At 60.5% G+C, this 115,343-nt stretch carries 97 protein-coding genes and 3 tRNA genes (2 of these 100 cut by a window edge); 63 read left to right on the plus strand and 37 right to left on the minus strand.

What is annotated here, in order from left to right; translation table 11 throughout:
- The 6 genes from BXU06_RS02340 to parE all read left to right on the plus strand — a co-directional run.
- Positions 1-456: the 3' portion of a TatD family hydrolase gene (locus tag BXU06_RS02340; protein ID WP_077296449.1), read on the plus strand. The gene continues 321 nt to the left of window position 1, outside the view; only the last 456 of its 777 coding nucleotides appear in the window; its start codon lies off the left edge, out of view; it ends in the stop codon at positions 454-456.
- A complete protein-coding gene (locus BXU06_RS02345; protein ID WP_253189507.1) occupies positions 446-1,210 on the plus strand; it encodes an MBL fold metallo-hydrolase in 765 nt (254 codons plus the stop codon). Before BXU06_RS02340 ends, BXU06_RS02345 begins: the two co-directional genes overlap by 11 nt.
- Positions 1,211-1,523: 313 nt before the next feature.
- The gene (locus tag BXU06_RS18450) at positions 1,524-2,846 is read left to right on the plus strand and encodes a PAS domain-containing methyl-accepting chemotaxis protein (RefSeq protein WP_077296453.1); all 1,323 of its coding nucleotides are present in this window, start codon (positions 1,524-1,526) and stop codon (positions 2,844-2,846) included.
- Positions 2,839-3,321 (plus strand): GNAT family N-acetyltransferase, encoded by a 483-nt coding sequence (locus BXU06_RS02355; protein WP_077296455.1) that lies wholly within the window; start codon positions 2,839-2,841, stop codon positions 3,319-3,321. The genes BXU06_RS18450 and BXU06_RS02355 overlap by 8 nt, the downstream gene beginning before the upstream one ends.
- A 238-nt stretch (positions 3,322-3,559) precedes the next feature.
- Entirely contained in the window at positions 3,560-4,084 is a 525-nt protein-coding gene (locus tag BXU06_RS02360) for an RNA pyrophosphohydrolase (protein WP_077296457.1), read from the plus strand.
- A 123-nt stretch (positions 4,085-4,207) separates the two neighbouring features.
- On the plus strand, positions 4,208-6,169 hold the full coding sequence (parE, locus tag BXU06_RS02365) for a DNA topoisomerase IV subunit B (protein WP_077296459.1): 1,962 nt from the start codon (positions 4,208-4,210) through the stop codon (positions 6,167-6,169).
- A 193-nt stretch (positions 6,170-6,362) separates the two neighbouring features.
- Here the strand turns inward: parE and BXU06_RS02370 are convergent, their stop codons facing one another.
- The 5 genes from BXU06_RS02370 to BXU06_RS02390 all read right to left on the minus strand — a co-directional run bounded on the left by BXU06_RS02370 (position 6,363) and on the right by BXU06_RS02390 (position 12,325).
- On the minus strand, positions 6,363-8,030 hold the full coding sequence (locus BXU06_RS02370; RefSeq protein ID WP_150125065.1) for an alpha/beta hydrolase-fold protein: 1,668 nt from the start codon (positions 8,028-8,030) through the stop codon (positions 6,363-6,365).
- Positions 8,031-8,034: 4 nt separating this feature from the next.
- Positions 8,035-8,403 (minus strand): DUF3325 domain-containing protein, encoded by a 369-nt coding sequence (locus tag BXU06_RS02375; protein WP_077296461.1) that lies wholly within the window; start codon positions 8,401-8,403, stop codon positions 8,035-8,037.
- The gene (locus BXU06_RS02380) at positions 8,400-9,920 is read right to left on the minus strand and encodes a PepSY domain-containing protein (protein ID WP_077296463.1); all 1,521 of its coding nucleotides are present in this window, start codon (positions 9,918-9,920) and stop codon (positions 8,400-8,402) included. Before BXU06_RS02380 ends, BXU06_RS02375 begins: the two co-directional genes overlap by 4 nt.
- Positions 9,917-10,192 (minus strand): hypothetical protein, encoded by a 276-nt coding sequence (locus BXU06_RS02385; protein WP_077296465.1) that lies wholly within the window; start codon positions 10,190-10,192, stop codon positions 9,917-9,919. Before BXU06_RS02385 ends, BXU06_RS02380 begins: the two co-directional genes overlap by 4 nt.
- Before the next feature lie 111 nt (positions 10,193-10,303).
- Complete coding sequence (locus tag BXU06_RS02390) at positions 10,304-12,325, minus strand: TonB-dependent receptor domain-containing protein (protein WP_077296467.1); 2,022 nt, start codon at positions 12,323-12,325, stop codon at positions 10,304-10,306.
- Positions 12,326-12,440: 115 nt separating this feature from the next.
- On the opposite strand from BXU06_RS02390, the gene BXU06_RS02395 reads away from it, so the two are divergent.
- The 12 genes from BXU06_RS02395 to BXU06_RS02450 all read left to right on the plus strand — a co-directional run bounded on the left by BXU06_RS02395 (position 12,441) and on the right by BXU06_RS02450 (position 32,083).
- Positions 12,441-13,451, plus strand: a complete 1,011-nt coding sequence (locus BXU06_RS02395) for a helix-turn-helix transcriptional regulator (RefSeq protein WP_077296469.1) — start codon at positions 12,441-12,443, stop codon at positions 13,449-13,451.
- Between the two features lie 909 nt (positions 13,452-14,360).
- Positions 14,361-15,299 carry an N-acetyl-gamma-glutamyl-phosphate reductase gene (gene argC / locus BXU06_RS02400; protein ID WP_077296471.1) on the plus strand — a complete coding sequence of 313 codons (939 nt, stop codon included), beginning with the start codon at positions 14,361-14,363 and terminating at the stop codon, positions 15,297-15,299.
- A gap of 172 nt (positions 15,300-15,471) precedes the next feature.
- Positions 15,472-16,587 (plus strand): Fic family protein, encoded by a 1,116-nt coding sequence (locus BXU06_RS02405; protein ID WP_077296473.1) that lies wholly within the window; start codon positions 15,472-15,474, stop codon positions 16,585-16,587.
- 806 nt (positions 16,588-17,393) lie between these two features.
- Positions 17,394-18,491, plus strand: a complete 1,098-nt coding sequence (locus BXU06_RS02410) for an ISAs1 family transposase (RefSeq protein WP_077296475.1) — start codon at positions 17,394-17,396, stop codon at positions 18,489-18,491.
- Between the two features lie 80 nt (positions 18,492-18,571).
- The gene (locus BXU06_RS02415) at positions 18,572-19,300 is read left to right on the plus strand and encodes a type II toxin-antitoxin system death-on-curing family toxin (protein ID WP_077296477.1); all 729 of its coding nucleotides are present in this window, start codon (positions 18,572-18,574) and stop codon (positions 19,298-19,300) included.
- Between the two features lie 257 nt (positions 19,301-19,557).
- Positions 19,558-23,250: a nitrate reductase subunit alpha gene (locus BXU06_RS02420; RefSeq protein WP_077296479.1), complete on the plus strand. Its 3,693-nt coding sequence runs from the start codon at positions 19,558-19,560 to the stop codon at positions 23,248-23,250.
- 64 nt (positions 23,251-23,314) lie between these two features.
- Positions 23,315-24,865 (plus strand): nitrate reductase subunit beta, encoded by a 1,551-nt coding sequence (gene narH / locus BXU06_RS02425; protein WP_077296481.1) that lies wholly within the window; start codon positions 23,315-23,317, stop codon positions 24,863-24,865.
- 3 nt (positions 24,866-24,868) lie between these two features.
- Complete coding sequence (narJ, locus tag BXU06_RS02430) at positions 24,869-25,531, plus strand: nitrate reductase molybdenum cofactor assembly chaperone (protein WP_077296489.1); 663 nt, start codon at positions 24,869-24,871, stop codon at positions 25,529-25,531.
- Positions 25,532-25,557: 26 nt separating this feature from the next.
- Positions 25,558-26,244, plus strand: coding sequence for a respiratory nitrate reductase subunit gamma (gene narI, locus BXU06_RS02435; RefSeq protein ID WP_077296491.1), 687 nt, complete (start codon positions 25,558-25,560; stop codon positions 26,242-26,244).
- Positions 26,245-26,447: 203 nt separating this feature from the next.
- A protein-coding gene (locus BXU06_RS02440; protein WP_216352526.1) for an IS3 family transposase occupies positions 26,448-27,616 on the plus strand; the annotation gives its coding sequence in 2 pieces (ribosomal slippage) (positions 26,448-26,715 and positions 26,715-27,616; 1,170 coding nt in all).
- 317 nt (positions 27,617-27,933) lie between these two features.
- Positions 27,934-30,813, plus strand: a complete 2,880-nt coding sequence (locus tag BXU06_RS02445; protein ID WP_077296493.1) for a TrlF family AAA-like ATPase — start codon at positions 27,934-27,936, stop codon at positions 30,811-30,813.
- Between the two features lies 1 nt (position 30,814).
- Positions 30,815-32,083, plus strand: coding sequence for an ATP-binding protein (locus BXU06_RS02450; protein ID WP_077296495.1), 1,269 nt, complete (start codon positions 30,815-30,817; stop codon positions 32,081-32,083).
- 164 nt (positions 32,084-32,247) lie between these two features.
- Here the strand turns inward: BXU06_RS02450 and BXU06_RS02455 are convergent, their stop codons facing one another.
- A complete protein-coding gene (locus BXU06_RS02455; protein ID WP_077296497.1) occupies positions 32,248-33,162 on the minus strand; it encodes a lysine exporter LysO family protein in 915 nt (304 codons plus the stop codon).
- Between the two features lie 420 nt (positions 33,163-33,582).
- On the opposite strand from BXU06_RS02455, the gene BXU06_RS02460 reads away from it, so the two are divergent.
- Positions 33,583-34,590, plus strand: coding sequence for an IS481 family transposase (locus BXU06_RS02460; RefSeq protein ID WP_077296499.1), 1,008 nt, complete (start codon positions 33,583-33,585; stop codon positions 34,588-34,590).
- Positions 34,591-34,806: 216 nt separating this feature from the next.
- On the opposite strand, the gene BXU06_RS02465 is transcribed toward BXU06_RS02460, so the two are convergent.
- The 4 genes from BXU06_RS02465 to BXU06_RS02480 all read right to left on the minus strand — a co-directional run bounded on the left by BXU06_RS02465 (position 34,807) and on the right by BXU06_RS02480 (position 37,969).
- Positions 34,807-35,016: a hypothetical protein gene (locus BXU06_RS02465; RefSeq protein ID WP_077296500.1), complete on the minus strand. Its 210-nt coding sequence runs from the start codon at positions 35,014-35,016 to the stop codon at positions 34,807-34,809.
- Between the two features lie 440 nt (positions 35,017-35,456).
- Positions 35,457-36,602: a JmjC domain-containing protein gene (locus tag BXU06_RS02470; protein ID WP_077296502.1), complete on the minus strand. Its 1,146-nt coding sequence runs from the start codon at positions 36,600-36,602 to the stop codon at positions 35,457-35,459.
- Between the two features lie 116 nt (positions 36,603-36,718).
- Entirely contained in the window at positions 36,719-37,288 is a 570-nt protein-coding gene (locus BXU06_RS02475) for an HlyD family efflux transporter periplasmic adaptor subunit (protein WP_077296504.1), read from the minus strand.
- Positions 37,289-37,294: 6 nt separating this feature from the next.
- Positions 37,295-37,969 carry a biotin/lipoyl-binding protein gene (locus BXU06_RS02480; RefSeq protein ID WP_171982084.1) on the minus strand — a complete coding sequence of 225 codons (675 nt, stop codon included), beginning with the start codon at positions 37,967-37,969 and terminating at the stop codon, positions 37,295-37,297.
- Positions 37,970-38,409: 440 nt separating this feature from the next.
- Here BXU06_RS02480 and BXU06_RS02485 point away from each other — a divergent pair, with 440 nt between their 5' ends.
- The 7 genes from BXU06_RS02485 (at position 38,410) to BXU06_RS02515 (ending at position 44,527) form a co-directional block, all read left to right on the plus strand.
- On the plus strand, positions 38,410-39,405 hold the full coding sequence (locus tag BXU06_RS02485) for a peptidase U32 family protein (protein ID WP_077296508.1): 996 nt from the start codon (positions 38,410-38,412) through the stop codon (positions 39,403-39,405).
- A complete protein-coding gene (locus BXU06_RS02490; RefSeq protein ID WP_216352527.1) occupies positions 39,396-40,286 on the plus strand; it encodes a U32 family peptidase in 891 nt (296 codons plus the stop codon). The genes BXU06_RS02485 and BXU06_RS02490 overlap by 10 nt, the downstream gene beginning before the upstream one ends.
- A gap of 409 nt (positions 40,287-40,695) precedes the next feature.
- Positions 40,696-41,106, plus strand: a complete 411-nt coding sequence (locus BXU06_RS02495) for an SCP2 domain-containing protein (RefSeq protein WP_077296510.1) — start codon at positions 40,696-40,698, stop codon at positions 41,104-41,106.
- On the plus strand, positions 41,103-41,540 hold the full coding sequence (locus BXU06_RS02500) for a putative zinc-binding protein (RefSeq protein WP_077296512.1): 438 nt from the start codon (positions 41,103-41,105) through the stop codon (positions 41,538-41,540). Before BXU06_RS02495 ends, BXU06_RS02500 begins: the two co-directional genes overlap by 4 nt.
- Positions 41,541-41,612: 72 nt before the next feature.
- The gene (locus tag BXU06_RS02505; protein ID WP_077296514.1) at positions 41,613-43,580 is read left to right on the plus strand and encodes a ribonucleoside triphosphate reductase; all 1,968 of its coding nucleotides are present in this window, start codon (positions 41,613-41,615) and stop codon (positions 43,578-43,580) included.
- 64 nt (positions 43,581-43,644) lie between these two features.
- Entirely contained in the window at positions 43,645-43,827 is a 183-nt protein-coding gene (nrdD, locus tag BXU06_RS02510) for an anaerobic ribonucleoside-triphosphate reductase (RefSeq protein ID WP_077296517.1), read from the plus strand.
- Positions 43,808-44,527, plus strand: coding sequence for an anaerobic ribonucleoside-triphosphate reductase activating protein (locus tag BXU06_RS02515; RefSeq protein ID WP_253189508.1), 720 nt, complete (start codon positions 43,808-43,810; stop codon positions 44,525-44,527). The genes nrdD and BXU06_RS02515 overlap by 20 nt, the downstream gene beginning before the upstream one ends.
- A gap of 250 nt (positions 44,528-44,777) precedes the next feature.
- Here the strand turns inward: BXU06_RS02515 and BXU06_RS02520 are convergent, their stop codons facing one another.
- The 8 genes from BXU06_RS02520 to BXU06_RS02555 form a co-directional block, all read right to left on the minus strand.
- Positions 44,778-46,070: an FAD-binding oxidoreductase gene (locus BXU06_RS02520; RefSeq protein ID WP_077296519.1), complete on the minus strand. Its 1,293-nt coding sequence runs from the start codon at positions 46,068-46,070 to the stop codon at positions 44,778-44,780.
- Positions 46,071-46,083: 13 nt separating this feature from the next.
- The gene (locus BXU06_RS02525; protein WP_077296522.1) at positions 46,084-46,917 is read right to left on the minus strand and encodes an ABC transporter permease subunit; all 834 of its coding nucleotides are present in this window, start codon (positions 46,915-46,917) and stop codon (positions 46,084-46,086) included.
- Positions 46,918-46,998: 81 nt separating this feature from the next.
- The gene (locus tag BXU06_RS02530) at positions 46,999-47,943 is read right to left on the minus strand and encodes an ABC transporter permease subunit (protein ID WP_077296524.1); all 945 of its coding nucleotides are present in this window, start codon (positions 47,941-47,943) and stop codon (positions 46,999-47,001) included.
- Positions 47,940-49,052, minus strand: a complete 1,113-nt coding sequence (locus BXU06_RS02535) for an ABC transporter ATP-binding protein (protein WP_077302594.1) — start codon at positions 49,050-49,052, stop codon at positions 47,940-47,942. The genes BXU06_RS02530 and BXU06_RS02535 overlap by 4 nt, the downstream gene beginning before the upstream one ends.
- Positions 49,053-49,118: 66 nt before the next feature.
- A complete protein-coding gene (locus BXU06_RS02540; RefSeq protein WP_077296526.1) occupies positions 49,119-50,219 on the minus strand; it encodes a polyamine ABC transporter substrate-binding protein in 1,101 nt (366 codons plus the stop codon).
- A gap of 88 nt (positions 50,220-50,307) precedes the next feature.
- Entirely contained in the window at positions 50,308-51,729 is a 1,422-nt protein-coding gene (locus BXU06_RS02545) for an aspartate aminotransferase family protein (protein WP_077296528.1), read from the minus strand.
- A gap of 81 nt (positions 51,730-51,810) precedes the next feature.
- Positions 51,811-53,139 (minus strand): glutamine synthetase family protein, encoded by a 1,329-nt coding sequence (locus tag BXU06_RS02550; protein WP_077296530.1) that lies wholly within the window; start codon positions 53,137-53,139, stop codon positions 51,811-51,813.
- Between the two features lie 52 nt (positions 53,140-53,191).
- Positions 53,192-53,938 carry a gamma-glutamyl-gamma-aminobutyrate hydrolase family protein gene (locus BXU06_RS02555; RefSeq protein WP_077302596.1) on the minus strand — a complete coding sequence of 249 codons (747 nt, stop codon included), beginning with the start codon at positions 53,936-53,938 and terminating at the stop codon, positions 53,192-53,194.
- Between the two features lie 332 nt (positions 53,939-54,270).
- Between BXU06_RS02555 and BXU06_RS02560 the strand changes: the two genes are divergently transcribed.
- From BXU06_RS02560 to htpG, 4 genes are all read left to right on the plus strand, one after another.
- Positions 54,271-54,822 carry a cupin domain-containing protein gene (locus tag BXU06_RS02560; protein WP_077296532.1) on the plus strand — a complete coding sequence of 184 codons (552 nt, stop codon included), beginning with the start codon at positions 54,271-54,273 and terminating at the stop codon, positions 54,820-54,822.
- A gap of 67 nt (positions 54,823-54,889) precedes the next feature.
- Complete coding sequence (locus tag BXU06_RS02565; RefSeq protein WP_077296534.1) at positions 54,890-56,377, plus strand: aldehyde dehydrogenase; 1,488 nt, start codon at positions 54,890-54,892, stop codon at positions 56,375-56,377.
- Between the two features lie 190 nt (positions 56,378-56,567).
- Positions 56,568-56,819 (plus strand): zinc ribbon domain-containing protein, encoded by a 252-nt coding sequence (locus tag BXU06_RS02570; RefSeq protein ID WP_216352568.1) that lies wholly within the window; start codon positions 56,568-56,570, stop codon positions 56,817-56,819.
- A gap of 136 nt (positions 56,820-56,955) precedes the next feature.
- Entirely contained in the window at positions 56,956-58,860 is a 1,905-nt protein-coding gene (gene htpG / locus BXU06_RS02575; RefSeq protein ID WP_077296537.1) for a molecular chaperone HtpG, read from the plus strand.
- A gap of 110 nt (positions 58,861-58,970) precedes the next feature.
- Here the strand turns inward: htpG and BXU06_RS02580 are convergent, their stop codons facing one another.
- The 3 genes from BXU06_RS02580 to BXU06_RS02590 all read right to left on the minus strand — a co-directional run bounded on the left by BXU06_RS02580 (position 58,971) and on the right by BXU06_RS02590 (position 62,385).
- Complete coding sequence (locus BXU06_RS02580; RefSeq protein WP_171982086.1) at positions 58,971-59,933, minus strand: EamA family transporter; 963 nt, start codon at positions 59,931-59,933, stop codon at positions 58,971-58,973.
- 171 nt (positions 59,934-60,104) lie between these two features.
- Positions 60,105-61,514 (minus strand): sigma-54-dependent Fis family transcriptional regulator, encoded by a 1,410-nt coding sequence (locus BXU06_RS02585; protein ID WP_077296541.1) that lies wholly within the window; start codon positions 61,512-61,514, stop codon positions 60,105-60,107.
- Positions 61,515-61,602: 88 nt separating this feature from the next.
- On the minus strand, positions 61,603-62,385 hold the full coding sequence (locus BXU06_RS02590; RefSeq protein ID WP_077296543.1) for an IclR family transcriptional regulator: 783 nt from the start codon (positions 62,383-62,385) through the stop codon (positions 61,603-61,605).
- Between the two features lie 273 nt (positions 62,386-62,658).
- Here BXU06_RS02590 and BXU06_RS02595 point away from each other — a divergent pair, with 273 nt between their 5' ends.
- The 10 genes from BXU06_RS02595 to BXU06_RS02640 all read left to right on the plus strand — a co-directional run bounded on the left by BXU06_RS02595 (position 62,659) and on the right by BXU06_RS02640 (position 73,778).
- Entirely contained in the window at positions 62,659-63,840 is a 1,182-nt protein-coding gene (locus tag BXU06_RS02595) for an acyl-CoA dehydrogenase (RefSeq protein WP_077296545.1), read from the plus strand.
- Positions 63,841-64,230: 390 nt separating this feature from the next.
- Positions 64,231-65,421 (plus strand): CaiB/BaiF CoA-transferase family protein, encoded by a 1,191-nt coding sequence (locus tag BXU06_RS02600; protein ID WP_077296547.1) that lies wholly within the window; start codon positions 64,231-64,233, stop codon positions 65,419-65,421.
- A 279-nt stretch (positions 65,422-65,700) separates the two neighbouring features.
- Positions 65,701-67,320 carry an electron transfer flavoprotein-ubiquinone oxidoreductase gene (locus BXU06_RS02605; RefSeq protein ID WP_077302598.1) on the plus strand — a complete coding sequence of 540 codons (1,620 nt, stop codon included), beginning with the start codon at positions 65,701-65,703 and terminating at the stop codon, positions 67,318-67,320.
- Positions 67,321-67,700: 380 nt separating this feature from the next.
- Positions 67,701-68,723 (plus strand): porin, encoded by a 1,023-nt coding sequence (locus BXU06_RS02610; protein WP_077296549.1) that lies wholly within the window; start codon positions 67,701-67,703, stop codon positions 68,721-68,723.
- A 208-nt stretch (positions 68,724-68,931) separates the two neighbouring features.
- Positions 68,932-70,143 carry an HlyC/CorC family transporter gene (locus tag BXU06_RS02615; RefSeq protein WP_256364057.1) on the plus strand — a complete coding sequence of 404 codons (1,212 nt, stop codon included), beginning with the start codon at positions 68,932-68,934 and terminating at the stop codon, positions 70,141-70,143.
- On the plus strand, positions 70,143-70,952 hold the full coding sequence (locus BXU06_RS02620; protein ID WP_150125066.1) for an A24 family peptidase: 810 nt from the start codon (positions 70,143-70,145) through the stop codon (positions 70,950-70,952). The genes BXU06_RS02615 and BXU06_RS02620 overlap by 1 nt, the downstream gene beginning before the upstream one ends.
- A 123-nt stretch (positions 70,953-71,075) precedes the next feature.
- Entirely contained in the window at positions 71,076-71,723 is a 648-nt protein-coding gene (gene coaE, locus BXU06_RS02625) for a dephospho-CoA kinase (RefSeq protein WP_077296551.1), read from the plus strand.
- A 24-nt stretch (positions 71,724-71,747) separates the two neighbouring features.
- Positions 71,748-72,506: a cell division protein ZapD gene (zapD, locus tag BXU06_RS02630; protein WP_077296553.1), complete on the plus strand. Its 759-nt coding sequence runs from the start codon at positions 71,748-71,750 to the stop codon at positions 72,504-72,506.
- The gene (locus BXU06_RS02635) at positions 72,503-72,706 is read left to right on the plus strand and encodes a DNA gyrase inhibitor YacG (RefSeq protein ID WP_077296555.1); all 204 of its coding nucleotides are present in this window, start codon (positions 72,503-72,505) and stop codon (positions 72,704-72,706) included. The genes zapD and BXU06_RS02635 overlap by 4 nt, the downstream gene beginning before the upstream one ends.
- 340 nt (positions 72,707-73,046) lie before the next feature.
- Positions 73,047-73,778 (plus strand): hypothetical protein, encoded by a 732-nt coding sequence (locus tag BXU06_RS02640; protein WP_077296557.1) that lies wholly within the window; start codon positions 73,047-73,049, stop codon positions 73,776-73,778.
- A 166-nt stretch (positions 73,779-73,944) separates the two neighbouring features.
- Here BXU06_RS02640 and BXU06_RS02645 read toward each other — a convergent pair whose 3' ends face one another.
- The 5 genes from BXU06_RS02645 to tnpA form a co-directional block, all read right to left on the minus strand.
- Entirely contained in the window at positions 73,945-74,538 is a 594-nt protein-coding gene (locus BXU06_RS02645) for a retron system putative HNH endonuclease (RefSeq protein WP_077296559.1), read from the minus strand.
- The gene (locus BXU06_RS02650) at positions 74,535-75,917 is read right to left on the minus strand and encodes an AAA family ATPase (RefSeq protein ID WP_077296561.1); all 1,383 of its coding nucleotides are present in this window, start codon (positions 75,915-75,917) and stop codon (positions 74,535-74,537) included. Before BXU06_RS02650 ends, BXU06_RS02645 begins: the two co-directional genes overlap by 4 nt.
- Positions 75,918-76,010: 93 nt before the next feature.
- Positions 76,011-76,727: a hypothetical protein gene (locus BXU06_RS17175; RefSeq protein ID WP_150125067.1), complete on the minus strand. Its 717-nt coding sequence runs from the start codon at positions 76,725-76,727 to the stop codon at positions 76,011-76,013.
- A gap of 314 nt (positions 76,728-77,041) precedes the next feature.
- Complete coding sequence (locus BXU06_RS17180) at positions 77,042-77,425, minus strand: hypothetical protein (protein ID WP_150125068.1); 384 nt, start codon at positions 77,423-77,425, stop codon at positions 77,042-77,044.
- A gap of 144 nt (positions 77,426-77,569) precedes the next feature.
- Positions 77,570-77,998, minus strand: coding sequence for an IS200/IS605 family transposase (tnpA, locus tag BXU06_RS02655; protein ID WP_077296563.1), 429 nt, complete (start codon positions 77,996-77,998; stop codon positions 77,570-77,572).
- A gap of 475 nt (positions 77,999-78,473) precedes the next feature.
- On the opposite strand from tnpA, the gene urtA reads away from it, so the two are divergent.
- The 13 genes from urtA (at position 78,474) to BXU06_RS02720 (ending at position 91,226) form a co-directional block, all read left to right on the plus strand.
- Positions 78,474-79,730 carry an urea ABC transporter substrate-binding protein gene (urtA, locus tag BXU06_RS02660; protein ID WP_077302604.1) on the plus strand — a complete coding sequence of 419 codons (1,257 nt, stop codon included), beginning with the start codon at positions 78,474-78,476 and terminating at the stop codon, positions 79,728-79,730.
- 240 nt (positions 79,731-79,970) lie between these two features.
- Positions 79,971-81,557, plus strand: coding sequence for an urea ABC transporter permease subunit UrtB (gene urtB / locus BXU06_RS02665; RefSeq protein WP_077296565.1), 1,587 nt, complete (start codon positions 79,971-79,973; stop codon positions 81,555-81,557).
- Between the two features lie 9 nt (positions 81,558-81,566).
- Positions 81,567-82,664: an urea ABC transporter permease subunit UrtC gene (urtC, locus tag BXU06_RS02670; protein ID WP_077296567.1), complete on the plus strand. Its 1,098-nt coding sequence runs from the start codon at positions 81,567-81,569 to the stop codon at positions 82,662-82,664.
- Positions 82,661-83,494, plus strand: coding sequence for an urea ABC transporter ATP-binding protein UrtD (gene urtD / locus BXU06_RS02675; RefSeq protein ID WP_077296569.1), 834 nt, complete (start codon positions 82,661-82,663; stop codon positions 83,492-83,494). Before urtC ends, urtD begins: the two co-directional genes overlap by 4 nt.
- A gap of 79 nt (positions 83,495-83,573) precedes the next feature.
- The gene (gene urtE / locus BXU06_RS02680) at positions 83,574-84,272 is read left to right on the plus strand and encodes an urea ABC transporter ATP-binding subunit UrtE (protein WP_077296571.1); all 699 of its coding nucleotides are present in this window, start codon (positions 83,574-83,576) and stop codon (positions 84,270-84,272) included.
- Positions 84,273-84,387: 115 nt separating this feature from the next.
- Entirely contained in the window at positions 84,388-85,233 is an 846-nt protein-coding gene (locus tag BXU06_RS02685) for an urease accessory protein UreD (protein ID WP_077296573.1), read from the plus strand.
- A gap of 62 nt (positions 85,234-85,295) precedes the next feature.
- On the plus strand, positions 85,296-85,598 hold the full coding sequence (gene ureA, locus BXU06_RS02690; RefSeq protein WP_077296575.1) for an urease subunit gamma: 303 nt from the start codon (positions 85,296-85,298) through the stop codon (positions 85,596-85,598).
- Positions 85,599-85,631: 33 nt separating this feature from the next.
- Positions 85,632-85,937, plus strand: a complete 306-nt coding sequence (locus BXU06_RS02695; protein WP_077296577.1) for an urease subunit beta — start codon at positions 85,632-85,634, stop codon at positions 85,935-85,937.
- Positions 85,934-87,634, plus strand: coding sequence for an urease subunit alpha (ureC, locus tag BXU06_RS02700; RefSeq protein ID WP_077296579.1), 1,701 nt, complete (start codon positions 85,934-85,936; stop codon positions 87,632-87,634). The genes BXU06_RS02695 and ureC overlap by 4 nt, the downstream gene beginning before the upstream one ends.
- A 10-nt stretch (positions 87,635-87,644) precedes the next feature.
- Positions 87,645-88,163 carry an urease accessory protein UreE gene (gene ureE / locus BXU06_RS02705; RefSeq protein WP_077296581.1) on the plus strand — a complete coding sequence of 173 codons (519 nt, stop codon included), beginning with the start codon at positions 87,645-87,647 and terminating at the stop codon, positions 88,161-88,163.
- The gene (locus BXU06_RS02710; protein WP_077296583.1) at positions 88,160-88,840 is read left to right on the plus strand and encodes an urease accessory protein UreF; all 681 of its coding nucleotides are present in this window, start codon (positions 88,160-88,162) and stop codon (positions 88,838-88,840) included. The genes ureE and BXU06_RS02710 overlap by 4 nt, the downstream gene beginning before the upstream one ends.
- A gap of 1,200 nt (positions 88,841-90,040) precedes the next feature.
- The gene (ureG, locus tag BXU06_RS02715) at positions 90,041-90,673 is read left to right on the plus strand and encodes an urease accessory protein UreG (RefSeq protein ID WP_077296585.1); all 633 of its coding nucleotides are present in this window, start codon (positions 90,041-90,043) and stop codon (positions 90,671-90,673) included.
- Positions 90,666-91,226, plus strand: coding sequence for a HupE/UreJ family protein (locus BXU06_RS02720; RefSeq protein ID WP_077296587.1), 561 nt, complete (start codon positions 90,666-90,668; stop codon positions 91,224-91,226). The genes ureG and BXU06_RS02720 overlap by 8 nt, the downstream gene beginning before the upstream one ends.
- 57 nt (positions 91,227-91,283) lie before the next feature.
- Here the strand turns inward: BXU06_RS02720 and BXU06_RS02725 are convergent, their stop codons facing one another.
- The 4 genes from BXU06_RS02725 to BXU06_RS18335 form a co-directional block, all read right to left on the minus strand.
- On the minus strand, positions 91,284-92,819 hold the full coding sequence (locus tag BXU06_RS02725) for a SpoVR family protein (protein WP_077296589.1): 1,536 nt from the start codon (positions 92,817-92,819) through the stop codon (positions 91,284-91,286).
- A 28-nt stretch (positions 92,820-92,847) separates the two neighbouring features.
- A complete protein-coding gene (locus BXU06_RS02730; RefSeq protein WP_077296591.1) occupies positions 92,848-94,128 on the minus strand; it encodes a YeaH/YhbH family protein in 1,281 nt (426 codons plus the stop codon).
- Between the two features lie 95 nt (positions 94,129-94,223).
- Positions 94,224-96,152, minus strand: a complete 1,929-nt coding sequence (locus BXU06_RS02735) for a PrkA family serine protein kinase (protein ID WP_077296593.1) — start codon at positions 96,150-96,152, stop codon at positions 94,224-94,226.
- A gap of 471 nt (positions 96,153-96,623) precedes the next feature.
- Positions 96,624-96,752: a hypothetical protein gene (locus BXU06_RS18335; RefSeq protein ID WP_256364058.1), complete on the minus strand. Its 129-nt coding sequence runs from the start codon at positions 96,750-96,752 to the stop codon at positions 96,624-96,626.
- A 35-nt stretch (positions 96,753-96,787) separates the two neighbouring features.
- Here BXU06_RS18335 and BXU06_RS02740 point away from each other — a divergent pair, with 35 nt between their 5' ends.
- Positions 96,788-98,278 (plus strand): alanine/glycine:cation symporter family protein, encoded by a 1,491-nt coding sequence (locus BXU06_RS02740; RefSeq protein ID WP_308418070.1) that lies wholly within the window; start codon positions 96,788-96,790, stop codon positions 98,276-98,278.
- 54 nt (positions 98,279-98,332) lie between these two features.
- Here BXU06_RS02740 and rstB read toward each other — a convergent pair whose 3' ends face one another.
- Together rstB and rstA are read right to left on the minus strand one after the other, a co-directional pair.
- Complete coding sequence (gene rstB / locus BXU06_RS02745) at positions 98,333-99,679, minus strand: two-component system sensor histidine kinase RstB (protein ID WP_077296595.1); 1,347 nt, start codon at positions 99,677-99,679, stop codon at positions 98,333-98,335.
- Entirely contained in the window at positions 99,679-100,401 is a 723-nt protein-coding gene (gene rstA, locus BXU06_RS02750; RefSeq protein WP_077296597.1) for a two-component system response regulator RstA, read from the minus strand. The genes rstB and rstA overlap by 1 nt, the downstream gene beginning before the upstream one ends.
- A gap of 205 nt (positions 100,402-100,606) precedes the next feature.
- On the opposite strand from rstA, the gene BXU06_RS02755 reads away from it, so the two are divergent.
- From BXU06_RS02755 to BXU06_RS18340, 5 genes are all read left to right on the plus strand, one after another.
- Positions 100,607-101,833 (plus strand): aspartate kinase, encoded by a 1,227-nt coding sequence (locus tag BXU06_RS02755; protein WP_077296599.1) that lies wholly within the window; start codon positions 100,607-100,609, stop codon positions 101,831-101,833.
- A gap of 56 nt (positions 101,834-101,889) precedes the next feature.
- Positions 101,890-101,983: transfer RNA gene (locus tag BXU06_RS02760), tRNA-Ser, on the plus strand.
- Between the two features lie 6 nt (positions 101,984-101,989).
- Positions 101,990-102,066: transfer RNA gene (locus BXU06_RS02765), tRNA-Arg, on the plus strand.
- 5 nt (positions 102,067-102,071) lie between these two features.
- Positions 102,072-102,147 (plus strand) — tRNA-Glu (locus BXU06_RS02770).
- A gap of 99 nt (positions 102,148-102,246) precedes the next feature.
- Positions 102,247-102,375, plus strand: a complete 129-nt coding sequence (locus tag BXU06_RS18340; protein WP_256364059.1) for a hypothetical protein — start codon at positions 102,247-102,249, stop codon at positions 102,373-102,375.
- A gap of 28 nt (positions 102,376-102,403) precedes the next feature.
- Here the strand turns inward: BXU06_RS18340 and BXU06_RS02775 are convergent, their stop codons facing one another.
- Positions 102,404-104,059: a methyl-accepting chemotaxis protein gene (locus BXU06_RS02775; RefSeq protein ID WP_077296600.1), complete on the minus strand. Its 1,656-nt coding sequence runs from the start codon at positions 104,057-104,059 to the stop codon at positions 102,404-102,406.
- A 336-nt stretch (positions 104,060-104,395) separates the two neighbouring features.
- Here BXU06_RS02775 and BXU06_RS02780 point away from each other — a divergent pair, with 336 nt between their 5' ends.
- On the plus strand, positions 104,396-105,766 hold the full coding sequence (locus BXU06_RS02780) for an NAD(P)/FAD-dependent oxidoreductase (RefSeq protein WP_077296602.1): 1,371 nt from the start codon (positions 104,396-104,398) through the stop codon (positions 105,764-105,766).
- 206 nt (positions 105,767-105,972) lie between these two features.
- Here the strand turns inward: BXU06_RS02780 and BXU06_RS02785 are convergent, their stop codons facing one another.
- Positions 105,973-107,310, minus strand: coding sequence for a ferric reductase-like transmembrane domain-containing protein (locus BXU06_RS02785; protein WP_077296604.1), 1,338 nt, complete (start codon positions 107,308-107,310; stop codon positions 105,973-105,975).
- Between the two features lie 215 nt (positions 107,311-107,525).
- Between BXU06_RS02785 and BXU06_RS02790 the strand changes: the two genes are divergently transcribed.
- The 3 genes from BXU06_RS02790 (at position 107,526) to BXU06_RS02800 (ending at position 111,446) form a co-directional block, all read left to right on the plus strand.
- Positions 107,526-107,963, plus strand: a complete 438-nt coding sequence (locus BXU06_RS02790) for a MarR family winged helix-turn-helix transcriptional regulator (RefSeq protein WP_150125070.1) — start codon at positions 107,526-107,528, stop codon at positions 107,961-107,963.
- A gap of 247 nt (positions 107,964-108,210) precedes the next feature.
- A complete protein-coding gene (locus tag BXU06_RS02795; protein WP_077296608.1) occupies positions 108,211-109,827 on the plus strand; it encodes a methyl-accepting chemotaxis protein in 1,617 nt (538 codons plus the stop codon).
- Positions 109,828-109,847: 20 nt separating this feature from the next.
- Complete coding sequence (locus BXU06_RS02800) at positions 109,848-111,446, plus strand: methyl-accepting chemotaxis protein (RefSeq protein WP_077296610.1); 1,599 nt, start codon at positions 109,848-109,850, stop codon at positions 111,444-111,446.
- Between the two features lie 750 nt (positions 111,447-112,196).
- On the opposite strand, the gene BXU06_RS17810 is transcribed toward BXU06_RS02800, so the two are convergent.
- The 3 genes from BXU06_RS17810 to BXU06_RS02820 form a co-directional block, all read right to left on the minus strand.
- On the minus strand, positions 112,197-112,592 hold the full coding sequence (locus BXU06_RS17810; protein WP_216352529.1) for a helix-turn-helix domain-containing protein: 396 nt from the start codon (positions 112,590-112,592) through the stop codon (positions 112,197-112,199).
- A gap of 136 nt (positions 112,593-112,728) precedes the next feature.
- Complete coding sequence (locus BXU06_RS02815) at positions 112,729-113,235, minus strand: TerB family tellurite resistance protein (RefSeq protein ID WP_077296614.1); 507 nt, start codon at positions 113,233-113,235, stop codon at positions 112,729-112,731.
- A gap of 306 nt (positions 113,236-113,541) precedes the next feature.
- Positions 113,542-115,343, minus strand: partial view of a TonB-dependent siderophore receptor gene (locus tag BXU06_RS02820; RefSeq protein WP_077296616.1) — the 3' portion only. 118 nt of this gene lie beyond the right edge of the window; the window shows 1,802 of its 1,920 coding nt (coding positions 119-1,920); its start codon lies off the right edge, out of view — the gene reads right to left on this strand; its stop codon occupies positions 113,542-113,544.

A 115,343-nucleotide genomic window follows, 5' to 3' on the forward strand; every position in this document is an offset into this window, starting at 1 on the left:
GAACGCTTTCGCGTGCATATCCGCGCCGCCCGGCGCAGCGGCCTGCCGCTGATTATCCACACCCGCGACGCCGCCGACGACACCCTGGCGGTGATGCGTGCAGCCGGGGCCGACGCCGCTGGCGGGGTGATGCACTGCTTTACCGAAAGCTGGGAAGTGGCATCGGCGGCGCTGGACCTGGGTTTTTACATTTCGTTTTCCGGGATTGTCACCTTCAAGAGCGCCAGCACCGTCAAGGACGTGGCGCGCAAGGTTCCGCTGGATCGCCTGCTGATCGAAACCGATTCGCCGTACCTGGCCCCGGTGCCGCATCGCGGCAAAACCAACGAACCGGCGTATGTGCGCCAGGTGGCCGCACATATTGCCGAGCTGCGCGGGCTGTCGCTGGAGGCGGTGGCCGAGGCCAGCACCGACAATTTCTTTACCCTGTTTGCCAAGGTACCCCGTGGACGTTGATGTCTTGATCCTGGGCTGCGGATCCAGCTCCGGCACCCCGGCCATCGGCTGCGCCTGCCCAACCTGCGTCTCCGCCGACCCGAAAAACCGGCGCACCCGCGCCAGCACACTGCTGCGCGCCAACGGGGTGAACTTCCTGATCGATACCGGCCCCGACCTGCGCCAGCAGGCGCTGCGCGAGGGCCTGCGCCAGGTGGATGCGGTGCTCTACACCCACCCGCACGCCGACCACCTGAACGGCATCGACGACCTGCGCGCCTTTTGCTACCTCAAGCGCGGGGCGATTCCGCTGTTTGGCAGCCGCTTCATGATGGACAATATCCGCGACCGCTTTGGCTACGCGCTGCACGCCGCCGGGCCGCAATGGGACAAACCGGTGCTGGAAACCCACGCCATTGATGGCCCGTTTGCCTATGCCGGGGTAACGGTCACGCCGATTCCGGTGTTGCATGGCCAATGGCCGATTCTGGGCTGGCGGATTGGCGAGGTGGCCTACCTGACCGACATCTCGTCGATTCCCGACGCCAGCTGGCCACTGCTGGCCGGCGTGCGCCTGTTGCTGCTCGACTGCCTGCGCATGACCCCCTACCCCTCCCACCTGAGCTTTGCCCAGGCGCTGGAACTGGCCGCCCGGCTGGCCGCGCCGCGTACCGTGCTGATCCACATGACCCACGAACTGGAATACCACACCTTGAGCGCGCAATGCCCGCCAGGGGTGGTGGTGGGCTACGATGGCATGCGCCTGCACGGTTGAAGCTGTCTTTCATCCAAAATGCATGGTATGATCGATGGAAAAAATTCCATCCGCCTATTACACAGCCATTTTGCCTTGCTTTGGTCGCTTGCGTGAGCGGTTCATCCGTTTGTGGTGGGTAAAATATTCTGTGTGACACACGATTTTTTTTGAAATGTTTTGCCTGTTTCACTGATATTTATAGCGTAGTTTTACTTAACTTCGCCTGACGCTTGGCCGATAATAATAGACTTAACGCACACCCCTAACTGCCTTGGCCGTGTCTTGTCCGACCGGTCGCACAGCGCGTTTTTGCCACTGACTGGAATCCTGCATGTTCAACAGCAAACTCAAACAAGAAATCGCCAACCTGCAACAGCAAGCGCAGGCCACCGCTGCCGCTGAGGCCGCCCTGTCACGCGCCATGGCGGTGATCCGCTTTGACCGGGACGGCAATGTTCTGTCGGCCAATGAGCATTTCTTGCGCTTGCTGGGGTATCGCAACGAGAACGATGTGCGTGGCAAAAAACACAGCCAGCTGTGTAGCCGGGAAGAGGCCAACAGCCCGGCCTACCAGCAGTTTTGGGACAGCCTGCGCCGGGGCGAGCCGTTTACCGGCCAGGTCCGGCGTCAAACCGCCGAGGGCAAGGAAATCTGGCTGGAAGCCACCTACGCGCCGGTGCGCGATGGTCAGGGGCAGGTGATTTCGTATATCAAGCTGGCATCGGACATTACCGCACAGGTTGAGGCCGAAGCACGCAACCGCGCCAAGCTGAACGCCATCAACCGCGCCATGGCGGTGATTGAATTTACCCCGGATGGCACGGTGATTGATGCCAATGACAACTTCCTGAAAGTGCTGGGCTATCGTCTGGATGAAGTCAAGGGCAAAACCCATCGCCTGTTCTGCGACCCGGCATTTTCCCAGTCAGCCGAATATCAAACCCACTGGCAAAATCTGGGGCGCGGTCAACTCTTTTCCGGGCAGATCAAGCGGCTGGCCAAGGACGGCTCGGTACGCTGGCTGGAGGCCAGCTACAACCCGGTATTTGCCACCGACGGCAAAACCGTGACTTCGGTGGTGAAATTTGCCTCGGACATTACCGAACGGGTGCTGTCGCAGAAAAAAGAAAGCGAAAGCGCCCGCTTTGCCTACGAAGTGGCGCAGGAAACCGAAGCGCTGTCCAGCACCGGGGCGGATAATATCCGCAGCAGCGGCGACGAAATCCAGCAAATGGCCGGCAGCATCGAGCAGGCCGGGCAGAATGTGCAGGCGCTGGGCCAGCGTTCCGAACAGATCACCTCAATTGTGCAGACCATCAAGGACATTGCCGACCAGACCAATCTGCTGGCACTGAACGCGGCCATTGAAGCCGCCCGCGCCGGCGAGCAAGGGCGCGGCTTTGCCGTGGTGGCCGACGAAGTGCGCAAGCTGGCCGAACGCACCACCACCTCCACCGCCGAAATCAGCAAGATGGTGTCGGAAATTCAGCAGCAAACCCAGGTGGCAGTGCAAAACATGTCGGCCATTCAGGAACAGGCGTCGCAAAGTGTGGTGCGCACCCGCGAAGCCGGGGAAACCATGGGCCAGATCATGGAAGGCGCGCGCTCGGTGGTGAAGGCCATCAGCCAGTATGCAGTAGGCCAGCATGGCTGACGCCCACCCGCTGCCCGCCGACGGCATCGCCATTGCCGGCCCCGCAGAACTGCCCGCCCTGGTTGAGCTGCTGACCCTGCTGTTTGCCCAGGAGGCCGACTTTACCCCCGACCCGGAACGCCAGCTGCGCGGCCTGCGCCAGCTCTTGGCACAACCCGACATCGGCCAGATTCTGGTCTGGCGTCAGGCCGGCGTGGTGTGCGGTATGGTGTCGCTGCTGTATACCATCAGCACCGCGCTGGGTGGGCGGGTGGCCTGGCTGGAAGACATGGTGCTGCACCCCCTGGCACGCGGCCAGGGCGTTGGCGGCCAGTTGCTCGACGCCGCGCTGGCCCACGCCCGCGCCCAGGATTGCTTGCGAGTGACCCTGCTGACCGACAGCGACAACCTGCCGGCCCAGCGCTTTTATGCCCGCCACGGCTTTGCTCCATCGGCCATGCAGCCATGGCGGCAGGTGTTTGCCGGCCCGGCATAACAAGCGCTCACCCCCTCCCTGATTCCGCGTTGTGCCGCCTTGCCGTACCTTGCCGGCGCGCCCTGGTTCAGCCGCTCAGCACCCTTTTGTCAGCGGCGCTCAGCCCAAATCGTGACCTGATTCCCGCCGCACCGCGCTGCATGCCCAGCCTGCTAGCCCAGGCGATGACCCCACCGTCTGTCCTCCCGGCGAAAAATGTGCCAGAATTCAGGCCATTGGATATCAGGCAGGTTGCATCATGTTAGACCGGGACGGTTACCGCCCCAATGTCGGAATTATTCTGTGCAATGCCCGTAACGAAGTATTCTGGGGCAAGCGGGTGCGCGAGCACTCCTGGCAGTTTCCGCAAGGGGGCATCAAGCCGGGCGAAAGCCCGGAAGCGGCCATGTACCGCGAACTCATGGAAGAGGTCGGCCTGTCGCCGCACCATGTCAAGATTCTGGGCCGCACCCGCGACTGGCTGCGCTACGAAGTGCCCACCCACTGGATTCGCCGCGAATGGCGCGGCAGCTACCGTGGGCAAAAGCAGATCTGGTTCTTGCTGCGCCTCACCGGGCGTGACAACGACGTCTGCCTGCGCGCCACCAGCCACCCCGAGTTTGACGCCTGGCGCTGGAACACCTATTGGGCACCAGTGGACGCGGTGATCGAATTCAAGCGCGACGTCTACCAGCGTGCGCTGGGCGAACTGGCCAAATTTCTCAAAGGCCTCGACCCGCGCGCCCTGCCGCCTGACCCGCCCGCAGCCAGCCAGCTGGATTGACCTCCGGCCAGCCTGCTCCATCCCGCCCGCCTTGCTGTGGCGGGATTTTCTTTTCTTACTTGATCCTGCCGCAGTGGCCCCGCTTGTCAGCGCCGGGCTGCTGCAGCGGTATGGCGTGAACCCATGAGCAAATCTTACGACGAATCTTCCGTGCGTGTCCTCAAAGGCCTGGAGCCAGTCAAAGAGCGGCCAGGCATGTACACCCGCACCACCGACCCCACCCACATCTGCCAGGAAGTCATCGACAACGCCGCCGACGAGGCGCTGGGCGGCTTTGCCCGCAAGATTGCCGTCACCCTGCATCTGGACGGCTCGCTGAGTGTGGAAGACGATGGCCGTGGCATTCCGGTGGGCCTGCACCCGGACGAAGGCGTGCCAGTGGTCGAACTGGTGTTCACCCGCCTGCACGCCGGCGGCAAGTTCAATAAAAAAGACGGCGGCGCGTATGCGTTTTCCGGCGGGCTGCATGGTGTGGGCGTGTCGGTGACCAATGCGCTGTCTACCCGGCTGGAAGTGGAAGTCAAACGCGAAGGCGCGGTCTGGCAGCTGGCGTTTTCTGGCGGCGACGTGATCGAAGCGCTGCAGCAGACTGGCGCGTGTCCGCCGCGCAGCAGCGGCACCCGCGTGCGCGTGTGGCCGGATGCGCGCTATTTTGAAAGCCCGCGCTACTCGCTGGCCGAGCTGGAGCGCCTGCTGCGCGCCAAGGCCGTGCTGCTGCCCGGCGTGGCGGTCACCCTCACCCTGGAAAAAGCTGATGGCCAGCACGAGGTGCGCAGCTGGCGCTACCCCGATGGCCTGAAAAGCTATCTGGTGGAGCTGTTTGGCGACGACGAGCCGGTGGCCCCGCCGTTTGCCGGCGAAAACTACATCGGTGCCGACCACGAGCAGTTTTCCCGTGGCGAAGGCGCGGCCTGGGCGCTGGCCTGGTTTGAGCACACCGGCGGCGGCGAAAGCTACGTCAACCTGATTCCCACCGCCAGCGGCGGCACCCACGAAGCCGGCCTGCGCACCGGCGTGTTTGAGGCGGTGAAAAGCTTTGTCGATCACCACAACCTGCTGCCGCGCGGCGTTAAACTGCAAGCCGAAGACGTGTGGGGCCGGGTGCGTTTTGTGCTGTCGGCGCGGGTGCTCGACCCGCAGTTTCAGGGCCAGACCAAAGAAAAGCTCAATAACCGCGACGCACTCAAGCTCGTCTCCAGCCTGGTGCGCGACCCACTGGAAATCTGGCTGAACGCCCATGTCGATGACGCACGCAAAATTGCCGAACTGGCCATCCGCCAGGCGCAAAGCCGGCTGAAGTCGGTGAAAAAAGTGGAAAAGAAAAAAGGCTCCGGCGTGGCCGTGCTACCCGGCAAGCTGACCGACTGCGAAAGCGAAGACATCCAGCGCAACGAGCTGTTTCTGGTGGAGGGCGATTCCGCCGGCGGTTCGGCCAAACTGGCCCGCGACAAGGAATACCAGGCTATCCTGCCGCTGCGTGGCAAGGTGCTCAACAGCTGGGAAACCGACCGTGACCAGCTGTTTTCCAACGCCGAGATCCACGACATTGCCGTGGCCATCGGCGTCGATCCGCACGGTGCCAGCGACAGCCCGGACCTGTCCGGCCTGCGCTACGGCAAGATTGCCATCCTGTCCGACGCCGACGTGGATGGCTCGCACATCCAGGTGTTGCTGCTCACGCTGTTTTACCGCCACTTCCCGGCGCTGATCCGCGCTGGGCATATTTACATCGCCAAACCGCCGCTGTACCGCATCGACGTGCCCGGCCAGGGCAAAACCCGCCCGCTGCGCAAGTTCTACGCACTGGATGATGCTGAACTCGACAGCATCCTCGACCGCCTGCGCAGCGAACAGGTGCGCGACGGCAGCTGGAGCATTGGCCGCTTCAAGGGCCTGGGCGAGATGAACCCGGAACAGTTGAAAGACACCACCATGCACCCCGACACCCGCCGGCTGAGCCGGGTGGTACTGCCCAGCCACGATGGCACCGATGCAACCTTCACCATGCTGATGGGCAAAGGCGAAGCCGCCAGCCGCCGGGCATGGATGGAAGAAAAAGGGAACTCGGTGGAAGCGGATGTGTGAGTGAGCCGGTGCGCGGCAAGCCCTGCCGTTCCCGTTCAGGGCGGGGAAGGATAGCGTGGACGGCGTAGCTGCCTTTTCGGCGGTCAGTGTGGCATCTGCTGCTGGCGGATACTCTCGATGGGGGTGACCGCTTCTGGCGAAGCAGGACGGCGACCACAGCACGTCACCCCATTGCTTCCAAAATTCGGCACACTCAATCCACTGGATTTTTGCCTTGTGGTGGAAACGCCAACCTACCCAGCAGGGCCACCAACCCGTCGGCCAGGCTGACGCGCCAGTGTTCATAGCCATGTGCTGCCGCGTATTCACGGTGGCCCACCGGGTAGCCCTTGGCGCGCAGCACATCGCGCAGGTGGCGGGTGGCATCGCGGATGCCGACCGCGCCCAGCCGACCGGTTTCAAACAGGCCGGCTTCCAGCTGAAAACGCAGTGGCAGGCGGGGGGATTCGGCCAGGCGACGGGTCAGCCATTCGGCTTGGGCCTCGCCTTGCACAAAATGGCCGGCGTGTTCCCAGCCGGGTGCCCACCAGAACGAGCCAGACTGGCTATACACATTGCCAAACCATTCCGGGTGCGTGAAGCCAGCCCAGACGGCGGCCAGCCCGCCGTAGCTGGCCCCGGCAATCACCGTGTGGGCCGCCGGGGCAAACACGCCGCGTGCCTTGGCCCAGGGCATCAGCTCTTTGGCCAGAAACCGGGCAAATGCCGGGTTGGGCGGCAGTTCGGCGCTGCGGCTGGCTTCGCTGGGATTGTGAATCAGGATGGCGGCCAGCGGTGGCAGGCGGCCAGCGGCCACCAGGTTGTCAAGCATGGTGGGGGTGGGCACCACCGTGCTATAGCTTTCACCATCAAACAGTACCACCAGCGCCTGGCCCTTGCCGCCAGGACGGTAGCCTGCCGAGCGGTACAACTGAATGCGGCGCTGATTGCCCAATGCCTGACTGGCCAATTGCAGGGTTTCCAGCGTGCCGGCAGCCACACCGGGGCGCGGTACGGTCCAGTGCGCGGATGGCGCGTCGGGGAGTTCCAGCAATGAATAGCCGTCGTAGCGGTCCAGTGGTTTGTCCGGCATGCTGCGCGGGTTCAGCGGGTCGCGCTGGGCGGTGGCCAGAATGGCGCGGCGGCGCGTGATCGGGTCGGCGTTCAGTTCCGGCACGTCAGGGGCCAGGCGGTAGGCCAGCCGGGTGCTGGCGGGCAGCCGGTAGCTGCGATACCACACGTCAGTACCAGGCAGAAGGTGCAGTTCGTCATGGTCGGCAGAAGGCCCGCCATGCAGGCGCACGCCATGCTGCGCGCCACGCCAGACAAAAGTCACCAGCCGTTCGTCGGCGGCCAGCGCCGGGGTGACGCCTGTGGTTTCCACCAGCGGTGTACCGGTCTGGGCCAGTTCGCGCCAGAAGGCCGTGCTATCGCCGGTGTTCAGCACGGCTTGCAGACGGGGGCTGTCGGGTCGTTCTGTCGGGCGGGTCTGTGCGCTCAGCGGTGTTTGCCGGGTGATGTCCAGCTGGTAAGCACCGGCCTGCGGGGCTCGCACGTCCAACTGGTAGGGGCCGGCGTCGCCAGCCACAAACATGAACGCCTCCTGTTCGCGCTGGCCTTTGCCCAGCACCCGCACCCGCTGGCCCTGGCCATCCAGCAATACCAGGCGCATGCCTGCACCGTTCAACTGGCCTTGCACATACTCGCCGGGTGCCAGGGTCAGCGGGTGGGTGCGGTGCTGGCCAGCGTCGAGTGTGCCACTGAATTGCACCAGTGGGGCGGGCTCAGTTGGGGCGGCGTGGGCGCTGCCCAGCCACGGGAGTGTCAGCCACAGGCAGCACGCGAGGCGCGCCAGCAGGGTCATGGTGATGCGTGTTGTCATGGTGTCATCCTTTCAGTAGCCATCCGCTGGTCAGTAGCCATCCGCTGGCCAATAGGCCGGCACACAAGCTGCCCAGCCCTAATTTGGGTGTCCAGCGGGGCCGGTAGGCGAGCACACACACCAGTGTCATGCCTGCCAGCGCCAGCGCCCCTGGCCACAGCGCCAGGCCAATCGGTCCGCCCCAGGTGTATCCACCCGGCCCACTGGCCCCGGCGAGCAAGAGCCAGCCCAGGCCGCGCAAGGCGCGTTGGCAATGGGGGAATAAGGGGGTGGGAACACACTGCCGCCAGTAGCGGGGCAGACCCAGGCACAGCGCGGTCATGGCGGCGTAGGCCAGTGTCAGGCTGGCAAGGGAGGTCAGGAGCAGCATCATGCGGCGGCCTTGTTCAGAAAAACCGGGGCGTGGCCTGCGTGCGGCGGGCGCAGCCGCCACGCCAGCCAGCTTAGCGCCAATGCCAGCAGGACGGCCACGGCGTCTACCCCCTGTGCTATTGGATCGGACTGCTGGCCAGTGGCGACATCCAGCAGCGGCAGCAGTCCGCACAAGGCGGCGGCCAGGCTCACTTGTTCAAACCAGGCGCGCAGCGGTGGGCGCAGCAGGGCATGGAGCAGGCTGAGCGCCCACACGGCAAAAAATCCGCCCACTTCGGCGCTGGCGCGGGCCTCCCAACTGGCCGGCAGCAGCCGGTTGCTCCACAGGTAGGCGGCGCTGGCCAGCACAATGCCGGCAATGGCCGCCACATTCAGCGCTTCAATCAGCGCATGAATTTGCGTGGTGGCCGCCCCAAATGCCTGGCCGCCGCGCTTGCGCCGTTTGATGGTGTACAGCACCAGCCCGCCGGCCAGCAGCGCGCTGGCCGCCAGCCCGGCCAGAAAGTACAGCGCCAGCGCCGGATAGCCGCCAAACTTGACGATATGCAGCCCCACCAGCGTGCGAAACAGGTAGGCCATCGGGTTCCAGTCGGTTTGCACCCCGCGCAGTGCGCCACTGGCGGCATCGTAGCTGACATGGTCGGCCACGGCTCCCAGCCGGTCGTGGATGTGCCGGCTAAAGCGCACCGTGGCAGCGGCATCGCCTGGGGCGCGCACGCTGATCTGGCTGAGCATGCCCACCCCAAAGCGGTGTTCGGCCTGTGCGGTGAGCCCGGCCAGCGCTGGCAGGCTGGCCGGCTGGCCCAGGGGTTTGCGCTCAAAGTTTTTCACCACCTCGGCACGCGCACCGGATTTGCCGTGATACAGGTGGGTGGTGGCGGCGGGCAGGTAGTCGTCCACCAGCATGATCACCCCGGAATAGCTGATCATCAGCAAAAACGGCAGGCTGAGTACGCCCAGCACCGTGTGCGCATCCAGCCAGGCGCGCTGCGAGGAGGCGCGTGGGCGGAAGGTGAAGAAATCCTGAAAAATCTTTTTGTGCAGCACAATGCCGCTGATCAAGCTGGCCAGCATCACCAGCCCAGCCACGCACACCAGCGCCCGCCCCACTTTGCCGGCGTCCAGTTCCGCATGAAAATGGGTGAAGAAATGTCCGCCTTCGGTGGCGCGCACGCGCAGTGGTGCGCCGGTGCGCGGGTCGAGGTATTCACGCTGTAGCGCGCGTGGGCTGCCCCAGCCAATGTGCAGCGCCGGGTTGCGAGCGTCCGGCAGGTCGATCTGCCAGCCAGGCGCACCGGCGGCCACCGCTTGCAGGCGCGCTTGCGCCAGCGTGCTGGCCTGGACGGCGGGCAGCACACGCGTGTTGGCCTGGTGCAGTTCCGGGCGCATCCAGTGCGACAGTTCTGGCTCAAATACCGCCAGCGTGCCGGTAAAAAAGATTGGAACCAGCAGCCAGCCCAGCAGCAACCCGCCCCAGGTGTGCAGCCAGGCCATCGATTGGGTAAAGGTTTTTTTCATTTGATTTCCCGCAGCAGCAGGCTGGACAGCACCCCGGCCAGCGCCAGCAGCAAGGGCACGCCCCAGGCTCGCGCGCTGGTTTTGGCGGCAAATGCCCACAGCAGGGCCGATAACAGCGCCAATGGGGTGAGCAGGTGGCAGAGAAACCACACACTGGCCCGCGCCATGGGCAGTAACGTTGCCAGGGTGAACGCCAGGCTCCAGGCGGCCAGATAGCCGCCTATGGCAGCGGCCAGCACACGGGAAAGCACAACAGGCCAGGTCAGGGGCATCGCAACATCACCAAATGGTTCAGACAGGCATGCCATGCCCCCAGGGCACCAGACAGGTCAGGTGTCGTTGGGGCATGGATGGGTTAAGGATGTGCCGGTTTGTTCAGAGGCTTAAAAATCAGCCGACAGCGACACAAAGTAGCGGCGGCCATCTTCATTGAAATCGGTAGACTGGCTGCGGTTGTCGTTTTGGTCAGTGAGGTTCAGCACCCCGGCGCGCACGCTGAAATGCTTGTCGATGCGGTAGCCCACCGACAGGTCCGCCACGCTGTAAGCCGCTTTGGTCAGCATGTTTTGCCCGTTGGCCGGCACATTGATGTATTGCAGGCCGGAATAACGCGCCGTGGTGTTGAAAGACCACTGGTCATTGGGCTGCCAGTCCACGCTGATATTGGCCGCGTGCTTGGGCCGGTAGGTCAGCGGCAGCTTGCTGCTGCCACTGGTGTTTTTCGCATCGGTATAGGTGTAGTTGGCGCTGAGCTGCCACTGGCGGTTCAGCGTGAGGCGCCCGCCTAGCTCCAGCCCCTTGCTGCGCACGCTGGCAATGTTCTGGTAAGCGAAGATCGGCCTGCCATCGGGCAGATAGCCCACAAAATTGCTGTAGCTGGGGGCCAGGGTCCGGTTGGCGGTGCGGCTGTCGATGCTGATCATGTCTTTCAGCTGATTATCAAACAAGGTCAGCCCGCCGCTGATGCCCGCGCCCTCGTAACGCACGCCGATTTCCTTGCTGGTGCTGGTTTCCGGCTTGAGTTTGGGGGTGCCAACAATATAGCAGCCTGCCGTGGCACTGCCGCACGACACCGACCCCCAGTTGGGGCTGCCCTGCAGCAGGGTGGGCGCGCGGAAGGCTTTGGCCCAGCCACCCTTGAAGCTGATTTCCGGCGTGGCGTGCCACACCAGATAGGCGCGCGGGCTGTGATGGCCGCCAAAGTTTTCGTGGTCGTCGTAGCGGTTGCCCACCGTCAGCTTGAGGGTGTCGCTGAGCTGGAACTCATCTTCCACAAAAAACGCCCGCTGTGACACTTCGGCATGGGAACTGGCGCGATAGCTGGCGGTACCAGGCCAGCCGGTGAGGTTGGTCGGGTCGCTCAGTTTGTCGCGGCGCAACTCGCCGCCCAGGGTGATCATCTGCCGGGCGCTGTCCCACGGCAGCATCAGCTTGCCGTCCAGGCTATGGCTGTCGGCCACGTTTGGATTGCTCTGGCCGGTAATCATGCCCACCCGGTTGCGGGTGCGATCCAGGTTCAGCGTCACATCCGAGGTGGCAAATCCGTAACGGCCATGGTGGCTCAGCGAGGTGGCCTGGCGTTCCAGCACAAAACCACTATGGTTGCGTCGGCTGTCGTCGTGGCTCAGCTTGATTTCATGCTGGGCATGGGGCGTCCAGGTGAACAGTGCGCCCAGTTGGCGGTTATCCAGCAATTGCAGGCCGGGCTGGGCGCTTGCCCCTGGCGTGGCCGGGGTGTTGATGGCACCATCCGGCTCGCGGTGATCGTGGCTGGCGGTCAGACGCACCCCCAGCACATCGGCAATCAGCGGGCCACTGGCGCTGACGCTGACCAGGCGAGAATCGCCGGCTTCACGGTTTTCCTGCAGCACCAGATCCGTCCGTGCCGATGCCCGCCAGGTTTTGCCCACTTTACGGGTAATCACATTGACCACACCACCAATGGCATCCGAGCCATACAGCGACGACATGGGCCCGCGCACCACTTCAATACGCTCGATTTCCGACACCGGCACCCAGCCAGTGTCGTAGTCGTTGCCCCGGAACATGGCGTTGGTGGAATTCACCCGCTTGCCGTCAATCAACATCAGCGTATACGCCTGGCCCAGGCCACGAATTTGTACCCCCGGCACCTGATTGCCACTGCGCGACAGGGTGACCCCCTCTACCGTGCCCAGCAGCTCGGCCAGTTCCTGCACCGGGCGTTTGGCGATGTCTTCGCGGGTAATCACCGACACACTGGCTGGCGCGTCGCGCAGGGATTGTTCCACCGACGAAGCGGTCACCACCACTGGCTTGAGCGTGGCTTCCTGCGGGTCGGCGTGGGCCAGCCCTGGCAGAGCCAGCAGCCCGCACACCAGCGTGGTCAGTGGGCGACGGGGAAAACAAACAGACGTTGACGGCATAGGGCTCTCCACAAGCACTGCAACAGCGGTTAAAATCAAATGCAAATGGTTATTATTAACTAGTCGTGGAGTATGCCAGCCATTCCGCGCGTCAACCTATGCCGGAGCAAGCAAAATGTATGAATCCGCACCTATTGTGGTCGCCCCCGGAACTTCTGGCCCATGGATTACCCGTGCCGAGCTGGAACAGTCGGCCCAATTGTTTGGGTCGGATTACCGCTTTGAAGGCGAAGCGCCGCAAGCGCACCAGGCCGTGCTGCAGGGGCAGTTCAACAGCGTATGCCTGCGTCCCGGCCTGATGCTGCACGCCGCCCAGGTGCGTGACCTGCATGATTTGCGCACGCGCAATATGCTGCATCACCCGGGCATCAAGATTGTGCTGGTGGTGGATGGCGCGACCGATGTGGCGTTTGATCAACGTCGTTTTCAGCTCGGCCCGCACAGCCCGGTGCGCGACGCACGCGACCAGGGCATGCTGATCAACCTGACTGAGCCAGCATGCTTTTGCCGCCACTGGCAGCAAGGCCGGCACGAACGCAAAATCAGCCTGACCCTGACCCCGGATTGGCTGGCGCAAGGCGGGCTGGCGCATGCGGCAGCGCTGGCGCGCTTTGCCAGCCAGCATCTGAACAGCCGGCCCTGGCGCATTGCCCCGCGCGCGCGTTTGCTGGCGCAACAGATTCTGGCCAGCAAAGCCAGCAGCCCGCCCGGCCTGCACCGGCTGCAGCTGGAAAGCCAGTGCCTGGAACTGGCAGCGCTGGCGCTAGGCGCGCTGGAGCACGACAGCACCCCCAACCGCGCAGGCACCCGCAGCGGCGACGTACGCCGTCTGGCCCGGCTGGAAGAACTGCTACATCAGGACAACCCCGTGCCGCTGTCCATGGCCGACATTGCCCGCGCCGTTGGCAGCAACCCCACCAGCCTGCAAGCACTGGCGCGCCGCGCCTGGGGCATGAGCGTATTCGAGCGCCTGCGTACCATCCGCCTGGAAAAAGCCCGCGCCCTGCTGCTGCGCGGCGGTGCCGTGGCGCAAGCGGCAGAACTGGCCGGCTACAGCGCCGCCAGCAATTTTGCCACCGCGTTTCGCCAGCACTATGGCGTCAGCCCAAGCCGGGTGCGCGGATAAGACAACGCCCCTGGGCACTGTGCTGGCCGCCAGGGGCGTGGTTTTTCTTTCAGTCAATTCAGCGGGCTAAAAGCCGCTAACACAACTCAGCGCAGCGGTCCTGGCTAGTCGTCAGTCACCCTGATATGAAGCGACCATTGGCACAGATACCCAGCATCAGCGCGCTCGCCTGCACACGGGTATTTCAACGGGACGGCGACTCGATCGCTTTCGGCTGAACTTCACCTTAACGTGTCGTTCCCGCGCAGGCGGGAATGACGCGGTGGGATACGGAGGGTGGTTCGCCGTGGCAAAGTAAGACTATGTTTTAAAAAAAATTAAACCGAGATACCCAGCATAAACGTGCTCGTATAAACCCTTGTGTTTCAACGTGACTAACGACTAGTAGCCAGTCACGTTGAAACACGATGGCTCACGTTCCACGACGAACCACTCGCCGCACTACACCGCGTCATTCCCGCGCAGGCGGGAATCCAGGCGTGTCCACAGCGTACAGCGGGGTGAGCGCTCATCAGCGCTACCTGCGCCATGCCCACCGCGCCCGCTGTGGCGCGGTCTGGGTTCCCGCCTTCGCGGGAACGACACCTGAGGTGAAACTCATGCCGAAAGCGGTCTAATCGCCTGTCAGTCGATTCAGATCATGGTGACTGGCTACTAGGTGTAGTACACAGCAGTAGTCACACCACAACGCCAGGAGAGCTTGCTGAGCAGCTCGAAAAGCAACACCCAGCACCATCGTCCATCTGGGGTGTCTAGCGTGGTTTAGCGCATGCATGGCCGTGATGCCAATCAGGCCAGAACGCTGTGCTGCACACGCTGGCAGCGGCCCCATTGCCGGAGCACATTCCCTTCCCCAGGGGTTTTCTGCCAGAATTCAGCCTTCATCCCACCCCAATCCACGGATTCGCCATGAGCTACACCGTCTTTGTCGATGGCCAGGAAGGCACTACCGGCCTGCAGATCAACGAATACCTTGCCCAGCGCAGCGATATCGAACTGCTCAGGATCGATGCCGACAAGCGCAAGGACCTGGCCGAGCGCAAGCGCCTGATCAACGAATCCGACGTGACCTTTTTGTGCCTGCCTGACGACGCGGCCAAAGAATCGGTCAGCCTGGTTGACAACCCCAATACCTGCATCATCGATGCCTCCACCGCGCACCGGGTCAACCCGGACTGGACCTTTGGTCTGCCGGAACTGGCGGCTGAGCAGCGCGCCAAAATCCGCGCCAGCAAGCGGATTGCCAACCCTGGCTGTCACGCCAGCGCCTTCATTCTGGCGCTGCGCCCACTGGTGGCGGCTGGCCTGCTGCCGGCCAGCACGCAGATTGCCGCCAATTCCATCACCGGCTATTCCGGCGGCGGCAAGTCGATGATTGCCCACTACCAGAGCCCGGAACGCATCGACGCCCCGCGCCCCTACGCGCTGGCGCTGGCGCACAAGCACCTGCCGGAAATGCAGGCGTACACCGGGCTGAACGTGGCCCCGATTTTTCAGCCCATCGTTGGCCCGTTTTACAAAGGCCTGGCACTGACCGCCTATCTGCATCCACAGCAGTTCAGCCGCAGCGCCAGCCCCGCCGACGTGCAGCAGATTCTTGCCGACTACTACGCGGGCGAGCCGTTTATCCACGTTCAGCCGCTGGACCTGGACGCCACCACCGAGGGCGGGTTTTACAATGTAGAAGCCAATAACGGCAGCAACCGGGTAGACATCGCCGTGTTTGGCAACGCCGAACGCATGCTGCTGATTGCCCGCCTGGATAACCTGGGCAAGGGCGCATCCGGTGCGGCAGTGCAGTCGATGAATGTGCATCTGGGGGTGGAAGAAAGCCTCGGCCTGGTGTAAGCCGCTGGTGTCACGCGCGGTGTCTCACGCGCCCTGACCTTACCGCCCGTTGGCGGATGGGTCAGGGCGCGTTTTTTATTGATGCTCAAATACCTGGATAACAGCACGCTATTCACCGCAGATTGTGCGGTGAATATGGACGCATTCGCCGCAGCGCGGGCATACTCGGGTGATGGACACAGACACCCCACTATATATCTGGCAAGCCGCCGACTGGCCGCATTGGCGCTACGACCTGAACGCCTTGGCCGCGCCGCTGGCCGAAGTCAGCCACGCGCAAGGCGTGCTGCTGGGCCGGCTGGCCGATGTGGGCATGGATTGGCGTGACAGCGCCAGCCTGGCGGCGCTGACCGACGAAGTGCTGCACACCAGCGCCATCGAAGGCGAGCTGCTTAACGTCATGTCGGTGCGCTCCTCGCTGGCGCGGCGGCTGGGCGTGGACATTGGCGCGCTGGCCCCCGCAGACCGACAGGTGGAAGGCGTGGTGGAGCTGGTGCTGAACGCCACCCGCGACAGCCAGGCGGCGCTGACGGCCGAGCGGCTGTTTGGCTGGCATGCGGCGCTCTTCCCCACCGGTTATTCTGGCCTGGCGCGCATCAACGTGGGCGGCTGGCGCGATGACGCCGACGGGCCGATGCAAGTGGTGTCCGGCGCGCTGACCCGCCCGCGCGTGCATTTTCAGGCACCGCCCGCCCAGAGGCTGCCCGCTGACATGCAACGCTTTCTTGACTGGATCAACGCCCCGGCCAAAGAGCCCGCGCTGATCCGCGCCGGGCTGGGCCATTTATGGTTTGTCACCCTGCATCCGTTTGACGACGGCAACGGCCGCCTGGCGCGCGCCATCGGCGAACTGCTGCTGGCCCGCGCCGACGGCAGCCCGCAGCGCTTTTACAGCCTGTCCGCGCAAATTCAGCGTGAACGCAGCCACTATTACCAGATACTGGAAGCCACGCAAAAAGACGGAATGGACGTCACCAACTGGCTGCTGTGGTTTCTTGCCGCCCTGCACCGCGCCATCCAACACGCACACACCACCCTCGACGCCGTGCTGGCCAAGGCGCGCTTTTGGCAACGCTTTGCCAGCACGCCATTCAACCCCCGGCAAATCAAACTGCTGAACCGCCTGCTGGATGGCTTTGACGGCAAACTCACCACCCGCCGCTGGGCATCAATGGCCAACTGCTCGCAAGACACCGCGCTGCGCGACATCAACCAGTTGGTGGCATGGGGCGTGTTGCAGCGCCTGGAAGGTGGGGGGCGGAGTGTGGGGTATGGGGTGAATGGGTAGAAGGCTGAGGAGCAAGGTGATTGAACGGCTGGCCGAGGACCTGTGCTTGGCTTTTCCTAATATGCGTACTTTTACCCATGCCTACCCGGGTAATTGTGCAAGGGGCGCTTGCACAATTACCCGGGTAGGTGTCTTGGCACAATCAAACCAGAGAGAGTCCATGGTTCTTGAGATCGTCCTCCATCTATCCCCATGTTTATTTTAAAAATTTACTTGCAGTGAAATATTAAAAGGATGCTGAAAATATACCCGCCGTAAAGATATAAATCTAAGTTGTTGAATTTTATGTGTTGTGCTGTTGTTAAGGATGCGCTGAACAAATCGTCATTCCCGCGAAGGCGGGAATCCAGTAGTTTGATCTTGCTGGGTTTTGCTTTTGGCAAACACGATTTTTCTGAATGAATCAGCGTATCTTTAAGTGCAGTTTTTGAATAAAAGTATATCCTTAATGGATTGGTGTGGCGCAAATTTAGTGAAAAATAAAAATTAAGTAGTAGACTTGTGCTAAATGGCAATGTTATCATAAGTACGATAAGCCTCATGGTTTGTTATGAGGGATTTGTCGATAAAATAATTGATTTATATAAATTTTGCCTCTGGTCTAGCCGTATAGGCACACTTAGAAAGTCAAATTCAACCAAAATGCAATAGCAGTTTTAAAAAAACTGTGCCTAAACACCAGGGCTTCCGCACTCGGAATGAATAGCCGACAAACGACATGAGCTAATGTTTGCACCGGCTGAGAACTTGTTGTTCACTATCAGGCTTTGCCCAAGCCCAACGTGAGCACCGCCGGAGTCAGCCTGATGCAAGCCCTTGAACATATTGATGATCCACGCAGCCCCAGTAACGGAACGCGTCATGATTTCCGTGAACTCCTGGTGGTGGCCATCTGCGCGATGTTGTCGGACAACGATACCTTCGAAGAAATGGTGGCGTGGGCACGTTACAAGCAGGACTGGCTGCGAGGTTTCCTCAAACTGGCGAATGGCATCCCCTCGGAAGACACCTTCATCCGTGTATTCCGGATGCTCGATCCAAAGCAGTTCGAGCATGCATTCCGTGGCTGGGCCGGCGACATTCTGCCGGTACTGAGTCACGAAACGCTGGCCATCGACGGCAAGACCTTACGTGGCTCTGGTAGCGGTGGCGAACGGGCCATCCACATGGTGAGTGCCTTTGCCACTCAGGCCGGACTGGTGCTCGGGCAGGAGAAAGTACACGGCAAAAGCAACGAGATCACGGCGATTCCCCTCCTGCTGGAAAGCCTGTACCTCAAGGGCTTGCTGGTCAGCATCGATGCCATGGGTTGCCAGCGCGACATTGCGGCACAAATTCACCGGCAGGAAGGGGATTACCTGCTGGCGGTCAAAGGTAACCAACCCGCGTTGCAAAAGGTGGTTGAGGCGGCGGTGACCGAACTGGGTGAAGCAGCCGTGCCGTGGCCGATGGTCGAGAACAGCCATGGCCGGAAAGTGGTGCAGACGGCGCGGGTGATTCCGGCTGTAGGGCATATCGACACGACGGCCTGGCCAGCGTGCAAGAGTATCGGCGTGATCGATTCATGGCGGCAGGTGGGCGACAAGCCAGCGCAATGGGAGCGGCGTTATTACATCAGTTCGCGCGATCTGGATGGTGAGGCACTGGGGCGTGCGGTACGCGCACACTGGGGCATCGAAAACCGGCTGCACTGGGTGCTGGATGTGGGATTTGGCGAGGATGCCAGTACGGTGCGCAAGGATTACGCACCGCAGAACCTGTCGTTATTGAAAAAGATAGTGCTGAATCTGGTGCGACCGGTCCCGATGGGGAAAAACGGCAAGATGAGCTTGCGCATGAAGCGCAAGGCCACAGCATGGTCGGACGAAGAACGAGCCCGGGTGCTTTGGCTCGAATTCATATGATGTCCGAGTGCGGAGGCCCTGGCCTAAACACTAGGCGATCAATCACCATAAAATAAATGGCTTTATAAGGAGTCAATATAATGGATGCATCTACAATAGTTTTTATTCATCAGCATCTAACAGAATTTTTTCTAGACAAAGAAGATCCAATAAGTCCTTCCGGCGTGAAAGATTTTTCAACTATTGAGTCTGCTGCTGCTCGACCATTTGCAACAGCAGGAGGACAAGATGCTTATCCGTCCGTGTTTTTAAAAGCAGCATCACTTTTCCATAGCATTGCATGCAATCATTCATTTCACAATGGAAATAAACGCGCAGCGCTACTATCCACTTTGTATTTTTTGAGTGAATTTGGGTATTGGTTGGATAAGTGTAATGATGATGAAATGTATGAATTTACCCGAATGATTGCTGCGCATGAAATTATAGAAAATCGCAGAAATGAAGTCGAAGTGATTGCAGAGTGGCTAGAAAGAAACTCTCGTAAACAACAGAAAGGTGAAAAGCCTCTTAAACTTGGAGCGTTGCGCGAAGCGTTGGCTAAGTTTGGCTATAGCTTAGTAGAGGCAGGCAATATGTTTAAAGTCCAAAAAGAAGGAGCTACACTTGAGACAATATTAAAAAAAGGTGTTAGTGGTGCGGAGGATTATGACCCAACTTATATTGCGGAACTTCGGAAACGATTAGAACTGACAACTGAGCAGGGAATTGATAGCGCCAGATTCTACGGGCAAAAAGGCATTTCTGATGAATTAAATCAATTCATGCAATTACGTTTGGATGTTATGCAAAGATTAGCAAAAACATAAAATATGGGGCGATTTGCCACGCTTTGAAGAATAGCCACGTAAATTTCTTGGTGATTGCCCTATGTATTTTTGAGTGTTAAAGCTTATTTCCCTACTCCCCCTCCTTTCGAACTACCCCACCCTCCCCCCTCTGCCTCCCTCCCGCTGTCCCTCTGGCCAATGGGCGCAGCCGCGCCAAGTTCTTATTCTGTCAGGCATTCACACAGGGAGGTTTGCCCTGTGCGGACCGCGTAAGCGGTAACCCTACGGAGGCACGCATGAGCCATTTTCTCGACAGACTGAATTTTCTGGGCAAGGTGAAATCCACCTTTTCCGATGGCCACGGTGCGGTGGTGAAGGAAGACCGCAAGTGGGAAGACGGATACCGCCAGCGCTGGCAGCACGACAAGATTGTCCGTTCCACCCACGGGGTGAACTGCACCGGCTCGTGCAGCTGGAAGGTGTACGTGAAGAGCGGGCTGATCACCTGGGAAACCCAGCAGACCGACTACCCGCGCACCCGGCCCGACCTGCCCAACCACGAGCCGCGTGGTTGTCCGCGTGGGGCGTCGTACAGCTGGTATGTGTATTCGGCGCAGCGGGTGAAGTACCCGATGGTGCGCGGGGTGCTGATGCAGCACTGGCGCGAGTTGCGTAAAAAGCTGGGGCCGATTGAGGCCTGGCAGCGCATCAGCCAGACGCCGGAAATCGCCACGCAGTACAAAACCCAGCGCGGTCAGGGTGGCTTTGTGCGTGCCAGCTGGGATGAGGTGAACGAGATCATCGCCGCCGCCAACGCTTACACCATCAAGAACTACGGCCCGGACCGGGTGATTGGCTTTTCGCCAATTCCGGCGATGTCGATGGTGTCTTACGCCGCTGGCAGCCGTTATCTGAGCCTGATTGGCGGCGTGCCGCTGTCGTTTTACGACTGGTACTGCGATTTGCCGCCGGCCAGCCCGCAGATCTGGGGCGAGCAGACCGACGTGGCGGAATCGGCTGACTGGTACAACTCCAATTACCTGATGGTGTGGGGCTCGAATATCCCGATGACCCGCACGCCGGACGCGCATTTCTACACCGAGGTGCGCTATAAGGGCACCAAGACGGTGGCGGTGTCGTCGGACTTTGGCGAGATGGCCAAGTTTGGCGATATCTGGCTGGCCCCCAAGCAGGGCACCGACGCTGCGCTGGCGATGGCGATGGGCCATGTGATTTTCAAGGAATTCCACCTGGATCGGCCCAGCGACTACTTTACCGGCTATATCCGTCAGTACACCGACATGCCGATGCTGGTGATGCTCAAGCAGGATGCCGCTGGCCGTTATCTCCCGGATTACTTCCTGCGTGCCTCGCACCTAGCCGGCAATGCCGATCAGGCGCACAACCCGGAATGGAAAACCCTGGTGCTGGACGAAACCAGCGGCAATTTGGCGGTGCCCAATGGCTCGGCGGGGTTTCGCTGGGATCAGAGCGGCAAGTGGAATCTGGAAGAAAAAGCCGGCATCAACAGCCAGCCGGTGAAGGCGCAGCTGTCGCTGATTGCCCAGAGCGATGAAGTGGTGGGCGTGGGCTTCCCGTATTTTGGCGCAGAGCATGACGAACTGATCACCCGCCGGGTGCCGGTCAGACACATCGTTCTGGCCGACGGCAGCACGGCGCGGGTGGCCACGGTGTTCGACCTGATGGCGGCCAACTACGGCATTGATCGCGGCCTGGGCGGCGGCAATGTGGCCAGCTCGTATCTGGACGATGTGCCCTACACCCCGGCCTGGCAGCACAAGCACACCGGGGTGAAGCCGGAAATGGTGATTCAGGTGGCGCGCGAGTTCGCCCAGAATGCCGACCAGACCCATGGCCGCTCGATGGTGATTGTCGGCGCGGCGCTGAACCACTGGTATCACATGGACATGACCTATCGCGGCATCATCAATATGTTGATGCTGTGCGGCTGTATCGGTCAGTCTGGCGGTGGCTGGTGCCATTATGTTGGCCAGGAAAAACTGCGCCCGCAAACCGGCTGGGCCCCGCTGGCATTTGCCGGCGACTGGAACCGCCCGGCGCGGCAGATGAACGGCACCAGCTTCTTCTACGCCCACACCAGCCAGTGGCGGCATGAAAAGCTGGGGGTGAATGAAATTCTCAGCCCGACCGCCGACGGCAAGATGGCCAATATGGCGCTGATTGATTACAACGCCAAGGCCGAACGCATGGGCTGGCTGCCGTCTGCGCCGCAGCTGACCACCAACCCGCTGGACGTGACCCGCCACGCCGCCGCCGCCGGGCAGGACCCGATTACCTACGCGGTTGAGCAGCTGAAATCCGGCCAGCTGGACATGGCCTGCAACGACCCGGACAACCCGAAAAACTTCCCGCGCAATCTGTTTGTCTGGCGCTCGAATATTCTGGGCAGCTCGGGGAAAGGCCATGAGTACTTTCTCAAGTATCTGCTGGGCACGCAAAATGCGGTGATGAACAGCGAAGAAGGCTGTGTCAAGCCCAGCGAAATCACTGTGCGCCCGGCGGCACAGGGCAAGCTGGATTTGCTGGTGGTGCTGGATTTCCGCATGTCCACTACCTGTTTGTACGGCGACATCGTGCTGCCCACCGCCACCTGGTACGAAAAAGACGACCTGAACACCTCGGACATGCACCCGTTCATCCATCCGCTGTCGGAAGCCGTACAGCCACTGTGGCAGGCCAAGAGCGACTGGGAAATCTACAAGGGCTTTGCCAAGGCGATTTCTGAAGTGGGCGGCGAGTATCTGGGCGTGCAGCAAGACCTAGTGCTTACCCCGTTGATGCACGACACCCCGGAAGAGCTGGGCCAGCCGTTCGACCCGCGCGACTGGAAAAAAGGCGAGTGCGAGCCCATCCCTGGCAAGACCATGCCGAAAATGACTGTGGTCGAGCGCGATTACCGCAAGATCCACGACAAGTTCACCTCGATTGGCCCCTTGCTGGAAAAAGTCGGCAACGGCGGCAAGGGCATTGGCTGGCAAACCGGCCACGAAGTGGACGTGCTGCGCGGCCTGAACAAAACCGTGGCCAGCGGCGTGGCGGCTGGTCAGCCCCGGCTGGATACGGCGATTGACGCCGCCGAGATGATTCTCACCCTGGCACCGGAAACCAACGGCCATGTGGCGGTGAAAGCCTGGGCGGCCTTGTCCAAGATCACTGGCCGCGACCACACCCATCTGGCGCTGCCGCGTGAGCACGACAGCATTCGCTTTCGCGATGTGCAGGCGCAGCCGCGCAAGATCATCAGCTCGCCCACCTGGTCGGGCCTGGAAAGCGAGGAAGTCAGCTACAACGCCGGCTACACCAATGTGCATGAGTACATTCCCTGGCGCACGCTGACTGGCCGCCAGCAGTTCTATCAGGATCACCTGTGGATGCGTGCCTTTGGCGAAGGGCTGTGTCTGTACAAGCCGCATGTGGACCTGAAAACCACCGCCGCCATCCTGGGCAAGAAGCCCAATGGCCACCATGAGATCGTGCTGAACTGGATCACCCCGCACCAGAAATGGGGCATCCACAGCACCTATTCCGACAATCTGCGCATGCTCACCCTCAGCCGAGGCGGCCCACATGTGTGGGTGTCGGAAATCGACGCCAAAAAAGCCGGCATTGTGGATAACGACTGGATTGAAGTGTTCAACGTCAACGGCACGCTGACCGCCCGCGCGGTGGTCAGCCAGCGCGTGCCGGAAGGCATGAGTCTGATGTACCACGCCCAGGAAAAGATCATCAACGTACCCGGCGCAGAAACCAGCGGCAAGCGCGGCGGCATCCACAATTCAGTCACCCGCACGGTGATCAAGCCCACCCACATGATTGGCGGCTACGTGCAGCTGGCCTGGGGCTTCAATTACTACGGCACGGTGGGCTCCAACCGCGATGAATTCGTGATTGTGCGCAAGATGAAAAACGTGGACTGGCTGGACCAGCCGCTTTCGGAACACGCCTGACCCAGGCCGGCAGGGTGGCGGCTCGCCGCCCGCCTCCGAGACTGACGCAATAAGGAGCAAGAAGATGAAAATCCGTGCCCAAATCGGTATGGTGCTCAACCTGGACAAGTGCATTGGCTGTCACACCTGTTCGGTCACCTGCAAGAACGTATGGACCAGCCGTGACGGCGTGGAATATGCCTGGTTCAACAATGTGGAAACCAAGCCTGGCATCGGCTACCCGAAAGAATGGGAAAACCAGAAAAAATGGAACGGCGGCTGGATTCGCCGCACCGACGGCAAGCTGGAGCCGCGCCAGGGCGGCAAGCTGCGCATTCTGGCCAATATTTTTGCCAACCCGAACCTGCCGGCGATTGACGAATATTACGAGCCGTTTACTTACGACTACGAACACCTGCAAAACGCCCCGCGCATGCAGACTCCGCCGACTGCCCGGCCCATTTCGGTGCTGACCGGCAAGAAGATGGACAAGATCGAATGGGGCCCGAACTGGGAAGACGACCTGGGCGGTGAATTTGCCCAGCGCGCCAAAGATGCGCTGTTTGAAGGCATCCAGAAAGAGATGTACTCGACCTTCGAGAACACCTTCATGATGTATCTGCCACGCCTGTGCGAGCACTGCCTGAACCCCACCTGCGTGGCCAGCTGCCCGTCTGGCTCGATCTACAAGCGCGAAGATGACGGCATTGTGCTGATTGATCAGGACAAATGCCGGGGCTGGCGCATGTGCATCTCCGGCTGCCCGTACAAGAAGATTTACTACAACTGGACCTCCGGCAAGGCCGAGAAGTGCATCTTCTGCTACCCGCGCATCGAAGCCGGCCAGCCGACCGTGTGCTCGGAAACCTGCGTGGGCCGCATCCGCTACCTGGGCGTGCTGCTGTACGACGCCGACAGGATCGAACACGCCGCCAGCGTGGCCAACCCGAAAGACCTGTACGAAGCCCAGCTGAAGGTGTTCCTTGATCCGAACGCGCCGGAGGTGATTGCCGAGGCGAAAAAACAGGGCATCCCCGACGCCTGGCTGACTGCGGCGCAAAAATCGCCGGTGTACAAAATGGCGATGGAATGGAAAGTGGCCTTCCCGCTGCACCCGGAATACCGCACCCTGCCGATGGTGTGGTACATCCCGCCGCTTTCCCCCATCCAGTCGGCGATGGAAAACGGCCTGATTGGCGAAAACGGCATCATCCCGTCGGTGAAAGACCTGCGCATTCCGATTCAATACTTGGCCAACCTGCTCACCGCCGGCAAGGAAGAACCGGTGGTGAAGGCGCTGGAAACCATGATCGCCATGCGCCGCTACATGCGCAAGAAGAGCGTGGACAAGGTGGTGGACCCCAACACCCTCAAGGGCACGCACCTGAACCCGGCGCAAGTGGAAGAAATGTACCAGGTGATGGCCATCGCCAATTACGAAGACCGCTTTGTCATCCCCTCCAGCCACAAGGAGATGGTGGAAAACGCCTTCGAGGACAAAGCCAGCTGCGGCTTTACCTTTGGTAACGGCTGCTCGGATGGTCACTCCAACGAAAGCCTGTTTGGCAAGAAGAAAGCCACGCCGATTGTGTTCCACGAGATGCGCCGTGACCGTGCGCGTCAGGCGGGAGAATAAGCCATGCGTGCTCCTGCCCATCCGTTGAGCTATCGGGTGCTGTCGCTGTTGCTGGATTACCCGGAACAGCCGCTGATCGACGCCCTGCCCGAACTGGACGCCGCGCTGGCCGATGTGGCCCCCGCGCTGCGCGCCGAACTGGCACCGCTCTGTGCCCACCTGGCTGGTGCCCCACTGATTGAGCGACAGGAAATCTACGTGGGCACCTTCGACCGCCAGCCGGCGCACTCGCTGCATCTGTTTGAGCACCTGCACGGCGAAGACCGCGCCCGTGGCCAGGCGATGGTAGACCTGATCGAGGAATACCGCGCCCACGGCGTTGAGCCAGTCAGCCCCGAGCTGCCGGATTATCTGCCGCTGTTTCTGGAGTTCCTGTCGCTGTGCGCCGCCGATGAGGCATGCCGGCTGCTGGACGATGCCGTACATGTGGTGGCGCACATTGGCCGCCAGCTGGCATCGCGTGATTCGGTGTACGCCTGCGCCTTGCACGCACTGGCCAACCTGGCCAGCGTGGCACCACAGCCGCTGACCGTGCCGCCGATCCGCGACATGGACGAAGCGCTGGAAACCTTCGGCCCCGGTGCCGATGGCGTCGAGCCGCTGCTCAAGCCGGTGATGCCGCAGATTGCCCCGGTCAACTTCCACCGCACCCGCCCGCATGCCTGAGCGGCAGGCGACCAAGGAGAGCTTGCATGGATACCTTGCACCAATTTGTTTTCGGGATTTACCCGTACATCGCCCTGAGCATTTTTTTGCTGGGCAGCCTGATCCGCTTTGACCGCGAGCAATACAGCTGGAAAAGCGAATCCAGCCAGCTGCTGCACCGTGGCAGCCTGCGTCTGGGCAATATCCTGTTTCATCTGGGCATCATCGGCCTGTTTTTTGGTCACGCAGTTGGCCTGCTCACCCCGGTAGCGGTGTGGGACGCGCTGGGCGTCAGCCACAGCTTCAAGCAGGTATTTGCCATGACTGCTGGTGGCATCATGGGCACGCTGTGCCTGGTTGGCGTGCTGATGCTGCTATCCCGCCGCCTGGGCAACCCGCGTCTGGCCGCCAACACCACCTGGCGCGACAAGCTGGTGCTGGGCTGGATTCTGATGACCGTGCTGGTGGGTTTGTCGACCATCTTTGTTTCCAGCCAGCATCTGGATGGTCATGAAATGCTGTTGCTGATGCGCTGGGCACAGCATGTGGTCACCTTCCGTGGCGACGCCGCCAGCTTCATCACCGACGCTTCGCCGGTATTCAAGCTGCACCTGTTCCTGGGCATGAGCCTGTTTGTGATCTTCCCGTTTACCCGCCTGGTGCACGTGTGGAGCGGCTTTGCCGCCGTGGGTTACCTGAACCGCTCCTGGCAGCTGGTTCGGCCCCGTCGTTGAACCGCCTGCTGTGTCTGCCCTGACCGACCCATCCTCCTGATCCGCCGCCCGCCCGTCTGGCAGACACCGGCAGGCGACGTTTCTTCCCCCGGTGTTCTTTGTGGATGCCGGGGGTTTTTTCGTGGGGAGTCATGTTGTAGTGGTCTAATCTTTTCGAACAGCCCGATAGGTGGAACAATCCCACCACCCAAAGGACATCGAACATGCCACAAACCCGTCGCCACTTTGCCCCCGAGTTCAAACTCGAAGTCGCCAAAAAAATCGTTCAGCAGCAATGCAGCATCACCCAGCTCTGTCACGAACTGAGCCTTGGCGAAACCGCCGTCCGCCGTTGGGTCGCCCAATACAAAGCCGAACTCAACGGCCAGCCAGGCATCGGTCTGCCTCTGACCCCAGACCAGCAACGCATCCGGCAACTCGAAGCCGAACTGCGCATTGCCAAAGAGGATAACGAAATCCTAAAAAAAGCCTCGGCCTTGTTCGCCCGCGCTTATCGATGATGTTACCCATCGTTAGCCAACTGGACAGGGCGCACAGCAAAAGCACACTCTGCCGCGTGCTGGGCGTGAGCCGCTCCGGCCTGCATCACGCTCGCCAGCGCGGTGATCGCCCGGTGTGTGATCTGCGCACCGAAACCCTGTTCAAGGCCGTCTTTGCCGAGAACCAGCAAACCTATGGCAGTCGTAGAATGCGCAGCGAGCTGGCCAAACGTGGCTTGGCGCTTGGACGCTACAAAGTGCGTAAGTTGTTGAACGCATTTAACTTGAAAACCTGCTGGAAGCGAAAGTTTGTTCACACCACGGACAGCAAACACACGCTGCCGGTGGCGGAAAACCTGCTGAACCGCAAGTTTAACCCCAAGGCCTTGAACCAGGCCTGGGCTTCAGACATCACCTATATTCGCACGCGCAGCGGCTGGCTCTACCTGGCCGTGGTGATGGATCTGTGCTCACGCCGGGTGATTGGCTGGGCCATGGAGCCACACATGCGGGCGGAGCTGGTTTGTCGGGCGCTCACCATGGCACAAGGGCAGAGAAACCCCGCTGCAGGTGTGCTGCTGCACTCAGACAGAGGCAGCCAATACGCCAGTGCGGAATACCAGGCGCTGCTGAAGAAACACAAGATGGTGTGCAGCATGAGCCGGAAAGGAAACTGCTGGGACAACGCCCCGATGGAGCGCTTCTTCCTGAATTTGAAGATGGAGCGGGTATGGCGTAAAGATTACGCCAACCATGAAGAAGCGCGCCGGGATGTGGCGGATTACCTGATGAAGTTTTACAACCAGAAGCGTTTGCACTCGGCGCTGGGTGAGATGAGCCCGGCAGAGTTTGAAAGACAATGCCAGCTCAAACCTGCGCCTGTGCAGGCTTGAGCGGCTGACTCCCTATCGGGGTGTTCGAAAAAACTTGACCAGTACATGTGGACGTTCCCCTGTATTGCGCCAAAACATGCAAAGGCAGTACATTGGCGCGGCATCCGCGACGAGATAACGCCATACCACGCCTGAAAGACGAAGCCTCTCTATCCGCACTTCTGCTGAGATCAAACAGCTATTGCACCTGGTGGCTGAGGCTGAGCACCGTTCGCTGGCGTCGATGGTGGAAATCGTGGTGCAGGAATATGCCCGAGCGCGCAACCTGAAGCTTGATCAGCAAATGAATGCTTCGAGAAAATAAAGAAACTAGAAAAATGGCAACCACACAACAAATACAGCCATCCCCCCACGCAGCTTGGCCCTATCCTGGCGCACGCTGGTGGAAATTTGATTTTCACACCCACACTCCTGCCTCCAAAGATACCCATGCCTGGCAAAGCGCTATCGGCACTGATCAAGAGGTCACTCCGCGTACCTGGCTGCTCAAATACATGGCCGCCGGGATCGACTGCGTGGCCGTCACCGACCACAACACAGGAGAGTGGATCGATAAACTCAAAGTGGCCTATGCGGACATGCAAAGCCAAGCCAGTGCAGGCAATCCGCCTGAGGGGTTCCGTGAACTGCATGTGTTCCCTGGCGTGGAGATTTCAGTGCAGGGAGGTTTTCATCTGCTGGCCATTTTTGATCCTTCCGCCAACAGCCAGACCATCAGCGATCTACTCGCTCGGGCAGGCTACAAGGACACGCGTGGCGACAGCGATGGCGTCACCCGCGAAGGTGCGGCCAAGGTAGTGGAATGTATTTTGGAGGCCGGCGGCATTGCCATTCCTGCGCATGTGGACAGCGACAAAGGACTGCTGCAAGTCAAGCCAGACACCCACCAATGCCGCTTGGACACCAATACTGTCAAACAGGTGTTGCAGGTGCCCGGCATGCTGGCGCTGGAGTGGTCGGAAGCCACCAGCCCCGCGCCGATGGCGCTGAATGAACTGAAACTGCGCTTCGCCAGCGTGGCAGGTAGCGATAGTCATAATTTTCAGGGGAAAGGCGCACCAGGTTCGCGATTCACTTGGATCAAAATGGCCTCCCCTAGCCTGGAGGGCTTGCGCCTGGCGCTGCTGGATGGTCAAGAGGTTTCGGTGCGGCGTAGCGACGAGAGCCCGGGTTTTGCTCCCTTCAACACGCCCGAGCATTTCATCGAGTCAATTGAAGTTCGTCACGCGCGCTACATGGGCTGTGGCAGGTTGCCCGCAAGTTTGCCGCTCAACCCCTACTTCAACGCCCTGATCGGCGGGCGTGGCACCGGCAAATCAACCATCGTGCATGCGCTGCGCTTGGCCTATCGGCGCGAGAAGGAGCTCTCGTCCACCTCAGAAGCCGGGCAGACCTTCAACCGCTTCAACAAAATTGCCAAGTCCCGCAGCAATAACGAAGGCGGACTGCTGGCAGAGACGGCCATTTGCGTGCAGGTGCACCGCGATGGCACGTCCTATCGCCTGATCTGGCCGCAAAATAGTCAAGACTACGCGGTGGAGGAATGGGACGTCACCACGGGCAGCTTCAAGCCGTCGGCCAGCCAGGCCATCACCGGACAACGCTTCCCTCTGCGCCTGTTCAGCCAGGGGCAGATCGCGGCGCTGGCTGGCGACAGCCAACAGGCCTTGCTTCAGGTAATTGATGATGCTGCTGGCGTCCGATCGCAGCAAGCCGCCTTTGACGAAGCCAAACAGGCTTTTTTGGCCTCTCGCGCCCAGATGCGTGAGCTGGAAGGCAAGCTACAAGGCAGTGATGCGCTAAAGCTGTCTCTCGAGGATATTCAACGCAAGCTGGCCCGCTTTGAACAAGCCGATCACGCGGCGGTGCTAAAGCGCTACCAGCGCACAAGCCGACAAGGCCGCGAGCTGGAACATCAGTTTGCTGCCGCTGCCGAACTGGCCACCCGTTTGCAGGCATGTGCGGAGGAGCTACTGGCCGAAGACTTGCCAGAAGGCTTGTTCGACGCTGCCGAAGACAGTCAGGCGCTGGCACATGTAGCGACATTGCACGCAGCCATCAACCAGGCAAGTCAAGCGGTCGAACACGCCGCCACTACCTTGCAGGCAGACAGCCAGACCCAGCGGCAAGCACTGGAAGCATCGCCCTATTTTGCCCGGATTGGTGTAGCCAAGGCGGCCTATGATCAACTCAAGACCGACTTGCAGCAGCAAGGCGTCAGCGACCCCAGCGAATATGGTCGTCTGGTGCAGGAAAAACTGCGGCTGGAAACCGAGCTGAAGCGGCTGGAGGTTTCACAAACACAGTTGGCAGAGCTGCGCAAGAAAGCATACGCTCAACTGGATCAGGTGCAATCCGCTCGCCGCGCCATCAGCGCACGGCGCACTGCATTTTTGCAGGAAACCCTCGCAGAAAACCCTTTTGTGCGCATCGAGCTAATTCCCTACAGCCGGGATGCGCAGGAGATCGAACGTTCGCTGCGGGATGTGCTGGGTGCCCCAGACGGAAAATATGTCGATGATTTATACCAAGAACAAAATAATTTTCTCGCCAAGGGGCTTGTTGCAGACCTCCTCATGATTTCCGGCCTTTCTGCTTCCTCGGAAGCATGGGACACAGAAGCTTTTGAACAGAGCTTACAGATGCAAAAGAAACGTCTGAGCCAAGCCTGTCGTGGCAACGGAACATTTGGTGTCTGGTTCAATAAATTCCTCAAAACCGAAACTGACAAACGCCCCGAATTTGCCGACCATATTTTGTGCTGGTTTCCAGAAGATGGCCTGCAAGTGGAATACAGCCGCAAAGGGGATGGCAAAAATTTCCAGCCTATCGGCCAGGCTTCTGCCGGGCAACGCGCCGCCGCGATGCTGGCTTTTCTGCTGGCGCACGGTGACGAACCGCTGATTCTTGATCAACCCGAAGACGATCTGGACAACCATTTGATTTACGGTTTGGTGGTGCAGCAGATTCGCAGCAATAAACTGCGCCGTCAGCTCATCATCGTGACCCACAACCCCAATATTGTGGTGAATGGCGATGCCGAGCTGATTCATGTGCTGGACTTCAACCATCAGTGCCACGTCAAGCAAACTGGCTCCTTGCAGGACTCCGCCATGCGCCGTGAAGTCTGTTTGGTGATGGAAGGCGGCAAAGAAGCATTTGACCGGCGTTATCTGCGCCTGGGAAAAGAGGAATGACATGTTCGATAACGTGGCCGAGCTGATCGACAAAATTCGCCTGGGAGAAGACTCCTATCTGGAACTGAAGGAAGTCCGCTTTGCCGGGCAAAAAGTCTCAGCACCTCATAAAGACTCTCTGGCAGATGAGCTGGCGGCCTTTGCCAACAGCCGTGGCGGCGTGTGCCTACTGGGGGTGGACGACAGCCGGGAAGTGCTCGGCATTTCACTGGAACGGCTGGATCTGGTGGAAGATTTCGTGCGGCAAATCTGTCTGGACAGCATCACCCCACCACTGACGCCAGTGATTGAGCGCCTGACCCTGCCCAGCAGCATGGGCGAACAACTGCCGGTGTTAAAGATTGATGTCACCCGCAGCCTGTTTGTGCATAAAAGTCCCGGCGGCTATATCCATCGCGTGGGCAGCGCCAAGCGAGAAATGGCGCCTGACTATCTGGCTCGGCTGTTTCAGCAGCGCAGCCAGGCGCGGATCATCCGCTTTGATGAGCAGCCCGTGCCCGGCGCCGTGCTCGACGACCTTACCGACGCGCAGTGGCAGCGTTTTGCCAGCCCGCGCGTGCAAGATACCCGCGAGGTGTTGCTGGACAAGCTGGCCATGGCGCGCCCAGACGGAGATGGCGCGCTGCGCCCGACGATTGCCGGTGTATTAATGGCCAGCGCCGACCCTCGCCGCTGGCTGCCCAACGCCTTCATTCAAGCAGTGGCCTACCGGGGGACAGCGATTTTGCCCCAAGGCGACGCCACCTATCAGCTGGACGCCCAAGACATCAGCGGCCCCCTGGATGCCCAGGTGCTGAACGCCTGCCACTTTGTCCGAAAAAACATGCAGATATACGCCAGCAAGGACCAAGGCCGACATGACCTGGCGCAGTACGACATGACAGCGGTGTTCGAAGCGCTGGTGAACGCTGTGGCGCATCGTGATTACTCGATTCATGGCGCCAAAATTCGCCTACGCCTATTTGCCGATCGACTGGAGCTGTATTCTCCGGGAGCGATTCCCAACACGATGACGGTGGATAGCTTGCCCTACCGGCAAGCCGCCCGCAACGAAGCGATCACCAGCCTGCTGGCCAAATGCCAGATTCCCGAAACGGAAAAAACCACCACCGGCCGCAGCACAATGATGGACAAGCGCGGAGAAGGCGTGCAGATCATTCTGGAGCAGAGCGAACGCTTGTCTGGCCAACGCCCGGTGTACCGTTTGTTGGATGAGGCTGAGCTCCTGCTGATCATTCCAGCAGCCATGCCAAAGACTGCTCACGCATAAACACGGCTCACAAAATCGTCTTGCTGCTTGCTTGTTCTGCTCGTGTGATATGCGCAGGCGACGTTTCTCCCCCGGTGTTCCTTGTGGATGCGGGGGGGGCTGGTTCTGTGGTGGCATCGGTGCTGTGCTCCTGGTCACCGGTGCCACAATGTGAAGGCGCAATTTCAGTTCCCCACCAAAAAAATTAATATCAGTGCAGGGCTGGTAAGAGTCAGCACGAAGCCACTGATCAAAGCAAGCAATACATGCTGAGACCCACATTTTTGCCTGATTAAAGGAAGTGTCGCATCCAACGCTGTTGCGCCACAGATGCCAATCGCTTCTCGGCTAAAGCGAGACCCCAACACATAAAGCATGATAATGGCGATCATTTCCCGAAAAAGGTCTGTCAGCATGGCAATGGCACCATAGCTGCTCCCCAGTTTTCCACTCACTAAAATGCTGGATAAAGTGACCCAGCCAAAACCACTGGAAAGCGCGAGTGAAGTCAGCACGCCTTCTCCAGTGTAAAATCCAGCAATCACGCCCCCTACCATGGAGCCAATAATCACCAGCATTGGAACCCATACAAGTTCTGAAGCATGCTGCCGCCCATCAAATTCAAGCTGAACCAGATCCATGCCCACCAAAAAAATCAGTGCGTAAAGCAACTGTGCCGCAGTCACTCCATTCAACCAGAGCCCTTGATATTTGGAAGCCAAGACACCCATTGTAATCATTGCTAAAGCAATCATACAATCGCGCAATGCATGGAAAAACTGCACAGCAGGCAGCTTCACCGCAACTACAGGAGCGGTGTTGGCGCGTGGGAGTCTGATGCATAGTAAGATCAATATCCATGGCAGCAAAGCTGTCAATATGGCGAAAGTTAAAGCCGTTGTAAGCGATTTGATTAAAATTTCGCCGTCGCCTAGCGCATGGCCAAATTCCTTGCCGCAGAAAAATAACAATAGCCAAATCAGAGGCGTCAATAATTTAGCGCCATGCCGGATTTGATGCCGTGGCAGAAGTAAGCCCAAGCCATAGCCTAATGCAAGACATAGTACAATCGGAAGAATAGACATCACCATCAGTTTCATCACAAGCTCGCTTTACTTCATGGTAGATTGTAATCATGCTTTTTAATACGCACTAGGCACAAAACTATTGTGTGCCCACCATATTGTGGACATGTTTTTATTGTTATCGCCATTGATGGTCTTATACTAACTTTTTACAATGTTGCAATAAATGAATATAATGTGCTTTTAGAATTCCTAAAACAGGAATAATTTGTTCTTCAGCACAAGCAAGGCAGGAAGTGAAAGCATTAATCCATTGATTAACAACACTAAAAATTATTTCTAACAGGTTCTGTGCGTAGATTGATGTCAGCACAATCAGGAGGCACTAATGTGTCGCGTCCCGTGTGATCATATTCCAATTCGTAGCTGGCCACTCTTCTTGGCAAGAGACCTGATGCGTGATCTGATTGAGACATTGAAAGCGGAGCAATCAACATGAGTGAAGTCCACGCCCAGGCCCGAACCACCCCTCGCACGCGAGCCGAGATCAAGAACTCAACAGCATCATTGCTTGAATTGGCAAAACGCTACAACATCAGCGTGGCCACCGCACGCAAGTGGAAGCAGCGCGATAGCCAGGAGGATTTATCACACCGCCCGCACAAGCTTTGCACCACGCTGACGCCGGCGCAGGAGGCGATTGTCGTGGCCTTGCGAAGCCTGACGCTACTGGGACTGGATGACCTGGTCGCGGTGGTGCGCGAATTCATCAATCCAGACGTCTCGCGCTCTGGGCTGGATCGCTGTCTGCGCCGCCATGGCGTGGCCAACCTGCGTCAACTGCAAGCCGAGGCGCTGGCTGATGCCGGCCAGGTCCAGCCGCCGGTCAAAACCTTCAAGGATTACGAGCCAGGCTTCCTGCACATGGATATCAAGTACTTACCGAAGATGCCTGACGAGAAAGAGCGGCGCTACCTGTTTGTGGCCATCGACCGCGCCACCCGCTGGGTGTTCATGCATATCTATGCCAATCAAAGTGAGCGCAGCAGCGTGGACTTTTTAAACCGGCTGGAGCGCGCAGCACCGATGAAGATCGTCAGGTTGCTCACCGACAACGGCAGCCAGTTCACCGACCGCTTCACCAGCAAAAAACGTGAGCCAACCGGGCAGCATGCCTTTGATGTTCGCTGCACGGAGCTGGGCATTGAGCACCGCCTGTGCCCGCCGCGCCATCCACAGACAAACGGGATGGTTGAGCGCTTCAATGGCCGAATCAGTGAGGTGGTGAGTCAGACCCGATTTGCTTCAGCCGCCGAGTTGGAAACGACGCTTGAACGCTATGTGAAAACGTACAATCATCAGATTCCGCAGCGTGCGCTCAATCATCTTTCGCCCGTTCAGGCGCTGAAGGAATGGCAGAAGAAAAAACCTGAATTATTCAAGAAACGCATTTATAACCAGGCGGGACTTGACAGTGTAACTTGTTCAAGTGATTGGGCTTAGAAGTCTTGAACTATACATATTCGTTTTAGTAAAAATAAAACGCTGCCGACTAGTACTATCGCCAGCAGCGGTTAATGATGTGGCTAGCCAAAAATACCTAGCAAGCCAATTCCAGAAAGAATTAGTATAAATACTGCGGCAATTCTAGCTGGCAGTAACTGGGGCATCAAGTTGGCAGTCACAACAATACCAAGGATGATAGCCAAAAATATTGAACTATTCCCCATCACCATCTGCTCCAACCAGATTTCCACATACCATTCCTCCAATAATTCCAGCTAATGCACCAACATTATTTGCCCCTGCTGCTGTTTTTGTTAAAAGGGCCCCTGCAACCCAGCCGACCCCGGTAAAACCAGCAATGCATTGCGTCTCTGTTATCCCTCCGCTGATCAACTCAATATCTGAAATCAATAATTCACGCATGTTATCCTCCTGGAAAATTAAAATTAATGTACGGCATAAAAAATATTTAGTTTCTTTTGATTTTTTAAACTCCTCTGGTTGAGATTTAATAAAACTATTTGCATTTAAAATTTAAAATCTATGCGGCTTTTTTAATAACCTTTCAACAAGTAACGTCACCCGAGAATGTAACGGCATTTTTGATGGCTTGCTGCCGCATCATTTGTAAGGTTTGATGATCAAGGATGCGCCCATCGAAAGGTCGTTTGCATCTCATGGGGCGTACTATCGCTCACATGACGCTACTTACGGGAAAGTTAGTATGTGGTGTGGTGAACGCCATCTAGGGACGCGCTGATTTATTCAGGAAAATCGTGTTTGCTAAAATAAAAACACATAAAAATCAACCATCTGGATTCCCGCCTTCGCGGGAATGACGATTTTTTCAGCGTATCCCTAGGTTATTCAATGCTTAAGATGTCATGGGTTAGTAGCCCCTCAGCTAATGCTTGTACTTTACTTTGATGAACTGGGCCAGCTTTTTCAATTATCTGCTTAATACTCACACTACCTTCTAGAATCCAGTTCTCAATGATTTTGGCAGAAATTTCGTCAATTTTTATTGTAAATCCATTTACTATTAGCCGATCTGATCTGGGCTCGGCGCGGTAAGCTGAGTTAATGGATAAGATATCTTCTGGCCTCAGAATAGGTAAGCTGCCTCTACTAGAATGTTCTATTGCAAATGGAGAAGTCACCCGCTCTTGCTCGACTTGTACTTTTTTAAAAGCACAAATATTTTCTGGATTAAGTAACTCTTCATGGATATTTTTCAATGCTTCACGAATCTCTTGAAGGCCATCTTCTTCAAACTTTAGTGTTTTACGAAAATCTAGTAAACGTGCTAATGTGTTACCACAAGACCATGCTATATAGTCGGCTATATGCGCAGTATGAATCCCAACTGCAATATGGAAAGTCTCTTCTCCTTCTAATGGAATAGCCTCATGCCACCAGCCGCGTGGAATATAAAGCACATCACCAGTTTCTAAAATACCATCAAATATAGGGTTGACAGGGCATTCATGCTTGTATTCCTTACTTTTTTGATGAGGTAACGGCAATGGGAAAGTAGGCTCAAATATCTTCCAGCGTTTACGGCCAATCAATTGCACGGCAAATACATCATGAGTATCCCAGTGCTTAGCAAAAGTCCCCTCTCCGCCAAATGCAATGTAACCATTAGCAGCTGCTTTTTCCCCGACAAAGCGGGAAATTGACATTGTTAATTTTTGAATGAGTGGTAGTTTAATATCTAGACGATTTAAAACTAGCGTTGCCCCATTATGCAAATATGCATTGAATGCGTCTTTCACAATGCGTGAACGCTGCAAACCAATGTCTACAAAAAATTCTGTGTATTTATTTTGTGGCACTAAGCCATCTTTATACAAATGAAGCAAACCATCACTTGGATCCCATGAAAACAACGTTTCATTGATATGTTTCCATTCTATGCCGTGATCAGTAAATTCGTTTTTACAGATAAAAAGCCGTTTCTCAAAGTAGTTGCCGATAAAATCGGCTCTTGACATGCCAAAAATCATATCTATATATCCTCTAATTTATTTCTGTAAAGCTGAGTGAAAATTATCTGATTATATTTCTGTTTTTAATTAACTTATTGTGAAGAATTATTCTTGCACCTAATATACTGTATTGCTTATGGGAAATATTTGTGAAAACCATACAATGGTTCAAGTATCCATTCAATCAGGCGTCGCCTTTCCTGTTCAATGTCTGCTTCCAATGCCATTCCTGGTCGTAGCATAATCTGCTTACCATAAGCCAAAATGTACTGCGCAGCTAATTTAACTGTGACGCGATAAACTACTTCTTGGCTTATAAGCGGTGAGGCCATCGGTAGCTCATTAACTGGAATCGGGCTTCGCGCAATTTCTTTAACTATTCCATCATATTGACCAAACTTCTGATAGGGATATGCTTGATAGCGCAGGCGAACTTTTTGGCCAATTTCAATAAATCCAATCGCGCGGGATGGTAAATATAAATTAGCCTCTAATTGTGCATCTACTGGTAAAAGAATTGCCAATGCTTGCCCATTGATAGGCTGGCCAACCTGAGCTGTAATTGACGTCACAATACTATCCAGTGGTGCCGTGATGGCATAACGATCTCGTGTCTGCAACTCTGCAGTTTCTTGTGCTAACACCCCAAAATCGCGATCAATATCAGCTAATTCTTGATCCGTACGAGTAGGAATTTGGTGCAATTCATCTTAAATTGCTACTAAATTGCGCTTGAGTTCCGTATTTTGGCGCTGCAGACTGAGCAACTGTGAGCGCTGAGCTGCAACAGCATCTTCTTTTTCCTGAAGAGCGAGAGTAGAAATGAATTGTTCTTGCTCCAATTGTCTATGCTTTTGCAATATTTTAATTGCGGCGTTGACGCGGCTTTTTTGAAGATCAACTTGCTGATTATTATGTGACAATTCATTTTTTAACATAACAATTTTATTTTTCAATCCATGCTGGGCTTGCTTGGCTAATAATTGACTGGCTTCTCTTGCTCTCTGTAAGCTTATACGGCGCTGCTCAAGAGATGTGGCGTGAATTTCTCTCAAGGCAATAATTTTGCCACCATTTACTTGACTGCGTTCGTCACTAAGAACAAACAAAATATCGCCTTTGCGAACATGCTGCCCTTCTTCTACCCGGCGCTCCGAAACCATTCCTGCAATAGGTGGTATAATTCTCACCAGCCCATTCACTGGAAGTAATGACCCAGTTGCTGTGGCACGTTTCGTGTACGAGCCTAGTACCAAATAGGCAGTTATACTAGCTACGATAAATACGGTACAGGCCACAAATATCCAGCTTGATACTGGACGGATTAATATGACAGATCCGTGTTTATGTTCAGCCCTTGCATTCAAAACTTCTTTTCGAAACAATCTGACCTCCATTATTATAAGCTTATGATTTTACGCCATCGCCACGAGTGAAACATTGAAGAAACGACTATAGCATACAGACAAGAATTTAAATTTTTACCTTTTATCTTATTCTTACAAAAATTTGAATTTATTACGATATTTAATGTTTTTTTGAGTGATATTAATTAACTTAAGACTGGTTGTCCTATAGTACAATGATATTGATTTTCGTTACAATTTTCATGTGCGAATATTGGTAAGCCATTTTCCATGCTGTTGTAATAACACAACATTAATCATCCCGACCTATGCCAATCGACCCAAGCTAACAGCCCCGCCTCTTCTCCCCCAAAAGCACACCTCCCCCTCCGCCAACTGGCCAGCCTTGACCCAGGATAAGGCCGCCACTCAGAGGCGGTCTTACAGTCCCCGCTTGCTCCATCACGAGGACTGCAACCATGGAACTGATCGCGCCCGCCGGCAATCTGGCGGCGTTGAAAGCGGCGGTGCTGGCCGGGGCCGATGCGGTGTATCTGGGCCTGAAAAACGCCACCAACGCCCGCAATTTTGCCGGGCTGAATTTCACCGAGGCCGACATTGCCCAGGGCGTGGCGTTTGCCCGCCAGCATGGCTGTCAGGTGCTGTTCGCCATCAACACCTTTGCCCAGCCTGGCCGTGCGCAGGCGTGGCGCGCGGCGGTGGACGCCGCCTGCCGGCTGGGTGCGGATGCGCTGATTCTGGCCGACCCCGGCGTGCTGGCCTACGCCCGCCAGCGCTACCCGCAGCAGCGCCTGCATTTGTCGGTGCAGGGCTCGGCCACCCACGCCGACGCCATTGAGCTGATGCGCGAGCAGTTTGGCATCCAGCGCGTGGTGTTGCCGCGTGTGCTCACCGTGGCCGACATCGCCCGCTTGATTGAAAAAACCCCCGTCGAAGTGGAAGTGTTCGGCTTTGGCAGCCTGTGCGTGATGGCCGAGGGGCGTTGCCTGCTGTCCAGCTTCGCCACTGGCGATTCGCCCAATAATCGCGGCGTGTGCTCGCCGGCGCATGCGGTGCGCTGGCAGCAGCGCGATGGCCAGATGGAGGCGCGCTTGAACGGCCTGCTGATCGACCGTTACGCACCGGACGAACCGGCCGCCTACCCGACCTTGTGCAAGGGCCGCTTTAGCGTAGAGGGCCGGCGCGACCATGCGCTGGAAGAACCCACCAGCCTGAATGCGCTCAGCCTGCTGCCGCGCCTGGCGGCGATTGGCGTGCGCGCCATCAAGATTGAGGGCCGCCAGCGCAGCCCGGCCTATGTGGCGCAAGTGGTGGCCACCCTGCGCGCGGCGCTGGACGCCGCCCAGGCCGCGCCAGCGCGCTATCAACCCCATCCCGACTGGCAACACACGCTGGCCCGCCACGCCGAAGGCAGCCAGACCACGCAGGGAGCGTTTGAGCGACCATGGAAATGACCCCACCGTTTCTCATCACCCTGGGCCCGCTGCTGTACTACTGGCCACGGCAGACCGTGCAGGCGTTTTACCGCGAGGTGGCCGCCAGCGCGGTGGACGTGGTGTATCTGGGCGAAACCGTGTGCCTGCGCCGCCATGTGCTGCGCCCGGCTGACTGGCTGGAGATCGCTGCCGAGCTGGCTGCCGCCGGCAAGCAGGTGGTGCTGTCCACGCCAACGCTGGTGGAATCCGGCGCGGCGATTCAGCTCACCCACAAGCTGGCCGGCCAGGATAACTGGCTGGTGGAGGCCGGCGACCTGGGCGCCATCCGCGCGCGCGGCGGCCGGCCATTTGTGGCCGGCCCGCACCTGAACGCCTACCACGGCGACACCCTGCGCTGGCTGGCCGGCCTGGGCGCCTGCCGCTTTGTTGCCCCGCTGGAGCTCAACCGCACCGACCTGGCCGCGCTGCTGGCGGAAACCCCGCCCGGCCTGCAATGCGAGGTGATGGTGTGGGGACGCATGCCGCTGGCGTTTTCGGCGCGCTGCTTCACCGCCCGGCATTTTGACCTGAGCAAGGACGATTGCGTCTTCCGCTGCATCGAGCACCCGGATGGCCTGGCCATGCGCACCCAGGAAGACAGTGAATTCCTCACCCTGAACGGTGTGCAGACCCAATCCGGTGCCGTGCTGGATTTGCTGGATCAAGCCAGTGAACTGGCGCAACTGGGCGTGGCGGCGCTGCGGGTCAGCCCGCAATCACAAGGCACGCTGCAAGCCATCGCCGCCCTGGCCGCCGTCCGCGCCGGCCAGCCGGTGCCCAGCGTCATGTTGCCGGCGGGCATTGGCCGCTGCAATGGCTATTGGTGGGGCGAATCCGGCAACGTGTGGCGTGAACGCTGAACGCGGCATGCTTCGCCGCCAACAGAAACATGCCGCCGACACCGCCACGTCTGGCGACAGGCAAACGGCAACGCGGCATGTCTCGCCGGCGCCACGGGTTGCACGCGACCCCGTGATTTCCAATCCAGAACGCGCCACAGCGTGGCGTCGTCGCTCAACAAATGGCGGTCAACGCAATTTTATCGTTGGCGCGCCGTGGCCCCTGGCCTGGGCCCCCGCCTGCGCGGGGGCGACGTGGTGGAGGGGTGGCGCACGGCAAAGCGCCGATTGCGCCATCCGCTGTCCGTTGCGCCCCACCCCGTCATTTGCGCGCAGGCGGAAATCCAGATGCTGGCCATGTGTGCTGCCGGCGGGATGCCGCAAAGGATCCGCCGCCGCCCCACCCGATTCATGTCAAGGAGCTCACCTCATGTCTGTAGCCACTTTCGGCGCCATCGTGCCGCCGGTTTTGCTGTCTCCCCCTTTGTGCGCCGTGCTGGAGCTGGCCCGTCTGGGCCGCTGGCTGCAACCGCCGGCTGAGCTGGAAGGGCGCAGCGTGGCGCTGACGCTGACCGACCTGGGTTTGCGCCATGGCCTGTGTTGCCGCCAGGGGCGGTTTCGGCCGCATGGCGTGGCCGACGCCGAGCTGAGCCTGTCGGCCAGTCTGGCCGATGTGTTGCAGCTGCTGGCTGGCCAGGTGGATGCTGACACCTTGTTTTTTCAGCGCCGGCTGGCGATTGCCGGCGACACCGAGCTGGGCCTGGTGGTGAAAAACTGGCTGGATGCGCAAGAGCGCCCGGCCTGGCTGACCCGGCTGGCGGCGCGCTGGAGCCCAATGTGAGCGCGCCAACCGCCCCAGCGGACAAACCGCTGGTGTACGCCTGCTCGGGTTGCTCGAATGTCGCCCAGTTGGCCAATCAGCTGGCGGTGGCGCTGGACCGCAGCGGCGAGGCGCAGATGTCGTGCATCAGCGGGGTGGGCGGCGGCGTGCCGGCGCTGGTGAAGCTGGCGCAAAGCGGGCGGCCGATTCTGGCCTTGGATGGCTGCCCGCTGGCCTGCTGCCAGGCCTGTCTGGCCCAGGCTGGGGTGACGGCGGATCGGCATGTGGTGCTCAGCGAGCTGGCCATCCGCAAGCGCCATGGCCGTGAGTGCACGGCTGACGAGCATCAGCAGGCGGCGCACGCCGTGCGCGCCGCGCTAGCGCAGCTGGCGGGCGGCGCTTTGCCCACTGTTGGCGCAGGGCTTGATGGCCATCAAGCAAACACAAAATGCTGAGTTTTTCTAAGCAATAAACACAATATGTAGTGTTATGATCCCGTCCATCATCACTATCTGGAGGGTCGCGCCATGCAATCGGTGCGCAAACGGGATGGCAGCCTTGCCGTGTTCAACCGCCGCAATATCGTGCGCGCCATCGCCGCCGCCGGCCGCGCCAGTGGTGAGTTTGATCTGCCGCTGGCCGAGGCGCTGACCGACCAAGTGCTGGCCCAACTGGCCGCCGACAGCTGCCCGGATGTGGAAACCATTCAGGATCGGGTGGAAGAAACGCTGGCGCACGCCGGCCACTGGCGCACCGCGCGCGCCTATGTGGTGTACCGCGAGCAACACGCCCGCCTGCGTCAGGATTCGCGCAGTTGGGTGGATGTCGAGCACTGCATGAACGAATACCTGGAACAGCGCGACTGGCGGGTGAACGCCAACGCCAACCAGGGCTACAGCCTGGGCGGGCTGATCCTGAACGTGGCAGGCAAGGTCACCGCCAATTACTGGCTTAGCCATGTGTTTCCGGCTGAAGCCGGCCAGTCGCACCGTGCAGGGGATTTGCACATTCACGACCTGGACATGCTGTCCGGCTACTGCGCCGGCTGGTCGCTGCGCCAGCTGCTGACCGAGGGCTTTAACGGCGTGCCGGGCAAGGTGGAAGCCACCCCGCCACGGCATATGTCCGCCGCCATTGGCCAGATCGTCAATTTTTTGGGCGCGCTGCAAAACGAATGGGCCGGCGCCCAGGCGTTCAGCTCGTTTGACACCTATATGGCGCCATTCATCCGCCTGGACGCCATGAGCTACGCCGAGGTGCGCCAGTGCATGCAGGAGCTGATCTACAACCTGAACGTGCCCAGCCGCTGGGGCACGCAAACCCCGTTCACCAACCTGACGTTTGACTGGCGCTGCCCGGCGGATCTGGCCGAGCAAATCCCCTATATCGGCGGCGAAGAATGCCCGTTCAGCTACGGCCAGCTGCAAGCAGAAATGGACATGATCAACCGCGCCTACATCGAAGTAATGATGGCCGGCGACGCGCGTGGGCGGGTGTTCACCTTCCCCATCCCCACCTACAACATCACCCGTGATTTTCCCTGGGATCACCCCAACACCGACTTGCTGTTCGCCATGACCGCCAAGTACGGCCTGCCGTATTTCCAGAACTTCGTGAACTCCGACCTGGAGCCGCACATGGTGCGCTCGATGTGCTGCCGCCTGCAGCTGGACCTGCGCGAACTGCTCAAGCGCGGCAACGGCCTGTTTGGCAGCGCCGAGCAAACCGGCTCGATTGGCGTGGTGACCATCAACTGCGCGCGGCTGGGCTACCTGCACGCCGGCGACGAAGCCGCGCTGCTGGCGCGGCTGGACACCCTGCTGGCCCAGGGCCGCGACGTGCTGGAGGTCAAGCGCAAGGTGGTGCAGCGGCATATGGACCAAGGCTTTTACCCTTACAGCAAGCGCTATCTGGGCAGCCTGCGCAACCACTTCAGCACCCTGGGAGTGAACGGCGTCAACGAGATGATCCGCAACTTCAGCCATGACCGCGACGACATCACCACCGCCGCCGGCCACGCCATGGCCGTGCGCCTGCTCGACCACGTGCGCGCCCGCATTGCCCAGTTCCAGACCGACACCGGCCACCTGTACAACCTGGAAGCCACGCCAGCCGAAGGCACCACTTACCGCTTTGCCCGCGAAGACCGCAAGCGCTGGCCAGCCATCCTGCAGGCCGGCACCGATGCCCAGCCCTATTACACCAATAGCTCGCAACTGCCGGTGGACTACACCGACGACCCATTTGCCGCACTGGAACAACAGGAACAGCTACAGGGCAAGTATACCGGCGGCACCGTGCTGCATCTGTACATGCACGAGGCGGTGTCATCGGCACAGGCATGCAAAACCCTGGTGCAACGGGCATTAACCCGTTTTCGCCTGCCTTACCTGACCATTACCCCGACTTTTTCGATTTGCCCAACCCACGGCTTTTTGTCTGGTCGTCATGAATTCTGCCCCCAGTGTGATGCGGCGCTGCTGGCGGCCTGTTGACACCCGGATAAAATGGCCATGCCCGCGCCCCATCCCTCACCCGTTTTCACCCAGGAGATTGACCATGTTGTTTACTGCTTCCCCTACTGCTCACCCGTTGCCGCTGGCCGCAGATGACCCCCGGCGCACCCGCTGCGAAATCTGGACACGGGTGATGGGCTATCACCGCCCGGTCAGCTCGTTCAACACCGGCAAACAGGGTGAATTCCATCAGCGGCAGTTTTTCCGTGAACCTGCTGCCCGCTGACCCGCTGCCGTGGCCGCCTGCGCCCATGGCACAGGCCCACGCGGCAATTGGCGGCGTCACGCCATTCTCCAGCGTGGACTGGCCAGGGCAACTGGCGGCGGTGGTGTTTATTGCCGGTTGCCCGTGGCGCTGCCACTACTGCCATAACCCGCATTTGCAACAGCGTCAGGCCAGCCTGAGCTGGGCAAGTGTGCACGACTGGCTGCCCAGCCGGCGCGGCCTGCTGGATGGTGTGGTGTTTTCTGGTGGCGAACCGCTGAGCGAGCCGGCACTGGCCAGCATGCTGGCCGACGTCAGGGCGCTGGGGTTTGGCACGGCCTTGCACACTGCCGGCATTTACCCGCAGCGGCTGGCGAGCGTGCTGGATACGCTGGACTGGGTGGGGCTGGATATCAAGACCGACGCCGCCGGCCACGACGCGCTAACCGGCAAGCCGCGCAGCCACTGGCCGGTGGGCGTTAGCCTGGCCATGCTGCTGGAATCCGGCTGCGCGTTTGAATGCCGCACCACCTGGAGCCCACGCTGGCTGCCGGAATCCCGGCTGCTGACGCTGGCCCGGCAACTGGCCGACCGGGGCGTGCGCCATTATGCGGTGCAGGACTACCGGTCGGCACCAGGCCAGCCCGCCGAGGGTGCGCTGAGCCTAGTGGCCCAGCAGCAACTGGCGCAGTGGTTTGAGCGGTTTGTCTATCGGCAGTGACAACGCCATGCCTCGGCCTGGCTGCAAGACCAATTGCTCAAGCTATCAGGGGACTGACGGAAAAAAGCACGGTTTCCGCCAGTTCGGGGATGCAGAACTGCGCTGAACCGGGCAATCAATTATTTGGCCAGTTTCATCGCTTTTTTCAGCTCACGCAGCATGGTCAGAGGGTAGAGATCGGATGTGCCTACCTCGGAGGGGCGCGGCACCGGCGCAGTGGTCGCCATCCGCTGCACTACGCCCATTCTTCCTACAGCCTGTCCCGCATCCGGTAATACAGCATGGCCAGCACCAGCGCCGGGGTGCGCAGCCAGCGTCCGCCAGGAAAGCTGGCGTGGCGGAAGCGGCTGAACAGGGCAAAGCGTTGTGGTGTGCCGCAGATGGCTTCGGCCATCAGCTTGCCGGCTAGGCCGGTCAGCGCCACGCCGTGGCCGGAGAAGCCCTGGGCAAACCACAGATTGCCTGGCAACTGGCCAAAGTGTGGCGCGCGGCTTTGGGTGATATCGACAAAGCCACCCCAGCCGCTGTCGATGGCCACGTCGGCCAGTTGCGGAAACACCTTGAGCATGTCGTGGCGCATGGCGGCCTGCAGATTGGTCGGCGGCAGGCCGGAATAGCTGACCTTGCCGCCAAACAGCAGGCGATGGTCGGCAGACAGGCGGAAATAATCCAGCACAAAATTGCTGTCGCACACCGCCACCTGGCCGGGAATCAGCGCTTGCGCCCTGGCCTGGCCCAAGGGCGCGGTGGCAATCATATAAGTGCCCACCGGCATGATTTTCGCCGCCAGGCTGGGGGCCAATTGGCCGATATGGCTGTTGCACGCCAGCACCACATGGCGGGCGCGCACCTGGCCGTGTTCGCTGTGCACCACGCTGGGTGTGCCGGGGTGGATGCGCAGCGCCGGGCTGTGTTCGTACACGCGCACGCCGGCGTTCACCGCCGCAGCGGCCAGGCCAAGCGCGTATTTCAGCGGGTGCAGTTGGCCGCAGCCGGGGTCGTACAGTCCGCCAATATAGCGCGGCGACGCCACCAGGCTGGCCACTTCGTCCTGCTCAATCAGCCGGTAGGCGCTGTAGCCGTAGTCCTGGGCGGCGCTGGCCTGCCAGCGGGCCAGCTCGTGCATCTGCCGGGGTTTCAGCGCGGCGTGAAAATAGCCCCAGCGCAGGTCGGCGTCGATCTGGTAGCGGGCGCAGCGCTCGCCTACCAGGTGTACGGCTTCCACGCTCATGTCCCAGATGGCGCGGGCGGCGTCGGCACCCAGCTGGGCGCGTACACTGTCCATGCCACAGGCGATGTCGGTGAGCACCTGGCCGCCGTTGCGCCCGGACGCCGCCCAGCCCAGTCGCGCGCCTTCCAGCAGCACCACGTTCAGCCCGCGTTCGGCCAGCTCCAGCGCGGCAGACAGCCCGGTGTAGCCGCCGCCCACCACGCACACATCGGCGTCGAGGGCGTCGTGCAGCGGGGCAAAGGTGGGGCCGCTGGCGGTGTGGTGATACCAGGAGTCGATATGCTCGTGGTGGGCAAAGTCGAGTAATCCCATATCGGCTCCGGGTTCAGGCGGCTGCGGCCAGCGCGGCGCGGCGTTTTTCCTGGTGCAGCATGATGCGGTTGGCAGCAATCACCAGCACGGCTACCACCAGCACGGTGAGCGTGCCCAGCGCGTTGATTTCCGGGTTCAGCCCCAGCCGCACGCGGGAAAAAATCAGCTGTGGCAGCGTGGTCGAGCCGGGGCCGGACAGGAAGGCGGTCATCACCAGGTCGTCCAGCGACAGGGTGAACGCCAGCAGAAAGCCGGAGGCAATAGCCGGCAGGATCAGCGGCAGGGTAATCACGAAAAAGATTTTCAGGGGCCGTGCGCCCAGGTCCATGGCGGCTTCTTCCAGCGAGCGGTCCATTTCTACCAGCCGCGAGCGGATCACCACGGTGACGTAGGCCATGCACAGGGTGACATGGCCAATCCAGATGGTCAGCACGCCGCGCTCTTCCGGAAAGCCAAACCACTGCTGCATGCTGACAAACAGCAGCAGCATGGACAGGCCGGTAATCACTTCCGGCATCACCATCGGCGCAGTCAGCATGCCGGCAAACAGGCTTTTGCCGCGAAACGGGCCAAAGCGTGCCAGCACCAGCCCGGCCATGGTGCCCAGCACCACGCTCATGGCGCTGGCCAGCAGCGCCACTTTCAGGCTCAGGCCAAATGCGGCCATCACCGCTTCATCTTCAAACAGGGTGACGTACCAGCCCAGGGAAAACCCCGACCAGACGCTGACCAGCTTGGAGGCATTGAACGAGTACACCACCAGCACCACAATGGGCAGGTAGAGAAATGCCAGCCCGCTGCCCAGCGACAGCCGGCCAAACCAGGACATGGAAGATGTGTTCTGCATGGCAGATTCCTCAATACAAACACCAGGCCGGCCATCCGGCTGGCGCCGCCGTCCCTGGCCGCACGGGCCAGGGGCGGACGATTAATGACGGGCGGCCCGCGCCAGGGCTTTTTCTTCGCGGCGGTGCAGGTAGATGATCGGGACAATCAGCAGCGCCAGCATCACGCAAGTCACCGCTGCGGCCATCGGCCAGTTGTTGTTGTCAAAAAACTCCATCCACAACACCTTGCCGATCATCAGCGATTCCGGCGTACCCACCAGCTCGGGGATGACAAACTCGCCCACTGCCGGGATGAACACCAGCATGGCCCCGGCGACAATGCCGTTTTTTGACAAGGGCAGCGTCACGGTGACAAACGCGCGCCAGGGGCGGCAGCCCAGGTCGGCGGCGGCTTCCAGCAGGCGGCCATCCAGCTTCACCAGGTTGGAGTACAGCGGCAGGATCATGAACGGCAGGTAGGTGTACACCATCACCAGCTGCACCGAAAACGCGGTGTGCAGCAGATGCAGCGGCTGGTCGATCACCCCCAGCGCCAGCAGCAGGGTGTTGATCAGCCCTTCGTTGTCGAGCAGGCCCATCCAGGCGTACACCCGCACCAGAAACGAGGTCCAGAACGGCAGCATCACCAGCATCAGCAGGGTGTTGCGCTGGGTGGGGGCGGCGCGGGCAATGGCGTAGGCCATCGGGTAGCCCAGCAGCAGGCAGAACAGCGTGGTGACCAGCGCCACTTTCACCGAGCCCAGGTAGGCATCCAGGTACAGTGGGTCGTCGAAGATAAACCGGTAATTGCCCAGGTTCAGCGCAATATTCAGTACGTCTTCGCTCTGGCTGAGCAGCGCCCGGTAAGGTGGGCTGGCAATTTCCACTTCGGAAAAGCTGATTTGCAGCACAAACAGGAAAGGCAACAGAAAAAACAGCCACAGCCAGCCATACGGCAGGCCAATCACCAGGGTGCGCCCGGCGGGCAGCCGGTGGCGCAGGGCCTGCCAGCGGGCGGCCCAGGCGTGCAGGAGAGGTGTGTTCATAGTGTCAGCACCACCGCGTCGTTATCGGCCCAGCTTACGTACACCGCTTCTCCCCAGGTGGGGGCGGTTTCTTCGCGCCAGCGGGTGGCCGGCACGCTGGCCTTGATCACTTTGCCGCTGGCCAGCTGGATGTGATAAATCGAGAAGCCACCCAGGTAGGCAATGTCTTGCACTGTGCCGTGGTCGTGGTTGCAGCTGCCGGCAGGTTCGCTGCGCGACAGGCCCACCCGCTCGGGGCGGATTGACACCCATACCGGCATGCCCAGCGTGCCGGTGATGCCATGGCCCACGTAAACCGGCAGGCGCAGTTCGCTGGCCCCCACTTCTACATGGTCGGCTTCATCGACAATCACCTGGCCACTGAACAGATTGGTTTCGCCGATGAATTCAGCGGTGAAGCGACAGTTGGGCCGTTCGTAAATGTCGTTGGGGCTGGCCACTTGTAGCAGCTGGCCTTCCGACATGATGCCCACCCGGCTGGCCATGGTCATAGCTTCTTCCTGGTCGTGGGTGACCATGATGCAGGTCACGCCCACTTGCTCGATCATGTTCACCAGCTCCAGCTGGGTTTGCTGGCGCAGTTTCTTGTCCAGTGCGCCCAGCGGCTCGTCCAGCAGCAGGAGCTTGGGCCGCTTGGCCAGGCTGCGCGCCAGTGCCACGCGTTGCTGCTGGCCGCCGGAGAGCTGAAACGGCTTGCGCCGGGCGTACTTGCTCATTTGCACCAGCTCGAGCATGCGCGCCACGCGTTCCTGCACCTCGCTTTTTACCAGATGGTCTTGCTGCAGGCCAAAGGCGATGTTCTGTTCCACCGTCATGTGCGGAAACAGCGCATAGCTCTGGAACATCATATTGATTGGCCGCTCGTAGGGCGGCAGCCGGGTGACATCCTGGCCGTCGAGAATGATGCGTCCGGAGGTGGGGGTTTCCATGCCGGCCAGCATGCGCAGCAGGGTGGATTTACCGCAGCCGGAGCTGCCCAGCAGGGCGAAGATTTCGTTTTTGGCAATGCTCAGATTGACGCCGTTGACGGCAGTGTGCTCGCCAAACTGTTTGACCACATCGACAATCTGCAAATACGGTTTGGCGCTATCCGCCAGCGGGGGAGCCATGGTCATGAGTGAGTGTCCCTTGTCAAGCCGGCCACCCGTCTGGGGTGGCCGCAGGCAGAGTAGTGGTTATTTCCGGGTTTTGATTTCAGTCCACAGCCGGGTTTGCAGGCGTTGGGTCTTGGCTTCTACGGGCAGTTGCAGGAAGCTCACCGCCTGGATGGCCGGGGTGGGGTAGATCGACGGGTCTTTCAGGATTTTGCTGTCAATCAGCGCACGGGCAGCGGCGTTGGGCGAGCCAAAGGTCACGGCCTTGGCATTGGCGGCGGCCACTTCGGGGCGCAGGATGTAATTGATGAAGGCGTGGGCGTTATCGACGTTTTGCGCGTCTTTCGGGATAACCATGCTGTCCATCCACATCATCACGCCATCCTTGGGGGCCAGCACCTTGATTTCCTGGCCGCCCTTGGCTTCTTCGGCACGGCGCTTGGCAATGTTCAGGTCGCCACCGTAGCCCAGCGCCACACAGATCGAGCCATTGGCCAGCTCATTGATGTAGCCGGACGAACTGAAGCGGGTGATGGAGGGCCGGGCTTTTTTCATCAGCTCGCCAGCGGCCTGCCAGTCGGCGTCGGTGTGGCTGTTCGGGTCGCGGCCCAGGTAGTGCAGCGCCATCGGCAGCACTTCCGACGGGCTGTCCAGCACGGAAATCCCGCAGTTTTTCAGCTTGGTCGAGTATTTCGAGTCAAACAGCAAATCCCAGTCATTGGCCGGCATCGGCTCGCTGCCCAGCGCCGCCTTCACCTTTTTTACATTGATGGCCAGGGTGTTGATGCCATAAAAATACGGCACGGCGTATTGATTGCCCGGGTCGAATTTATTGGCCTGGGTCAGCACGGCGGCGTCCAGGTTTTTGTAGTTGGGCAGTTTGGTCTTGTCGATTGGCTGATAGACCTTGGCTTGCAGCTGCTTGGCCAGAAAGGCGTTGGTCGGCACCACGATATCGTAGCCGGAACGCCCGGTGAGGATTTTGGCCTGGAGCACTTCATTCGAGTCGTACACGTCGTAACGCACCTGAATGCCGGTTTCCTTTTCAAAGTTCTTCACCGTATCCGGGGCGATATAGTCCGACCAGTTATAAATATTCAACACCTTGCCGGCGGCCATGGCCGGTGAGGTGGACAGGCCCAGCAGCCCGACAGACAGGGCGGTCAACAGCAGTTTGCGCATGGTCATTCCCTTTGTAGTGTGGAGTGGTGCAGTTACCGTGGTGGCGCAGCCCGCCCGCCAGCCGTGTTGGCCGGCTGGCGGGTCGGGATCAGGCCAGATAGCCCAGTTCGCGAGCCAGCTGGTCGATGCATTGGCGGGCGCGGGAGACAAACAGCTCGGCTTCGGCGCGGCTCATCACCAGCGGCGGCGCAGCAATCAGGCTGTCATGCACGGCGCGCATAATCAGATTATTGGCAAAGCAGATGTCGCGGCCACGCAGCGCCAGTGCGTCGCCATTGGCAAAGCGCTTGCGGCTGGCCTTGTCTTCCACCAGGGTGAGGGCAAAGAAATAACCCAGGCAACGCACGTCGCCCACCAGCGGGTGGTCGTCAAAGGCGGCATGCCACAGCTGGTGGACATACGGTGCCATCTCGTCGCGCATGCGCTCGATGATGCGTTCGTTTTTCAGGATGCGCAGGTTCTCTGCCGCCACGGCAGCGGCCACCGGGTGGCCGGAATAGGTAAAGCCGTGGTTGAAGTCACCGGCTTCAATCAGCACCTTGGCCACCTGGTCGTGCACCAGCACGCCGCCAATCGGCAGATAGCCCGACGACAGGCCCTTGGCGATGGTCATCAAGTGCGGGCGGATACCAAAATACTGGCTGCCAAACCACTCGCCAGTGCGGCCAAAGCCACAGATCACTTCGTCCGCCACCAGCAAGATGCCGTACTGGTCGCAAATGCGCTGGATTTCCGGCCAGTAGGTGGACGGCGGGATGATGATGCCGCCGGCACCCTGCACCGGCTCGCCAATAAAGGCAGCCACGTTTTCCGCGCCCAGCTCAAGAATTTTGGCTTCCAGCGCGCGCGCGGCTTTCAGACCGTACGCTTCCGGACTCAAGTCACCGCCATTGGCAAACCAGTACGGCTGTTCGATATGGACAATGCCGGGAATCGGCAGATCGCCCTGCTCATGCATATAAGTCATGCCGCCCAGCGACGCGCCACCGATAGTCGAGCCGTGGTAGCCGTTTTCGCGGGCAATGATGGTTTTGCGCTGCGGCTGGCCCAGGCTGGCCCAGTAGTGGCGCACCATGCGGATCACCGTGTCGTTCCCCTCCGAACCGGAGTTGGTGTAGAACACATGGTTAAAGCCTTCCGGGGCCACCTCGGCCAGCAGCGCCGACAGCTCGGCCACTTGCGGGTGGGTGGTTTTGAAGAAGGTGTTATAAAACGCCAGCTCGTTCATCTGCCGCGCGGCCACCTCGGCCAGTTCGCGCCGGCCATAGCCAATGTTCACGCACCACAGCCCGGACATGGCGTCAAAAATCTTGTTGCCTTCGCTGTCCCACACATACACGCCATCGGCGTGGCTGATCACCCGTGCGCCTTGCGCATTCAGCGCGGCGGCGTCCGAAAACGGGTGCAGATGGTGGGCGGCGTCCAGCGCCTGCCATTGCTGGGTGCTGCGCTGGCTGGCGCTGCGTTGAACCGGCTGGCGGGCTTCAATCACCATTGGGGCTAAAGACATGGGGTTCTCCTCGTCATGCTGGCCTGTGCGCCAGCGTGGGGCGCACAGGGCAAAAAATCAGGGTTTGGGGGTCAGGCCGGCTTACACATGCAGCAACAGGTATTTACGTTCCCACGGGCTGATCACCCTGGCGTATTCCACGTATTCGGCTTCTTTGACCGCGCAGTAGGCGTTGACAAAGCGCTCACCCAGCACCTTGGCCACCGGGGTGCAGGCTTGCAGCTGGTTGATGGCTTCATCCAGGCCACGGGCAAAGGCAAACGGCAGGCCGTAGGCGTCGCCGGTTTGCGGCTCGCTGGGCTGGCATTTTTCGGTCAGGCCTAGGTAGGCGCAGGCCAGGGTGGCGGCCAGGGCGATGTAGGGGTTGCAATCCACACCGGGCAGGCGGTTTTCAATACGGCGGGCTTCCGGTTTGGAGTACGGCACGCGAATGCCGCAGGTGCGGTTGTCGTAACCCCACTGCACATTGATCGGCGCGGCGTTGAAGCGCACCAGACGACGGTAGCTGTTCACAAACGGGGCAAACAGGGCAATCACCTGAGGCAGGTATTTCTGCATGCCGCCAATCGCATGCAGAAATGCCTCACTCGGGCTGCCGTCCGGGTTGGAAAACACATTCTTGCCCGAGAGCTTGTCTTTCAGGCTCATATGGATATGCATGGCCGAACCCGGCTCGTTTTCCATCGGCTTGGCCATGAAGGTGGCGTACATATTGTGGCGGATGGCCGCCTCGCGCACGGTGCGCTTGAACAGGAACACCTGGTCGGCCAGGTCCAGCGCGTCGCCATGCAGGAAGTTGATTTCCATCTGGCAGGCACCCACTTCGTGAATCAGCGTGTCGATGGCCAGGTTTTGCGCGTCGCAGTAGTCGTAAATGTCCTCGAACATATCGTCGTACTCGTTCACCGCATCAATCGAGTACGCCTTGCGCCCGGTTTCTGGCCGGCCAGTGCGGCCCAGCGGCGGTTGCAGCGGCAGGTCGGGGTCGCGGTTGACATCCACGATATAAAATTCCATTTCCGGTGCCACCACCGGCTCCCAGCCCATGTCCTCGTACAGCTTGAGCACGCGGCGCAGCACATAGCGCGGCGACAGTTCCACCGGTGTGCCGTCGCTGTTAAAGCAGTCGTGAATCACCTGTGCCACCGGGTCTTTTGCCCACGGCACCAGGCGGATGCTGTTGGGATCGGGCACCAGAATCATGTCCGGGTCGGTGGCCGGGGTGACATTCTCGGCAAACTCGCCGGTGACGGTTTGCACCAGCACGGCTTCTGGCAGGCGCATGCCTTCTTCTTCGCTGAACTTCTCACGCGGCACGATCTTGCCACGGGCAATCCCGGTAAAGTCCGGGGTCACGCATTCCACTTCGGTAATCTGGTGTTGCTTCAGCCATTCGCTCAATTGGGCCATGGTGAAATCCTCGTTGGGGGTTGTGATGCGGCACGCGCTGGTTCAGTTGAACTCAGCCGCGTGCATGTCGGCGCTGGCGACAGGCTTCGCCAAACGCCTGGAACAGCGCGCGTGACAGCGGATGTGCGTCGATCTGCCATTCGGGGTGCCATTGCACCGCCACGGCAAACGTTGCGGCATCGGCCACGCGGAATGCTTCAATCAGGCCATCCGGTGCCCAGGCCTCGGCCACCAGGCCTGCGCCCAGCTGGCGAATGCCCTGGCCATGCAGCGAATTGACCTCGGCCTGGGTGCTGCCCAGCGCCCGATGCAGCACGCCGTCCTCGGCCAGGGTCAGCGCATGCGCCAGACCGTACTGGGCTTCCAGGGTGTCGCCCTGTTCGCGGTGGTTGAGCATGTTGGGCAGCGTGTGTACCGCCGGATGCAGGCTGCCGCCCAGGGCGACGTTCATTTCCTGCAATCCCCGGCAAATCCCCAGCACCGGCACACCTGCATCCAGCGCGGCGCGGATCAGCGGCAGGGTGGTGGCGTCGCGCTGCGGGTCGTTGAAATCGCCATCGCGTGGCGCTTCGCCGTAGTGGTGCGGTTCGATATTGGAGGGGCTGCCGGTAAACAGCAGGCCGTCCACCATCTCCAGCCAGTGCGCCAGCGGGGCATCGTCGCCCAGCGCCGGCAGCAGGATGGGGGTGGCACCGCACCAAGTGGCGGCACGCAGGTATTTCTCGCCCACCAGATGGAAAAACTGGCTGTCTTTCAGCCACCAGCGGCAGCAGGGCAAACCTATTACGGGAGGTGTCATCGTCATCATCGCTTGCATGGGTGTTGGCTTGCGCCCGCCGTTTGGGCGGGCAATTTCCCCCCGCTGCGACGGACTGTTTGCTCGGGGGTTTAGCGTGAAACCAGTCTAGCCGTGTTAAAAATAATTGACAAGACCTGTTAAAAATATTTTTATAGAGGCTGTGCAGGGGGAAAGGGTGTGCATCCAAATGGTGCCGCAGTGCAACATAATAGTGCGGAAACACAGGGTAAACCGGGAAATCGGGTATACTCCTGCGTCGGTGTCTGACACCGGGTTTCCGTCAACTATTCTTTACACTAGGCGTCAATTATTATGAACACTCAAGGGCTGCCATGGACATAGGCGCACGTCTCAAATTGGTGCGTGAGCGCTTTAGCCTGTCGCAGCGCGAGCTGGCCAAACGCGCCGGGGTTACCAATGCCTCGATCTCGCTGATCGAGCAAAACCGGGTCAGTCCCTCGGTCAGTTCGCTGACCAAGCTGCTGGAAAGCATTCCCATCACCCTGTCAGAATTTTTTGCGTTTGAGGCCCCGCCGGCCCAGCATCCGTACATCTTCAAACCGGATGCCCAGCCGGCCTTTCGCGGCGTGGATGGCTTGCGTTTTCTGGTGATTGGCGCTTCGGTGCCCAACCGGCAAATGCGCATGCTGCGCGAGCTGTACGCCCCTGGCGCGCACACCGGCGATGAGCCGATCGTGCATCAGCAGGGGGAAGAATGTGGGTTCGTGGTGCGGGGCACCATCGAACTCACCATTGATGGACAAGTCAACATCCTGACCGCCGGTGACGGGTATTATTTTCCCAGCACCTTGCCGCACCGTTTTCGCAATATGGGTCAGGAAGAAGCCGAAATTATCAGCGCCAATACCCCGGCCAGCTTTTGACCGGTGGTCAGCCACCACCGCCAGGCCAGCCGGCGGGTAGCGGCGCCCTAACGTGTGGAGAAACAGGATGACTCAACTGACGCTTGCCGACTGGCAGACCCGCGCCGCCGCCGTGCAATTTGAAGGCCGCGCCTTCATCAACGGCGCTTACACCGCCCCTGCCAGCGGGCGCAGCTTTCCCACCCGCAATCCGGCCACCCGGCAAATCCTCTGCCAGGTGGCCGAGTGCGCCGCCGCCGATGTGGACGCGGCAGTCAGCGCCGCCCGCGAGGCATTCAATCGCGGGGTGTGGGCCGATCAGGCCCCGATGGCGCGCAAGCGCGTGCTGCTGCGCTTTGCCGAGCTGATTCGCGCTCACCGCGACGAACTGGCGCTGCTGGAAAGCCTGGACACCGGCAAGCCGATTAGCGACGCCCGTGCCGTGGACGTGGCCGGCGCGGCGTACTGCGTGCAGTGGTTTGCCGAAGCCATCGACAAGGTGGGCGGCGAAGTGGCCCCGCTGGCGTCCAATCTGCTGGGCACCGTCACCCGCGAGCCGGTCGGCGTGGTGGCGGCAGTGGTGCCGTGGAATTTTCCGCTGCTGATGGCCAGCTGGAAATTTGCTCCGGCGCTGGCCGCCGGCAATTCGGTGATTCTCAAGCCGTCAGAAAAATCCCCGCTCACCGCCATCCGTATTGCCGGCCTGGCGCATGAAGCCGGCGTGCCCGCCGGGGTGTTTCAGGTGCTGCCAGGCGACGGCGAAGTGGGCAAGCTGCTGAGCCTGCATCTGGACGTGGACTGCCTGGCGTTTACCGGCTCCACCGGGGTGGGCAAGCGCATCATGGGCTACGCGGCAGAATCCAACCTCAAGCGCGTCTGGCTGGAGCTGGGTGGCAAATCGCCCAATATCGTGCTGGAGGACTGCCCGGACGTGGCCGCCGCCGCCCGCGCTGCTGCGGGTGGGATTTTCTTCAACCAGGGCGAAATGTGCTCGGCAGGCTCGCGCGTGCTGGTGCATCGCAGCATCTACGCCGAATTTGTGGCCGCCTTCACCGATGCCGCCCGTGCCTACACACCGGGCGACCCGCTTGACCCAGCCACCCGCATGGGGGCCATTGTTGATGATGTGCAGTACGAGCGCGTGCTGGGCTATATCCAGCTGGGCCGCAGCGAAGGCCGCTGCCTGCTGGGCGGCAATGGCGTGATGACCGAGCGTGGCTATTTCATCACCCCAACCATTTTTGAAGCCAGCCCGCACAGCCGCATCGCCCGCGAGGAAATCTTTGGCCCGGTGTGCACGCTGATTGTGTTTGACAGCGAAGATGAGGCCATCGACATCGCCAACGACAGCGAATACGGCCTGGCTGCGGCACTGTGGACCCGCGACGTCAGCCGCGCCCATCGCCTGTCGCGCCGCCTGCGCGCCGGCACGGTGTGGATCAACTGCTATGACGAAGGTGGCGACATGAACCTGCCGTTTGGCGGCTACAAGCAGTCGGGCAATGGCCGCGATAAATCGCTGCATGCGCTGGAAAAGTACACCGAGCTGAAAACCACGCTCTTGAAGCTGGGCTGAACGCCTGCCGCAGCGGCACTGCAAACAAGTTAGGGGATTGCCCGTCACGCGCTGGGAGGCCGTGACGGGTTTTTTTCGTCTGGGGTAAGTGAAGCACCGCCCTGCCGCCCGTGCTACCGAGGCATCTGCACGGAAAATACGTATTATTGCTATGGTATTTTTACGAATTGATTAGGATTGCCAGGAGGTCATCGCTGTACCGCCGCAGAACACCAGCCGGACGTGTCCGTGCTGCGGCCATGTATCGGCGGACAACCGCACCAGTCAGGCGAAGTTCGCTTGCGTGGAATGCGGCTTCGAGGAAAACGCCGATCTGGTCGGCGCGATCAACGTTCTAAGGGCGCGACACGCCCGGTTAGCCTGTGAAGTGAGCGGTGCAGTCATGCCGCCAGCAGCAGGAACCCGCCGAAGCGACTCAAGGAAGGCTCAATGCCGCGCCTGAGCGCCGTAGGAATCCCCCGCTTTAGGCGGGGGAGAATGTCAACCAAACGGCGTGTTTATTCCGGCCACAGGCATTGAAATTGCCGGTCTTCCCCCTATCTGGTGAAGGTCTTTCCCAACCCATTGAACAGAAGATCATGAGTACACAAAAGGAAACCCTCGGATTCCAGGCAGAAGTCAAACAGCTGCTTCAGTTGATGATTCACTCCTTGTATTCGGACAAGGAAATTTTCTTGCGCGAACTCATTTCCAATGCTTCCGACGCTGCCGACAAGCTGCGTTTTGAAGCGCTGGACGCCCCGGCCCTGTACGAGCAGGACGGCGAGTTGCGCATCCGCCTGAGCGTGGACCGCGAAGCACGCACGCTGACCCTGACCGACAACGGCATCGGCATGAGCCGCGACGAGGTGATCGAGCATATTGGCACCATCGCCAAATCCGGCACCCGGGCATTTTTTGAGCAACTGACCGGCGATGCACGCAAGGATGCCAACCTGATTGGCCAGTTTGGCGTGGGCTTTTACTCGGCCTTTATCGTGGCCGACAAAGTCACGCTGACCACCCGCCGCGCCGGCCTGCCAGCCAGCACCGGGGTGCGCTGGGAATCCGCCGGTGAAGGCGATTACACCCTGGAAAGCGTGGATGTCCCGGCACGTGGCACCCAGATTGTGCTGCACCTGCGCGAAGGCGAAGACGAGCTGCTGAACGACTGGCAGCTGAAAACCATCATCCGCAAATACTCCGACCACATCACCCTGCCGATTGAAATGCCAACGCCGGAAGTCACCGACGAAGAAGGCAAGCAAACCCAGGCTGCGGGCTGGGAAACCGTCAACAAGGCCTCCGCGCTGTGGGCGCGGGCCAAAAACGACATCAGCGACGACGAATACAAAGCGTTTTACCAGCATGTGGCCCACGACTACAGCGACCCGCTGGCCTGGACCCATGCCCGCGTGGAAGGCCGTCAGGAATACACCCAGCTGCTCTACCTGCCGTCGCACGCGCCGTTTGACCTGTACGACCGCGATGCCCGCCACGGCGTGAAGCTGTATGTGCGCCGTGTGTTCATCATGGACGACGCCGACAAGCTGATGCCGCAATACCTGCGCTTTATCCGTGGGGTGATCGATTCTGCCGACCTGCCGCTGAACGTCAGCCGTGAACTGCTGCAAGGCAACAAGGACATCGACGCCATCCGTGCCGGCTGCGTGAAAAAAGTGCTGGGCATGCTGGAAGACCTGGCAGACAACCAGGCCGACAAGTACGCCACCTTCTGGAAAGAATTTGGCCAGGTGCTGAAAGAAGGCGTGGGCGAGGACTTTGCCAACCGTGAACGCATTGCCAAGCTGCTGCGCTTTGCCTCCACCCAGGCCGGCAACGACGGCCAGACGGTCAGCCTGGCTGACTACGCAAGCCGGATGAAGCCGGAACAGGACAAGATTTACTATCTCACCGCCGACAGCTACACCGCTGCGCTGGCCAGCCCGCACCTGGAAGTGTTCCGCAAGAAGGGCGTGGAAGTGCTGCTGCTGACCGACCGGGTGGACGAATGGGTGACTTCGCACCTGAACGAGTTTGACGGCAAGAGCCTGGTCTCGGTGGCGCGTGGCGCGCTGGATCTGGGCGCGCTGGAAGACGAAAGCGAAAAAGCCAGCCAGAAAGCCAGCGAAGAAGCGATGAAACCGCTGGTGGATGCGCTGACCGACACGCTGAAAGACAAGGTCAAGGAAGTACGCGTTACCCACCGCCTGACCGAATCCCCGGCCTGCCTGGTGGCCGACGAGCATGCGATGAGCAGCCACCTGGAGCGCATGCTCAAGGCTGCCGGACAAAGCGTGCCCAGCAGCAAGCCGATTCTGGAGGTGAACCCGGAACATCCGCTGGTGCAAAAGCTGGACGCCGCCCGCAGCCAGGAAACCCGCTTTGCCGATCTGGCGCATATCGTGTTTGACCAGGCGCTGCTGGCCGAAGGTGGCCAGCTGGAAGATCCGGCGGGCTTCGTCAAGCGGATCAATGCGCTGATGCTGGAACTGGCCGCCTGAACCCTGCGATGCCCTGACTGGGCATTCTTGCAAAAAACTGCCGGCCCCGATAAAAGGGGCCGGCAGTTTTTTTATGCGTGCGGCTCAGTTAGGACGTGGCAGGGTTCAGGTCAGGTGCGCTGGCCCAGGGTGATTGCCACCACACCCAGCAGAATCAGCCCAGCCGCACCCAGCATGGCGGTCGTCAGCGTTTCACCCAATACCGCCACCCCCAGCGTCACCGCCACCAGTGGTGCCACAAAAGCAAACGTGGACACCAATGTCGGTGAAGTCACGCGCAATAGCCAGAAATACACCGGGTAGGCCAGCACCGTCACCACCAGCACCAGATAGCCCAGCGCCCAGGCGCTGTCTGCACTCACCGCCGACCAGCGAAATGCCTGCCACTGGCCGGTCAGCGCCGCCAGGCCAAGCAAGATCACGCCGGCCAGCAACATTTGCGCGCTCATCCCCCACCATACCTGGCTATAGCCGCGTCCGGCCCGACGAAACAGAAAACTGCCCCAGGCCCACGCCAGCTGGGCCAGCACCAGCACGGCCACGGCGCCCAGACGGTCACGGTCTTGCAAGACATCCAGCCGGCTGCCCAGCAGCGCGGCCATGCCCACCACACTCAGGCCCAGGCCAAACAGCACCACCGGTGCAGGCCGGCGTTCATTGGGCAGCAGAGATTGCAGCACCACGGTCCACAGCGGCAGCGAGGTACACACCAAGGCCGCCAGACCTGACGGCAGATGCTGCACGCCGTACACCATGGCCCCCTGGCCAATGCTCAGCATCAATACCCCGCCAATCACCATCAGCCGCGCATCATGCCAGCCCAGACGCATGCCGCCGGCGCGCTGCCAGGCCAGGCCAGCCAACAGCAGCCCGGCCAGCAAAAAGCGCAAACCAGCCAGCACCAGGCTGGGAAACCCGGCCAGCGCCAGATGGTTGGCCAGAAACGTGCTGCCCCAGCCCAGATACAACACGGCAAATCCGGCCAGCACGGCCAGAGTGTGGCGCGAGAGGCCCGGTGTGGCCAGCCAGGGCCAGAAGGGGCGGCGTAATGCCAGAGGATGTTGGGCGGACATGCTTTTCCCGATACATAAGGGTGAACTGTCAGCCATCGTAGCCGGAAGGTCAGCGGCAACCATCTGGATTGGGGGAGAATTGATTTGATTTGGCTATGGATCAGCGTGGCGCGCACGTTGGCAGCGCGGCGGTTTGATCGGCAGGGGCACAAAATGAGCCCGGCCTGCGCTTTATGCCTCGCCCAGCCCGTGCTGCACCAGCTTTTTATACAAGGTGGCGCGCGAGACGCCCAGTTGCCTGGCGGCAGCCACCACCCGGCCATGACAGGCCGCCAGCGCGGCCTGAATCATCTGTCGCTCGGTGGCGGCCAGCGCCTCGGCCAGGGTGTGCGGGGCCGGGGCCGGTGGGGCCGGGTTGGGCAGCAGCGGACGCAGCTCGGCGGTGCTGAGCGTGTCGCTGTCGGTCATGGCCACGGCCTGTTCCAGGGTGTTCCATAATTGGCGCAAATTGCCCGGCCAGCGCTGGCCGCGCAGCAGGGCCAGGCCGGCTTCGTCGATATCGCGCGGGCGGCTGGCGGTTTTTTCGCCCAGGCGGGTGAGAATGAACTCGCACAGGCTGGGCAGGTCGTCCAGCCGGTCGCGCAGCGGTGGCAGGGTCAGCGGCAGCACATTCAGCCGGTAATACAGGTCGGCGCGAAAACTGCCGTCAGCCACCCGGCGCGGCAGGTCGGCGCTGGTGGCGGCAATCACCCGCAGATTGACCGACAACACCCGGTTGCTGCCCAGCGGCTCTACTTCTTTTTCCTGCAGCACGCGCAACAGCTTGGCCTGCAGGCTCAGGGGCATGTCGCCAATTTCATCCAGAAACAGCGTGCCGCCATTGGCCAGCACAATCTTGCCTTCGCGGCCCTTGCGGTCGGCACCGGTGTAGGCACCTGCGGCTGAGCCAAACAGCTCGGCTTCCAGCAGGCTATCTGGAATCGCCGCCACATTGATGGCCACAAACGGCTTGCCGGTGCGGGCAGATTCGGCGTGAATGGCGTGGGCCAGCAGTTCCTTGCCGGTGCCGGTTTCGCCCAGCAGCAGCACGGTGCTGTCCTGCCGGGCGGCGCGGCGGGCGGCGCGCTTGAGCTGCTGCATCACCGCCGAATGCCCGACCATATCGGCCAGGGTGTATTTGTTGCTGCGCGCCAGCAGCAGCGCGCTGCGGGTGCAGCCCAGTTCGGCCTGCAGGCGGGAAAACTTGGCCAGCAGCGGCTGGATATGCTGGCTGCTCTCGTACAGCACAAAGCCCACCGCGCCCACCACCTGGCCTTGTTCGTCCTTGAACGGCACACGGGAAATCACAAAGGAGCGGTCGCGCACTGTCCAGATGTCGAGCAGGATGGGGCGACCGGTTTCCAGCACTTCCGGCATTTGCGAATGCGGGGTGAGCTCCAGGATATGCCGGCCCAGCGCGTCCTGCTGACGCGACAGGCCCAGGGCTTCCAGGTAGGGCTTGCTGATCCATACCACCTTGCTGTCCCGGTCCACCGCCACCGCGCCTTCGCAGTGCTCAATCCATTCGGCCAGCTGCTGGGAGATTTCCTTGCGCCAGAAGGTCAGATGGGCCAGAACATGCTCGGGGTCGGGGTGGGTCATGTTGCGCTCGCAAACGGATGTTTGCTCGAATTGTAACGCGAAGCGTGGCAGGCCGGGCGGCGCATGTGCTGGCGCGCAACGCGCCCGTTCAGCCTGCCCGCGTGCTCAAGCTATTGACCAGCGCCAGCAGCGGCGGGGCAATCTGTTCGCGCATCGCCTGTTCGGTAAACAGAAAGGCCGGGCCGCTGGCGTTCAGGCTCATCCATGGCTGCCCTGGTGCCAGCGGCGGCACCGGCACCGCCACGGCAAACACTTCGGGCTGAAACTCACCAAACGAGCAGCAAAACTGCTGACGGGCGTAGTCGCCCAGCGCCTGCTCCACACTGGCGGCAATGGCTGGCCAGTGCTCGCCGTACTGCACTGCCAGCGCCGGCATCAGTGTATTGCGTTCGGCCACCGGCATGGCCGCCAGATAAGCGCGGCCAATTGCCGTGGTGGCCAGCGGCACCCGCGAGCCCACGCTGAGCTGCACCGTCACCCGCGCCCGGCTGCGCACGGTTTCCAGATACATCATGTCCAGCCCTTCGCGAATGGCCAGGCTGACCGATACGCCGTGCGTTTCGGCAAACTGCTGCATGCGCGGGGCAATCAGCCGGCGGGCGTCGAAACTGGCCAGGGTGGCGGCGGAGAGCTCCAGCACCGCCAGGCCCAACTGATAGCGCCCGGTGCTGGCATCCTGATCCAGATAGCCCAGCTGGGTCAGGGTGTAGGTCAGCCGCGACACCGTGCTTTTGGGCAGGCTGGTGCGGCTGGCCAGGTCTTGGTTGGACAGCTGTGGCTCGCCGCTGCGAAATGCCGCCAGCACCGCCAGGCCACGGGCCAGGGCAGTGACAAACAGCCGGTCTTTGTTTTCAGTGTCAGAAGATTCCATCGCGTTTCCGTGTGCGGGCCGTGGCTGGCGTAGGGTGGTCAGACTGGGCAAACCGCAAAAAAGTGTCCAGACAGTGGCCGATGGGCGGCTGCCGGGCTGGGGCTTTCCGCCCTGGGTGGGGGCGGAGGTGAATTTTGCCACTTTACAGCAGACGCGAGCTTGGCTAAAGTATTCTGCATTGTAAAACACTATTCCGCAAAGCGGAACAAAAATCCCGCCAGACAGCCCGGCTGACCGGCGTTCCCGACCCGACTGATTGCAAGGAGATACACAATGTCCGCTTCCCGCCCGGCTTTTCAATGGGATGACGCCCTGCTGCTGGAAAGCCAGCTGACCGAAGAAGAGCGCATGGTGCGCGATTCGGCCCGCGCCTACTGTCAGGAACAACTGCTGCCACGCGTGCTGACCGCCAACCGCGAAGAGCGCTTCGACCGCGAAATCATGAGCGAAATGGGCGAGCTGGGCCTGCTGGGCTGCACGCTGGACAACTGGGGCTGCGCCGGCCTGAGCCATGTGGCCTACGGCCTGGTAGCGCGTGAAGTCGAGCGGGTGGATTCCGGCTATCGCTCGGCGATGAGCGTGCAAAGCTCGCTGGTGATGCACCCGATTTACGCCTACGGCACCGATGCCCAGCGCGATACCTACCTGCCCAAGCTGGCCACTGGCGAATGGGTGGGCTGCTTTGGTCTGACCGAGCCGGACGCTGGCTCCGACCCCGCTGGCATGAAAACCCGCGCCCGCAAGGTAGACGGCGGCTGGACGCTGAACGGCAGCAAGATGTGGATCACCAACAGCCCGATTGCCGATGTGTGCGTGGTGTGGGCCAAGGACGACGAAGGCGAAATCCGTGGCTTTATTCTGGATCGCGGCATGCCGGGTCTGAGTACGCCGAAGATTCACGGCAAGTTCTCGCTGCGCGCGTCGATCACCGGCGAAATTGTCATGGATAACGTGTTTGTGCCGGATGACCACCTGCTGCCCAATGTCAAAGGCCTGAAAGGCCCGTTTGGCTGCCTGAACAAGGCCCGCTATGGCATCGCCTGGGGGGCCATGGGCTCGGCGGAATTCTGCTGGCACGCTGCCCGCCAGTACACGCTGGACCGCAAGCAATTCAACCGCCCGCTGGCCGCCACCCAGCTGGTGCAGCTCAAGCTGGCCAATATGCAAACCGAAATCACCCTGGGCCTGCAAGCCGCGCTGCGCGTGGGCCGGCTGATGGACGAAGGCCAGGCCGCGCCGGAAATGATCAGCCTGATCAAGCGCAATAACTGCGGCAAGGCACTGGACATCGCCCGCGTCAGCCGCGACATGCACGGCGGCAATGGCATTGCCGATGAATTCCACGTGATTCGCCATGTGATGAACCTGGAAGCGGTCAACACCTACGAAGGCACCCACGATGTGCATGCGCTGATTTTGGGTCGGGCGCAAACCGGCATCCAGGCGTTTGGCTAAGCGCTGCTTACACAACCTGCCTGGCGTGGTGGTGTGGCCTTGCCGTATCTGCCCACACGCCTGGCCAGGATTGCTTCGCTGGGTGTGGTGAACGGCGCTAACGCTGAAAAAATCGTCATTCCCGCGAAGGTGGGAATCCAGGGCTTTGATTTTGCTGGATTTTGCTTTTGGCAAACACGATTTTTCTGAATACATCAGCGCTTCCCTAATGCCATTGCGTCGGCAGGCCGATACCCGACGCCCAGCCGCCCTCACGCCGTCGGGCGTCAGCAAGATCATGCGCGGTCGAGGGGGATCTCACCCTCCATCACTTTGCCCGGCCCTTTTCAGGACCGGGCGTTTTTTATCGGCCCCCGCTGCGGGGTGGGCGCGGGCCGGCAAGGAGTCAATATGAGCGGAGCATTAGACGGCATCAAGGTGCTGGATTTGTCGCGGGTACTGGCCGGGCCTTGGGCCAGCCAGTTGCTGGCCGATCTGGGGGCCACGGTGATCAAGGTGGAAAAACCCGGTGCCGGTGACGACACCCGCCACTGGGGGCCGCCCAATCTGCCCGATGGCACCGCCGGGTATTTTCTGGCGGCCAACCGGGGCAAGCAGTCGATTACCGTGGACATCACCCAGCCGGAAGGACGGGCGATTGTGCAGCAACTGGCCGCTGAAGCCGATGTGTTGCTGGAAAACTACAAAGTGGGCGGCCTGAAAAAATATGGGCTGGACTACCCCACGCTCAAGGCAATCAACCCACGCCTGGTGTATTGCTCAATCACCGGCTTTGGCCAGACCGGCCCCTACGCCAGCCGCCCCGGCTACGACTATATTGTGCAAGGCATGAGCGGGCTGATGAGCATCACCGGCCCGGCGGAGGGCGAACCGCACAAGGTGGGCGTGGCCGTCACCGACCTATTCACCGGCCTGTACGCCAGCAATGCGATTTGTGCCGCGCTGCTGGCGCGCGAACGCAGCGGTGAAGGCCAGGCGATTGATCTGGCGTTGTTCGACTGCGCGCTGGCCATGCTGGCCAACGTCAACATGAACTGGCTGATTGGCGGGGAAGTGCCCCCGCGCCTGGGCAATGCCCACCCGAATATCGTGCCGTATCAGGTATTTGCCACTTCCGACGGCCATTTTATTCTGGCTTGTGGCAACGACAGCCAGTTTGCCCGCATCGCCGAGCTGTGCGGCCATGCGGAATGGGCCACCGACCCGCGCTTTGCCCGCAACGCCGACCGGGTGGCACATCGTGACGCGCTGACCCCACTGCTGGCCGAGGTGTTTGTCACCCGCACCCGCGACGACTGGCTGGCCGCGCTGGACGCGGCTGGCGTGCCCAATGGCCCGATCAATACCGTGGATCAGGCGTTTGCCGATCCGCAGATCGTGGCGCGCGGCATGCGGCTGGATTTGCCCGATGCTCAGGGGCAGCCCGTGCCGCAGGTGGCGTGCCCGATTCAACTCTCCGGCACGCCAGTGGTGTACCATGCCGCCCCACCCGCCTTGGGGCAGCATACCGAGGCGGTGTTGACGTCGTTGGGAAAGACGGCAGAAGAGGTGGCCCGCCTGCGGGAAAACGGCGTGGTGTAAGGGGGCATGAATGCAGGGTGGATGGCCCTGGATGCTCACCTGTACGGAATCACAATAAAGCAGGGTGACGCGCGCGGCCATCCGCACAGACCACTGCCCCCTTCCCTAACGTCACCAGCAAGCTGTGGCATGCTTGCTGCACGAGGTGCCTGGCTCAGGGATAATTTCAAACGCTTGTTTGACCTGCCGGGGATTTGCATGCATGATTCGCGCAACAAGCCACACCAAAAAACTGCTGTTGCGGCGGATGACAAGGAGACTGCGGTGGAACGCGAATACATGGAATACGACGTGGTGATCGTGGGGGGCGGCCCGTCCGGCCTGTCTGCGGCGATTCGCCTGAAACAACTGGCCGAACAGCACGGGCGCGAGCTCAGTGTCTGCCTGCTGGAAAAAGGCTCGGAAATCGGCGCGCACATTCTGTCTGGGGCGGTGCTGGAGCCCACCGCGCTCAACGAGCTGATTCCCGACTGGAAAGACAAGGGCGCGCCGCTGAACACCCCGGCTGGCGAAGACCGCTTTTTGCATCTGAGCGAAACCGCCGCCACCCGGCTGCCCACCCCGCCGCAAATGAACAACCATGGCAATTACATCATCAGCCTGGGGAATTTCTGCCGCTGGCTGGGCGAACAGGCCGAAGCGCTGGGCGTGGAAATTTACCCCGGCTTTGCTGCCGCTGAAGTGCTGTACCACGAAGACGGCTCGGTCAAGGGCGTGGCCACTGGCGACATGGGCGTGGGCCGCGATGGCGAGCCAACCGATGCCTATCAGCCGGGCATGGAACTGTGGGCCAAACAGACGGTGTTTGCCGAAGGCTGTCGCGGTTCACTGACCAAAACCCTGTTCGAGCGTTTTGACCTGCGCGCCGACAGCGACCCGCAAACCTACGGCATCGGCATCAAGGAGCTGTGGGAAGTCAAGCCCGAGCATCACCAGCCGGGCAGCATCACCCACACCACTGGCTGGCCGATGGACAGCAAAACCTACGGCGGCTCGTTTTTGTATCACCTGGAAAACAATCAGGTGGTAGTGGGCTTCGTGATTGGCCTGGACTACGACAACCCGCACCTGAGCCCGTACGACGAGTTCCAGCGCTTCAAGACCCACCCGGCCATTCGCCCGGTGTTTGAAGGTGGACGGCGCATCAGCTACGGCGCGCGTGCGCTGTCCGAAGGGGGCATCCAGAGCCTGCCCAAGCTGACCTTCCCTGGCGGCTGCCTGGTGGGCGACACGGCGGGCTTTCTGAATGTGCCCAAGATCAAGGGCACGCACACGGCAATGAAGTCCGGCATGCTGGCTGCCGAAGCGATTTTTGCTGCGCTGGGCGAAGATGTCCCTGCGCGCGAGATGACCGCCTACCCGACTGCCTTCCGTCATAGCTGGCTGTTTGACGAACTGTGGCGCGTGCGCAACATTCGCCCGTCGTTCCACTGGGGCTTCTGGCCGGCGCTGGTGTACTCGGCGCTGGACACCTATGTGTTCAAGGGCAATGCGCCGTGGACCCTGCGCCACAAGCGTCCGGACCATGTCTGCCTGAAGCCGGCAGCGGAGATGCCTAAAATCAGTTATCCCAAGCCCGATGGCGTGCTGACCTTCGACAAGCTGTCCAGCGTGTTCATTTCCAACACCAACCACAGCGAAGACCAGCCGATTCATCTGCGGCTGAAAGACGCCAGCGTGCCGATTGCGCTGAACCTGGCCCGCTACGACGCCCCCGAGCAGCGCTACTGCCCGGCGGGCGTGTATGAAATTGTCCGCGAGGGCGACGCCGCGCCGCGTTTGCAGATCAACGCGCAAAACTGCGTACACTGCAAAACCTGTGATATCAAGGACCCCAGCCAGAACATCAACTGGACCACACCAGAAGGTGGGGGCGGGCCGAACTACCCTAATATGTAAGTCATTTCAGCGGTGGGAGCCCGGATCGGGCACGCTACGTGGTGCAAACGGGGCGCTTTTTGAGCAAAGCGCCCCGTTTTTTTGCGCCTGCTGGCTGGCCATATTGCGCTGCTCTGTCACCATCCTGCCATATTGTGGCAGGAATACAACATAGCGGTATTTTGCACAGTATCTTTTTAAATCAGTGTCTTAGATGTTTTTTTGCCAGAAATTCCGCAGTGCGGAAATCGGCAAAAAGGGCTTTGTTTGTATTTTCACAACGCCAGCGACTATATTCGCCTCCATGACGTCGCCGTCAATGCGCGATGCACAGATGTTCTTTATTGGGCGGCCAAGCCGTGTCCAACTGAACCTTTGACTGACTTGAAAAGGATTTTGCAATGAAAAAACTGATCGCTCTGGCAGTTGCTGCCCTGCCGATGGCCGCCATGGCCGACGTGACCCTGTACGGCACCATCGAAGCCAGCATCGAAAACGGTAAGTCCCTGAGCTACAGCGGCGGTGCCGCCAAGTCGACCACCCGCATCGACGACACCGGCTCCCTGATCGGCTTCAAGGGCAGCGAAAACCTGGGCAACGGCCTGAAGGCTATCTGGCAAGTTGAGCAAGCCCTGTCGATCGACGGCACCAACGTCAACGGCAACAACACCTGGGCAACCCGCGACAGCTTCGTGGGCCTGACCGGCAACTTCGGTACCGTGCGTCTGGGTAAGCTGAGCTCCTACCTGAACTCCGACATGGAAAAGTATGACGCGTGGATCTACGGCGCTGGCGTGAACGGTGCTACCGTGACCTCCGCCAACACCCTGGACACCCGTTACAACAACTCCATCCGTTACGACAGCCCGAGCCTGAACGGCTTCAAGGTGGCTGCTCAGTACGGCTTTGACGAAGCCCGCACCACTGTGAAGGGCAACCGCTCCAACAAGGCCGTGTGGAGCCTGGGCGCTGGCTACGAAAACGCTGGCTACTACGCTGACATCGGCTACGTGTCCTTCCAGGACACCGACGCTTCCGCTTCCAAGGACGGCAACTACTGGCGTCTGGAAGGTGGCTACAACGCCAACAACCTGCTGGTTGCCCTGGCCTACGGCCAATCCAAGCTGTACAAGGACAGTGCTGTGAACTCCACCAAGGCCAAGGAAGCCGCTCTGACCGTGGGTTACACCATGGGTGCCCTGACCCCGAAGTTCACCTACGCTCACGTGTGGGACACCAAGGTTAACGGCACCAAGGCTGACGACGGCATCAACCAGTACGTGATTGGTGTGGACTACGCCCTGTCCAAGCGCACCACCGCTTACACCTCCTTTGGCTACGTCAAGCACGACAACATCATCGTTGCCGGCACCGACGAGCGCAAGGAACGCACCCTGGCCGTGGGCGTGCAACACAAGTTCTAATTCAGGCGTGTCCTGATGTGAATGAAAAAAGACGACTTCGGTCGTCTTTTTTCATGGTCTGGTGCAGTCAGGCCGGCCAGGCGTCGTGTTGCAGGATTTTCATCCACAACACGGCAGCGCGCTGGCATACTGTGCATCGTATCGTTTTTGTGAGCTGACTTTCTTGGACGACATTCCCTTATCCGGACTCATCGGCATTCTGATAGTCTTGTTACTGATCTCGGCGTTTTTCTCCATGTCGGAAACCGGCATGATGGCGGTCAACCGCTACCGGCTGAAAAACCGCGCCGCCCAGGGCCACACCGGTGCCCGGCTGGCGCAAAAGCTGCTGGAACAAACCGACAAGCTGCTTGGCGTGATTCTGCTGGGCAATAACTTTGTCAACTCCGCCTCGGCCTCACTGGCCACGGTGATCACCTTTCGCCTGTTCGGCCAGAACGAAGCCGCACTGGGCCTGGCCACCGTCGCCGTCACCTTTGCCATCCTGATTGTTTCCGAAGCCACCCCCAAGGTGATTGCCGCCACCCGTCCCGATCAGGTGGCCGTGGTCGCCAGCTATCCGCTGACCGTGCTGCTCAAGGTGTGTTATCCGATCGTGTGGTTCGTCAATCTGTTCGTCAAGGGGGCGATTCGCCTGCTGCGGGTGCAGCCACAACCAGAAACCACGGTGTTGACGCCAGAAGAACTGCGCGTGCTGGTGCTGGAGTCTGGCCAGTTTATTGCCAAGAAACACCGCACCATGCTGCTCAACCTGTTTGAGCTGGAAAACTTCACCGTTGACGACGTGATGATTCCGCGCAAACAGCTGGAAATGATTGACCTGGACGCGCCGATTGAACAAATCCGCGAACAGCTGATGACCTGCCATCACACCCGCCTGCCGGTGTACCGCAGCGGCTACGACAATGTGGTGGGTTTTCTGCATGTGCGCAAAGTGCTGCACCTGGCCACCGAAGACATTACCGTCGAGCGCTTGCTCAGCATTCTGCGCCCGCCCTACTTTGTGCCTGCCGGCACCCCACTGTTCACCCAGTTGCAAAACTTTCAGGAAAACCAGCGGCGGATTGCCATCATTGTCGATGAATACGGCGAAATGATGGGCCTGACCACGCTGGAAGACATTCTGGAACAAGTGGTGGGGGAATTCACCACCCATGCGCCAGGACAAAACCCACTGGCCCAGCGCCAGGACGACGGCAGTGTGCTGGTGGATGGCAGCATGAGCGTGCGCGATCTGGTCAAATTAATGGAAGTCAATTTCGACCTGGACGGCCCGAAAACCGTCAATGGCCTGATTGTCGAGTATTTCCAGGACATTCCTGAGCCGGGCACCTGTTTCCGCCTGTCGGGCTGCGTGTTTGAAGTGCTGCAAACCCAGGAGCGCGGCGTCAAGCGTGTGCGCATCCTGCCGCCGCATTGATGCCGGTGCCGCTGCCCGACAGCGTATGGCTGTCCGCGCTGGCCCTGCTGGGCCTGGCGCTGGGCAGCTTTCTTTCCGTGCTGGTGGCGCGTGTGCCGCTGCTGCTGGCCGAAGATGCCCATCCCGGCCATGTCCGCCTGCTGGCCCGGCTGAGCTGGCCGCCTTCCCACTGCCCGCACTGCCAGCAGCGTCTGCGCCTGGCCGAACTGCTGCCGCTGCTCAGCTGGCTGCGCCAGCGTGGCCGCTGCCGGCATTGCCAGCAGCCAATTGCCTGGCGCTACCCGCTGCTGGAAGCGCTGATGGCGCTGCTCAGCGTGATGCTGGGCAGCCGCTATGGCCTGACGGCCACCTTTGCCGCCGCCCTGCTATGCTGCGCCACCCTGCTGGCGCTGGCGTGGATCGACGCCGAAACGTTCTGGCTGCCCGACCTGCTCACCCTGCCCTTGCTGTGGGCGGGCCTGCTGTTTGCCAGCCTGGCCAGCCCGTGGCAGCTGACTGCGTCGGTATGGGGGGCCGCAGCAGGCTATGCCGGCCTGGCCGGGCTGAATGCCGGCTACCGTGCCTGGCGTGGCCAGCCTGGCCTGGGGGGCGGCGACGCCAAGCTGCTGGCGGCGCTGGGGGCCTGGCATGGTGGGCTGGCGCTGCCCTGGCTGCTTACCCTGGCCGCACTGGGTGGGCTGATCTGGGCGGTGTGTACGGGGCCACTGCGCGCCCGGCGGGCGCTGGCGTTTGGCCCGTTTCTGGCCATGGCCGGCATTGCCTTGTGGCTCTGGCCTTTGCCGCTGTGGCTGGCATGGATGGAATATTAAGAGCCGCTCACCAAACGCAGCGTAGCGATTCTGGCCAGGCGCACGACCGTAGGGAAGCCGTACGGTAAGGTCGTGCCGCCACGCCAGGAGGGTTTTGCGAGCTGCCTTATAAGGAGATTTGACATGATTGACAGCCCACAAGGCCCGCGCTGGGTGCTGGCGCTGACTGGCGGTATTGGCAGCGGCAAAAGCGCGGTGGCGCAACGGCTGGGCGAACTGGGGGCCGGGGTGGTGGATACCGACCTGATTGCCCATGCGCTGACTGCGCCGGGCGGTGCCGCCATGCCGGCACTGATGGCGGCATTTGGCCCAGAATGCGCCCAGGCCGACGGCGCGATGGATCGGGCGGCGATGCGCGCCCGGGTGTTTGCCGACCCGGCGGCGCGCCAGCAGCTGGAGGCGATCCTGCATCCGCTGATCCGCCAGCACACCGAGCGGGCGTTGGCGGATTGCCCCGGCGAGTATCTGGTGCTGGTGGTGCCATTGCTGGTGGAAACCGGCAGCTATCTGGCCCTGGCTGACCGTGTGCTGGTGGTGGACTGCCCGGAAGAGATGCAAAAACAGCGGGTGCGTGCGCGCAACGGACTGGCCGATAGCCAGATCGACGCCATCCTGGCCAGCCAGGCCAGCCGGGCGCAACGGCTGGCGCACGCCGATGACGTAATTGACAATTCAGACAGTTTTGCGCAGCTTGGGCTTCAAGTGGATGCAAAACACGGCTATTATCTCGCACTGGCGCGCCTGGCGTGCGCCAACCGGGTTGCCGATTAATTTTCATACTCCTGCCGTGGCCTTGTGATCAGCTTTGAATTTCCTATTGTCGAACGTGTGCGGATCCTGCTCAGGCTGGAAGAACTGTTTCGCCGGCTGACGCATTTTTCCAGCGCCGACGGCGCTGACGAGCACCATGTTGCCCTGCAAACCCTGTTTGACATGGCCGAGCTGGGCGCGCGTGGTGACTTGAAATCCGAACTGATTCAAGACCTTGAACGCCAGCGCTATGCGCTGGAGGCGCTGCGCGATAATCCGGCCATTGCCGAAGGCGCGCTGGAAGCGGTGCTGGGTGAAATCGAATCGGCCATGACCCGCCAGCTGGAGTTCACCGGCAAGTTTGGCCACGAACTGCGCGACAACGAGTGGCTGATGAACATCAAGCAGCGCACCGCCATTGCCGGCGGGGCCTGTCAGTTTGACCTGCCGTCGTATTATTTCTGGCAAAAACAATCCGCCGAGGTCCGCCGTGCCGACCTGCAACGCTGGTCTGCGCCATTGCTGGCCACCCGCGATGCGGTGGGCGTGCTGCTCAAATTGCTGCGCGACAGCGGCAAAAGCAACACTTTTACCGCCCGCCACGGCGCGTTTCAGCAAATGTCCGGTGGCAAGGTGGTGCACCTGATTCGCATCACCCTGGATGCCAGCCTGGGGCTGGTGCCGGAAGTATCCGCCAATAAATATGCGGTGAATGTGCGCTTTATCGAGCCTACCACCCACTCGGCCCGCTCCCGTGCTGCCACGGCGGATATTCCGTTTACCCTGGCTTTTTGCAAACTATGAGCGACGCCCCTGATGTGCGCCCACCGCCGGTGGTGCCCTGCCCGCAATGCCGCCGCCCGGTCACATGGACCACGGCCAACCCGTTCCGGCCATTTTGCAGCGAACGCTGCAAGCTGATTGACCTGGGGCAGTGGGCCAATGAAGGCTACCGGATTCCCACCCCACATGGGCCGGATGGCAGCGAGCCCGACCCCCAGTAGCGCCCCCACCTGGCCAGCGTGCTTTCCCTGTTCCAATACCCATCGGCCTGATCCCGTGCGTGGCAACCCCCGTCCTTCAGGGCGGGGAAGGATAGCGTGGATTGCGCAGCAATCCTGTTTTTGGGTTTAGTGCGGCGTTTTTAGCTCACAGCAGTAGGAATCCCCGTCTTTCCGGTCTTTAAAGACTGGCGAGCGTAAGCGAGAGGGCGTGGAGGATGTCAACTTTGCCAGAATCCTGAGCCTCAGCAACGCCCGAACGCCTGCATTTTTTTTCATTGGGCAAGGTGATATTACGCCTTGACTGCCAGCAGGCCAGCATCGCTGAGCGGAGGAAACCATCATGCTGAAAATCAAATTTGGCAGCGTATTTGACGACAAGTGCGACTTGCTGATCCTGCCGTGCAATGACCAAGGCGGCGTAACCGGATGGGTGCGGCACGAAATCGAGCAACACCACTTGCCCTTCTGGAAGCAAAAAATACCGCACGGCGAGGTGTTCTTCTCGACGGTGCAAACCCTGTATGAAAAAGCCGACTGTGTGGGCTATGCCGCTTCGGTGAGCGTGGCCACCGGTTGCGCCAGTCTCGAGGCCATCACCCGCATCACCCAGCGCATTGGGCGCTTTCGCCGCGACAACGACTGCTCCCAAGTGAATCTGCCCTTGCTGGGCGTGGATGCCCGGCTGGACCATTTTCATCTGAAGCCTGGCATGGATGTACCACAATGGATGACCAACGAACTGATCAAGGCGCGCAGGGTGCTGCTGGTGTGCGATGTCCATTACGCGGAAAAAGCCGACATGCGCAAGGCTGGTGTGGGCTGGGAAACCATGATCATTCAGGGCGACATGCTGGTGCAGGGCGAACAGAACAGCAAGTACATCGTGATTTCCGTGGGGGACTTTGAACAAAACACGCCTATTTATATGAAGTCGCGACTGGCCATGCCGCAAGAACAGGTGGACGCCGACATCACCGGCTTGCTGGAGCTGATTTTTGAAGTAGAAACCGCGCCAGCGCTGGGTCCGGTGCCGACGTGGGTGCAACAAAGACGTTCAGCCAGCCAGACCTGATAACAACTGCACGACGCCCGATCCCGCGCTCAACACGCAAACCCACACTGGCTGCAGCCATGCACGGCTTCTTCATGGCGGCGTTTTTTGAACAATGTGCACAGGATGAAGCGGCCCACCTGACCGCCATTTTGGGCGTCGCCCCAATCAGAAACCCGCTCGGTGTCTACAACAACACCGTGGCCAGAATGTGGCGATAGGGCGCTGTTTGCAAAAACAACAGCATATCCTGCGGCTGTGCTTGCCCGATGGCCAGTACACTGGCTAACCATCGTTTGCGCTCGTCCACCAGATTGGCGTCTTTGTTCAAGCCCAGCATATCGCGTGTTTGCACCACAGCATGACGACGCTGCCTGCTCAGCCCGGCTATCGGCATGATGGTTCCATCGGTGGACAGCATCCACTCCGCATTGCAGCCTGGCTGTGGCTCAATCGGCAGCAGGCCGGATTTTTTCTGTTGTCCGCAGGTTTTTGGATTGATGCAGCTGTGGGCGTAATTGACGTAGCTAAAGCACAGGTGCGGATGGCCGTGCGGGCCGTCCTTGGGCTTGATGTGGTCTATTTGGCCTTCGTTTGGCCCCAGGGGTTTTTCGCAGTAGACGCACAAGCCGCCCTGATCGGCATTCAGATCAGCCTTGACTTGCCGCTTGACCGGCTGAAATGCCACGCTGGAAAAATCCGCTGGGGTTAACTGCGGATTGGCCGCCACAAATTCGCTGAGCAGTTCAGTGGGCGTGGCCCGATGCTGTAATTCGATCATGTGGATTTGCCTTCCATCGCCCGCCGGCTTGCCAGAAAGCGCCAGGTGGCCAAATCGCTGTCATGAAACTGATAGCCAGCGGCATCCAGTTTGCTGCGCAATGCACGGGCCTCATCACTGTGTTCCTGATTGGCGCGCACCAGCAACTCAAATTGATGGATATCGTCCTGAATCGGTAACGGCGGCGCTTGATGTACGCCCATCACTTTGGCCAGCGCCGCGCCTGACTCATGCGCCAGCGGGCTGAAATCCGGCATGCGCGCCATGCCACCGGCGGGGGTGAGCGCAATCTCCCGGATATTGTCGCGCGGCAGCGTGCTCAGCACCTGTGGGCTGTGGGTGGTGACAATAAACTGGATATTGGGAAAAGCCCGCCGCAATGACGATACAATGGTTTGCTGCCAGCTGGGGTGCAAAAACATGTCCACTTCGTCAATCAGCGCAATGCCAGGCGTTTGACGGGCGGCTTCTGCGCCCAGATGCGGATTAAGCTTATAGGTGCGAAACGCCAAATCCGCCACCATGGCAATGGCGTTTCTGGTGCCGTCGCTGAGCATTTCCACCGGCATGGTGCCAAATTGAGGATGATCCATCACCAACTGCTGATTTTGGCTTGCCCGGTATTGCAAACCATGCCAGCCAGTGGCTTCCTGCACCAGCGCATCCACTGCGGTCGTCACCACCGCAATCACTCCGGCAAAGCGTTGCCCGGTTTCGCTCAGCGGCTGCTTGCGCTCCAGCGCCAGAATCTGCTCTTCGCGATAACTGCGAAACACCCAGCCGTACCAAGCACAAAACGCCTTGAAGCTGGATACATAAGTCAAACACCCTCGATAGCCCGACGTGCGTGAATATTCGCTATTTTCCAGCGTCACCTCTTTGGCTGCCGAAGTAAAACGCCCTTCAAACCATAACCGCGATGTCCCCAGATAACTCACCAGCGGCAAAATCACCGCCTCGCCCGCGCGCACCTGCCGCTCCAGCTGGCTGGCAAATGTCTTGAGCTGCTTGGCGGCGGCATTCTCCTGCGCATTGGAACGGGGCTTCACCCGCTCGCGGGTTTGCGTCCACACCCGCTCGCCCATCCCATCGTCCCACACGCCCTGCGCGCTGATCCGCGCCGGCAACTGCGGCTCCATCCCACCATCAGGGCGAGGTGCCAAGCGCACATCGGCAATTTCCAGCGTAGCGCCGCCCCCTGCCCCCGCGCCCAGATCAAAGCCTTTGACATAAGACCACAGCGCCACGCGGGCAGCATCCAGCACCGTGGTTTTACCGCTGCCATTGGGCGCGATCAACACGGTGAACTCGGGGTGAAAATCCACCGCCAAGTGCTCAAAGCAGCGGAAGTTTTCTAGGGTGAGGGAGGTGAGGTGCATAAGGTTTTTAAGGGAAAGTCGAATCAAGATTTTATCTATTTTTATTTTTTGGTATTTATCTTGATGTTGTGGTTTAACGGGTTAAGATGCAGCCTATTTTATATTTCCAAATCGACAAATATGGTAAGTTCCAAGTAAAAAACTAAAATATTTCTTCTCGTGTTTTTCGTAGTTTTCATATGCTGCTTTGGCAAATATTAGTATGGTCAACGTGGTAAAAGCTAGCATCAAGCAAACAATCAATATGCATGATGTTATCGAAATATTCTTGATAAGATAATTGATTGTTGTGTACGCGGTAGATGCTGCGCATAAAAATATAGAAGCTCCTATAGAGTTTACTTGAAACTCCATGTAATACCAGTAACTTTCCCTTAGGTATTGCAATGTAACCACATCAGTTTTATTAAGCAGAAAAGCACGAACATCAAACCCATTATGGCTCATCGGGATATGGTTATTTGGGATATTTAATAGCTTGGCATAATGATGCTCCATCTCTGAGAGTGCCGCTTTTTTAAAATCAACAAACATTTTATTGCGGCTTTCAAATATTTTACCAATATATGGAATCGTCCATTTGAAGTGGATTGAGTTGGAAATAATTCCAAACAAGATTGAGGTGGATGCAATAAGCACTATTGAAAAAGCTGGGGTTTTGGCTAGTGCAGTGATCAAGGTTTGAGTTTTTTGACTATAAGGAAAAAGAATATAACTATCCGTAAATAGCACCATTCCACATAAAAGCAATAAGCCAGGCAAAAAAGTTTTGAGTAAATTTCCGTATGAGAACACACCTGACAAGTTCATGTTTTCTCCATTATTCAGTGACTAAAATTGGCTATTTTGCTTTAGTCGTAGAGGGTGGATTGGTGAGTTAGTGTTTATTGCATAAAAACGGTATTTTGCTGCGAAAGCCATTAAATTAAATCAATAAAACAAACAGTTTTTTAATGCAATTTCTGCTGTGCGCCATGTTACGAACAAAAAAGCCCCAACAATAAAGCACTTAAATTGCTTTTCTAGGGATATGCTGAAAAAATCGTCATTCCCGCGAAGGCGGGAATCCAGGTTGTTGATTTTGCTAGGTTTTGATTTTGGCAAACACGATTTTTCTGAATAAATCAGCGCATCCCTAGGTATGCGCTGCACTCTATTTCCTGAGGTTCTAATGCATGCTGTAATTGATATTGAGCGTCGTAAAACTTTTCTTGTTGTCCTGCCTCGACTGTTATATTGTCAAATATTTCATTATTATTTCTCATGAGTATCTGTATGTTGTAAGTAGATATGCTGCATTGAAGGTGTTTGCAGCCAGCAAAAAAACTATATCCCCAAGCGCAAATGGCTAATATTAAGAACAGCAAAGGCCATGCGATGATGGCAGAATTGGCTGCCTGTGTACTATAAGCAACTGATGCTCCTGTGGCCGCAAGTAAAAAATAAACATATTTCGCTGTAACTTCAGCGGCTGCTTTGTATAATTCATCCGAGGTCGTTTTGATCATGTGTGCCCTGCTTCGCCTCTTAAAATTACTATAGTAACAATCCCCCGGCAGAGCCGGGGGCCTTCATGGTGTGAGCCGCTCAAAGCGGCTGAACGGGGACGCTAACGCGGCCCCGCTTTCTTGGTGCCATTGGCACCGCATCCCTTACGTCAGCTTCAGCTGCTCCAACCGTTCATCCTCTTTTTCCTGATCCCGGATGTACTTTCGGATCATTTCCTCATCCCGACCCACTGTCGAAACAAAATACCCTCTCGCCCAAAAACTCTGCCCCACAAAATTCCGCCTGCGTTCTCCGTACACTCGGGCAATGTGGATCGCACTCTTCCCTTTCATGTACCCCACCACTTGCGATACCGCATGCTTTGGCGGGATCGCTATCAGCATATGCACATGATCCGGCATCAGGTGCCCTTCCAGAATCTCGCATTCCTTGCGCTGCGCCAGTTGTCGGAACACCTCTCCCAAGTGCTTGCGCAGGCTCGCATACAACGCTTTCCTTCGGCACTTCGGAATGAACACCACATGGTATTTGCACTCCCACCGACTGTGGCTTAGGCTCTCAAATTCGTCCATCGTGAAACTCCCTTTATCGAGTGTGCTTGGCGGCTCACTCTGGAAGTTTCATCGATGGACTCCCGTAAACGTCAAACTTTTACTGTCACCCCGGCACAGCCGGGGGATTTCCCGTTATGGTTTAAATAAAACTGGTTGTTTTTTGCCAACAAATCCAAGTCACCAGTTCTTTAAACTTTCCAAGTCGCCTCTTTGGTGTTTTTTTATCGCTAGCGCGATCTTTTCATGCAAAATAATACAAAACCGATCAAGATTTCTTAAAAAATCTTCGACTTTACTTTTATGTCGATTTTAATATTGTGCCTCACCCCCCAAAAAATTTCCACCACTTCCCTATCCCCGCCCCATCACACCTCCCCACCCTCCCCCATACGCAAGATGACGTATTCCGCAGTGCAGCACCCACACCGTACAGTGGCCTCCATGTTGCAGCACCCCAGACACCATTAAGTCCCACACAGGAGCGCCCCCCATGCTGACCCGTCGTTTCATCCTGAAAGCCACTGCCCTTTCCGTTGCCCTGGCAATGGCCCCGACTGCTTTTGCCGCTGACACCATCAAGGTGGGCGTGCTGCATTCGCTGTCTGGCACCATGGCGATTTCCGAAACCTCGCTGAAGGACATGGCGCTGTTCGCCATCGACGAGATCAACGCCAAGGGTGGCGTGCTGGGCAAGAAGCTGGAGCCGGTGGTGGTGGATCCGGCGTCCAACTGGCCGCTGTTTGCCGAAAAGGCCCGTCAGCTGCTGACCAAGGACAAGGTTGCCGTCACCTTTGGCTGCTGGACCTCGGTGTCGCGCAAGTCGGTGCTGCCGGTGTACGAAGAGCTGAACGGCCTGCTGTTCTACCCGGTGCAGTATGAAGGCGAAGAGCTGTCGCCCAATGTGTTCTACACCGGTGCCGCGCCGAACCAGCAGGCGATTCCGGCGGTGGAATACCTGATGAGCAAGGATGGCGGTGGTGCCAAGCGTTTCTTCCTGCTGGGCACCGACTATGTTTACCCGCGTACCACCAACAAGATTCTGCGCGCCTTCCTCAAGTCCAAGGGGGTGAAGGAAAGCGATATCCAGGAAATCTACACCCCGTTTGGGCATAGCGATTACCAGACCATCGTCGGCAATATCAAGAAATTTGCCGCTGGCGGCAAGACGGCGGTGATCTCCACCATCAACGGTGATTCGAATGTGCCGTTCTACAAAGAGCTGGGCAACCAGGGCCTGAAGGCCACCGACGTGCCGGTGGTGGCGTTCTCGGTGGGTGAAGAAGAGCTGAAGGGCATCGACACCAAGCCGCTGCTGGGCCATCTGGCCGCCTGGAACTACTTCATGAGCGTGAAGAACCCGGTCAACAGCAAGTGGATTGCCGACTACAAGGCCTGGGCCAAGAAAAAGGGCATGACCGGCGCTGACAAGCTGGTGACCAATGACCCGATGGAAGCCACCTACGTCGGCATCAATATGTGGGCTGAAGCGGTCAAGAAGGCTGGCAGCACCGATGTGGCGGCAGTGAGCAAGGCGATGGCTGGCATCAGCTTCAAGGCCCCGTCTGGCTTCACCCTGAAGATGGACGAAAAGAACCATCACCTGCACAAGCCGGTGATGATTGGCGAAGTGCAGCCTAACGGCCAGTTCTCGGTGGTGTGGAAAACATCCGCCCCGGTGCGCGCCCAGCCGTGGAGCCCGTTTATTGCTGGCAACGAAGGCAAGCCGGATACCCCGGTGAAGAGCAAGTAATCACCCTGCTCCTGGCTGCGCGACGGTGCAGCCAGGGGCAACCTTGTGCTGCATGGTGGGCGGGTGGATGACCCCTGCATCGACCCGCGCCACGATGGCCTTTCCCCGGCAACGGGGATTCAGTGGGGGAATGCCTGACAGGAGCTTCTCCACTGGCCGTGCGTCCCGCCGCACGGTTGTCTTTGAGCGGGGCGACAGCGTCGCCCCGTTTTTTTCTGACATTTTTCCAAGGACTTGGGCATGCGTTCACGTTTATTGCACGCGATCCTGCCGTGGCTGGCCCTCTTGCTGTGCTGGCCGGTCTGGGCCGAGACGCCCGCCGAGGCGCTGGTGCAGGCCGACAGCGCCGGTCGCGCCGAATTGATCCAGCGCTGGGCGGCACAGGCCGACCCGGCGCTTGGCACCTTGCTGGACGCGCTGGCCGAGGGCCGGCTGCTCCAGGACGCACAAGGCAAACCGTATATCCAGACCGATGCCGGTTATGTGGATGCCAATAGCCAGCAAGCGGTCAAGGTGGACGACAGCACGCTGGAAGCCGTGGCGCTGAACAACCGGGTGCGCGCTGCGCTGGAGGTGGCGCGCGCCGCCCGCGAGCTGAATGCCACCAGCGTGGAGGGCCGTCTGGCGGCACTGCGCGTGCTGGCCGACGCCAGCTCCACGGCGCTGCTGCCACTGCTGGATGCGCGCCTGAAAACCGAAACCGATCCCGGCGTGCGCAACGCCATCAGCCAGGTCAGCGCCAATCTGCGCCTGACCCACAGCGACGCCGCACTGCGCAAGCAGGCGGTCAGCGAGCTGGCCAGCAGCGCCGACCCATCGGTACGCACCCGCCTGCTGGCGCTGACCGACCCGGCCAACGAGCCGGTCGCGGGGGTGCGCGCGGCGGCGGTGAGCAGCGTCAAGGCCATGGACAGCCGCTTGTTCACCTTCGAGCTGATCGGCCACGCCTTTAGCGGCGTCAGCCTGGGTTCGGTGCTGCTGCTGGCGGCGCTGGGCCTGGCCATCACCTATGGCCTGTTGGGGGTGATCAATATGGCGCACGGCGAAATGCTGATGTTGGGCGCGTATGCCACCTATGTGGTGCAAAGCCTGTTTCGCCAATACTGGCCCGAGCAGTTTGGCGCCTACCTGATTGCTGCGCTGCCGGTGGCCTTTGTGGTCACCGCGCTGATTGGCATGGCGCTGGAACGGCTGGTGATTCGTCATCTGTATGGCCGCCCGCTGGAAACCCTGCTGGCCACCTGGGGCATCAGCCTGATGCTGATGCAAAGCGTGCGCGTGCTGTTTGGCGCGCAAAACGTGGAAGTGGCCAACCCGGACTGGCTGTCTGGCGGCTGGCAGATCAACGCTGCGCTGACCCTGCCGTATAACCGGATTGCCATTATTGGCTTTGTGCTGGCCATTTTGCTGCTGACCTGGCTGCTGCTGAACAAGACCCGACTGGGGCTGTTTGTTCGCGCTGTCACGCAAAACCGGCGCATGGCCGACTGCGTGGGCGTGCCCACTGGCCGGGTGGACATGCTGGCCTTTGGCCTGGGCTCGGGCATTGCCGGGCTGGGCGGGGTGGCATTAAGCCAGATTGGCAATGTCGGCCCCGACCTGGGCCAGGGCTATATCGTTGACAGCTTCATGGTGGTGGTGCTGGGGGGCGTGGGCCAGCTGGCTGGCACTGTGCTGGGGGCGATGGGGCTGGGCATGGTCAACAAGGTGCTGGAACCGCAAATTGGCGCGGTGCTGGGCAAGATTGTCATCCTGGTGTTCATCATCCTGTTCATCCAGAAACGCCCGCAAGGCTTGTTCGCCCTCAAGGGCCGTGTGATCGACTAGGAGAATGGCATGCATCAACCCTACTCACAGCGCCTGATTGGCGCGCTGGGCCCCGGCACGGCCCGCCTGGCTGGCGGGCTGGCGCTGGCCGGCCTGATTGCCCTGCCGCTGATGCACCTGCTGCCGGAAGGCCACACCCTGCATGTGTCGGCCTACACGCTGACCCTGGCCGGCAAGATTCTGTGCTACGCCATTGTGGCGCTGGCGATGGATCTGGTGTGGGGCTACACCGGCCTGCTCAGCCTGGGCCACGGGCTGTTTTTTGCCCTGGGCGGCTACGGTATGGGCATGTATCTGATGCGTCAGATTGGCCATGACGGCAACTACCAGAGCGACCTGCCGGACTTTATGGTGTTTCTCGACTGGAAAACCCTGCCCTGGTACTGGCAGGGCACTGATAGCTTTGTCTGGGCCATGCTGCTGGCGGTGCTGGTGCCTGGCGCACTGGCACTGGGCTTTGGCTGGCTGGCGTTTCGCTCGCGCATCAAGGGCGTGTATTTCTCCATCATGACCCAGGCGCTCACCTTTGCCGCCATGTTGCTGTTTTTTCGCAACGAAACCGGCTTTGGCGGCAATAACGGCTTTACCGACTTCAAGCGCATCCTGGGCTTTCCAGTGGCCGCGCCGGCCACCCGCGCCGTGCTGTTTTTGCTCACCGTGCTGCTGCTGGTGCTGGCGCTGTACGGCGGCTGGAAGCTCACCCGCTCCAAATTTGGCCGCATTCTCACTGCCATCCGCGACGCCGAGTCACGGCTGATGTTCTGCGGCTACAACCCGCTGGGCTACAAGCTGTTCATCTGGGTGCTGTCGGCGGTGATTTGCGGCGTGGCTGGCGCGCTGTATGTGCCGCAGGTGGGCATTATCAATCCGTCGGAAATGTCGCCGGCCAACTCGATCGAAATCGCCATCTGGGTGGCGGTGGGTGGGCGTGGCACGCTGGTGGGGCCGCTGCTGGGTGCCGGGCTGATCAACCTGGCCAAGAGCTGGTTTACCGTGGCGTTTCCGGAATACTGGCTGTTTTTTCTGGGCTTTCTGTTTATTGCCGTCACCCTGTTCCTGCCGCGTGGGGTGATGGGCCTGCTGACCCGCAAAGGAGCGTCAACATGAGCACCGTCGTTGACCCAAACACCGAGCACCACGGCTGGGAAGGCGAAGCCACCGGCATGGCCCACCTGGTGGGCGAGGGGCTGGACACCCGCCACGGCAATATTTTGTATCTGGACGACATCACCGTCAGCTTTGATGGTTTCCGGGCGCTGAACAAGCTCACCCTGAACATTGCCGTGGGCGAACTGCGCTGCATCATCGGCCCCAACGGCGCGGGCAAGACCACCATGATGGACGTGATCACCGGCAAAACCCGTCCGGATGCCGGCACGGCATTTTTTGGCCAGACCATCGACCTGACCCGGATGAACGAGGCGCAGATTGCCCAGGCCGGCATTGGCCGCAAGTTTCAGAAGCCAACGGTGTTCGAGGCAATGAGCGTGGCGGACAACCTGGAAATTGCCCTGAAGGCCGATAAATCAGTCTGGTCCAGCCTGCGCGCCCGGCTGACCGGCCAGCAGCGCGACCGCATCGACGAGCTGCTGACGCTGATCCGGCTGACCGACCAGCGCCAGCGCGAAGCCGGGCTGCTGTCGCATGGGCAAAAGCAGTGGCTGGAAATCGGCATGCTGCTGGCGCAGGAGCCCAAGCTCTTGCTGCTGGACGAGCCGGTGGCCGGCATGACCGACGCAGAAACCGAAAAAACCGCCGAGCTGCTGCTGACGCTGAAAGGCAGCCATTCGCTGATGGTGGTTGAACACGATATGGCGTTTGTCGGCAGCATTGCCGAACAGGTGACCGTGCTGGCCGAAGGCAGTGTGCTGGCCGAAGGCACGCTGGCGCAGGTGCAGGCCGACGAACGGGTGATTGAAGTGTATCTGGGGCGCTGATCCGCCTTTGGCATTGGCAAGCCCGTTGCCGGCCCACGGCCACGGGCCGGAACTGAATTTTTTACAGGAAAGCGCTCCCATGTTGAAAGTCGATGCACTCAACCAATACTACGGCGGCAGTCACATCCTGCGCGACATCTGCTTTAGCGCCCCGATCGGGCAAACCACCTGCCTGCTCGGGCGCAATGGCGTGGGCAAGAGCACCCTGCTGAAATGCCTGATGGGCCTGGTCCCGGCGCGCAGCGGCGAGATTGTCTGGCAGGACAAGCGGCTGAACAGCGCCCGCCCGCACCAGCGCGTGGCCGAAGGCGTGGCCTATGTGCCGCAAGGCCGGGAAATCTTTGCCCGCCTGAGCGTGGAAGAAAACCTGAAAATGGGCCTGGCGCGTTTTTCCGGCAAGGCCGGGCGCGAGATTCCTGGCTGGGTGTACGACATGTTTCCGGTGCTGTCCGAGATGAAACACCGCCGTGGCGGCGACCTGTCCGGCGGCCAGCAGCAGCAGCTGGCCATTGGCCGCGCCCTGGTCAGCCAGCCCAAACTGCTGATCCTGGACGAGCCCACCGAAGGCATCCAGCCATCGATCATCAAGCAGATTGGCGAAGTCATCCGCCAGCTGGCCAGCCGTGGCGACATGGCCATCCTGCTGGTGGAACAATATTACGACTTCGCCGAACAACTGGCCGACCAATACCTGGTGATGTCGCGCGGCGAAATCATCCGCCAGGGGCGTGGCCAAGACATGGCGGCGGACGGCGTGCGCGAACTGCTGGCGATTTGAGGCAGCGGGAGACTTTCCTGCCTTTATTCAGCCGGTCACATACTCCAATTCACCCCAGGCGGCTTGCCAAGCCTGGCAAATCCGGGACAATGGATTTTATTTGCATGAGACAGCCATGAACGCAGCCGCCACGCTTCCCTGGCAAGATGGCTGGCAGGCCGAACTGGAACTGGCCTACCAGCGCCGCGATGGCCAGAGCGTGCCATCACGGCGCTGGCATCGCGGGCCGTTGCGGGTGCAAAAGCACTTTTACCCGGAAGGCCCGGCGGTTTGCCACCATATCCTCGTCCACCCACCCGGCGGCATTGCCGGTGGCGACCGCCTGCGGATTGACCTGCAGCTGGAAACTGGCGCGCACGCGCTGCTGACCAGCCCTGGCGCGGCCAAGTGGTACCGCTGCGACCACGCACCGGCGCAGCAGACGCTCACCGTCCGTCTGGCCGATGCCGCCACGCTGGAATGGCTGCCGCAGGAAACCATCCTGTTTGCCGGCGCACAGGCCGAGCTGCACAGCCAGATTCAGCTGCACGGCAGCGCCCGCCTGCTGTGGGGCGATGTGGTGTGCCTGGGCCGGCCCGCTGCCGGAGAACGCTTCAGCCATGGCCATTGGGCACAAGGCAGCGCGCTGTGGCGTGATGGCGCGCTGTTGTGGCAGGAACACACCTGGCTGGGTGGCGACGATCCGCTGCTGAATGCCGCTACTGGGCTGAATGGCCACACGGTGATGGCCACCCTGCTGTGGGCCGGCCCGGCGCTGGACGCCGATGCATTGGCGCTGGCGCGCGCCTGCTGCGCCGAACACCGCCACGCTGCCTGCACCCAACTGCCCGGCGTGTGGCTGGCACGCTGGCTGGGCGATTCCGCCGAGGCGGCGCTGGCCTGGCAACGCGCACTGTGGCAGCGCCTGCGCCCCTACTGGCTGGATCGGCCAGCCGATGCGCCAAGAATCTGGCGCACCTGAGCTGACCAACCTACCGCCAACCCGATTGAACGATCCCGATTTGATTATGTAAAGGAACCGGCATGGAACTCACGCCCCGCGAAAAAGACAAGCTGCTGCTGTTTACTGCCGCCCTGCTGGCCGAACGGCGCAAGGCCCGTGGCCTGAAGCTGAACTATCCGGAAGCCGTGGCCTATTTGTCGGCGGCGATCATGGAAGGCGCACGCGACGGGCGCACCGTGGCCGAACTGATGCACGAAGGCACCACCTTGCTCAGCCGCGCCGATGTGATGGACGGGATTGCCGAGATGATTCCGGAAATCCAGGTGGAAGCCACCTTCCCCGACGGCACCAAGCTGGTCACCGTGCATCAACCCATCGTCTGACGCTCCCCCGAGCTGCTACGCAAAGGATATCGCATGATTCCCGGAGAAATCCGCCCCGCCGAGGGCGACATCGAGCTGAACGCAGGGCGGCCCACCCTGACCCTGGTCGTGGCCAACAGCGGCGACCGGCCCATTCAGGTGGGCTCGCACTACCATTTTTATGAAACCAACGACGCCCTGCAATTTGACCGCGCAGCCGCGCGCGGCTTCCGGCTGAATATTCCGGCGGGCACGGCGGTGCGCTTCGAGCCGGGCCAGTCGCGCACGGTTGAGCTGGTGGCACTGGCCGGCGCGCGCCGGGTGTATGGCTTTCAGGGCAAGGTGATGGGGGCGCTATGAAACTGAGCAGACAGGCGTATGCCGAAATGTTTGGCCCCACCGTGGGCGACAAGGTGCGGCTGGCCGACACCGAACTGTGGATTGAAGTCGAGCACGACTACACCATTTACGGCGAAGAAGTGAAATTCGGCGGCGGCAAGGTGATCCGCGACGGCATGGGTCAGGGCCAGGCGCTGGCCGCCGAGGTGATGGACACGGTGATCACCAATGCGCTGATTCTGGACCACTGGGGCATCGTCAAGGCCGATATCGGCCTGAAGGGCGGGCGGATTGCCGGTATCGGCAAGGCGGGCAACCCGGACATTCAGCCTGGCGTCACCCTGGTGATTGGCGCGGCAACTGAAATCATTGCCGGCGAAGGCATGATTGTCACTGCCGGTGGCATCGATACCCATATCCACTTTATCTGCCCGCAGCAGATCGAAGAAGCGCTGATGAGCGGCGTCACCACCATGATTGGCGGCGGCACCGGGCCGGCCACCGGCACCAACGCCACCACCTGCACCTCCGGGCCATGGCATCTGGCGCAGATGCTCAAGGCCGCCGACAGTTTTCCGATGAACCTGGGCTTTACCGGCAAGGGCAACGCCAGCCTGCCGGAGCCGCTGCGCGAGCAGGTGCTGGCCGGGGCCATCGGGCTGAAGCTGCATGAGGACTGGGGCACCACCCCGGCGGCCATCGACAACTGCCTTTCCGTGGCCGACGAGCTGGATGTGCAGGTGGCCATCCACACCGACACGCTGAACGAATCCGGCTTTGTCGAAGCCACTCTGGCGGCGTTCAAGGGCCGCACCATCCACACCTACCACACCGAAGGCGCGGGCGGTGGCCACGCCCCGGACATCATCAAGGCCTGCGGCCAGCCCAATGTGCTGCCCAGCTCGACCAACCCGACCCGGCCCTACACGGTGAACACCATCGACGAGCATCTGGACATGCTGATGGTCTGTCATCACCTTGACCCGAATATTGCCGAGGACGTGGCCTTTGCCGAAAGCCGCATCCGCCGCGAAACCATCGCCGCCGAAGACATCCTGCACGATCTGGGCGCGTTTTCCATGATCTCGTCCGACAGCCAGGCCATGGGCCGGGTGGGTGAGGTGATCCTGCGCTGCTGGCAAAGCGCCGACAAAATGAAGCGCCAGCGCGGCGCGCTGCCCGACGACGGGCCAGGCAACGACAATTTCCGCGCCAAGCGCTATATCGCCAAATACACCATCAACCCGGCACTGACCCACGGCATCGCCCACGAAGTGGGCAGCATCGAAGCCGGCAAGCTGGCCGACCTGGTGATCTGGCGGCCCGCGTTCTTTGGCGTCAAACCCAGCCTGATCCTCAAGGGCGGCATGATTGCCGCCGCCAGCATGGGCGACGCCAATGCCAGCATTCCCACCCCGCAGCCGGTGCACTACCGGCCCATGTTTGGCAGCTTTGGCCTGGCGATGACCGCCACCTCGGTGACGTTTGTCTCGCAAGCGGCGCTGGAGGCCGACATTGGCGGCCAGCTTGGCCTGGCCAAGCGGCTGGTGGCGGTACAAGGCTGCCGCAGCGTGCAAAAAGCCGACCTGATCCACAACAACTGGCTGCCCGACATCACCGTCGATCCGCAAACCTATCAGGTGCGCGCCAACGGTGAACTGCTGTGGTGCGAGCCGGCCAGCGTGCTGCCGATGGCGCAGCGCTATTTCCTGTTTTAAGGAGGCGGACATGCTGACCATTACCCGCCATGCCGACCCTGGCGAACACGGCGACGTGACGCTGACCCTCAGTTACGAGCTGCGCAGCAAAACCCGGCTGCGCACCCGCAGCGCCGACGGCGAGGACGTGGCGATTTTCCTGCCATCGGGCAGCCCGCCGCTGGCCGACGGCGACCGCCTGCAGGCCAACGATGGCCGGGTGGTGCGGGTGTGCGCCCAGCCGGAAGCGCTGCTGCATGTGAGCGCCATCAACCCGCGCGAGCTGAACCGCGCCGCCTACCACCTGGGCAACCGCCATGTGCCCGTGCAGGTGGGCGAAGGCTGGCTGCGGCTGGGGGCCGACAGCGTGCTGCAAGGCATGCTGGAACAGCTGGGCATGCTGGTGCAGCCGCTGCTGGCACCGTTTCAGCCAGAATCCGGTGCATATGGTGGCGGCCATCACCATTCGCACGGCAAGGACAGCGCGTTTCAGTATGCGCCGCGCCTGCACCAGTTTCGCCGCGACGGCAGCCCGGACGACGGCGCATGACCCCGCTGGCCGCGCTGCAATGCCTGCGTCTGGCCAGCCCCGGCCTGCCGATTGGCGGCTACAGCTACTCGCAAGGGCTGGAAACCGCCATCGACCTGGGCCAGATTCACGACCGCGCCAGCGCCGAGCGCTGGCTGTGCGGCCTGCTGGCCGGCCCGGTCAGCCGCTACGATGCTCCGATGCTGGCACGCGCCCACCGCGCCAGCGCCGCCGGTGACGACGCCGCGCTGCTGGCGCTGAACCAGACCCTGCTGGCCAGCCGCGACAGCCGCGAGCAGCGCCAGGAAAGCGTGCAGATGGGCTATTCGCTGCGCCAGCTGCTGCTGGCCTTGCCGGAAACTGCCAGCCAGCCGCTGCCTGCCGCGCTGCAAACCGGCGAGCTGGCATTCATCCTGGCCTACGGCTGGGCGGGCTGCCGGCTGGGGCTGGACGAAGCCACGCTGGTGCAGGCGTATTTATGGAGCTGGCTGGAAAACCAGGTGATGGTGCTGATGAAGGCGCTGCCCATGGGACAAACCGTGGGCCAGCAACTGATGTCGGCGCTGCTGCCGCTGCTGGCTGAGGCCACCCAGCGCGCCATCCGCCTGCCGGACCAGCAGCTCAGCAGCCTGGCCCCGATGCAAAGCTGGATGGCCATGCAGCACGAAACCCAATACAGCCGGCTATTCCGGTCGTGATCAATGGGTGGGGGGATCGCTGTGGTGGCGTCTGGATTCCCGCCTGCGCGGGAATGACGGGGGTAGAGGGAAAGCGATGGTGAAGGTGATCACCGCGCCTTTTTATCCCGCTGCCCCTTGCGCCCCACCGCGTCGTCCCCGCGTAGGCGGGGACCCAGGCCAGTGTCTGCAGCGAGCCTGGGCGAAGGCTGGACGGACGGTGAGTGATTCTGGCCATCACGCGCCGTGGCCCGTGCTGGATTCCCGCCTGCGCGGGAATGACGGGGGTGGAGGGGGCTGGCGATGGTGAAGGTGATCACCGCGCCTTTTTACCCCCGCTGCCCCTTGCGCCCCACCGCGTCGTCCCCGCGTAGGCGGGGACCCAGGCCAGTGTCCACAGCGAGCACGGGTGAAGGTGGGACGGACGGTGAGTGATTCTGGCCATCACGCGCCGTGGCCCGTGCTGGATTCCCGCCTGCGCGGGAATGACGGCGGTGGAGGGTGCTGGCGATGGTGAAGGCGGTTACCGCGCCTTTTTATCCTGCTGCCCGTTGCGCACCACCGCGTCGTCCCCGCGTAGGCGGGGACCCAGGCCAGTGTCTGCAGCGAGCCTGGGTGAAGGTGGGACGGACGGTGATTGACTCTGGCCGTCACGCGCCGTGGCCCACGCTGGATTCCCGCCTGCGCGGGAATGACGGGAGTGGAGGGGCCGGCGATGGTGAAGGCGGTTACCGCGCCTTTTTATCCCCGCAGCCCGTTGCGCCCCACCGCGTCGTTCCCGCGTAGGCGGGGACCCAGGCCAGTGTCCACAGCGAGCCTGGGCGAAGATGGGACGGACAGTGAGTGATTCTGGCCATCACGCGCAGTGGCCCGTGCTGGATTCCCGCCTGCGCGGGAATGACGGGGGTTGAGGGTGCTGGCGATGGTGAAGGTGACCACCGCGCCTTTTTATCCCCGCAGCCCCTTGCGCCCCACCGCGTCGTCCCCGCGTAGGCGGGGACCCAGGCCAGTGTCTACAGCGAGCCTGGGCGAAGGCTGGACGGACGGTGAGTGATTCTGGCCATCACGCGCCGTGGCCCACACTGGATTCCCGCCTGTGCGGAATGACGGCGGCGGAGGGGGATTGGCAAGATTGATTTTTCATCCGGCGCGTGCGCCGGCAACGATTCACCCCGGCCCGCTTTCTATTGATGGCGGGCCAGATTCAATAAGGAGCATTTCATGTCAGCCACCCCTCTGCGCGTGGGCATCGGCGGGCCGGTTGGATCCGGCAAGACCCACCTCACCTGGGCATTGTGCACCGCCCTGCGTGAGCGCTACCACATTGCCGTGGTCACCAACGACATCTACACCCAGGAAGACGCCCAGTTTCTGGTGCGCAATGAAGCGCTGTCTCCCGACCGCATCATCGGGGTGGAAACCGGTGGGTGCCCACACACCGCCATCCGCGAAGACGCGTCGATCAATCTGGAAGCCATCGCCCGGCTTAACGCCCGTCACCCCGATCTGGAGGTGATTTTTGTCGAGTCCGGCGGCGACAATCTGGCCGCCACCTTCAGCCCGGAATTGTCTGACCTGACCATTTACGTGATTGATGTCTCCGCTGGCGACAAAATCCCGCGCAAGGGCGGGCCGGGCATTTGCAAATCCGACCTGCTGGTGATCAACAAGATCGACCTGGCCCCGCTGGTGGGGGCGTCGCTGGAGGTGATGGCGCGCGACGCCAAAACCATGCGCGGCGAACGGCCATTCTTGTTTTCCAATCTGAAAACGGGTCAGGGGCTGGCCGACATCATTGCCCTGATCGAAGACAAAGGCATGCTCAACCTGAATCCGGAGGCTTCTCATGGGTAAATTTCTGCTGTTTTTTCCGCTGGCGCTGGCCAGTCATGCCGCGCTGGCCCACAGTGGCCACGATAGCGCCACTTTGTTTGCCGGCTTCAGCCACCCGCTGGGCGGGCTGGACCATCTGCTGGCCATGCTGGCAATTGGCCTGTGGGCCGGTCAGCAAGGTGGCGCGGCGCGCTGGCAGGCACCGTTGAGTTTTGTGCTGCTCCTGGCGCTGGGCGGCGCGCTGGGCATGGCCGGGCTGGCGTTGCCGGGCGTGGAAGGCGGCATTGCCGCGTCGGTGCTGGTATTGGGCCTGCTGGTGGCGGGCCAGGCCCGGCTGCCGCGCGCGGTGGGTCTGGCGCTGGCCGGCGGGTTTGCCTTGCTGCATGGCCTGGCCCATGGCGCAGAAATGCCGCTGGATGGCAGCCCGCTGGCCTACGCTGCCGGCTTTGTGCTGGCGTCGGCCTGCCTGCATCTGATCGGGCTGGGGGTGTCGTTGCCGCTGCAGCGGCTGGCCAGGGCGCTGGGTGCCGCGATTGCCGTGGCCGGGGCGGGTTTGTTGTTCGGGCTGGTGTAGGTGTTTTTCTGCCCGCTCCCCGGTGTATTCAGGGCCGGAGGGCGGGCAGCTGCTGGCTCAAAACAGCAGCTCGCGGCGGTCCTTGTCCACCTTGCAGCTGAATTGCTGCGCCACCGTGCCGTGCTCGTCCACGCTTTCCAGCCGCACATCAAAGCCCCACAGCCGGGCAATATGCTTGATGACCTCGTCGGCGCTACCGCTGTCCAGCGGGCGGCGGTTGTGCCGGGTGTGGCGCAAGGTCAGGCTGCGGTCGCCGCGCACGTCCACCGACCACACCTGGATATTCGGCTCGCGTGAGCCCAGGTTGTATTGCTCGGCCAGGGTTTGCCGCACCTTGCGGTAGCCGTTGTCGTCGTGGATGGCCGGTACGTACAGCTTGTCGGCACGGTCGTCGTCGCGCACGGCAAACAGGCGGAAGTCGCGGATCAGCTTGGGCGACAGGTACTGGGCAATAAAGCTTTCATCCTTGAAATTGCGCATGGCAAAGTTCAGCGTGGGCAGCCAGGGCTGGCCGGCCATGTCGGGAAACCATTCGCGGTCTTCGGCGGTGGGGGCTTCGCAAATGCGGCGCATGTCCTGATACATGGCAAAGCCCAGTGCATACGGGTTGATGCCGGAATACCAGCGGCTGGTCACGGGGGGCTGGTAAATCACATTGGTGTGCGACTGCAAAAACTCCATCATAAAGCCATCGGTGCACAGGCCCTTGTCGTACAGGCGGTTGAGCAGGGTGTAGTGCCAGAAGGTGGCCCAGCCTTCGTTCATCACCTGGGTTTGCCGCTGCGGATAGAAATACTGCGCCACCTTGCGCACGATGCGCACCACTTCGCGCTGCCATGGTTCCAGCAGCGGGGCAGATTTTTCGATGAAGTACAGCAGGTTTTCCTGTGGCTCAACCGGAAAACGCAGTGGCTCGTTGCCCTCCTCGCTGGCCTGACGGCGCGGGATGGTGCGCCACAGGTCGTTGATTTGCAGCTGCTGGTAGGCTTCCCGTTCGTGCTGGCGCAGTTTTTCCTGCGCCAGCGACAGCTTGGCCGGGCGCTTGTAGCGGTCCACGCCGTAGTTCATCAGCGCATGGCACGAATCCAGTAGCATTTCCACCGCATCAAAGCCGTAGCGCTCTTCGCACTGGCTGAGGTAATCGCGGGCAAACACCAGGTAGTCGATGATGGCCGAGGCGTCGGTCCAGGTGCGAAACAGATAATTGCCCTTGAAAAAGCTGTTGTGGCCATACGCGGCGTGGGCGATGACCAGCGCCTGCATGGTCATTGAGTTTTCTTCCATCAGATAGGAAATGCACGGATTGGAGTTGATCACAATCTCGTAAGCCAGGCCCATCTGGCCGCGCTTGTAGCTTTTTTCGGTGGAGACAAACTGCTTGCCAAAGCTCCAGTGGTGGTAGTTCACCGGCATGCCCACTGACGAGTAGGCATCCATCATCTGTTCGGCGGTGATGATTTCCAGCTGGTTGGGGTAGATGTCCAGGCCGAATTCGTCGCAGGCAATGGCGTGGATTTCCCGGTCGTAGGTTTCGATCAGGTCAAAGGTCCATTCCGAGCTGGTGGAGATCGGGGTGCGGGGGCTGGGCGCCATGGCGGACTCTCCTAGAGTGGGAAGCTGGCTAGGCCAGTTCACGGCCTGTGCTGGGCTGGCGTTTGAACAGTTCGCGAAACACCGGGTAGATGTCGGCGGCGTTGCGGATTTTCTGCATGGCAAACTGCGGATTGCCGCTCTGCACGCGCAGGTATTCGTACCACAGGTTTTGCGGCTCGCCCTCGGTGATTTCAATGTAGGCAAAGTATTGCACCAGCGGCAGCAGCTGGGCTTCCAGCAGTTTGCCGCAATTGGCCGAGTCGCTGTCCCAGTTGTCGCCGTCCGAGGCTTGCGCGGCGTAGATATTCCAGTCGTCGCTGGGGTAACGCTGGCGGATGATGTCGTGCATCAGCACCAGCGCCGACGACACCACGGTGCCGCCCGATTCACGCGAGTGAAAAAAGTTTTCTTCGTCCACTTCCATCGCGCTGGTGTGGTGGCGGATGAACACCAGCTCGATTTTTTCGTAGCTCTTTTGCAAGAACAGATACAGCAGGATGAAAAACCGCTTGGCGATGTCTTTTTTGGCTTCGTCCATCGAGCCCGACACATCCATGATGCAGAACATCACTGCCTGGCTGGTGGGCTTGGGCACGCGCGCGCGGTTGTTGTAGCGCAGGTCGAACGGGTCGAGAAACGGAATGCTCGCGGCTTTGTCGCGCAGGCGGTGAATCTTGCTGCGCAGCGCCCGCACCAGCGGGTCGTCCTCGCTGCAGGATTCCAGCAGTTCGTCGAGCTCTTCTTCGGCGTCGTGCAGTTCGGCCAGGGTGGGCGCGCCCAGGGCAATGCGCCGCGCCTGTGCGCCGCGCAGTGAGCGGACAATGCTGATGTTGGTGGGCGTGCCGTCGCTGGTGTAGCCGGCGCGCACGCTTTTCCATTCTTCGTTGCCGGTCAGCTGGGTTTTGATCAGATTGGGCAGCGCCAGATCTTCAAAGAAAAAATTCATGAACTCTTCGCGGCTGAGTTCAAAGGCAAAGTCGTCCTCGCCACCGCCTTGATCGGATGCCTTGCCGCCCTTGCCGCCACCACCGCCATCCGGGCGGGCAATATGGTCGCCGGCCACAAACTCTTCATTGCCCGGATGCACCACGTCGCGCACGCCGCCCGAGCCATGGTGAAACGTGGGTTCGGACACGTCGCGCACCGGGATGGTGACTTTTTCGCCGCTGCTGATGTCGGTGATGCTGCGCCCCTTGATGGCGCGCGCCACCGACTGGCGGATTTGCGTACGAAACCGGCGCAGGAACCGCTCGCGGTTCACCGCCGACTTGTTCTTGCCATTAAGCCGTCTGTCGATAAGGTGAGACATGGTTCACGTCCTTCGCTGGGTCATTGCCGTGGCCGTAACCGCCCCTGGGCAGGCGCGCCCCAGGGGTGTGGGTCCGGCGTTGCGCGGGGGCGCGATCAGGACGATTTTCTGACGCGCAGATACCATTCGCACAACAGGCGCACCTGCTTGGCGGTGTAGCCCTTTTCCACCATGCGGTTGACAAAGTCTTCGTGCTTTTTCGCTTCGTCGTTGCTGGATTTGGCATTGAACGAAATCACCGGCAGCAGCTCTTCGGTGTTGGAGAACATCTTCTTCTCGATCACCGTGCGCAGCTTTTCGTAGCTGGTCCAGGTTGGGTTCTTGCCGGCATTGTTGGCCCGTGCCCGCAGCACGAAGTTGACGATTTCGTTGCGGAAGTCTTTCGGGTTGGAAATCCCGGCAGGTTTCTCGATCTTTTCCAGTTCGTTGTTCAGTGCATTGCGGTCAAAGCTTTCGCCCGTGTCCGGGTCGCGGAACTCCTGATCCTGAATCCAGTAGTCGGCAAAGGTCACATAGCGGTCAAAGATGTTCTGGCCATACTCGGAGTAGCTTTCCAGATAGGCGGTCTGGATTTCCTTGCCAATGAATTCCACATACTTGGGTGCCAGGTATTCCTTCAGGAAGGTCATGTACTTCTGTTCGGTTTCCTGCGGGAACTGCTCGCGCTCGATCTGCTGCTCCAGAATGTAGAGCAGATGCACCGGGTTGGCCGCCACTTCGGTGTGGTCAAAGTTGAACACCCGCGACAGAATCTTGTAGGCAAAGCGGGTGGACAGGCCGTTCATGCCCTCGTCTACCCCGGCATAGTCGCGGTATTCCTGAATCGACTTGGCCTTGGGGTCGGTGTCTTTCAGGTTTTCGCCATCGTACACCTGCATCTTGCTGAACAGGCTGGAGTTTTCCGGGTCTTTCAGCCGCGACAGCACGGCAAACTGCGCCATCATCTTCAGCGTGCCGGGGGCGCATGGCGCTTTGGCCAGCGACGAGTTTTTCAGCAGCTTGTCGTAAATCTGGATTTCTTCGCTCACCCGCAGGCAATACGGCACCTTGACGATGTAAATCCGGTCGAGGAAGGCCTCGTTGTTCTTGTTGTTGCGGAAGGTTTTCCATTCCGATTCATTCGAGTGGGCCAGAATCACCCCCTCAAACGGAATCGCGCCAAAGCCTTCGGTGCCCTTGAAGTTGCCTTCCTGGGTGGCGGTCAGCAGCGGGTGGAGCACCTTGATCGGTGCCTTGAACATTTCCACAAATTCCAGCAAGCCCTGGTTGGCCAGGCACAGCCCGCCGGAGTAGCTGTAGGCGTCCGGATCGTCCTGGGCAAATTTCTCCAGCTTGCGGATGTCCACCTTGCCCACCAGGCTGGAAATATCCTGGTTGTTTTCATCACCCGGCTCGGTTTTCGACACCGCCACCTGACGCAGTACCGACGGATAGCGTTTCACCACCCGAAACTGGTTGATGTCGCCGTTGAACTCCTGCAGCCGCTTGACTGCCCACGGGCTGGGGATGGTTTTCAGGTAACGCAGCGGAATGCCGAACTGTTCCTGCAGAATCTCGCCGTCTTCGTCGGCATTGAACAGCCCCAGCGGCGATTCGTTCACCGGCGAACCCTTGATGCAATAAAACGGCACCTTTTCCATCAGCTCCTTGAGCTTTTCGGCAATCGACGACTTGCCGCCACCCACCGGGCCAAGCAGATAGAGGATCTGTTTCTTTTCTTCCAGCCCCTGCGCAGCATGGCGAAAGTAAGCCACCACTTGCTCGATGGCTTCTTCCATGCCGTAAAACTCGCGAAACGCCGGATACACCTTGAGCACCTTGTTGGTGAAGATGCGCGACAGCCGCGAGTCGTGGCGGGTGTCAATCAGCTCGGGCTCGCCAATCGCCATCAGCATGCGCTCGGACGCCGTGGCGTAGGCGGACGGATTCTGCCGGCAAATTTCGAGGAATTCCTTCAGCGAATATTCCTCTTCTCGACTGCGATCATAACGGCTGGCGAAACTGGCAAAGATATCGGCGTTCATGATGAGACTCCTGTGCGGCGACGGTGCGTGTGTGCGAGCGGGCTTGGCTGGCGGGCTGATGCTGGGCCTGAGGGGGCATCCGGCATTTGCGCGGGCAGCCGCCCCTGGGTCAGAGGGGCGTTAATTCGGTATAGCATAGCGTCACGGAAAAACAGCAAATTTATGCAAAACACATTGTCATGCTGCACTGCAAATCTTGGCAGGGCAGATTCTGCCGTGATGGCCTGGCAAAAAAAGGTAGCTGAAAGTGTCCCAGCAAGACCTGCGCCAGCAGGGGCAGGAACAAGACCCAAACAGGGAAAACCAAGGGGTTCAAACGGCAGTGCTCGGCAGGGTGATACACAGGCTATAGACGGTTTGGCCAAGGAACTCAATGTGTGATGGCAAGTGGCCCAGGCAGAAAACGGGCAATGCCAATAAGTGAAAAACGCTGTGATATCCGTTTTGTTATTGAATAGCCCTGATGAAACGTTATTTTTCTTTTAATATCACCGTTTTTTTCTGATCTTCCAGTGCTTTATAGCCCTGCCAGGGCAAAGTGGTTATCGTGCGCGGCTTCATGCCTTCGCTGCGCTGGTGCGGCGAAGGGTTTTCAGCCATTTGCGTGGTGGCTTGGTTTGTTTGAAGGAGGGCGTATGGCAATCGATGCCTGGGTAAATCACCTCAATGCACTGATCTGGAGCCCAGCTCTGATTTATCTGTGCCTGGGCGTGGGGTTGTATTTTTCTGTGCGCACCCGTTTTGCTCAGGTGCGCCATTTCCGCGAAATGATCCGGCTGATGTTCGATGGCAAGAGCAGCGATGCCGGGGTGTCGTCGTTTCAGGCGCTGGCCATGACCCTGGCTGGCCGGGTAGGCACCGGCAATATCGCCGGCGTGGCCACTGCTATCACCTTTGGCGGCCCCGGCGCGGTGTTCTGGATGTGGATGGTGGCGTTTCTGGGGGCCAGCTCGGCGTTTGTCGAATCCACCCTGGGCCAGATCTACAAGGAAAAACTCGACGGCCAGTATCGCGGCGGCCCGGCGTTTTACATCGAAAAAGGCCTGGGCATGAAGTGGTACGCCTGGGTGTTTGCCGTCTGCACCATTATTGCCTGCGGCGTGCTGCTGCCAGGCGTGCAGGCCAACGGCATCGCCAGCAGCCTGAACACCGCGCTGGGCATCGTGCCGGAAGCCACGGCGGCGATTCTGGCCGTGTTATTGGGCTTTATCATCTTTGGCGGCGTGCAGCGCATTGCCCGCTTTGCCGAAATCATCGTACCGTTCATGGCGCTGGGCTACATCATCGTGGCCTGCGTGATCATCGCCCTGCACATTGAGCGCCTGCCAGACGTGCTGGGTTTGATCCTGCGCAGTGCCGTGGGCGCTGACGCCAGCTTTGGTGCGCTGCTGGGCCTGGCCATCCAATGGGGCGTCAAGCGCGGCGTGTATTCCAATGAAGCCGGCCAGGGCACCGGCCCGCATGCGTCTTCTGCCGCTGCTGTCACCCATCCGGCCAAACAAGGCCTGGTGCAGGCGTTCTCGGTGTATGTGGATACGCTGTTTGTCTGCTCGGCCACGGCTTTCATGCTGCTGATCACCGGCCAGTACAATGTGCAGGACGGTGCCGGCAAGGCCATTTACACCGGCATTGCTGGCGTGGCGGCGGGTCCGGGTTATGTGCAGACCGCCATGGAAAACATCATGCCGGGCTTTGGCAATCTGTTTGTGGCGGTGGCGCTGTTCTTCTTTGCCTTTACCACCATCATTGCCTACTACTACATCGCCGAAACCAATATCGCCTACATCAACCGCAAGATCAACCGCCCGTGGCTGACCCTGCTGCTTAAGTTTGCCATCATGGCCTCCACGGTATACGGCACGGTAAAAACCGCCGAACTGGCCTGGGGGTTGGGCGATATTGGCGTGGGGCTGATGGCCTGGCTGAATATTATTGCCATTTTGCTGCTGCAAAAGCCGGCGCTGGTGGCGCTGAAGGACTACGAGGCGCAGCAGGCCCAGGGCAAGGACCCGCTATTCCATCCACAGGCGCTGGGCATTGCGCATGCCCACTACTGGGAAGGCCGCCGGGCAGAGCAGATTCATGCCGAGGAAGTGAAAGCGGCACGCACCACCCACTCGCATTGAGTCATATGGCCCCGCCGGTTCAACCGGTGGGGCTTATCGCTTGGGGCATGCGGCTTACGTGGCTTCGTCTGCTTCATCGCCCCGTACCGATGGCACCAGCGAATGTAATCTGGGCAGTGTCACCGGCCAGCGCAGCACAAAACACGCCCCGCCCAGCGCCGATGCCTGCACGCTGGCCTGACCGCCATGCCAGCCCATGATCCGGCGCACAATCGCCAGCCCCAGGCCATAGCCGCCGGTACGCCGGTTGCGGCTGTGGTCCAGCCGCACAAAGGGCTCGAACACCCGCTCGCGTTCTGCTTCGGGAATGCCGGGGCCGTTGTCTTCCACTTCAATCCACCAGTGCTGGCCATCGCAGCCCAGCGTCACCGCCACCTCGCCCTGGCCGTAGCGGGCGGCGTTGCGCAACAGATTGGACAGCGCCCGCTCCAGATAAAACCCGTCCACCTCGGCCTGCTGATCATGCAGGCTGGCCGGGGTGGGGCGCAGGGTGTAGCACACCTGGGGGAAGTCTTCGCCATGCCGGGCCAGCACCTCGTTCAGCCACGGCCACAGGGTCAGGCGCTCGGGGTGCAGCAGGTCGTGGCCCTGATCCAGCCGGGAATACAGCAGCAGCTCTTCAATCATCCGGTCGATGCTGCTGATGTCGCGGTCCATCGCTTCACGGGCATCGTCGGCCACGCCGTCTTCCAGCATGGCCAGCCGATAGCGCAGCCGGGCAATCGGCGTGCGCAGCTCGTGCGACACCGCGTCCAGCAGTTCGCGCCGCGACTGGATCAGCGATTGCAGATTATCGGCCATGGTGTTGATGGTGCTGCCCAGCTCGGCCACGCCGGAGTCGTCGGGCAGGCTGGCGCGGGCGTCCAGATTGCCCGCCCCCAGCTGGCGCGCCACCCGCTTGAGGTGCATCAGTTGCCGCCAGAGCGGGCGCATCCAGGCAAAGGCGGGCACGCCCAGAAACAGGGCGGCCAGGCCCAGCATCAGGTAGTCGAACGACTGGATTTCATGCAGAAAATACAGATAATCCACCGGGCCCAAGGTGAGCATATAGCCGGTTTCTGGCACCCGCTGCAAAAACTGGTAAGTCTCGGCCAGCATGACAATATCGCCATCGGCCAGCGCGGCGCGGTTGTCGGCGCTCAGTTCGTAGGTGTCCAGCGGCTCAACCTTGATCGGGTAGGGCAGCGACAGCCCCAGGGTATCCAGCCGGGCATTCCACTGGTCCACTGGTTCTTCGCTCAGGGTGGTTTGCAGCAGGCTGACGGTGGCGCGAAAAATATCGTTCAGGTAGCGGTCGCTGACCTTGTCCACCACCTGGCCGTAAATGGCCCCGGCCAGGGCAATGGCACCGATAAAGCTGATGACCAGGGTGAGGTAAAACTGGATGAAAATCCGCCGCATCAGCTGTCCCAGCCGGAGCGGACAAACAGGTAGCCCCGATTGCGCACGGTTTTGATCTTGTGCGGCTCGTTAGGATCGTCGCCGAGTTTTTTGCGCAGCCGCGACACCGCCACGTCGATGCTGCGGTCCAGCCCGTCGTACTCCACCCCGCGCAGCGCCTTGAGCAGCGCATCGCGCGACAGGGTTTCCCCGGCCTGGCTGGCCAGCAGCCAGAGCAGGTCGAAGTCGCTGGTGGACAGCACCACGCTGTGGCCATCCAGTTTGACATCACGGTTGGCGGCGTCGATCACCAGTCGGCCAAAATGCAACACCTGGCTCAGCGCTGGCGTGGCTGGCCGGCTGCCAGCGATGGTCTGCGGCTCGTGCTGGCGCAGCTGGGCGCGGATACGCGCCAAGAGCACTGCCGGCGGCGTGGTTTTTACCACATAGTCGTTGGCACCGAGCTCCAGCCCGAGCACCTGGTTCATGTCGCTGCCCACCGAGGTCAGCAGGATGATGGGCCGGGTAAACGCCGGGCGCAGATCGCGGCAGATCGACAGGCCATCCTTGCCGGGCAGCATGATGTCCAGCAGCAGCAGGTCGGGGTCGTGTTCGGCAATCGCCGCCTCGACGGTGTCGCCACGGTCGATATGGTGAATCAGGAACCCGTTGCGGGTGAGGAATTCGCCAATCAGCTTGGCCAGTTCAAAGTCATCTTCAACGAACAGGATACGAGGTGACATGATGGGAAATCCCACTCAGTAAAGTCAGGCAAAACGCGCAGTGTAGCGCTGGCGGATGGCCAGGAGAAGGCATGCATCATGCCATCTGGCAGACAATTGCCGCACCTGCACATCGGCGGCTCTCGTCTTGGCTGGCCAATTTGGTTAAAATCAGATGAATCTGTGATTTTTTTCCTTCATCTTCATCATCAAGAAGCTACAAGCAATGGCTCTTATCGTTCAGAAATACGGCGGCACTTCGGTGGGCTCGACAGAGCGCATCAAGAACGTCGCCCGGCGCGTGGCCAAATGGCATGCCCAAGGCCATCAAGTGGTGGTCGTGGTATCGGCCATGAGCGGCGAAACCAATCGCCTGATTGGCCTGGCCCGCGAAATCCAGTCGACTCCCGATCCGCGTGAGCTGGATGTGATTGCATCCACCGGCGAACAGGTCACCATCGGCTTGCTGTCGATGGCCCTGAAGGCCATTGGCGTGGACGCCATCAGCTACACCGGCTGGCAAATGCCGATGGCCACCGACAATGCCTACACCAAGGCCCGCATTCAGTCGATCGAAGACAAGCGCATGCGCGCCGACCTCGACGCCGGGCGCGTGGTGGTGGTGGCCGGTTTCCAGGGTATCGACGAATCCGGCAGCATCACCACGCTGGGCCGTGGCGGTTCCGATACCTCGGCAGTGGCGATTGCCGCCGCGCTGAAGGCTGACGAATGCCAGATCTACACCGACGTGGATGGCGTGTACACCACCGACCCGCGTGTGGTGCCCGAAGCGCGCAAGCTGTCCACCATCACCTTTGAAGAAATGCTGGAAATGGCCAGCCTGGGCTCTAAGGTGTTGCAAATCCGCTCGGTGGAATTCGCCGGCAAGTACAAGGTCAAGCTCCGTGTCCTCTCCAGCTTTGAAGAAGAAGGCGAAGGCACGCTGATTACGTTTGAGGAAGACGAAAAAATGGAAAAAGCAGCAGTCGCCGGCATCGCCTTTGACCGCAACGAAGCACGCATCAACGTCAAGGGTGTGCCGGACAAGCCGGGCATTGCCTACCAGATTCTGGGCCCGGTGGCTGACGCCAATATCGAAGTGGACATGATCATCCAGAACATGGGTGAATCCGGCACCACCGACTTTTCGTTTACCGTGCCGCGTGGCGAATACCAGAAGGCGCTGACCATCCTGCGCGATGTGCAAACCCATGTTGGCGCGGCCAAAGTGGACGGAGACGACAAGATTGCCAAGGTGTCCATCGTGGGCGTGGGCATGCGCTCGCACACCGGCATTGCCTCCACCATGTTCCGCACCCTGGCCGAAGAAGGCATCAACATCCAGATGATCTCCACCTCGGAAATCAAGGTGTCGGTGCTGATCGACGAAAAGTATCTGGAACTGGGCGTGCGCGTGCTGCACAAGGCATTTGGCCTGGACCAGCCGCAATAATACGTCACACCGCTTGACAGAAGCCGCGCACCTGCGTATAGTTCGCGGCTCTGGACGGAGAAATGGCCGAGTGGTCGAAGGCACTTCCCTGCTAAGGAAGCATACGGGCTTAAACCTGTATCGAGGGTTCGAATCCCTCTTTCTCCGCCAAACCGCGCACCCGTAGCTCAGTTGGATAGAGTATCTGGCTACGAACCAGAGGGTCGGGCGTTCGAATCGCTCCGGGTGCGCCACCGATGTCCCCATCGTCTAGAGGCCTAGGACACCGCCCTTTCACGGCGATAACCGGGGTTCGAATCCCCGTGGGGACGCCAGTTTTGAAAAGCCTGCGCTTGCGCAGGCTTTTTTCATGTCCGCTTTTCGGCTGTGAGCCGGCGCGCAACCCCACAAAAACACCGCACACCATACTCAGCGTGAAGTCGAAGCACCCCCCTGCTGGCGGCATCGTGGGTATCGACATGGGCATTGCCCGTTTTTCCACCCTGAGCGATGGTTCGTCTCTCGAACCACTGCACACCTGTCTTAAAGACTGGCGAGCGTAAGCGAGAGGGCAGGGGAGGATGTCAAGGCTTACTTGGCCGCCTGTCCCAGCTGGAACCGGCCAATGGCCTGATCCAGCTGGTGGGCCACCGTGGTCAGGCCATCGCCCAGCCCGGCCACCGAGGCGGCAGTGTCTCCGGCACGGCGCGAAAGCCCGGCCAGATGGCTGACCTGCTGGCTGGCATGCTCGCCGGCCTCGCGCTGTTCGTGGGTGGCGTCGGCAATGCTGTCCACCTGCACAAACGCCTGCTCGGCCTGCTGTTGCAGGGTGTGCAACTGCTCGACAAAGGCATCGGCGGCGTCTTTTTCTGTGGCCACCTGCCCGGCCAGCAACTGAATATCGTCCACCGTGCGCTGGGTATCGTGCTGCACCGCGTCGATCTGCCGGGTAATTGCCAGCGTAGCCTGTGCGGTTTTTTCCGCCAGCTTGCGCACCTCGTCGGCCACCACGGCAAAGCCGCGCCCGGATTCACCGGCGCGGGCGGCTTCAATCGCCGCATTCAGCGCCAGCAGATTGGTCTGGTCGGCAATATCATGAATGGTGGCCACCACCTGGCCGATTTCGCTGGCGCGCTGATTCAGCTGGGTGACGCCGGCCACGCTGGCCTGCAAGCGGGTTTCCAGATGGTGCAGGCCCTCGACCGTGCGGCTGGCCATATTCACCCCAGCCCCGGCCACCTGGGCGGTGTGCTCGGCCAGTTCGCGCACGGCACCGGCGCGCTCGGAGATTTCGGCAATGCCCTGGCTGATTTGCGCCACCGCCTCGGCCACTCCGCTGGCGTGGCCAATCTGGGTCTGGCTGCTGGCCAGTGAGGCATCGGCGGCGCTGCTCAGCTGATGGGCGCTGCTGCCCACCTGGCCGGCGCTGGCGCGCACTGCGTGCAGCGCCTCGCGCATGACCGCCAGCAACTGGTTGAACGCCCGCACCGTGTCGGCTACTTCATCGCGGCCTTGCACCGGCAAGTCCTGATCCAGCTGCAGCGAGCGGGCAATGGTCTGCATCTCGCCACGCAGCGCCAGTAGCGGGCGGCGGATCGAACGCTCAGCCAGCCATAACAGCCCAATGGCCAGCAACACCGCACCTGCCACCAGCACCAGCAAGGTGGCCACCACCTGGTCACGCAGGGCGGCAAATTTGCCGGCCATGCTGCGCATGCGGCTGGCCACCTGCTGTTCGGCCTGCTGGAACAGCATTTCTGCCGCGTGTGCCGCTGCCTTGCCTGTGCTCAGTGCGGCATTGGCTTCGGCGGCAGAGGCAAACACCGGCTGGCCCAGCTGGGCGTGCAACTGCTCCAGCTGCGGCACATAGCCCTGGGCCAGATGCTGGCGAATCTGGGCAATCTGCTGGCGGCCCTCGGCGCTGGCCAGCGCATCGGCCTGGTCCAGCGCCTGGTTAAGCTGCTGGTGTTCGCCCTGCCATTTGCTGAAATAATCGTTAACCTTGCCCGGCTCGCGCAGCTGAATCAGCATGTCTTTTTCAAACCGGCGCATATTGGACAGGCGGGTGTGCGCTGCCTGTAGCGCCACGCTCAGCCCGAGGTCGCGCTGGGCCAGTTCGCCTGCCAGCGCCGATTGCCGGTACACCCCTTGCACCCCGGCACCGGCAATCAGCAGCATCAGGGCAATCAGCAGGGAAAAAAACACCATCAGGCGGGTGCGTAGCGACAACAGGGCAAGAATGGGCATACTGGCGTTTTCCTGGGGGGAGAAAGGCAAATCCGTCCTGTTTCACCCTGCTGGCCGCAGGGCCGGGGGCATGGCAGACAGGCAGTCCGCCGCGCATGGTAGAGACTTGCCATGACGATACCGTTAAGATTTCATGAAAATTCACCTGATGGTCATCCTGGCGTCGGGGGAATGCGCTATGCTGCAATGCAATAAACGCCGCGCACAACCCTCCTGTGCCTTGCCATGCACCTTTGTCTGCGCCAGCACGCCTGGCCAGGCGCGCTGCGCGGGGGGTTTGTGAGCCGCGCTAAACGTTTGCCCTGACACCGGGTTTATCTGGAGTAGTATTGATTGATGACCGCCGCCACTGCCTCTGTCCAAAATCGTCCGCCCCGTATTGCCGTGATCGGTGGGGGGCTGGCTGGCCTGGCGGCGGCCTGGCATGCCGAGGCGGCGGGGTTTCGGGTGCGGGTGTTTGAAGCCGGCAGTCGCCCCGGCGGGCCGGCGCTGGGCTGGCGCGATGGCCCGCGCCTGTTTGAATACACCCCCAGCCTGCTTGAGCTGGACGCGCCGCTGCTGGCGTGGATTGCCTCGCTGGGCCTGGGCCCGGCCCTGCACCCGGCGCTGCCGGTGGCGCGACGCCAGCTGGTGTTGCGCCAGGGCCGCTATATGCCGCTGATGGATACCCCGCTGGCGTTCATGCTCAGCCGCCGGGTCGACCGTGAGAGCAAGCACAGCGTCCTGCGCCAGTCGCTGGGCCTGCTGCGCCGTTCACCGCCGGTGCTGCCGGATGAGGTGGCACCCAGGGTGCGCCAGATTCTGGGCGACTGGTTCAACGACTACATGGTGGCCCCGTGGCTGGCCGCCAGCCAGGGCGCTGACGCCGAATCCGCCTGGATGGCGCTGGCGCTGGCCGATGTGGCCGACACCAGCAGCCGGCTGGCGCTGGCCCGGCAGCTGTACGCGCTGCGCCAGATACCGTGCCATGGCTTTCGCCATGGCCTGGACACACTGACCGACACCCTGTCGGCGCGGGTGGACGTGCGACTCAACCAGCCGGTTGGTGCGCTGATTCGCCGGGCGCACGGCTGGTGCGTGGTCACCGGCATGGAAACCTTCGAGGCTGATCTGGTGATTCTGGCCGTGTCGGCGCGGGAAGCGGCGCTATTGCTGGCCCCCAGTTTTTCGCAAATTGCCGCCAGCCTGGCTGCCGTGCGCTACAGCCCGATGATTCATGTGCATTCGGTGTACGCCCGCGAGGATGTGGCCCACCGCCTGCGTGCTGGCGGTGCCTGGCATCCGCAGGTAGAGCATCCGTTTGCGCTGGGCGTGGAGTTTGTCAGCGCGCAGCTGGCACACCGCGCTGCCGACGATGAAGTGTTGCTGTGCGCCCGTCTGGGCGGCATGACTCAGCCGGAACGCATGGGGCTGGACGATGCCGTGCTCGGCCTGCTGCTGGACAGCGAACTCGATGGCCTGCTCGGCATCCAGGCCGCCCCGCTGGCCCGGCATATCCACCGCCAGCGCCACGCCTTTCCTCACCCCGACGCCGCGCTGGCCCGCGCCCGCCAGCACCTGCCCGGCCTGGGCCACGCCCGGGTGCTGGTGGCATCGGACTGGGCTGCCGGCGCTGGCCCGGTGGCGGTGCTGCGCCACGCCATGCACTTGCCAGCGCAGGTGCGGGCCACGTTGAACAGCCCACAGGTGCTGATCGAAGAAGTGTAAGCAAGCCCTTGCGCCTTGCTCATTCATGCCGCCCGTTCCGTCCGCAGGGGACCCCGACGGTGGATGGTGCGTGGGGGGCTGGGTTGCCAAGGGGATTTGGCTGATATCAAGCCGCCTATCGCTAAGAAAATGCTGAAAAAATTGTCATTCCCGCGAAAGTTGGAATGCAAAATGCTGATTTTACTGAGTAAATCAGCACATCCCGCCTAACGCATCTCGAACCATTCCTGATGAAAGCGCTGGGCCGGTAACCCTTGCGCCTGCAGTTCTTCCCGCAGCATGCGGCCAAAGCTGGCCGGGCCGCAAAACCACACATCGGCGTGGCACCAGTCCGGAATCAGTGCCTGCAGCCGGGCGGTGTTCAGCCGGCCATCGCGGGGTTCCCACAGCAGGTGCAGATTCACCCGCGCGCGGTCAGCGTCGCGCTGCAGGCGTGCGATCATGGCCGGGTCGTGCTCTGCCGTGGCATAAAACAGATCAATCGCTTTGCCGTCGTGGTGTGCCGCCAGCGCCTGCAGCCGGGCCAGGAACGGGGTGATGCCGATGCCGCCGCCCACCCAGATTTGCCGATGCGCATCGCCGGCAAAGGTAAACCGCCCGTACGGCCCTTCCACTTGCACCGCATTGCCCACCTTCAGCCGGGTGGCCAGCGTAGCGGTGTAGTCGCCCAGCGCCTTGACCACAATGCTCAGGCGCGGTTCATCTGCTTGCCAGGCCGACGCCAGGGTAAAGGGGTGCGCGCCCTCGTCGGGGTGAAAGGTGAAAAATGCAAACTGTCCAGCCTGATGGCCTGGCCAGCCCGGCTGCAATTGCAGGTCAATGCTGAGCGCGTTTAGTTCAGGGTGCGCATCCAGCGCGGCAATCCGCCCGCTGACCTTGCTTCCGCCGGCACGCCGCCCCAGCAGCGACATCACCCCGGCCACACAGCCCAGGCCGATCAACCCTGCCAGCAGCCCGCCCACTGGCGTTTGCCAGTATTCAAACTTGACCAACACGATGGCATGAAACACCAATGCCAGATACGCCAGCGAAATCCAGCGATGGGTTTGCACAAAGCGGCGATAGGGAAACCATTTGATCAGTGCCAGCGCCATCAGTGCCGCCGCCGCATAGAATGCCCATTCGCCCACGGCTTCGGCCAGGCCGCGTTGCTGGGCAAGCAGCTGTTGCCACGAACCGGGCTCCAGTGGTGGGCGTGGCTTGCGGGCGGGGCGTTCCAGCCAGCCCAGCCCTACCAGCCATTTTGGCCCTTTGGCCAGCAGCCAGTGAGCAATGGAAATGACCAGGCCGCTGATGCCCAGCCATTTATGCAGCCGGTACAGTTTGTCCAGTCCGCCCAGCGGTGCTTCCAGCAGGCGTGGGCGCATGGCCAGCAGCATGGCCAGGCTCATCACGCCGATGCCGAGCACGCCGCTGTATTGCATCAGCACGCCGCGCCAGGCAAAGAAGCCATCCAGACTGGCCAGGGGGGTGGGGTCGCTTAGCAGCCAGAAGCCCGTGAGCAGGGCCAGGTAAAGCCAGAGTGTGTAGGTCAGGGTTTTCATCGGGAAATCTCGGTAAACAGCCTTGCGGGCAGGATATTCCGCCAGTTATCTTTCCAGCAAGATAATTGGTGGTGTTTTACTTTTTGTTACTTGCCTGATACACAGGGTAAGAAATGCTTTGATAGTGAGACTCAGTGCTGAATTAACCCACAAGGAAACTGACTATGCCCACGCTAGATTAATCCCGTTGGGATGTCACGCTGGATGATGAGGTTGTGCCGTTGTTTTTACCGCTGCAATGGGCGCAGGCGCGTTCACTGGCTGGCATGCGGCCATCGCTGGAAAAATACGCATTGTCCGAGGCCGAATTTGACCTGTTGGCTACCCTGCGCAATGCCGAGGTGCCACACACGCTCACGCCATCGCAGCTGCTGGCGCGCATGGTGCTGACCTCGGGTGGACTGAGCAAGGTCATGGCGCAGCTGGAAACCCGTGGGCTGATCCGGCGTTTGCAGTCGGCACAGGATTTGCGCATCAAGCCGGTGCAGCTCAGTGCGGCGGGCCGGGCGCTGATCGAGACAGCGATGGTTGAAACCGTGGCCGCTACCCGGGCATGGTTGCGGGCGACGCTGCGTCCCGAGGCGCTGGGCCAGCTGACCACCTTACTGGCCAAACTGGCTGAATCGGGTGCTGATGAGAAAAAATCCGCTTGAATTCACCATAAAATCTGACTATTTCAGGAAAATTTACACAGACCTTGCGAATGGCTTTCAGGGTGTGATGGCGTTGTCCGGATCGGGTATGATGTTTTTTTTAAATCATTCAAACGAATGATTTTTTATCGGCGCAGGTCAGGATGCTGACCCTATCTACTGTTTACTCAGTGGCAGGGGATGTTCGTTTCTGCTGAGCGCCAAAAAAATCACCTGCTATTTGGTTGCGGAGAAATAGAACTTCATCATGGGAATACGCACTTTCTTTACCGGCATGCTTGCCATCATGTTTCTGCTGGGCACGGTGCCGTTTGGCGTCAGTTATTTTGATGCGCAGGCCCGCCATCGCGCCACCGAAACCCTGCAGCAGCAAAAACGCTATAACGACGCCATCATGGCGGTGGGCCTGCAGATTCGCGGCATTCAAAATGCCTTTATCCGCGTTGCGCTGGCGCAAGCGGATGACGGGCCAGACATGTCGGCGTTGCGCCAGACGCTGGTCAGCCGCACCCAGGCGCTGGACGCGCTGCTGGCCGAGGCGGACGCCTGTTTCAGCACGGCGTTTGCCGAACAGGGCAATGGCCGCGAGCGAGACAATTTCCAGCGCTTCATGCACAGTGCCAGGGCCTACCAGAAGGTCATTGGCCAGGTGGCGCACACCAATGATTTTTCCACGCCCAGCATTGATGGCGTGGCACCCTTCATCAATGCCGCGCTGGCTGAAGTGGGTAAGGAGGTCAAGGCCAGCAATGGCCTGATTGCCGACGCCAGCCAACGTCTGCTGGCGCAAGGCCAGCAGTATCAGGCCATTTATATGGCTGTCAATGGTGTGATCCTGGCGGGGATTGTGCTGGCTTTCGTGCTGATGCAGCGACGGATCTTTCGTCCGCTCAATGTGGCCTTGCGCGCCATCGAGCGAGTCAAATCCGGCGATTTGCGCATCGAGATTCATGGTTCGGCTTCCGACGAAATTTCCCGCCTGCTGCGCGCCATTGGCGAAATGGCCAGCGAACTGAGCGCGCTGATCCGCAAGATCAATAGCGATGCTCGACGTCTGCACGAAAATTCTGAATCCATCCATGGCGTGCTGGCCGGGGTGATGGGCGCAGCGGCAGAGCAGGCCGATGCCACCCTCAGCATGGCCGGGGCCATCCATCAGCTGTCGCAGTGCAGCGCCCATATTGCCGAGCGGGCCGCCGACACCGAGCAATCTTCCTCCGATTCCGCCTGTGTGTCGCGTCAGGCCACTGAACAGTTGAACCTGGCCAATGACACCATTCACCGCATTGCCGAATCCGTTTCGGTGGCGGCTCGCCAGATTGGCGCGCTGAATGAACGCGCCGGGTTGATTTCCAATATTGCCTCGGTGATCAAGGATATTGCCGGCCAGACCAATCTGCTGGCGCTCAACGCTGCCATTGAGGCCGCCCGCGCCGGCGAACAGGGACGCGGCTTTGCCGTGGTGGCCGATGAAGTGCGCAAGCTGGCTGAGCGCACCGCCAGTGCCACCGGCGAAATTGAACAGATGATTGCCGGTATTCAGTGCGACACCGGCAGTGCCTTCGACACCATGGTGCAGATTCTGCCCAATGTGGAGCGTGGCAAGCAGCTGACCAGCGCCGCCACTGCCGCGCTGGCCGCCATCCAGAACGGCGCACAGCACACCCAGAGCCAGATTCAGGAAATCAGCTCGGCCATTCGCGAACAGCGCTCGGCCAATGCCTCGCTGGCGGGCAAGGTGGACGTGGTGGCGCGGATGGCTGAACAGACTTCTGCCGCCAGCCGCAGCTCAGCCGACACCGCCAGCCAGCTGCGCGTCATGGCCAGCGAGCTGAAAACCAAGGCATGTTATTTTGTAGTGTAACCTACTGAAAGATAAAAATAATGAAGGTACAGAACAGAATCCTGATTCTGGTGGTGACCGTCCTGGTGAGCATGGGGCTGATTGCGGCCATTTCGCTGTCGGTCCTGCGTTCGAACATGATGAGCGAGCGTCAGAACCAGCTGGCTACGCTGGTCGAGCTGGGCAAGGCAACCGTTGCCTACTTCCAGAAAATGGAAGCGGATGGCTCCTTGAGCACAGAGGAAGCGCAAAAGCGCGCCAAGCAAGCCATTTCGGCCTTTCACAAGAGCGACCGTTATCTTTGGGTGCGGGATAACGGCAATGATGTCAACCTGGTGCATCCTGACCCCAAACGGGTGAACAAGGCTGATGCGGATGCCAGGAAAAAGGGGGATGAATACCGAAACGCCATGCAGGGCGCGGAGGTTGGGTTTCTGTTTTCGCAGGGCACCCGTCCGGGCGTCGAGGGTCATGTCAGCAAGATTTACGCCGTGACACTGTTTGGTCCGTGGAACTGGATCATCGGCTATGGCGGCTATCTGAACGATATCGACACGGTATTCTGGCAACGCGCCAGCATCATGCTGGCCGTTGGCGGTGCCATCTTCATCCTGATTGCCTTGCTGGCCTGGCGCATGTCCACGGTCATTCTCGGCCAGCTGGGTGGCGAACCACAGTACGCCGCTGAAATTGCACAGCAGATCGCCCAGGGCAACCTGTCGCGGGAGATTTCCTGCAAAGGGGCTGCTGGCAGCTTGCTGGGGTCGATGAACCAGATGCAGCACGGTTTGCGCAAACTGGTCGGGCATTTCAGCCAGGCGTCGGAACTGCTGGCGTCGGCAAGCGCAGAACTGTCTCATCAGGTGTCCTTGCTGGGCCGCAGTGCCAGCAGCACGTCTGCCGCTGCGTCGTCGACAGCTGCCGCCGTGGAACAGATGACCGTCAGCATTGACCAGATTTCTGACAATGCGCGCGAAACCGAGCAATTCTCCAGCGATGCCTCCACGCTGGCCACCCAAGGGGAACAACTGGTCAGCGAGACGGCAGACGAGGTGCGCCAGGTGGCGCAAGCCGTCAGCCAGGCGGCTGACAATATCCGCCTGCTGGCTGAGCGTTCGCGCGAGATCGACGGCGCCAGCACGATTATCAAGGACATTGCCGACCAGACCAACCTGCTGGCGCTGAATGCGGCGATTGAGGCCGCCCGCGCCGGTGAACAGGGACGCGGCTTTGCCGTGGTGGCCGACGAGGTGCGCAAACTGGCCGAGCGCACTGCCCGGGCCACCGATGGCATCAATCTCACCATCCGTGGTGTGCTGGCCGACACTGAACAGGCTGCCGCGCATATGGATGGCGTGCGCCATCAGGTCAGAAGCAGCGTCGAGCGCGCTGAGCTGGCTGCCACTTCGCTGCGTGAGATTCGCGGCCGGGTGGGGGCTGCGCTGGGCAAAACGCGTGATGTGGCCAGTGCCGCACAGGAGCAAAGCCTGGCAAGCAACAGCATTGCCGGCAATGTGGAGCAAATTGCCCAAAGGGTGGATGAGTCGAATGCGGCAGTTGAGCAGGTCAGCGATCAGGTCATGCGCCTGAATGTGCTGGCGGCAGAGCTGCGTGCCACGGCGATGCGCTTCACGCTTTAGTAGTCGTCAGTCACCCTAATAGCCAGTCACGATGATATGAAGCAAATGACTGGCAGCTAGACCGCTTTCGGCATGCGTTTCACCTGACGTGTCGTTCCCGCGCAGGCGGGAACCCAGGCGCTGGCTGGACTACACCGGGCGCACGATGTCGTCGTTCCCGCGCAGGCGGGAACCCAGACCGCGCTACAGCGTGTGCGGTGGGTGTTGAGCGTTGTCGGATAGTTCGCGCGCTGTGGATGCCTCTGGATTCCCGCCTGCGCGGGAATGACGCGGTGGGGTGCGGCGGATGGTTCGCTGTGTCAAATCAAGATGTTGTGTTGAAATAAATAAAGCAAGACATCCGACGTCGGCTTGCTCGCAGGCACCCTCGTGTTTCAACGTGACTGGCGACTAATATGAACCGATGATTGGCACAGATACCCAAGGTCAGCGCGCTCGCCTGCACGCAGGTATTTCAACGGGACGGCGACTTGACCGCTTTGGGCATGAATCTCACCCGACTTGTCGTTCCCGCGCAGGCGGGAACCCAGACCACGCCACAGCGTACGCCGTGGGCATGTGGCGGTCGTGAGCGCACCCCCCGATGCACGCTGTGGATGCTCCTGGATTCCCGCCTGCGCGGGAATGACGGGATAGGCGCGGAAGACAGTTCGCTGTGGCAAAGTAAGGTTTTGTTTTAATAGAAATTAAACCGAGGTGCCCGGTATAAACTTGCTCGTATGAACCCTTGTGTTTCAACGTGACTGACAACTAGGGAAACGCTGAACCAATCGTCACCCCCGCGAAGGCGGGCGTCCAGGCGTTTGATTTTACTGGGTTTTGCTTTTTACAACGGGTATACGCGGTGAGCTGTGCCACAAAACCATGCAGCGGCACGACATTGACATCCTCATCCTTGAGCGTCTGCTGCAAGGGATGGACTGGCGCATCCGCCAGCCAAGCCATTTCCGTGCTGTTGCGCCACTCAGTCAGCAGCTTGCACAGTCCTGCGTAGCCGAGCTTCTTCTCGCCCTGCTCGTAGCGCGCTTTCTGCAATGCCAGCGCCTTGTTGAAGACGAACCGGCACGAGCCAGCGAAGCGGCGCATTTGCCGCGCTTGCTGGCCGTCTGGCATCAGGGCGAACTTGAAGGCTTGAAGTCGTTGCATACCTCAATCATACAGACACCAAAGGACAGCTGCGCCGTCCGCGCTATCCTTCTCCGCCCTGAACGGCGGGGCTTGCCGCGCACCGGGTCAAGCTGTCGTGCCGCTGGCATTATATGGCTTGGTGGTGCGCAGGCGTTTACGCCGGCAGCTTGACCTGATAACCCGCCTGGTTTTTCGGATGGTTGTCGTTGGTGAACACGCTGCGGTCGTTTTTCAGCACGATGACTTCAAAGAACGGGCGGAAGCGCGCTTCCGAAATGCCAAATGCCGTCAGGAACTTGCCAAACAGCACTTGTTCTTCCGGCTCCGGCTGACCATCGACCAGCGACGAGTCGATCAGGTTAACCAGCATGCACATCTTCTGTGCGTCGCTCAGCAGCGGCGCAGCTTCCTGCAGGAAGGTTTCCAGCGAGTTCTTGCGACGGTATTTCAGTGCCGAATCCAGCAGAGCCTGGTTTTGTGCGCCCACGCCAATGGTGCCGCGACCGTCATCCTGACCGCCCAGCACGCTGAGCAGATGGCCGACTTCTTCATTGTCCATCTCGCCGTCTGCCGACATCATGTACAGCAGCGAGGTGGCAAAGGCCAGATGCGGGGTCATTTTGTCGCCGCTGTCGCTCTTGAACATGTCGAACAAGCCCATGGGGAAATCTCCTTGAATAGTGTGTGTCGTTGGGGAAAACCAGCCGTCGGGTGACGGTGTGCGCTTTGACCACGCGCTCAGTCTGCAAGTTCCGGCATGGAAGGGGCAAACCAGAATGGCCCCGGTGTGTGCCATAAGAAAACCGGCCCGTCGTTGCCGACAGGCCGGTTGGGAATTGGTGCAGGGAGATCGGGCATTCCCCGCCTGATGCCATCCGTTTCTGGGATGGCAGCATCCTACCTGGCTTGTTTTACATTGGCATGAAGCGTATGTGCCAGCAGGATGTCAGGGGGTGGGCGGATGCGGTCAGAAGCGATACTGTGCGCTCAGATAAAAGAACCGGGTGGGCGGGTCTTCCAGTGCGTACATCGACCCCCAGTTGTCCGGGGCCTGGCGGTTGAGCAGATTGTCCACGCCAGCGGCCAGGCTGATCTGTTTGTTGACTTGATACGCCAGCTTGAAGTCGGTCAGGCCGTGGTTGCTGGACAGGTTCACTCCGCGCAGGGTGTTGTGGCTGTTGTAGTAATTGAAGTAATAGCGTCCTTGCAGGTCGGCACGCCAGGCCCCCATTTCTGCGCGCAGGCCGGCGCGGGCAATGCTGCCTGGTCGGCCCGTCAGGCGCTGGCCGCTGCTGTCGTCGCGGGCGCGGATATGTTCGTAGCCGCCAGTCAGCGACCAGCCCGGCAAAAAGCGCCACTGGCCGCTGAGCTCGATGCCCTCAATGGTGGCGCGGCCCACATTGGCGTACACCGAGCGGCTGAGCACGCCGGCGGAGTCGCTGGCCTGGCGGGCTCGCGACACGGTGGTGATCAGGTTGCTGGCGCGGGTGCGGTAGGCAGCAAGCTCCAGGTTCCAATCGTCACGCTGGTAGCCGATGGCGGCCTCCAGGCTGCGGCTTTCTTCCGGAACCAGTGCGTCATTGCCCAGAATCAGGAAGGTGCCACGGCGGAAGGTGGCGTATTGCTCCAGCACGCTGGGTGCGCGAAATGCCTCGCCGTAGCCCAGGCGGAAGCGCCAGTTGGACGGGGTGTATTGCAGCGACAGGCGCGGGGTGGTGGCGTGGCCGAATTCGTTGAAGCTGTCGTAGCGCACGCCCGCCAGCATGTGCAGGTCGGGCAGCAGGGTGAAATCGCCCTGCGCCAGGCCATACTGGTTGCGGCGGTCGCCTTCGCGCGAGGTGTTGTTGGCGACGCGCAGCTGGTCGGTTTGCCGGCCCAGGCCAATGGTCAGCATATGCCGGCCCAGCGGCAGGGTGTAGCGCGCACCCAGCTGGGTTTGCGTGTAGTGGGTGTCTTCAATCAGCGGATAGGCACGGGTGGTCTTGGCGTCGGAACGACCACGCGCCATGTCCACCACCAACTGGCCGGGGCCAATGTCGCCGGTATAGTTCAGCCCGGCGTAGTCGCGGCGCTCTTGCTCGTAGCCCACAAAGCGGGTGAACGGCGCGCTGGCCAGCTGGTCGGGGGCGCGGTCGTTTTGCAGTACGCGCTCCAGCGTCAGTTTGACGGTGTGGCCCGGTGCCACGCGCAGGCCACCATGGTAATTGACGTAGGTTTCATCGCTGCCCTTGAGATCGGCGCGGTAGCTGTTGTCTACCACCCGGTATTCGTCGCGGTTGCGTTGCTCCACGCTCACGCGGTGGGTGACGTTTTCGCCGCCATATTCCACATAGCCCTTCCACAAGTCGGTGTCGCGTGAATTGCCCTGCGACAGCCCGTACAGCAGCGAGGCACCACCGTGCAGGCCGCTATGGTATTTGGGCTGCTTGCTGATGATGTTGATCACCCCACCCGAAGCGTCAGCGCCATACAGCGCCGACATCGGGCCGCGCACGATTTCGATTTGTTCAGTGTCTTCGCTGGAAAACAGGTTCAGGTCGCGCGAGCCGTATTTCTGCGTGCGGCGCAGGCCATCGTACAGAATCAGCGTGCCGCTGCTGGTCATGCCGCGCATGCTGACGGTGGCGTTGGTGGAGGTGCCACGGGTGTCTACCCCCACCGCCTGCTTGAGGTTGTCCACCAGGCTGACGCCGGCGGTGGCGTCCAGGTCGCGGCGGCTGAGCACCTGCACGCTGGCCTGCACATCCTGCACCGGCTGGGCGTAGCTGG

Origin of the sequence: Aquaspirillum sp. LM1 (genome assembly GCF_002002905.1) — a bacterium.
Classification (GTDB): Bacteria; Pseudomonadota; Gammaproteobacteria; order Burkholderiales; family Aquaspirillaceae; genus Rivihabitans.

Coding starts and splice junctions, on each gene's coding strand:
- BXU06_RS18450 (WP_077296453.1), top strand. CDS start 1,524: ATGTTCAACAGCAAACTCAAACAAGAAATCGCCAACCTGCAACAGCAA.
- BXU06_RS02355 (WP_077296455.1), top strand. CDS start 2,839: ATGGCTGACGCCCACCCGCTGCCCGCCGACGGCATCGCCATTGCCGGC.
- BXU06_RS02360 (WP_077296457.1), top strand. CDS start 3,560: ATGTTAGACCGGGACGGTTACCGCCCCAATGTCGGAATTATTCTGTGC.
- parE (WP_077296459.1), top strand. CDS start 4,208: ATGAGCAAATCTTACGACGAATCTTCCGTGCGTGTCCTCAAAGGCCTG.
- BXU06_RS02370 (WP_150125065.1), bottom strand. CDS start 8,030: ATGACAACACGCATCACCATGACCCTGCTGGCGCGCCTCGCGTGCTGC.
- BXU06_RS02375 (WP_077296461.1), bottom strand. CDS start 8,403: ATGATGCTGCTCCTGACCTCCCTTGCCAGCCTGACACTGGCCTACGCC.
- BXU06_RS02380 (WP_077296463.1), bottom strand. CDS start 9,920: ATGAAAAAAACCTTTACCCAATCGATGGCCTGGCTGCACACCTGGGGC.
- BXU06_RS02385 (WP_077296465.1), bottom strand. CDS start 10,192: ATGCCCCTGACCTGGCCTGTTGTGCTTTCCCGTGTGCTGGCCGCTGCC.
- BXU06_RS02390 (WP_077296467.1), bottom strand. CDS start 12,325: ATGCCGTCAACGTCTGTTTGTTTTCCCCGTCGCCCACTGACCACGCTG.
- BXU06_RS02395 (WP_077296469.1), top strand. CDS start 12,441: ATGTATGAATCCGCACCTATTGTGGTCGCCCCCGGAACTTCTGGCCCA.
- argC (WP_077296471.1), top strand. CDS start 14,361: ATGAGCTACACCGTCTTTGTCGATGGCCAGGAAGGCACTACCGGCCTG.
- BXU06_RS02405 (WP_077296473.1), top strand. CDS start 15,472: ATGGACACAGACACCCCACTATATATCTGGCAAGCCGCCGACTGGCCG.
- BXU06_RS02410 (WP_077296475.1), top strand. CDS start 17,394: ATGCAAGCCCTTGAACATATTGATGATCCACGCAGCCCCAGTAACGGA.
- BXU06_RS02415 (WP_077296477.1), top strand. CDS start 18,572: ATGGATGCATCTACAATAGTTTTTATTCATCAGCATCTAACAGAATTT.
- BXU06_RS02420 (WP_077296479.1), top strand. CDS start 19,558: ATGAGCCATTTTCTCGACAGACTGAATTTTCTGGGCAAGGTGAAATCC.
- narH (WP_077296481.1), top strand. CDS start 23,315: ATGAAAATCCGTGCCCAAATCGGTATGGTGCTCAACCTGGACAAGTGC.
- narJ (WP_077296489.1), top strand. CDS start 24,869: ATGCGTGCTCCTGCCCATCCGTTGAGCTATCGGGTGCTGTCGCTGTTG.
- narI (WP_077296491.1), top strand. CDS start 25,558: ATGGATACCTTGCACCAATTTGTTTTCGGGATTTACCCGTACATCGCC.
- BXU06_RS02445 (WP_077296493.1), top strand. CDS start 27,934: ATGGCAACCACACAACAAATACAGCCATCCCCCCACGCAGCTTGGCCC.
- BXU06_RS02450 (WP_077296495.1), top strand. CDS start 30,815: ATGTTCGATAACGTGGCCGAGCTGATCGACAAAATTCGCCTGGGAGAA.
- BXU06_RS02455 (WP_077296497.1), bottom strand. CDS start 33,162: ATGAAACTGATGGTGATGTCTATTCTTCCGATTGTACTATGTCTTGCA.
- BXU06_RS02460 (WP_077296499.1), top strand. CDS start 33,583: ATGAGTGAAGTCCACGCCCAGGCCCGAACCACCCCTCGCACGCGAGCC.
- BXU06_RS02465 (WP_077296500.1), bottom strand. CDS start 35,016: ATGCGTGAATTATTGATTTCAGATATTGAGTTGATCAGCGGAGGGATA.
- BXU06_RS02470 (WP_077296502.1), bottom strand. CDS start 36,602: ATGATTTTTGGCATGTCAAGAGCCGATTTTATCGGCAACTACTTTGAG.
- BXU06_RS02485 (WP_077296508.1), top strand. CDS start 38,410: ATGGAACTGATCGCGCCCGCCGGCAATCTGGCGGCGTTGAAAGCGGCG.
- BXU06_RS02490 (WP_216352527.1), top strand. CDS start 39,396: ATGGAAATGACCCCACCGTTTCTCATCACCCTGGGCCCGCTGCTGTAC.
- BXU06_RS02495 (WP_077296510.1), top strand. CDS start 40,696: ATGTCTGTAGCCACTTTCGGCGCCATCGTGCCGCCGGTTTTGCTGTCT.
- BXU06_RS02505 (WP_077296514.1), top strand. CDS start 41,613: ATGCAATCGGTGCGCAAACGGGATGGCAGCCTTGCCGTGTTCAACCGC.
- nrdD (WP_077296517.1), top strand. CDS start 43,645: ATGTTGTTTACTGCTTCCCCTACTGCTCACCCGTTGCCGCTGGCCGCA.
- BXU06_RS02520 (WP_077296519.1), bottom strand. CDS start 46,070: ATGGGATTACTCGACTTTGCCCACCACGAGCATATCGACTCCTGGTAT.
- BXU06_RS02525 (WP_077296522.1), bottom strand. CDS start 46,917: ATGCAGAACACATCTTCCATGTCCTGGTTTGGCCGGCTGTCGCTGGGC.
- BXU06_RS02530 (WP_077296524.1), bottom strand. CDS start 47,943: ATGAACACACCTCTCCTGCACGCCTGGGCCGCCCGCTGGCAGGCCCTG.
- BXU06_RS02535 (WP_077302594.1), bottom strand. CDS start 49,052: ATGGCTCCCCCGCTGGCGGATAGCGCCAAACCGTATTTGCAGATTGTC.
- BXU06_RS02540 (WP_077296526.1), bottom strand. CDS start 50,219: ATGCGCAAACTGCTGTTGACCGCCCTGTCTGTCGGGCTGCTGGGCCTG.
- BXU06_RS02545 (WP_077296528.1), bottom strand. CDS start 51,729: ATGTCTTTAGCCCCAATGGTGATTGAAGCCCGCCAGCCGGTTCAACGC.
- BXU06_RS02550 (WP_077296530.1), bottom strand. CDS start 53,139: ATGGCCCAATTGAGCGAATGGCTGAAGCAACACCAGATTACCGAAGTG.
- BXU06_RS02555 (WP_077302596.1), bottom strand. CDS start 53,938: ATGACACCTCCCGTAATAGGTTTGCCCTGCTGCCGCTGGTGGCTGAAA.
- BXU06_RS02560 (WP_077296532.1), top strand. CDS start 54,271: ATGGACATAGGCGCACGTCTCAAATTGGTGCGTGAGCGCTTTAGCCTG.
- BXU06_RS02565 (WP_077296534.1), top strand. CDS start 54,890: ATGACTCAACTGACGCTTGCCGACTGGCAGACCCGCGCCGCCGCCGTG.
- htpG (WP_077296537.1), top strand. CDS start 56,956: ATGAGTACACAAAAGGAAACCCTCGGATTCCAGGCAGAAGTCAAACAG.
- BXU06_RS02580 (WP_171982086.1), bottom strand. CDS start 59,933: ATGTCCGCCCAACATCCTCTGGCATTACGCCGCCCCTTCTGGCCCTGG.
- BXU06_RS02585 (WP_077296541.1), bottom strand. CDS start 61,514: ATGACCCACCCCGACCCCGAGCATGTTCTGGCCCATCTGACCTTCTGG.
- BXU06_RS02590 (WP_077296543.1), bottom strand. CDS start 62,385: ATGGAATCTTCTGACACTGAAAACAAAGACCGGCTGTTTGTCACTGCC.
- BXU06_RS02595 (WP_077296545.1), top strand. CDS start 62,659: ATGTCCGCTTCCCGCCCGGCTTTTCAATGGGATGACGCCCTGCTGCTG.
- BXU06_RS02600 (WP_077296547.1), top strand. CDS start 64,231: ATGAGCGGAGCATTAGACGGCATCAAGGTGCTGGATTTGTCGCGGGTA.
- BXU06_RS02605 (WP_077302598.1), top strand. CDS start 65,701: ATGGAATACGACGTGGTGATCGTGGGGGGCGGCCCGTCCGGCCTGTCT.
- BXU06_RS02610 (WP_077296549.1), top strand. CDS start 67,701: ATGAAAAAACTGATCGCTCTGGCAGTTGCTGCCCTGCCGATGGCCGCC.
- BXU06_RS02620 (WP_150125066.1), top strand. CDS start 70,143: ATGCCGGTGCCGCTGCCCGACAGCGTATGGCTGTCCGCGCTGGCCCTG.
- coaE (WP_077296551.1), top strand. CDS start 71,076: ATGATTGACAGCCCACAAGGCCCGCGCTGGGTGCTGGCGCTGACTGGC.
- BXU06_RS02635 (WP_077296555.1), top strand. CDS start 72,503: ATGAGCGACGCCCCTGATGTGCGCCCACCGCCGGTGGTGCCCTGCCCG.
- BXU06_RS02640 (WP_077296557.1), top strand. CDS start 73,047: ATGCTGAAAATCAAATTTGGCAGCGTATTTGACGACAAGTGCGACTTG.
- BXU06_RS02645 (WP_077296559.1), bottom strand. CDS start 74,538: ATGATCGAATTACAGCATCGGGCCACGCCCACTGAACTGCTCAGCGAA.
- BXU06_RS02650 (WP_077296561.1), bottom strand. CDS start 75,917: ATGCACCTCACCTCCCTCACCCTAGAAAACTTCCGCTGCTTTGAGCAC.
- BXU06_RS17175 (WP_150125067.1), bottom strand. CDS start 76,727: ATGAACTTGTCAGGTGTGTTCTCATACGGAAATTTACTCAAAACTTTT.
- BXU06_RS17180 (WP_150125068.1), bottom strand. CDS start 77,425: ATGATCAAAACGACCTCGGATGAATTATACAAAGCAGCCGCTGAAGTT.
- tnpA (WP_077296563.1), bottom strand. CDS start 77,998: ATGGACGAATTTGAGAGCCTAAGCCACAGTCGGTGGGAGTGCAAATAC.
- urtB (WP_077296565.1), top strand. CDS start 79,971: ATGCGTTCACGTTTATTGCACGCGATCCTGCCGTGGCTGGCCCTCTTG.
- urtC (WP_077296567.1), top strand. CDS start 81,567: ATGCATCAACCCTACTCACAGCGCCTGATTGGCGCGCTGGGCCCCGGC.
- urtD (WP_077296569.1), top strand. CDS start 82,661: ATGAGCACCGTCGTTGACCCAAACACCGAGCACCACGGCTGGGAAGGC.
- urtE (WP_077296571.1), top strand. CDS start 83,574: ATGTTGAAAGTCGATGCACTCAACCAATACTACGGCGGCAGTCACATC.
- BXU06_RS02685 (WP_077296573.1), top strand. CDS start 84,388: ATGAACGCAGCCGCCACGCTTCCCTGGCAAGATGGCTGGCAGGCCGAA.
- ureA (WP_077296575.1), top strand. CDS start 85,296: ATGGAACTCACGCCCCGCGAAAAAGACAAGCTGCTGCTGTTTACTGCC.
- BXU06_RS02695 (WP_077296577.1), top strand. CDS start 85,632: ATGATTCCCGGAGAAATCCGCCCCGCCGAGGGCGACATCGAGCTGAAC.
- ureC (WP_077296579.1), top strand. CDS start 85,934: ATGAAACTGAGCAGACAGGCGTATGCCGAAATGTTTGGCCCCACCGTG.
- ureE (WP_077296581.1), top strand. CDS start 87,645: ATGCTGACCATTACCCGCCATGCCGACCCTGGCGAACACGGCGACGTG.
- BXU06_RS02710 (WP_077296583.1), top strand. CDS start 88,160: ATGACCCCGCTGGCCGCGCTGCAATGCCTGCGTCTGGCCAGCCCCGGC.
- ureG (WP_077296585.1), top strand. CDS start 90,041: ATGTCAGCCACCCCTCTGCGCGTGGGCATCGGCGGGCCGGTTGGATCC.
- BXU06_RS02720 (WP_077296587.1), top strand. CDS start 90,666: ATGGGTAAATTTCTGCTGTTTTTTCCGCTGGCGCTGGCCAGTCATGCC.
- BXU06_RS02725 (WP_077296589.1), bottom strand. CDS start 92,819: ATGGCGCCCAGCCCCCGCACCCCGATCTCCACCAGCTCGGAATGGACC.
- BXU06_RS02730 (WP_077296591.1), bottom strand. CDS start 94,128: ATGTCTCACCTTATCGACAGACGGCTTAATGGCAAGAACAAGTCGGCG.
- BXU06_RS02735 (WP_077296593.1), bottom strand. CDS start 96,152: ATGAACGCCGATATCTTTGCCAGTTTCGCCAGCCGTTATGATCGCAGT.
- BXU06_RS18335 (WP_256364058.1), bottom strand. CDS start 96,752: ATGGCTGAAAACCCTTCGCCGCACCAGCGCAGCGAAGGCATGAAGCCG.
- BXU06_RS02740 (WP_308418070.1), top strand. CDS start 96,788: ATGGCAATCGATGCCTGGGTAAATCACCTCAATGCACTGATCTGGAGC.
- rstB (WP_077296595.1), bottom strand. CDS start 99,679: ATGCGGCGGATTTTCATCCAGTTTTACCTCACCCTGGTCATCAGCTTT.
- rstA (WP_077296597.1), bottom strand. CDS start 100,401: ATGTCACCTCGTATCCTGTTCGTTGAAGATGACTTTGAACTGGCCAAG.
- BXU06_RS02755 (WP_077296599.1), top strand. CDS start 100,607: ATGGCTCTTATCGTTCAGAAATACGGCGGCACTTCGGTGGGCTCGACA.
- BXU06_RS02775 (WP_077296600.1), bottom strand. CDS start 104,059: ATGCCCATTCTTGCCCTGTTGTCGCTACGCACCCGCCTGATGGTGTTT.
- BXU06_RS02780 (WP_077296602.1), top strand. CDS start 104,396: ATGACCGCCGCCACTGCCTCTGTCCAAAATCGTCCGCCCCGTATTGCC.
- BXU06_RS02785 (WP_077296604.1), bottom strand. CDS start 107,310: ATGAAAACCCTGACCTACACACTCTGGCTTTACCTGGCCCTGCTCACG.
- BXU06_RS02795 (WP_077296608.1), top strand. CDS start 108,211: ATGGGAATACGCACTTTCTTTACCGGCATGCTTGCCATCATGTTTCTG.
- BXU06_RS02800 (WP_077296610.1), top strand. CDS start 109,848: ATGAAGGTACAGAACAGAATCCTGATTCTGGTGGTGACCGTCCTGGTG.
- BXU06_RS17810 (WP_216352529.1), bottom strand. CDS start 112,592: ATGCAACGACTTCAAGCCTTCAAGTTCGCCCTGATGCCAGACGGCCAG.
- BXU06_RS02815 (WP_077296614.1), bottom strand. CDS start 113,235: ATGGGCTTGTTCGACATGTTCAAGAGCGACAGCGGCGACAAAATGACC.